This window comes from Nocardia asteroides, assembly GCF_021183625.1.
Classification (GTDB): Bacteria; Actinomycetota; Actinomycetes; order Mycobacteriales; family Mycobacteriaceae; genus Nocardia; species Nocardia asteroides_A.
The window spans coordinates 3,834,075-3,949,417 of sequence record NZ_CP089214.1; the positions used below are offsets into that span (position 1 = coordinate 3,834,075).

A 115,343-nucleotide genomic window follows, 5' to 3' on the forward strand; every position below is an offset into this window, starting at 1 on the left:
GCTGGTGGCCGCCTTCGGCCACGACGACGGCGTGCGCGAATCGCTGGTGATCGTGGCGGAGACGCCGGACGCCGACACGGTGGTGGCCGGGAAGATCCGATCGGCCGTCACCCGCACCCACGAGGTGGTGCCGGGCACGGTACTGCTGGTGCCGCCGGGGGAGATTCCGCGGACGTCGAGCGGGAAGGTGCGGCGCGGGGAGTGTCGCGCCCGCTTCGCCGCGGGCGAGCTGCGGCCGCACTAGTCCTCGGTGCGCCCGAGCAGCCGATCCGTCTCGCGGCGTTCGCGTTTGGTCGGCCTGCCGCTGCCCCGATCCCGCCGGGGCAGGGAAGCGAGAACTTCCTTCGGCGGCGGAGGCGGGCTGCGGTCGATCAGGCACTGCGCGGCGATGGGCGGGCCGACTCGCTTCGTGACGATGCGTTCCACGATGACGATGCGTTCCACCCCGGCGGCTCGGATCCGGACTTCGTCACCGAGCTTCACCTGCTGCGCGGGTTTGGCGGGGGCGCCGTTCACCCGGACGTGTCCGCCGCGGCATGCTTCCGCGGCGGCCGACCGGGTTTTGAACAGGCGCACCGCCCAGGTCCAGGAGTCGACCCGGGCCTGCGCTGGTGCGCTCTGCTCAGGGGGCAATCGTCAGAGCACGCGGCGGGCGGTGACGACCTCGTCCGCGGAGAGGTGGGTGTAGGAGACCGGGGTACCGGACTGCACCGCGTTCAGCAGCTTGCCGTCGCCGGCGTAGATGCCGACGTGGCCGCCGCCGTTGGTGATCACGATGTCACCGGCGCGCAGATCGTTGAAGGCCACCGGGGCGCCGACGTGCGACTGCTCGAAGCTGGTACGCGGCAGTTCGACGCCTGCCTGCTTGAACGCCCACTGCACCAGGCCGGAGCAGTCGAAGCTGCTCGGGCCGGTGGCGCCCCAGACGTAGGAGGCGCCGACCTTGGACTTGGCGGCATCGAGCGCGACATCACCGGCGGTGTTCTGCACCTGCGGGGCGAACATGCCCTGCAGCTCCGGCGCGGCGAAGCCGGGGAGCGCGGGCGCACCCTGCGGGGCCGCGGGCATCGAGCCGAGCGCGGCGGTCAGCTGCTGCTCCAGCTGCTGGGCCGGTGCTTCGAACTCCTGCGGGACGTCGAACGAGCCGAGGCCGGGGATATCGATGGTGGCCGCCATGGCCGAAACCGCGGGCATGGCACCGGTCGCGGCTACCGCACCAAGGACCAGAGCACCCTTGACGGAACCCGGAACGCGTGACTCCCGCTGCAAGCTGTGTTTACCCACCGAGCTGAATCTCCCTCTATGCGCATCAACCGCCTACCGGAGGTTGTGGCCCCGGCGCGACGAAGCCGGGAATCCCGTGGGCCCCGACAGCCGCTGTAGCGGTAACCCAGCGGCGCCGCTCCTTCCTCACGAAGCGACAGACTCCACTAAGTCACGAGAAGATTACGACCCGCGCGCGCTGTTGTCCACCCCACAGAGCAGGCTCTTCACCTCGATATTCCGAATACCCGCCCGGAGCTGCGGGTGTGGCGATTCCGATCAATATCACGGAGCGGTCACGGCGTAGCGGACCGTCCGTTATACGGCTCGATCGGGCTCGATAGCGGTCTCTAGCGCCTCGCTTAGAAACGCGCATATTCCGCAGGCAACGCACTAACCTGTCGGGTCATGGATCCCGTGCGGAACCCGTACGCGCCCGGAGCCGGGCAGCGCCCGCCCGAGCTCGCGGGTCGAGGTAAGCAGCTCACCGCGTTCGACGTCGTGCTGGAGCGGATCGCGCGCGGCAGGCCGGAGCGCAGCGTCGTGCTCACGGGGCTGCGCGGGGTGGGCAAGACCGTGCTGCTGAACCAGCTGCGCTCGGGCGCGGTGTCCAGGGGGTGGGGCACCGGCAAGCTGGAGGCGCGGCCGGACCAGGAGCTGCGCAGGCCGCTCTCCTCCGCGCTGCACATGGCGGTGCGCGCCATCGCCACCTCGCACCGGAACCCGGAGCGGGTCGACGATTTCCTCGGCATCCTCAAGGCTTTCGCGCTGCGCGCGACCGCGGACCGGGGGATGCGGGACCGCTGGCAGCCCGGGATCGACGTCCCCGCGGTGACCGGCCGCGCCGATTCCGGCGATATCGAGATCGACCTGGTCGAGCTGCTCGGCGAGGCCGCGGCGCTGGCGGGCGATATCGGCGTCGGCATCGCGATCTTCATCGACGAGATGCAGGATCTCGGCCCCGCGGACATCTCCGCCATCTGCGGCGCCTGCCACGAGCTGAGCCAGGACGCCGCGCCGCTGATCGTGGTCGGCGCCGGGCTGCCGCACCTGCCCGCGGTGCTCTCCGCCTCGAAGAGCTACTCCGAGCGGCTCTTCAGCTACCACCGGATAGACCGGCTGGACCGGGACTCCGCGGATCAGGCGCTGATCGCCCCGGCCGAACGCGAGGACGTGCGGTTCACCCCGGCCGCGCTCGACCTGCTCTACCAGAAGGCCGACGGCTACCCGTACTTCGTGCAGGCGTACGGCAAGGCGACCTGGGATCAGGCGCCGCACAGCCCGATCGGAGCCGAGGACGTCGAGGTGGCCGCGCCGGCCGCCGAGGAGGAGCTCGCGGTCGGCTTCTTCGGCTCCCGCTACGAGCGGGCGACCCCGGCCGAGCGCGAGTACATGCGGGCCATGGCCGACCTGGCGGGCGACGACGGGCCGGTGGCCACCGCGGCGGTGGCGAAGGAACTCGGCCGCAAGCCCGCTTCGCTCTCCCCGGCCAGGGACGGGCTGATCAAGAAGGGGCTCATCTACTCGGCCGAGCGGGGGAGCATCGGCTTCACCGTTCCGCACTTCGGCCGCTACCTCAGGACCGTCTAAGTAAATCTAGGGAACATCGAATACTATCCGATACTCCGATGATCTCGGCGCGACTCGGTTCGGCCACACCTGCGTAACGGCAGGTGAAGTCGGTTAACAGCAAGCTTGCGGCGCGCGACCATTCAGGCAAGGAAAGAACGTCCGAGCCCGGAGGTGTTGCCATGACCACGTCGATCGCTCCCGTAGCCGACCGTCGCGTCACCGTGGCCGCCGACGACGGCACCCCGCTGGCGGCCAGGGTCATCGGCGCCGACAGCGCGGAGGTCACCCTGGTCTTCGTGCACGGCCACTGCCTGCGCGCCGACACCTGGTCCTTCCTCGGCGAGCGGCTGGCGCGGGACTGGGGCGGCACCGCGCGGCTGGTCAGCTACGACCATCGCGGGCACGGCCACTCCGGGGCGGGTGACGCCACCGGCTACACCATCGACCAGCTCGCGCACGACCTGGAGGCGGTGCTCCGCGCGCTCGCCCCGACCGGCCCGATCATCCTGGTCGGACACTCGATGGGCGCCATGACGGCGCTCACGCACGCCCGGCTGTACCCGCAGGCCGTCGGCACCAGGATCGCCGGGCTGGCGCTCATCGCCACCGCCGCGAGCGGGCTCACCGACGTCGGGCTCGGCCGGCTGCTGAACCGGCGCGCCATCGGTGCGCTGCAGCGGGCGGTGCTGCGCGCGCCGCGGCTGATGGGGGCCTCGCACCGGCTCTCCCGGCGGCTGCTGGAGCCGATCATGGGCGAGGCCAACCTCGGCACCGCGCCGGTGAGCCCGCGGGTGCGGGCGCTCGCCATCGCCATGTTCAACGAGACCCCGCTGCTCACCATGACCAGCTTCCTGGAGCCGCTGCGCACCTTCGACGAGAGCGACGGGCTGCACCGGCTGGCCGGAATCCCGGCGCTCGTGCTGGCCGGCTCGGCCGATCTGGTGACGCCGTTCGCGCACTCGGTCGTGCTCGCCTCGCAGCTCCCCGCGGCCGAGCTGGTCCGGGTCGACGGCGCCGGGCACGGCGTCATCCTGGAGCGGGCGGACGAGGTCGCCGCGGCGCTCTCCGGGCTGGTCCGGCGGGTGCTGGCCGGGGCGCGGAGCTACGCCATGGCGGGCTGACCGCGCAGACCGGTTCCGCCCCGATTCGAGATCGCACCGGACACGAGGGATTTCGTCGGCTACTGTGTTGTAGATCACGGTGTGCGGTGAGTCACATGATCTTGTGGCTTCACAGAACCTGGGAGGAAACGATGACACGCAGCGATATCGCGGAACTCCGCTACGCGGTCGGCCAGCTCCAGCGCTCCATCGGGGCGCTGCGCTCGCACTACGGCGACGCGTCGCCGGTCCGGCGGCTGGAGAACGACCTCGAACGGCTCGTCATCGACGCCGACGAGTTCGAGCAGACGCCGCCGCCGGAGCTCGGCCGCAGGCCGCGCGACACCATCTACGTGCCGGACAGCAAGAGCGACGAATCCGCCTGGATGGGCGCGCAGGACGAGGGGCTCGGCTTCCACTCCCGGCCGCGCACCACCTGACCCGCGCTCAGGCCCGGTGCCGCCCCGGCCGCCGGGGCGGGCGCGCCCCGTGGAACCGGGCCCCGCGCGGTGGCGCGGAGGCGGGCGCCGACTCCGCCGACTCGAAGAGCGCGGCGATGCCGTGGTCGTGCCCGAGCGCGATGGCCTCCAGCCCGTAGCGGCCGCCGCCGCGCTCCAGCTCGTGCAGCATCGTCGTCATGATGCGCAGCCCGGTGGCGCCGACCGGGTTGCCGAGCCCGATCGATGAGCCGTTGACGTTCAGCCGGTCGGTCGGGTCCAGATCCCACTCCCGCGCCAGGGCGAGCACCTCCACCGCGAAGCCCTCGCTGACCTCGATCAGATCCAGGTCGTCGAGCGTGAAGCCGTTGCGGCCGAGCAGCTTCGCCACGGCTGGGGCGGCGCCGAGCGAGGCGATGTCGGAGTCGCAGCCAGCCGCGGCCCAGCCGACCAGATAGGCCAGCGGGGTCAGCCCGAGCTCGTCCAGCCGGTCCTCGGCGACGACCAGGCAGGCCGCGGCGCCGTGCCGGTGCGTGCTCATGTTGGCGCTGGTCACCACGCCGCGGGGGAGCAGGGGGCGAAGGTTGGCCAGGGTGTGCGTGGTGGCGTCCGCCCTGACCCCCTCGTCCCTGGCGATCCGGTGACCGGGGTCGAAGTCGGCGGCGGTGCGGGCGTACGGGTCGGCGGTGACGCCGACCGGGACCACCTCGGCCGCGAAGGCGCCCTGCCGCCAGGCCCTGGCAGCCCGGCGGTGACTGGCCACCGCGAACTCGTCCGCCTCGGCCCGCCCGATGCCGTAGTGCCTGGCCAGCTCCTCGGCGTTCACCAGGTCGGCCCGGTGGCCGGGGTCGCGCGGTGAGATCGCGCCGTCCGTCGAGCACTCGACGCCACCGGCCACCACGACGTCGGCCGCGCCGGTCTGCACCATCATCGCCGCGGTGATCACCGCCTGCAGCCCGCTGCCGCCGCGCCGGTCGGTGAGGAAGCCGGGCACCGCGAAGGGCAGCCCGGCGCCGCGCGCGGCCAGCCTGCTCAGGTGCGGCACCGTCGGGCCGCGCGGATCGATGCACGCCATGGCGACGTCCTCGATGCGCAGCGGGTCGATCCCGGAGCGGTCGATGACCGCCGAGAGCACCGTCGTCGCCAGCCATTCCGGCGGCATCCCGGAGAGCGCCCCGCCGGCAACCCCACTGGGGGTGCGAACCGGTGCCACGATCGCAGCTCTTCTCATCGTGGTGGCCCCTTCCATCTGGATCCACGCGTCACCGCACGTCAGCGGGCGATTTGTCAGGAAAAGGGCATCATGGGGCTGTTACCGAAGTGTGACGATCAGGCCGCGATCATGGTTGTGGTGAAGATCACTACTGGGCCGATGCTCCGGGAATGGCAGTACCCGACTCGAGCGATAGCGCCCCTGTCGTAGGGTGCTCGTCATCACATCGGATCGCGGGCCAACCCGACGAGCCCGCAGAGCAGAGCAGCGAGGCATCCACCGTGACTGCCGCACCAACGGGCGTCTTCACGACGACCAGAGCACGGATCTCCGCACGCACCCTCCGCACCGACCGCTGGTGGCTACCACCGCTGATCACCGTGCTCGGGCTCGGTGCGTTCGTCGTATACGCGACGGTCAGGTCGTTCGTGCGCACCGCCTACTACGTTGCCGACTACCACTACCTGACGCCGTTCTACTCACCGTGCCTGAGCACGTCGTGTGTGGCGGGCGCGAGCCACTTCGGGACGCCGCTCGGCGACCTGCCGATGTGGATCCCGCTCGGCTTCGCGGTACTTCCGTTCCTGCTCGGCTTCCGGCTCACCTGCTACTACTACCGGAAGGCCTACTACCGGGCGGTGTGGTTCTCGCCCCCGGCCTGCGCGGTCGCCGAGCCGCACGCCAGGTACACCGGCGAGACCAGGCTGCCGCTGATCATCCAGAACGCGCACCGCTACTTCTTCTATGTGGCGCTGCTGGTCTCGCTGGTCAACAGCTACGACGCGATCGTCGCCTTCCACGGCAAGAGCGGCGGCTTCGGCTTCGGCCTCGGCAACCTGGTGCTGCTGCTGAATGTCGTGCTGCTCTGGGCGTACACGCTCTCCTGCCATTCCTGCAGGCACATCGCGGGCGGGCGGCTCAAGAATTTCTCGGCGCACCCGGTGCGCTACTGGTTCTGGACCCAGGTGTCGAAGCTGAACACCAGGCACATGGCCCTGGCCTGGACCACCCTCGGCACCCTCGTGCTCACCGACTTCTACGTCATGTTGGTGGCCAGCGGCACGATTTCGGACCTGCGGTTCATCGACTGACCGCCTCATACAGGAGTTTTCCTCGATGCCAGAAGTTGAACGGCACAAGTACGACGTGGTGGTCATCGGCGCGGGTGGCGCCGGGCTGCGCGCGGTGATCGAAGCACGGGAGAACGGCCACAGCGTCGCGGTGGTCTGCAAATCCCTGTTCGGCAAGGCACATACGGTCATGGCGGAGGGCGGCTGCGCCGCGGCCATGGGCAACGCGAACGCCAAGGACAACTGGCAGACGCACTTCAAGGACACCATGCGCGGTGGCAAGTTCCTGAACAACTGGCGCATGGCCGAACTGCACGCGCAGGAGGCGCCGGACCGGGTCTGGGAGCTGGAAAGCTATGGCGCGCTGTTCGATCGCACCCCGGACGGACGGATCAGCCAGCGCAACTTCGGCGGCCACACCTACCCGCGGCTGGCGCACGTCGGCGACCGCACCGGGCTGGAGCTGATCCGCACCATGCAGCAGCGGATCGTCGCGCTGCAGCAGGAGGATTTCGCCGCGACCGGCGACTACGAGTCCCGGATCAAGGTCTTCGCCGAGTGCACCGTCACCGAGCTGCTCAAGGAGGGCGACCGGATCTCCGGCGCCTTCGGCTACTGGCGCGAGTCCGGCCGCTTCGTGCTCTTCGAGACGCCCGCGATCGTGCTGGCGACCGGCGGCGTCGGCAAGTCCTACAAGGTCACCTCGAACTCGTGGGAGTACACCGGCGACGGCCACGCGCTCGCGCTGCGCGCGGGCGCCTCGCTGATCAACATGGAGTTCCTGCAGTTCCACCCGACCGGCATGGTCTGGCCGCCGAGCGTCAAGGGCATCCTGGTCACCGAGGGCGTGCGCGGCGACGGCGGGGTGCTGAAGAACACCGACGGCAAGCGGTTCATGTTCGACTACATCCCCTCGGTCTTCAAGGGGCAGTACGCCGAATCCGAGGACGAGGCCGACCAGTGGCTGAAGGACAACGACTCCGCCCGCCGCACCCCCGACCTGCTGCCCCGCGACGAGGTCGCCAGGGCGATCAACTCCGAGGTCAAGGCCGGGCGCGGCACCGAGCACGGCGGCGTCTACCTCGACATCGCCTCCCGGCTGCCCGCCGAGGAGATCCGGCGCAGGCTGCCGTCGATGCACCACCAGTTCAAGGAGCTGGCCGATGTCGACATCACCGCCGAGCCGATGGAGGTCGGGCCGACCTGCCACTACGTCATGGGCGGGATCGAGGTGGTTCCGGACACCGGCGCCGCCACCGTGCCCGGGCTCTTCGCGGCGGGGGAGTGCTCCGGCGGCATGCACGGCTCCAACCGGCTCGGCGGCAATTCGCTCTCCGACCTGCTGGTTTTCGGCCGCCGGGCCGGGCTCGGCGCCGCCGAGTACGTGCGGTCGCTCGGCGAGCAGCGTCCGGTGGTGACCGAGGCCGACATCACCGCGGCCGCGCAGGCGGCGGTGGCGCCGTTCGACCCGCCGGCCTCTGGCCAGGGCGAGAACCCGTACACCCTGCACACCGATCTGCAGCAGGTGATGCACGACCTGGTCGGCATCATCCGCACCGAGCGGGAGCTGCATCAGGCGGTGGAGCGGCTGGAGCGGCTGCGCGAGCGGTACGCCGAGGTCACCGTGGAGGGGCACCGGCAGTTCAACCCGGGCTGGCACCTCGCGCTCGACCTGCGGAACATGCTGGTGGTGAGCGAATGCGTGGCCCAGGCCGCGCTGCTGCGCACCGAGAGCCGCGGCGGGCACACCCGCGACGACTACCCGGGCATGGACCCGGGCTGGCGGAACACCCTGCTGGTCTGCGCACTCGACGGCGACGACCGCGGCGCCACGGTGCCCGGCGTTGCCGTGCGCCCGGCCGACCAGGAGCCGATGCGGGAGGACCTGCTCGCGCTCTTCGAGGTCTCCGAGCTGGAGAAGTACTACAAGGGAATCGAATTGGCGGGACACCCGGAGAACGCGCGCCCTGCCCCGGAAGGCGAGGCGTGACATGGGATACGACGCCAAATTCCGCGTGTGGCGCGGTGATACCGACAGCGGCGAGCTGCGGGACTTCACCGTCACCGTGAACGAGGGTGAGGTGGTGCTCGATATCATCCACCGGCTGCAGGCCACCCAGGCCCCCGACCTCGCGGTGCGCTGGAACTGCAAGGCGGGCAAGTGCGGCAGCTGCTCGGCCGAGGTGAACGGCAGACCCAAGCTGCTCTGCATGTGCCGGATGTCGACCTTCACCGAGGACGAGGTCATCACCGTGACCCCGATGCGCACCTTCCCGGTGATCAAGGACCTGGTCACCGATGTCTCCTTCAACTACGAGAAGGCCAGGCAGATCCCCTCGTTCACGCCGCCGGCGGATCTGAAGCCGGGCGACTACCGGATGAAGCAGGTGGATGTCGAGCGCTCGCAGGAGTTCCGCAAGTGCATCGAGTGCTTCCTCTGTCAGAACACCTGCCACGTGGTGCGTGACCACGAGGAGAACAAGGAGGCGTTCGCCGGGCCGCGCTACCTCATGCGGATCGCGGAGCTGGAGATGCACCCGCTGGACGTCGCCGACCGGCGGGATCTGGCCCAGGAGGAGCACGGCCTCGGGTACTGCAACATCACCAAGTGCTGCTCCGAGGTGTGCCCGGAGCACATCGCGATCACCGACAACGCGCTCATCCCGATGAAGGAGCGGGTGGTCGACCGGCGGTACGACCCGATCGTCTGGCTCGGGAACAAGCTCTTCCGCCGCTGAGCACGGGGTGGTCGCGCTACAGCAGCGCGACCACCCCGACGGCCACCGCCCACACCAGCGCACCGACGAGGAGTGCGGAGAGCCACGAACCGGTGAGCACGAATACGCCCACCGATGCCACCGCCACCAGCAGTCCCACGATCAACCACTCCACCCAGTAACGGGGATGCGGCGTCCGGTACCGGGGTGGGGAATTCTTCAACCCACGGTCCATGAAGAGAGGTGTACCCGAACGGCTTTCCGGGCAAACCGGCGAAGTCAGCTCGGCGGGTCGAACTCCCCGTCCTGCACGCCCGCGGTGAAGGCGTCCCACTCGCCCGGGGTGAAGATCAGCACCGAGCCGTCCGGGTCGCGGCCGTCGCGCAGCGCGACGTGCCCCTCGGCCAGGAACGCCACCTCGACGACGGCTTCGCTCTCCGGCGTCGTGCCGGAGGCCGACTGCCACCGCGCGCCCGTGATGTCGACCTGCGCGCCCTCGCCGATGCTCATGCCGCGTACTCCTTCGCTACCCGCCGCAGCAGGTTCCGGCTGGATGGGATGTCGAGCGCCGAGCCGCGCAGGCACTCGTGCGCCGCATCGTACCGCCGGACGTCGCGCTCGGCCTCCAGATACAGTCCGCCGGTGAGCCCTTCGGTGTACACCACCGGCGGCTCGATCGACCTGCCCCTGCGGTCCGCGCCGAAATCGAGCACGGTGAACGGCGCGACCGTCCCGCCGACCGGCGCCCCCGCCGCGAACGGGAGCACCCGCAGCCGGACATTGCCCCTCGTGCTGAGGTCGGCCAGGTGCCGCAGCTGGGCGGCCATCACCCGCGGCCCGCCGACCAGCCTGCGCAGCACCGACTCGTGCAGCACCGCGTCGACCGTCGCGGGCAGCGACTTCCTGGTGATCAGGCTCTGCCCGCGCAGCGTGCGCTGCACCCTCTCCTCGGCGCCGCCAGCCAGCGCGCGCAGGTACTCCGCGGTGCGGAAGAGCACGGGCACCAGATCCGGCTGGTACGTGCTGAGGTGCCGCGCCGATGCCTCCACCCCGCGGTACACCTCGAAGTGCTCCGGGATGAGCTCGCCGAAGGCGTGCCACCAGTGCGTGTCCGCGGTCTGCCTGGCCAGCCCCTCCAGCCCGAAGGCGATCTCGTCCGGGATGCCGTAGACCCGGCACAGCTCGCGCACGTCGATGGTGCGGATCCGGTCGGCCTGCCCCTTCTCCAGCCGCTGCAGCGTGGTCGCCCCCCACTCCATCAGCCGCGCCGCCTCGGCGATGGTCAGCCCCGCCCGCGTGCGCCACTCGCGCAGGTGCCTGCCGAGCTGCCTGCGCGGCAGCGTCGACGAATCGTGCTGCGCAACCACCCGTTCCGGCGCCGGATACCGCTCCGCGCGCCCCACCCCCGCCGGTCTCGTCGCCACCCCACACACTCCGTTCCGTGCTTGTCGCATCTCGGCAGTGCCCCGGGACCCTCGTCCACTACGGATATTTTTCCCCTTCGGAGCGGATTCCGTGCTGGGAATTCGCGGAATACCGCCACAGTAGGTCGATATCCGGCATCTACACGGCATTCCCCTGGTGTGCTGGATGTGTGCCGTGCCCCCTAGAACCGGAGGTGACCGTGTCGTTGACCGAGTTCAATCTGCGCCTCGCGGCTCTCTACGCCTGCGCCGCCGACCCCGGCCCGCTGACGCCGGAGCAGGCGCACACCGCCATGCAGCTGCACCTGGACTGCACCGTCGACGAGTGCCTGGCCCGCAGGCGGGCGCGGCGCACCCTGGTCGAGGCCGGGCGCTGCGTCCTCGACGCCCGCGCCCTTCCCTCCTAGTGCCAGGTGTGGTCGGTGAGCGGGGTGCGCGGGGCGAACTTGGGGCGGTGCGCCTGGCCGCTGATCTCCAGCAGCCGGACCGCGCGGTAGCGGTGCGGGCGTAGCGGTTCGAGGTACTCGACCATGCCCGCGTCGTCGAGCGGGCGGCCGAGCAGGGTCCAGCCGACGACGGCGGCGAGGTGGTAGTCGCCGACCGAGATCGCGTCCGGGTCGCCGTAGGCGCGCTGGGCGACCTCGGCGACGGTCCAGACGCCGATTCCGGGGACGCTGCGCAGCCGCTCGCCCGCCGCGGCGGGGTCGAGGGCGGCGGTGCGGTCGATGGCGGCGGCGGAGCGGGCGGCGCGGACGATGGTGGCCGAGCGCTGCGGCCCGACATTGGCCCGGTGGTAGGCCCAGGACGGGATGTGCTGCCAGGTCTCCGGTGCGGGCGGGAGCGTGAGGCCGCCGGGGCCGGGTGCGGGCTCGCCGTAGCGGCGGACCAGGGCGCACCAGGAGCGGCGGGCGGAGATGGTGTGCACCTTCTGCTCCAGGATCGCCGGGACCAGCGCCTCGAAGACCAGGCCGGTGCGGAGCATGCGCAGGCCGGGGTGGCGGCGGTGCGCCTCGGCGATCTTGGGGTGCTCCGGGGTGAAGGCGTCGACGCACTCGTCCAGGCAGAGCATGCGCTCGAGCCCGGTCAGGAACTCGTCGGCCCCTGGTCCCCACGCCGTCGCCCGCACGCCGGTGCGGCCCGCCTGCTGGAGGCGGTAGGTGACCGGGCCGGTCGGGAGGCGGGAGGCGTGCCAGTGCGCGCCGTCCGGTGCGGTGCGGTGGCAGGGGTCGCCGGCGCCGCGGGAGAGGGGGGCGAGGGTGGTGGTGAGGTCGAACGGGCGGTCGGTGGTCAGGGTCCGGGTGGTTCCGGTCGCCGTGGCGGGTGCGCGACGATGATCACCCCTGGTCACCCCGGCCTGCCGTCGCACCGGACCATTGTGCGCGGCCCGGCGTGACGGCGTCCGCGCGGCCCGCTCCGAGCACGCCTGCCGCCGTACCCGGGCACCGGGCGCGAGGGCGCTCCGCCGGGTCGCTCCGGACATCTGTGGAAGCCGACAGCGCGGGGTAAATTCCGGAATCATGGTTTCCGCTCGACGGCCACGCCAGGACTCCGCAGACCGGCGTGCGCGAATCGCCGAGGCCGCATTGCGCGTGCTCGGCGAGCAGGGCCCGCGAAAATTGACCCATCGCAATGTCGACGCCGCCGCCGAACTTCCGCCCGGATCGGTCAACTACCACGCGCCGAATCGGCTGCGGCTGCTGCAGATGGCGGCCGACGAGCTCTTCGCCCAGGACATGCGGATCGCGGCCAGGCACTTCTGGGAGCCGCACCCGCGCGCGCTCTTCGCCGTCGCGGTCGCCGTGATCACCGAGATGACCGCCCCGGAGGCCAGGTACCGGGTGGTCGCCAGGCACCACCTGCTCGCCGAGGCGCGCACCGACGAGGAGCTGAGCAGGCACTTCGACGACAACCGCGCCGCCTTCGTCTCGCTGGTCAGGCAGGGGCTGGCCGACTCCGGGCTGGAGATGACCACCTCGGCCGCCGAGCTCTGCGTCATCACGCTGGACGGGCTGGTCAACCGGCAGGTCTTCTTCCCCGGAACGGCGCTGACCGACGCCGAGGTGCGGCGGCTGGTCGCGCTGCTCGGCAAGGCGACCGGCCCCGGCGCGCGGTGATCACCCTGTGATCTGTTGCCGAATTCGCGCCGATCGGTAACACCACCTGTGACCTCGACGATATCGACGTGATCGGCAAACTGCCGGCAGTCGGTTCACGAAGGGTGATGCGCGATGCTCACGAACCTGCTCAATTTCCTGCTCGACGGGGTCGGCGGCTTCGCCGCCGGCAGCTCCGGCTATCACATTCAGCCCGGCACGCTTCCCTTCGGGAGCTGAGAACGGCGTCGGCCCCCCACCGCAGCGGGGGGCCGGCGCCGCGCTCAGTCTTCCCAGAGAAACTGGGCCAAATGGCGGGCTTCGTGCCCCGCAAGCTCCGCGGCCTGGGTCCGGCAGGAGAAGCCGTCGGCGAGCAGGATCGCGTCCGCCGGAGCAGCCTCCAGGGCTGGGAGCAATCCATTTCCGGCGATTGCCACGGAAATGTCGAAATGTCCGGCCCGCATTCCGAAGTTGCCCGCGAGGCCGCAGCAACCGCTGATCTCGTGCAGCCGAACGCCCATTGCAGCTAATATCTGGCGATCTGCCGAGAAGCCCGCCGTCGCGTACTGGTGACAGTGCGGTTGCACCACGACCGTCCGGCCGTCTCGGCGCGGCGGGGTCCAATCCGGGTGCGCGAGCAGGAATTCGGCGAGGGTGCGCACCGCGGCCGCGGTGGGGGCCGAGCGCGGGTCGTCCGGGAGGAGTTCCGGGAGGTCGGCGCGGAGTGCGGCGGTGCAGGATGGCTCCAGCCCGACCACCCGGCCGCCCGCCCGGATGTGGGTGTCCAGTTCGTCGAGCGCGGCTCGGAGCCGGGTGCGGGCGGTGTCGAGCTGACCCGTGGTGATCCAGGTCAGCCCGCAGCAGACCCGACGTTCCGGCAGCCGGACCCGGTAGCCGAGCGATTCCAGCAGGCCGATGGCGGCGGTGGCGATGGCCGGGTCGAAGGCGTCGGTGAAGGTGTCGATCCAGAGCAGTACCTCGGGGCCGGTGCCGGTGACCCGGCGTGCGCGCTCCACCCGGTGCTCGGCCAGCGCGGGAACCCGGCGGCGCGGGTCGATACCGGCCGCGCGCAGGCCGATTCGGCGCAGCGGGCCGACGCGGGCGAGGGCGTTCGCCAGCCGCGGCACGCGGCTCGCGAGTGCCAGCCAGCGCGGCAGCCCGCCCAGCGTGTAGTGGTCGATCGGGCGCAGTTTCCCCTGGTACCTGCGGTATAGAACCTCGGATTTGTAGGTAGCCATGTCCACCCCGGCCGGGCAGTCGGTCGCGCAGGCGCGGCAGGAGAGGCACAGGTCGAGTGACGCGTGCACCTCGGGGCCGGTGATCGGGAGCGCGCCGCGCACCACCTCCTGCAGCACCCTGGCCCGGCCCCGGGTGCTGTCCTTCTCGTCCGCGGTGGCGCGGAACGAGGGGCACATGAAGCCGCCGGAGTCCGCGCGGCACGAGCCGACCCCGACGCAGCGGTGCACGGCGGTGGACAGGTCGCCGCCGTCACCCGGGAGCGCGATCCCGCGCGTCGGCACCGGCGGGAGACCGGCCACTCGCAGGTCGGCGTCGATCGGGCTCGGCGCGACCAGCACTCCGGGATTGAGCACCCCGCCCGGGTCGAAAAGTGCTTTGAACTCGCCGAATGCCGCGAGCACGGCGGGGGAGTACATGCGCGCGAGCAGCTCCGAGCGGGCCCGGCCGTCGCCGTGCTCACCGGAGAGCGAGCCGCCGTGCCGGACAACCAGATCGGCGGCGTCGAGCAGGAAGGCGCGGAAGCGGCGCGGCGCCCCGACGATCGGCAGGTCCAGCCGGACGTGGATGCAGCCGTCGCCGATGTGCCCGTAGAGCAGCCCGTCCACGCCGTGCTCGGCGGTGAGCGCACCGAATTCGCGCAGGTAGGCGCCGAGCCGCTCGGGCGGGACGGCGGCGTCCTCCCAGCCGGGCCAGGCCGGTTTGCCGTCGGGGGAGCGGCCGGCAAGCCCGGCGCCGTCGGCGCGGATCCGCCAGAGCGCGGCGGTGGCGGCGCGGTCGGTGACGATCCTGCTGTCGACGGCGCCCGCGGTCAGGCAGAGTTCGCGCGCGGCTTCGTGGGCGGAATCCGCGCTGTCGCCACTGGTCTCGACGAAGAGCCAGGCGGCGCCGCGCGGCAGCTCGGGCACGGCGCCGCGCTCGGCGCGGACCACCTCGACCAGCCTGGCGTCGATCCCCTCGACCGCCGTCGGCCGGACCGCGAGCACCGCGGCGATGTCGTCGGCGGCGGTGGCCATGTCCGGGTAGCCGAGCACGGTGAGCACGGTCGCGCCCGGCAGCGGGACCAGCTCGACGGTGGCGTCGAGCAGGACTCCGCAGGTGCCCTCGCTGCCGACGAAGGCCCGCGCGACCGCCGAACCCCGCTCCGGGAGCAGGTGTTCCAGCCCGTACCCCGAGGCCTGACGGTCGAAGCGGCCCAGATCGGTGCGCAGCAGCGCCAGCTGCGCGCGGGTGAACTCCGGCAGCCCGGGGAGTACGGCGAGGTCGGTGCCGAGCAGCCGCTCGGTGCCGGTGCCGTCCAGAATCCGCAGCGTGCGCACGTTGTCGGCGGTGCGGCCCCAGGCCACCGCGCGCGGCCCGCAGGCATTGTTGCCGATCATGCCGCCGAGCGTGCAGCGGCTCTGTGTGGAGGGGTCGGGGCCGAAGCGGAGGCCGTGCCGCGCGGCCGCGCGCTGCAGCCGGGCGAGCACCACGCCCGGCTGCACCGTGACCCGCCCGCCGTCCGGGTCGATCGGCCCGATCGCGTGCATGTGCCTGCTGAAGTCCAGCACCAGCCCGGTGCCGACCGCGTTCCCGGCCACCGACGTCCCCGCGCCGCGCGCCGTCAGCGGCAGCCCGTGCTCGGTGGCGAACGCCAGCGCCGCCGCCACGTCCGCGTCGTCCCGGGGGAACACGACGGCCGTCGGCGGCACCCGGTAGTTCGAGGCGTCCGACGAGTACTCCGCCCGCCGCCGCGCCGACCCGTCCACCTCGCCGCGCACCCGCGCACCAAGCGCCCGAGCGATGAGTTCGGGCTCGTCCGGCCGTCCTTTCACCTGCACCAGGGTAGGCCCGGCCGAAAACAGCTTGCGCTCAACCTTTGTTGAGGTCTTAGTGTCGGTGGCTCGGGGTCCAATGGGCTCCGAGTGCGAGAGGAGTGATCGGATGAGCATCGAATCCGTAGCGTGGAGTCAGATGTATCGGCAGCTGAGCGCGCCGGACGAGCGGCGGCCGTTCCGGCGGGCGACGGCGGCGCGCATTCTGCGGTTCGCCACGCCGCACCGGCGGACGATCGGGCTGTTCCTCGGGTTCAGCGTGCTCTCGGCGCTGATCTCGGTGGCGACGCCGGTGCTGGCCGGGCGGGTGGTGAACGACATCGTCGGCGGGGCGGCGGCGCGGGTCGTGGTCACGCTGGCGCTGGTGATCGGCGGGCTGGCGGTGGTCGATGCCGGGCTCGGGCTGGTGGTACGGCGGCTCTCGGCCGGGATCGGCGAGGGGTTGATCCTGGATCTGCGGACCGCCGTCTTCGACCACGTGCAGAAGATGCCGGTCGCCTTCTTCACCCGCACCCGCACCGGCGCGCTGGTGAGCCGGTTGAACAACGACGTGATCGGCGCGCAGCGGGCGTTCAGCGACACCCTCTCCGGCGTGGTCACCAACCTGGTGACGCTCGGGCTCACGCTGGTGGTGATGATCGGGATCTCCTGGCAGATCACGCTGCTCGCGCTGCTGCTGCTCCCGGTGTTCGTGCTGCCCGCGCGCCGGATGGGCACCAAGCTGGCCGGGATCCAGCGCGAGGCCGCGGATCTGAACGCCTCGATGAGCACCCAGATGACGGAGCGGTTCTCGGCGCCGGGGGCGACGCTGGTCAAGCTGTTCGGGCGGCCGGAGCAGGAGTCGGCGGAGTTCGCGACGCGGGCGCGGCGGGTGCGCGATATCGGGGTGCGCACGGCGATGCTGCAGACCGTCTTCGTCACCGCGCTCACCCTGGTCTCGGCGCTGGCGGTCGCGCTGGTCTACGGGCTCGGCGGCTGGTACGCGCTGCGCGGGCAGCTGGACGCGGGCGCGGTGGTCGCGCTCTCGCTGCTGCTGACCCGGCTCTACTCGCCGCTCACCGCGCTGGCCAGCGCGCGGATGGAGATCATGTCCGCGCTGGTGAGCTTCGAGCGGGTCTTCGAGGTGCTGGACATGACGCCGCTGATCGAGGACGCGCCGAACGCGGTGCCGGTGCCCGACGGGCCGGTCGCGGTGGAGCTGGACGGGGTCGGGTTCGGCTACCCGTCCGCGGACAAGGTGTCGCTGGCCTCGCTGGAGGAGGTGGCGACGCTGGACACCAGGGGCGGCGTCCCGGTGCTGCACGGGGTCTCGCTGCGCGCCGATCCGGGGCGGATGGTCGCGCTGGTCGGCTCGTCGGGGGCGGGTAAGTCGACGATCGCGCAGCTGGTTTCGCGGCTCTACGACGTGGATTCCGGCGCGGTTCGGCTGAACGGGGTCGATATCAGGGAGCTGAGCGCCACCTCGATCCGGGACACCGTCGGGCTGGTGACCCAGGACGGCCACCTGTTCCACGAGACCATCCGGGCCAACCTGCTGCTGGCCAGGCCGGAGGCGAGCGAGGACGAGCTGTGGTCGGCGTTGACCAGGGCCCGGCTGCTGGAGCTGGTTGAGTCGCTGCCGGACCGGCTGGACACGGTGGTCGGCGAGCGCGGGTACCGGCTCTCCGGCGGCGAGCGGCAGCGCCTCACCATCGCCCGGCTGCTGCTCAAGCAGCCGCGGGTGGTGATCCTGGACGAGGCCACCGCCTCGCTGGACTCCACCTCGGAGGCGGCCGTCCAGGAGGCGCTGACCGAGGCGCTCCAGGGGCGCACCGCGATCGTGATCGCGCACCGGCTCTCCACCATCCGCGCCGCCGACGAGATCGTGGTGCTCGAGCACGGGCGGGTGGCCGAACGCGGAACCCATCAGCAACTGCTGGCCGCCGAGGGGCGCTATGCCGAGCTGTACCGCACCCAGTTCGCCGACGAGCCGGTGAGCGTCGCCTAGAAGTCGATGCCGAAGACGGTACGGCCGCGGTGGGTTCCGTCGTGGATCGAGTGGAGGACCTGTTCGGCGTCGGTGATGGGGGCGAAGTTGGTGAACGCGGTCAGATGTCGCGGGCGGAGTTCACCGCCGAGCTGGGCCCAGATCTCCCGGCGCTGCTCGATCGGCAGGTTCACCGAGTCGATGCCGAGCAGCGAGACGGCCCGCAGGATGAAGGGCATGACCGTGGTCGGCACGCCCGGCCCGCCGGTCAGCCCGCTGGCCGCGACCGCGCCGCCGTACCCGATGGCGCTCAGGATGTAGGCGAGCGAGGCGCCGCCGACGCTGTCGACGGCCCCCGCCCAGCGCGCCGAGGTGAGCGGGCGCGGCTTGGCCTCGGGGTCCTCGGGCAGCCTGCCGATCACCTCGTTCGCGCCGAGCTCGGCGAGCAGGTCGTCGGCGTCGGTCTTGCCGGTCGAGGCGATGACCTCGAAGCCGAGCCCGGACAGGATGTCGATTGCGACCCCGCCGACCCCGCCGGTGGCGCCGGTGACCAGCACCGCGCCGTCGTCCGGGGTGAGGCCCCTGTCGAGCAGGGCGCGCACGCTGAGCGCGGCGGTGAAGCCCGCGGTGCCGATGGCGGCGGCGTCCCGCGTGCTCAGCCCGTCCAGCTTGACGACCCAGTCGGCGGGCACCCTGGCCAGCTGGGCGAAGCCGCCGTTGCGCGAGACGCCGAGCTCGTAGCCGTGCGCGATTACCTGGTCGCCGGGGGCGAAGGCATCGTCGTCGGAGGCGACGACCTCGCCGGCCAGGTCGATCCCCGGCACGATCGGGTACTGCCGCACCACCCCGCCGCGCGGCGTGATGGCGAGGGCGTCCTTGTAGTTGGCGCTCGAGTAGTGCACCTCGATCGTCACCTCGCCGTCCCCGAGGAAGTCGTCGCCGACCTCCTCCCTGGAGAGGACGATCGCACCGTCCGAAGCGTTGGCCACCATCGCCGAGAAGGTCATGGCGGAAGCATACGAGGGGCTCACTCGGGAACGAGTTCCAGGCGCACCCCGAGCAGCCGCACCGGGCGGTCCAGCTCGAACCGGTCCAGCACCGCCACCGCGGTCTCCGCGATGAGCGCGACATCGGCGCTCGGCGCCGCGAGTCTGCGCTGTTTGCTGCGGGTGAAGAAGCTGCTGGTGCGCACGGTGACCGAGACCCTGGTGCTGACCCGGCCCGCCGCCGCCAGCTCCTCGGCCAGCTCGGTGGCGAGCCGCGCGACCTGGGCGCGGATCTCCGCGGGATCGGTCAGGTCGGTCGGGAAGGTCTGGGATCTGCTGCGCCCGACCGCGGCCCTCGGCTCGGTGCTGACCTCGGTGTCGCCCCGGCCGTGGCCGAGTGCCAGCAGGTAGGGGCCGGTGTTCGGGCCGAACTCGGCGGCCAGCCGGTCCCGGTCGGCGGCCATGAGCTCGGCGACCGTGTCGATGCCGAGCGCGGCCATCCGCGCCGCGATCCGGCGGCCGACGCCCCAGAGCGCGTCGGTTGGGCGCGGGCCCATGACCTCGACCCAGTTCGCGGCGGTGAGCCGGAAGGTGCCGGTGGCGGCGCCTGCGCGGTGCTCCGGCTCGGCGCCGGGGTTGGCCGCCGACGCCTTGCCGATCGACTTGGCGAAGCCGGTGGCGAGCTTGGCGGTGAGCTTGTTGTCGCCGATCCCGATCGAGCAGCCGAGCTCGAGTTCGGCGATGGCGGCGCGGATCGCGGCGGCGAGCGCCTCCGGGTCGTCGGTGTCGGCGGCGAGGAACGCCTCGTCCCAGCCCCAGACCTCGACTCGGCCGGGGAAGCCGCGCAGCACCGCCATGACCTCGTCGGATGCCTCGTCGTAGGCGGGCGGGTCGAGCGCGAGGAAGACGCCGGCCGGGCACTTGCGCCGAGCGCTGCGCAGCGCCATCCCGGCCCGGACGCCGAAGACCCGCGCCGGGTACGAGGCGCAGGTGACCACCTTGCGCGGCTCGTCCGGGTCGCCGTTGCCGCCGACGATCACCGGCAGTCCGCGCAGCTCCGGGTGGCGGCGGAACTCCACCGCCGCCTGGAACTGATCGAGGTCGACGTGCAACAGCCATCGGGCCACCACCCCGTCTTACCGCACACCTGACGTTTCCGGGTCGGACAGAATATTATTCTGTCCGTGCGGATTCGGGATCGGTTGCTGCTGGCCGCGGAGCAGCAGTTCGCCGAGCGGGGCGTGCTGGAGACGACGCTGGCCCAGATCCGGGAGGCGGCGGGGGCCAGCGTCGGCGCGCTGTACCACCACTTCCCGGACAAGGCCGAGCTCTACCGGCAGGTCTGGAGCACCGCGCTCACCGATTTCCAGGCACGATTCCGGCAGGCGGTGCTGGCGAGCGCGGACGCGCGCGGCGGGGTCACCGCCGGGGTGCGCGCGCACCTGGAGTGGGTCACCGAGCAGCCGGCGCGGGCGACGGTGCTGTTCGGCGCGGCGCCCCCGGGGGTGCGGGAACAGGAGGGCAATCGGGAGTTCCTGGTCGATGTCTTCCGCTGGTGGCGCACGCACGCCGGGTACGGGGCGGTCCGCGAGCTGGAGTTCGACCTGCTCTACGCGCTCTGGCTCGGCGCCGCCCAGGAATACGCGCGGAACTGGCTGGCCGGGGCCGTCCGGCGGCCGCCGGCGGAGGTCGCCGGCGAACTCGCGGCCGCCGCCTGGCTCACCCTGCAGAACCCGGATTGATCGGAGCAACCATGGTCGTACTCGATACCGCCTCCGCCCGCGAGGTGCTGGACCGCCAGCCGTTCGCGCAGCTCATCGGCACCGAACTGCTCGCCTTCGGCGACGGCGTCGCCAGCCTCGCCATCCCGATCCGCCCCGAGCTCGGGCAGCAGTTCGGCTTCGTACACGGCGGGGTACTCGCGTACCTGGCTGACAACGCGCTGACCTTCGCGGCGGGCACCGTGCTCGGGTCGAATGTGCTGACCGGCGGGTTCAGCATCACCTACCTGCGCCCGGCGGCCGGGACCCGGCTGCGCGCCGAGGCCAAGGTCACCGGGGCGACCCGGCGGCAGGCGGTGGTGCACTGCGAAATCCTCAGCGAGGACGGGGCTGGCGAGCCGGTGCTCTGCGCGGTCGCGCAGGGAACGACCAGGGTGGTCGAGCGCGAACTGGGCTGAGCGGCACGGGTTCCGGGCCGGTCGAGGGCGCGCGATCCACCGGGCCCGCGTCGGGGACCAGTGCCGCAAACGCACCGGGACCGGGCCACGAGGGGTGGCCCGGTCCCGGTCGCGATATCAGGCGGTGGCGGCGAAGGCCGGACCGTCCAGCGCCGGTTCGGCGACCGGCTCGATGGCGTAGCCGAGGATCTCCGCCACGTCCGCGACCGGGCGCACATCCAGCGCCTCGAGCACGTCGGCGGGGACCTCGTCCAGGTCGGGCTCGTTGCGCGCCGGGATGAAGACCGTCTTCAACCCCGCCCGCTGCGCGGCGAGCAGCTTCTGCTTCACGCCGCCGATCGGCAGCACCCGGCCGTTCAGCGTGACCTCGCCGGTCATCCCGACGTCACCGCGCACATTCCGGCCCAGCGCCAGCGAGACCAGCGCCGTCACCATGGTGACGCCCGCCGACGGCCCGTCCTTCGGCACCGCGCCCGCCGGGAAGTGGATGTGGATGTTGCGGTCCAGCACCGCGGGCTCGATCCCGATCTCGGCCAGGTGCGAGCGCACGTAGGTCAGCGCGATCTGCGCGGATTCCTTCATGACGTCGCCCAGCTGCCCGGTCAGTGTCAGCGAGCGCTCGCCCTCGGCCGAGTTGGCCTCGATGTAGAGCACGTCGCCGCCCGCGCCGGTGACCGCGAGCCCGGTCGCCACGCCCGGCACCGAGGTGCGCTCCATGGAGTCCGGGGTGAAGCGCGGCCTGCCCAGGTACTCCTTCAGCTCGCCGAGCCCGATGGTCAGCGGCCCGGAGCCGTCGGCCGAGAGCTTGGTGGCCGCCTTGCGCAGCCCCTTCGCGATCAGCCGCTCCAGCTGGCGGACGCCTGCCTCGCGGGTGTAGTTCGCCGCCATCTCGCGCAGCGCCGCGTCGGTGACGGTCACCTCGTCACCGGTCAGGGCGTTGCGCTCCAGCTGCCGGGGCACCAGGAAGTCGCGCGCGATGGCGACCTTGTCGTCCTCGGTGTAACCGTCGACCGTGATCAGCTCCATGCGGTCGAGCAGCGGGCCGGGGATGGTGTCCATGACATTGGCCGTCGCCACGAACAGCACGTCGGAGAGGTCGAGATCGAGGTCGAGGTAGTGGTCGCGGAAGGTGTGGTTCTGCGCCGGGTCGAGCACCTCGAGCAGCGCGGCCGCCGGGTCGCCCCGGTAGTCCGAGCCGACCTTGTCGATCTCGTCGAGCAGCACCACCGGGTTCATCGACCCGGCCTCCTTCATGGCGCGCACGATCCGGCCGGGCAGCGCGCCGACGTAGGTGCGCCGGTGCCCGCGGATCTCGGCCTCGTCCCTGACCCCGCCGAGCGCGACCCGGACGAACTTCCGGCCCAGCGCCCGCGCCACCGACTCGCCGAGCGAGGTCTTGCCGACGCCGGGCGGGCCGACCAGCACGAGCACCGCGCCGGAGCCGCGGCCGCCGACCACCTCGAGGCCGCGCGCGGCGCGCCTGGCCCGGACCGCCAGGTACTCCACCATCCGGTCCTTGACCTCGTCCAGGCCGTGGTGGTCGGCGTCCAGCACCGCGCGGGCCGCGGTGACGTCGGTGTTGTCGGTGGTCCGCGCGGTCCACGGCAGCTCGAGCACGGTGTCCAGCCAGGTGCGGATCCAGCCCGACTCCGGGCTCTGGTCGCCGGCCCGCTCCAGCCTGCCGACCTCGCGCAGCGCGGCCGCGCGCACCTCGTCCGGGAGCTCGGCCCCCTCGACCCGGGTGCGGTAGTCGTCCGCGCCGTCCGGCTCGTCCTCGCCCAGCTCCTTGCGGATGGCGTTCAACTGCTGGCGCAGCAGGAACTCGCGCTGCGTCTTCTCCAGGTTCTCCCTGACCTCGTCACCGATCTTCTCGGTGACCTCGGCCTCGGCGATGTGCGCGCGGGTCCACTCGATGAGCCTGGTCAGCCGGGCGGCCGGGTCCGGGGTCTCCAGCATCTCGCGCTTCTGCTCGCCGGTCAGGTAGGAGGCGTAGCCCGCGGTGTCGGCGATCTCGGACGGCTCGGCCAGCTGGTTCACCGCGTCGATGATCTGCCAGGCCTCACGCCGCTGTAGCACCGAGACCACGAGCTTCTTGTATTCGTCGGCCAGTTCCCTGGTGCGCCCGTCCGCCGGTGGGAGCTCCACCGGCTCGGCCTCCACCCAGAGCGCGGCGCCCGGCCCGGTCACCCCGTGCCCGATCCGGGCCCGGCGCTCGGCCTTCAGCACCGCGGCGGGCGCGCCCCCGCGCAACCGGCCGACCTGTTCGACGGTGGCCACGACGCCGTACGTCGCGTACCCCTCGTCCAGCCGCGGTGCCACCAGCACCTGGCCTTCCTTCGCGGCACGGGCGGCATCGATCGCCGCCTGCGCCGATTCGTCCAGTTCGATGGGCACGACCATGCCCGGCAGCACGATCGGATCGGTCAGGAACAGCACCGGCAGGTTCCGAGGTGTAGTCACGATATCGACCCTTCTGAAAGTTGAGCTATGCCCACTCAACCCAGGGGGCCGGACCTTTGTTCCGCACCGATCCGGTGTTCGCCGAGGGCGAAGTCCGGCGCTGAACTCACCCCAGTGCGCGGTCCAGCAGTGCCCCGAGTTCGCGCAGGTGCCTGGCATCCGCCTCGGCGTCGTAGCTGGCCAGATCGCGCTGGGTGAAGCCGTGCGCGGCGCCCGCGTAGACCTCGGCCCGGTAGCGCACCCCGGCCGAGTCCAGCGCCTTGTTCAGCCGCTCGATCTGCTCCGGGGGGAGCGAGGGGTCGGCGTCGGCGTGGCCGAAGTACAGCTCGGCGGTGATCCGGTCGGCGTCCAGGTGCGGGCTGTCGGCGGCGTCGCTCGCCAGCCTGCCGCCGTGGAATCCGGCCCCGGCGGCGACGCGCTCCGGGTAGGCGGCGGCGGTGCGCAGCACCAGCGCGGCGCCCATGCAGTAGCCGGTGAGCCCGACCCCGCCGTCGGCGACCTCGGGCGCGGCCGCCAGCCAGTCCAGGTAGGCGCCCGCGTCGCGGAGCGCGAGCTCGGGGGTGAGCCGCGCCATCAGCGGGCGGATCTTGTCGAAGACCGCGTGCCGGTTCTCCGGGCCGACGAAGTCGGGCAGCTCGACCACCGGCGCGCGCCCGGCCCGGTAGAAGAGGTTCGGCAGCAGCACGGCGTAGCCGCGCGCCGAAATGGTCTCGGCGAGCTCGGTGAGCGCGGGGCGCGGGCCGAAGGCATCCGGGAAGAGCAGCACGGCGGGGTGCGTGCCGGAGCCGGGGTGGACGAACAACGCGTCGGAGGTGCCGTCCGGGGTGGCGATGTCGATGGTCTGCATCGGCACGGGGGTTCTCCTTCATCCGGCGGTGTCGTGGCGCGTTGACACCGGTTCGAGCGCAATGAGAATGTTGGGGCCCTGACATCTCACCACCCGGCAGGACCGAGGGGGATCGCGCGTGACTGCTCTCGCCTCCGGGCTCTTCATCGACTGGGAAGAACTCACCGGGCAGTCGAAATTCGTGGTCGAGCTGATCACCTTCCCGATCTTCGCCGGGCTGGCCGGATGGCTGACGAACTGGACCGGCGTCATCATGCTCTTCTGGCCGCTGCAGTTCCGCGGCGTGCGGATCCCCGGGCTCTCGGTGCTCTACCCCTATTTCCCGCGCCGGGTGCAGGTGCTGCCGACCTTCTCCGGCGACGGCAAGCGGCTCGGCTTCCAGGGCTTCATCCCGGCCCGCGCGGAGAAGATGGCCAGCATCTGCGTGGACATGGCGATCATGCGGATCGGCAGCCCGAAGGACTTCATCCGCGAACTGGACCTGGACGGCATCGCCGATTACATCGCGGTGCTCGCGCGCGAACAGGTCGAGCCGCTGGTCGACGAGCTCATGGAGCGGGAGAACCCCGAGCTCTGGCGCAGCCTGCCGCGCGCGGTCAGGCAGCTGCTCTACCAGCGGGTGGACCGGGAGCTGCCCGCGCTGTGCAGGCGCGCCTTCGAATCGCTCGGCGACAATGTCGACCAGCTGATCGACATCAAGAGCTTCGTCATCCGCTACCTGCGGCAGAACCCGACCATCCTCAAGGACCTGACCACCACCATCGCCGCGCCGGAGCTGCGCTTCATGGTGAAGATCGGGCTGCTCGGCGCGCCGTTCGGGCTGCTGCTCGCGCTCTACCTGCACCTGCACCGGTCACTGCCGGTGATCAGCGCGATCCCGGCCTGGGCGGTGGTCCTGCTCGCCTCGGCCGCGATCGGGGTCCTGGTGAACATGATCGCGGTGAAGATGGTCTTCGAGCCGGGCGAGCCGCAGCCGCGCTACAGGTACCTGTGGCGGCAGGCGCTGCTGGCCAAGCGGCAGCCGCAGGCCGCCGTCGACCTCGCGCACATCCTGGCCTACCAGGTGCTCACCCTGCCGAACCTCTCCGCGGAGCTGCTGGACGGCCCGAACGGCGACAAGACGAGGCAGCTGCTGGAACGGCTGATCGCCGAGGAGATCAACCGGCAGCTCGGCCGCACCACCTCGGTGGTGCGCGCGGCCTTCGGGCGCAAGCAGTTCGACAACCTCAAGGTCACCGCGGCGGGCGCGGCGGTCGGGCTGGCGCCGACGCTGGTGGAGGACGCGGAGTTCGCCCGCGAGCAGGCGGACAAGATCGACGAGTTCGCCGCGGGCAAGCTGGTGCTGATGAGCCCGGGCGAGTTCATGGAGATGTTCTACGCCTCGGTGGAGCAGGATGCCTGGCTGCTGTATCTGCACGGCGCGGTGCTCGGGCTCGGCGTCGGCGCGATCCACCTGATCCTGTTCGGCTGGTGAGATAAACAAGCACGTGCGCTTGTCTTTCCCGGCGGGCGCTGCGATGCTGGGTCGCATGGCCGACCTGGACGCGCTGCTCGCCGACTTCGCCGACGAATCCGCCGAGCTGGAACGCTTGGTCGCGCCGCTCGACCCGGCGGGCTGGCAGCGTCCCACCCCCGCCCCCGGCTGGACCATCGCGCACCAGATCGGCCACCTGGCCTGGACCGACGGGGTCGCCACGCGCTCCGCTACCGACCCCGACGGCTTCGCCCGCATGCTCATCGAGGCGGCCCCGCGCGTCACCACCTTCGTTGACGAGGGCGCCGAGGAGGCGGCGGCCGCCCCGCCCGCGGTACTGCTGCGGCGCTGGCGCGAGGGCCGTGCCGCCCTGGTCGCGGCGCTGCGCGCGGTGCCGGAGGGCGCGAAGGTGCCGTGGTTCGGCCCGCCCATGCGGCCGGGGTCGATGATTACCGCCCGGCTGATGGAGACGTGGGCGCACGGCCAGGACGTGGCGGACGCGCTCGGCGTCACCAGGGAGCCGACGCACCGGCTGCGCGCGGTGGCGCACATCGGCGCCCGCACCCGCGACTTCGCCTACACCGTGCACGGCCGGACCCCGCCGGCGGCCGAGTTCCGGATCGAGCTGACCGCGCCGGACGGCGCGCTCTGGAGCTGGGGACCGGCCGACGCCGAGCAGCGGATCACCGCCCCCGCGCTCGACTTCTGCCTGCTGGTGACGCAGCGCAGGCACCCGGACGACCTGGCGGTCCGGGTGACAGGCGCCGATGCGGCGGAGTGGCTGACGATCGCGCAGGCCTTCGCCGGGCCGAGCGGGGCCGGGCGGGCGAAGGGTCAGTTCGGCTGAGTCACAACGGGGATTCCCACGGCCGTTGTGGATTCGCTGGGGGGGCCGGCGAGCGTCACGTCGATGTGCGCCGTTCGTGGCGACGGCCGGACACCGTTGGCCGGAAGTCCGCAGGCGGGTCGAGCACGACGCTCGCCGACTGCCGAGGGTTTACCCGCCCTGTGCATGATCGAAACCCGCTGAGCACCCGCGCCCCGCACAATGGAGCAGGCATACCCCCGCCCAGCTGGGGGTGTGCGCGCCCCGTCCGGGTTCCGTAGCCTGGACGCGCGTCCGGCTTCCGACGATGCGGGCCGGGCGCGACACAGAACCGAAGGGGAGTTCGGTACGCAGGGAGAGGAACGCATCGTGACCGAGAACCAGAGGCCGGGCGAACCCCGGCCGGGTCCGGAGATCCTGACCGTGACCCCGCGCCGCGGCATCGCCCGCACCACCGCCATCGTCCTCGCGGGCACCGCGAGCATCGCGCTCACCGCCGCCGCCGGCGCCTACGTGGTGAACAACCTGCCCGATCGCACCCCGGGCACCATCGCAGCCGCCCCCGCCCGGCCGGAGGCGCCCGCGGCACAGCCGGTGCACCGCCCCGCCGGGCCGAACCGCCCGTTCATCAGCTCCACGCTCTTCGAGCGCAGGGACACCGCGGCGATCGCGGGCACGGTGACCGCCCGGCCGGAGACCACTGAGACCACTGAGACGGTGGAGACCGCTGAGGTCGTGCAGCCCGCGCTCCGGCCCGAGCCACCCGCGGCTCCGGAGCCGGCCGTCGACCGCACGGTGCGGGTCGGCTCCGCCTACCTGGAGGCCCACGTCGGCGAGTCGGCGAGCGGCGGCATGACGCTCACGGTCGACACCAATGCCACCTTCGCCGCGCTCACCGGCGGCCGGGTCGATCCGCGCGATGTCACGACGCTGCGCACGGAGGTCGGTACCGGCGGTTCGGTCACAGTGACGTTCAGTGATCCGACGCTCGGCGACCACGATCTCCGGCTGGAGCGCACCGAGGTGCCCGCCCGCGTCACCACCTGACCCCGGTGCGCCCGCGGCGCCCGGCATCTGCTGAGCTGGGAGCCATGACCGCCGCGCCCCGCTCCGCCGAGTACGACTTCTGCGTGATCGGCGCGGGCATCGTCGGCGTGGCGACGGCGCACCGGATCCTGCGGCGGCACCCGGGCGCGTCGCTACTGCTGCTGGAGAAGGAGCAGGCGGCGGCCACGCACCAGACCGGGCACAACAGCGGCGTCGTGCACTCCGGCATCTACTACGAGCCGGGCAGCCTCAAGGCGGAGCTGTGCGCGCGCGGCGCGCGCTGGACCGTCGAATTCGCCCGCGCCGCGGGTATTCCGGTCGAGGTGTGCGGAAAGCTCCTGGTGGCAACGGATTCGGTGGAGCACGAGCGGATGCTGGCGCTGCACCGGCGCTCGGTCGACAACGGGGTCGAGGTGGAGCGGATCGACGCCGCCGAGCTGGCCCGCCGGGAGCCCCGGATCCGCGGGGTCGGTGCGCTTTTCGTGCCGAGCACGGCCATCGTGGACTACCCGGCCATCGTCCGCGCGCTGCTGGCCGAGGCCGTCGCCGCGGGCGCGGAGGTGGTGTACGGCGCGGCGGTGACGGCCATCGCCGAGACCGCGGAGCGGGTGACCGTGGCCGGCCCCTCCGGCAGCTGGACGGCCCGGCGGCTGGTGGTCTGCGGCGGGCTGCAGGCCGACCGGCTGGCGCGCATCGCCGGGCTGCCAGCCGACTTCCGCATCGTGCCGTTCCGCGGCGAGTACTACCGGCTGCCCACCGAGCGCGCGCGGCTCGTGCGCACGCTGATCTACCCGATCCCGGACCCGGCGCTGCCCTTCCTCGGGGTGCACCTGAGCCCGACCATCCACGGCGAGCTGACCGTCGGCCCGAACGCGGTGCTCGGGCTGGCCAGGGAGAAGTACCGCAAGTGGTCGGTCGAGCCGCGCGATCTGCGCGCGGTGCTCGGCTACCGCGGCTTCCACCGGCTGGCCCGCGAACACGTCCGCACCGGGGCGCGCGAGTTGCGCAATTCGATGTTCCGGCGCGGGTACCTCGCCGAGTGCAGGCGCTACTGCCCCGAGCTCGAGCTCGCCGACCTGCGACCGCACCCGGCGGGCATCCGGGCCCAGGCGGTGCTGCCGGACGGCACCCTGGTGCACGACTTCCTGCTCGGCCGGACGGCCCGCTCGGTGCACGTCTTCAACGCCCCGTCACCGGCCGCGACCTCGGCCGTGCCGATCGCCGAGCACATCGTCGACCAGCTCGATTCGCTCGCCTCCGCGCCGGCGCCGGGGCGCTGACCAGCAGAAAAAGAGCCGACCGCCCAGTTCGTGATCTCCGGATTCCCGCGGCGAATTCCTCGAATAAAGAGGAGTGCTGTAGTACTTTTGACCGCAGCCGTGGATCAGGGAGGGCCTATGGGCCACATCAGGTACGCCAGTGACGTGGGAGCTCCGGTCGACGTCGCGTTCACCTACGCCGACAACCATCGCTTCGTCCCGGACTGGATGTTCGGTGTGGCGGGGTTCGAACCGGCCGGGGAGCTCGACCGCGGGCGGGGTGCGGTGTTCAGCACCGACACCCGCCTCGGTCCCTGGCGATCCACGCTGGAGTGCGAGATCACCGACTACCGGCGCAACGTCGTCATCGGTTATACCCTGCGTGGCCGGCTCTCGGGCACGCTCACGCTACATTTCGATCCGCTCGGCTACGGCCGGTCGGTGCTCACCTCGGAGGCGCGCTACGCCACCCCCACCGGGCTCGCCAGGCTGCTGGCCCGGCCCGTCGAATCAGCGGTCAGGGCGGCGCTGCGCCGCACCGAGGCCCAGTTGCGAAGGGAGATCGAGGAATTTCACGGAACAGATCTTGTCGGCCGGATTGCGTAGGGTGCCTGCCATGATCATCGTGAGCACCGACGGGTCCTGCCTGCGCAATCCGGGCGGCGCCGTCGGCTGGGCCTGGGTGAACCACACCGGCGGCTCCGCGAGCGGCGGCGCCTCGACGGGCACGAATCAGATCGCCGAGCTGCGCGCCATCCTGGAGGCGATCGTGGCGCACCCCGGGCCGGAGCCGCTGCTGCTGGAGAGCGATTCGCTCTACGCCATCAAGTGCGCCTCGGAGTGGATCTCCGCCTGGCGGGTGAACGGCTGGCGCACCGCGACCGGGGGTGCGGTGAAGAACGCCGAGCTGGTCAAGCAGATCGACCGGGCCATCTCCGGCCGGCCGGGGCCGGTGCGCTTCCGCTGGGTGCGCGGCCACGTCGGCAACTACTACAACGAGCAGGCGGACGCGCTGGCCGGGGAGGCGGCGCGCAAGGCCGCCGCCACCGCGGCGGTGGCCGATGCCGTGACCGCGGAGATTCCCGCGGTCACGGCCGAGCCGGTGGAGGTCGTCCGGCCGGAGCAGCCTGCCGCGGCGGTGCCGTCGCTGACCCTGTTCTGAGCCCGCGGCACGGCGTTCGAGTTGATGGCGGCTCCGGCCGGAGCAGTCCACCGCCCGGTGCCGTCGCTGACCTGAGCCCGTGCCACGGCGTAACACACCGGGTTCGAGCCGACGGCGGCGCCGGCGGCTCGGCCCGGGCTCGAGTTCGGCCCAGGCCCGAGTTCAGCCCGGGCTCGAGTTCGGCCCGCCCGGGTCGAGTTGGCTAGCCGCCCGGGGTTGGTGCGGGTGCCGGGGTGGCGCCGCCGGGGGCCGGGGTGCCCGCACCGCCGGGCAGGCCGCTGCCCGCGCCGCGGAGCATGGGCGAGTCGAGCTTGCCGACCAGCCACTTGTCGCCGGACTTCTCCAGGTCGGCGATGACCACCACGTACTGCCGGTCCGGGGTGGGCTGGGTGAAGTTGGTGCGGTACTGGGTGAGCGTCACCAGCACCTGGGCGGAGGAATCGTCGCCGGACTGCCAGCCGCACTGCACGTCGTCGGTCCAGGACTTGACCTTGGCCTGGGTCATGGCGTCGGTGAGCGCCTGCTGCGCGTCGGAGAACTCCTTCAGGAAGTCGCCGGTGGCGCCGTCCTTCACGGTCTGGAAGTAGGTGCCGAGATCCTTGGCGTAGTCGTACTCGGAGACCGCGCGGCCGAAGTCGCAGGCGGCGCTCTTCGCCCCGGCGACGGCGTCCAGCTCGGCGCCGCGCTCCTCGGCCTGGCGCCAGAACACCACGACCGCGGTCACCGCGGCGACCGCGAGGATGCCCGCGGTGAAGGCGGCGATCAGGGGCAGCCGGGACGACCCCGGCTCGCCCGCCGCCGATGTCGCCGCGCCGGACTTGCCGAGGGCGACGCCCCCGTCACCCGTGCCGGTCCCGGCCTCGTCGGTGGTCTTGTCGGAGCCGGCGTCGTCGGTGCTCATCGATACAGTCCTGCGCTTTCCCGGCGCTGGCGCGCCGCTTCGGTCGTACTGCCGCGAGTATGCCCGCTCAGCGCACGGGAGGGAGCGTGCGCTCGTTCGGATCGACTCCCGGCGGGATGTAGGCGCCGTTGTTCGGCACATCCGGGCGCGGCGCGTTGGCGGCGCCGCGGATCTGCTGGCCGGGCGGCGGGTTCACGCAGTAGTTCCAGCGCGGCAGGGTGTCGTCGACGATGATCTCCGGCTTGAGGTAGTCCGACTGGTAGTAGCAGGTCGGCCGGGGCCAGATGTCGACGATGGTGTGGAACTCGCCGTCGTGCGCGGGCACGCCGAGCGCGTCCAGCCCGAGCGCGAGCGACGGGAAGAGCGCGCTGAGCGCGGGGGTGCGCAGCTGCGCACCGCGGGTGATCGCGACGAAGTTGGTCGCCAGCCCGGTGATCGGGTCGGTGGTGTCGCTGAGCACCGCGCCGAGGTCGCTGAAGTACTGCGGCGACTGGTCGAGCAGCGCCTTGAGCTCGGCGTCGGCGTTGTTGAACTGGGTGAAGAGCTCGCCCGAGTTCGCCGTCAGCGTGGCCAGGTCCGGCTGCGCGTTCGAGGTGGTCGCCGCGATGGTCTGCAGGTTGGCGATCAGGTTGGTGGTCTGCGGCAGCAGCGAGTCGAGCCCGGCCGCGGCCAAACTGAGCCCGTTGATCATGCCGCGCAGCTGGTCGGGGCCGCCGCTGAGCGCGATGTCGAGCTGGGCCAGGATGGTGCCGAACTTCTTCGGATCCACCTGCGCGATGAGCGCGCTGGAGTTGTCCAGCACCTGCCACACCGGAGTCGGGGTCTTGATCTTCTCCGGGTCGAAGCGGATCTCGGCGCCGTCGGCCAGGTAGGGCCCGGAGTCGGTGGCCGGGCGGAAGTCGATGTACTGCTCGCCCGCGCCGGAGAGCGCCTGCACCGAGATGGCGGTGTCCACCGGGATCGGGTACCGGCTGTCGATGGTCGCCTTCGCCGCGATCAGCTGGCCGCGGTCGGTGAGCGTGATGTCCTCGACCTTGCCGATCCGGAAGCCGCGCAGCGTGACGTCGTTGCCCGGCTGCAACCCGCCGGAGCGGTCCAGGTAGACGGTGACGGTGTACTCCGAGCGCAGCGGGTTCACCCGCATCACGCCGATCGCGAGGTAGGTGGCGCCCGCGATCAGCACGAGCACCAGCCCGATCCCGGAGAGCACCAGTTTGTTCCGCAGCAGGTTCATCGCGGCGCTCCGTTCACCCGGCTCTGGACCACCTGCAGCACCTGGATGAAGCTGCCGACGAAATCGTTCAGGTCGGTCTGGTCCGGCAGCTTGCTGTTCGGCGGGTCGGTGAGCAGCCCGATGTCCAGGTTGGAGACGGTGGCGAAGACGGCGAGGGTTTTGCCGCGGAAGCTGGCGTCCACCTTCGGCGCGATGAGGTGCAGCTGCTCCATGGCGGCGCCGAAATCGTCGCCGGTGGCGGCGAGCGCGTCCATCAGGTTGCTCAGGTTGTCCAGCAGCGAGGCCAGGTCGCCGCCGGAGGTGTTCGCGTAGTCGCCGAGCGCCGCGCTGGTCACCGCGATGCGCTGTAGCAAGTCGCCGAGCGCCCGGTTGTTCTCCGCGATGGCGCCGATCATCTGCGGCAGTGTGTCCGCCACCTGGCCCAGCTCGCCGCGGCGCGATTCCAGGGTGTTGGAGAGCGCGCCGAACTCGCCGAGCACGCTGTCGATCCGCGTGCTGTTGTCGTTCAGGCTGCCGACGACACCGGTCATCTCGGTGATCAGGTGCGCCAGCTGCTCGCCGCGGCCGCCGACGATGGAGTCCAGCTCGGTGCCGAGCCTGGTCAGGCTGGCGATGCCGCCGCCGTTGAAGAGCATGGAGACCGAGACGAGCAGCTCCTCAACGGTGGCGCCGGCCGATGTGGCCTCGATCGGCAGCGTGGCGCCGTCCTTCAGGGTCGGCGTTCCGGGCGGCGCGACCGGTTTGGAGACCGCGACGAAGACGTCGCCGAGCGGGGTGGCCTGGCGCAGCTCGGCGGTGGTGCCCTCGGGCAGCTCGATGTCCGAGCGGATCTGCATGTCGACGAAGGCCTGGAAGTTCTTGGTCGAGATGTCGGAGACCACCCCGACGTCCGAGCCGCCGATCTTCACCTTGGCCTGGTCCGGCAGGTTCAGCGCGTTCTCGAAGACCGCGCGCAGGGTGTAGGTGTCGCCGGAGGCGCCCGGCTTGGGCAGCGGCACGTTCTCCACCGAGATGCCGCAGCCGGTGAGCAGCGCCACCGTCGCGGCGGCGGTGACGGCGAGCGCCGTGCGGCGCACTCCGATCATGCGGCGCGTCATTTCGTCAGTCCGAGCAGTGCGGCGGTCAGCCCGTAGTCCGGGCCGAAGTCCTGCATGTTCCCGGTCCGGCAGCCATCCGCGCGCATCTGGATGCGCTGGCAGAAGATGCTGATCACCTCGCCGGAGAGCGCGGTGCCGATCAGCCCGTGCAGCCGGATGAAGCCCTGCTCGCGGTTCATCGTCATGTCGATGTTCTGCAGCAGCATGGGCGCGACGTCGACCACCTCGATCAGCCCGGCGGCGTTGTCGCGCAGCTGCTGGGTGACGTTGGTGAGCCCGACGAGGCTGCCCTCCAGCTGGTCCTGGTACTGGGTGAAGACCCCGCTGGTGTTGGCCAGGAAGTCCTGCAGCTGCTGCAGCGTGGCCTGCAACCCGGGGGCCTGCTCGGCGAGCAGCCCGGTCATCTGGGTGACCTGGCTGCTGAAACCACGCACCGACTGGTCGTTCTGGGCCAGCATCGTGGTCAGGTCGTTGAGCTTGATGATGATGGTGGAGACGGCGTCCCTGTTGTCCACGCCGACCTTGAGCGCGCCGGAGAGCGCGTTCAGCGTGTCCCGCAGCTTCTCGCCCTGGCCGTCCAGCATGGGGTAGAGCACCCGGCCGGAGAGCGGGCCGACCCCCTCCTGCCCCGGCTGCGGCTTCAGCGCGGCGGCGAACTGGTCGATGGTCTTGATCATCGTGTCCAGCTCGACCGGGGTCCTGGTCCGGGAGAGCGGCAGGTGGTCGCCGTCGGCCAGCTCGTCGCCGCCGGTGTAGGGCGGGGTCAGCTCGATGTGCCGGTCGGTGACGATGGAGGGCGAGACCACCGCGGCGATCGCCTCGGCCGGGTACTTCTCCCCGGACTCCAGCGACATGTGCACCTCGACGTAGGTGCCGCGCGGGATGATCTTGTCCACCTTGCCGACATCGATGCCGAGCACCCGGATCGGGTTGCCCTCGTACATGCCGGCGATGTTCTCGAAGTCGGCGGTGATCTCGATGGTGTTGCCGATGGCGTTGTTCACCGAGCTGGGCAGCAGCGAGCAGCTCGCCAGCGCGAGCGCGGTGCCGCCGAGCAGCGCGCCGCGAAGCGCTCGACCTCCGGCCCTGCTGCCGAAGCGGAACGGAATCCTCATCCCTCGCACCCCTCGATCGCCTGCGCGAAGCAGAGCCAGTTGTCCGGGAACAGCCACGGCAGCCCGACCTCCGCGTAGTTGCCGTTGCCCCACGCGTTGGTGAGGTAGCGGATCGACGGCGGCATGATGCTGAGCAGCCGGTCCAGGTTGTCCTTGTTCTTCTGCAGACCGTCGGCCATGACGTTCAACTGCTCGATGGTCGGGCCGAGCTGGTTGTCGTTCTCGGCGCCGATCTCCTGCAGCTGCCTGGTCAGCGCGGCGACATTGTCGAGCAGCTGGCGCAGCAGCCCCTGCCGCTCCATCACCCGTGCGGCGATCGCCTCGCCCTGGGTGATCACCAGCAGCACGCTGTTGCGGTTGTCCGCGAGCAGCTGGGTGACCCGGTCCATGTCCTTGAGCAGCTGGTCGACCTCGACCTTGCGCGCATCCATCACCTTGGCCAGCGCGCCGACGCTGTCCAACGCCTGCACCACCAGCTGCGGCGAGTCGCCGAGCTGCTTGTTCACCAGGTCCAGCGATTCGGCCAGCTTGACGGTGTCCAGCTCCTCGAACTTGGGCGTGCCGATCTGCACCACGTCGGCCAGGTTGTACGGGACCGCGGTGTTGGAGAGCGGGATCCGGTCGTCCGGGAGGCCGCTGCCGTCGCCCGGCTCGACGTCGACGTAGCGGGCGCCGAGCAGGGTGGCCATCTTGATCGAGGCCCGCGCGTCCGGGCCGAAGTCGACACTCCGGTCCACGTTGGCGCTGATCACCACGTGGTCGCCGTCGAGCTCGGCGCCGGTGACGGTGCCGACCGCGACGCCGGCCACGTTCACCCGGTCACCGACCCGGATGCCGGCGGCCTGCGCGAACTCCATCTGGAGCGAGCGGTCGCCGACGCCGAGCATCCGGAACGAGCTGGAGACGATCAGCAGCAGCACGATGACGAGGGCGCCGAGGACGCCGAGCCAGAAGTAGCGGTTGCTCTCGAAGCGGGAGCGGAGTTTCGCGATCACGGCCTGCACACCGCCGAATGCCCGTTGCCGCCGATCTGCGAGAACAACCCGCGCGGGAAGAGCACGCCGTACAGCGAGACGTCGAGGCCGCAGAGGTAGGCGTTGGCGTAACTGCCCTCGGAGACGAAGCTGCCCGCGTTGGAGAGCACGCCGGGCAGGTCGACCGCGGCCTGGTCGAGGACCGGGCCGTTGGCGATCAGCAGGGTCAGCGCGGCGCTGGTGGAGTTCTGCGCCGCCAGCAGCTTGGGCTGGATGGTGCCGACCATGCCGACGAGCGCCTCGGCGGCGTCGGCGATCTGCACGGTGGACTGCTGCAGGCTCTGGCCCTGGTCGTACAGCCCGCCGATCAGTGCCCTGGTCTGGGTCACCAGCGTCTCCAATTCGTCACCTCGCTTGGCGAGCCCCGACATCACGCCGGAGAGGTTGGTGATCACGTCGGTCAGGATGGCATCGCGGCGCTGGAAGTCGGTGGCCAGCGTGGCCGCCTGGGTGATGAAGGCGCTCAGCGAGACCCCGTCGCCCTGCAGCGCCTGGATGAAGGTCTCCGAGAGCTGGTTCACCTGCTCCGGCTGCAGCACCTGGAAGAGCGGCTGGAAGCCGTTGAGCAGCGCCGAGATGTCGAACGACGGCTCGGTCAGCTCCAGCGGGATGGTGCCGTTGCTCTTCAGCGGCTGCGAGCTCGGCGAATCACCCGGCGCCAGCGCGATGTAGCGCTGGCCGATCAGGTTCTGGTACCTGACCAGCGCCTTGGTGTCGTCGAAGATGGTCTGGTCGCGCTGCAGCACGAAGGTGACCCTGGCGTCGTTGTTGGTGTCAAGGTCGATCTTCTCGACCTTGCCCACCCGGACGCCTGCCATCCGGACGTCGTCGCCCTTCTTGAGCCCGAGCACGTCGGAGAAGGTGGCGGTGAAGGTGTTGGTCTCGCCCTCGACGACCCGGGCCAGCGTGTTCCAGACGAGCACGGTGACCAAGATCGAGACGATGGCGAAGAGGCTGAATCCGATGAGCGGCTTGCGGATGCTCATCGGCTGTCACCGCTGGTGGTCAACGTCATCCCCTTCGTGATCGAACCGAGCAGCAGGTACTCCGCCGCGGTGGGTTGCCTGCCGAGGTACCTGGTGATCGCGGCATCGCCGGTGTAGGCGATGGGCTCCGCCGGAGCCGCGGCCGGCTCGGCGGGTGCGACAGGTTCCGCGGGTGCGGCGGGGGCCGGGGTGGGGCCGGGGGCGGGAGCACCGAGCAGCGGCGGCAGCATCGGGAAGAGGCCCTCCAGCGGGGTTCCGGCGAACGGCACCGGCGCGGCGCCCGCGGCGGGCAGCGGGGCGGACGGGGTGGTGATGCCGGGCAGCACCGGCATCCCGGGCAGCTGCACCAGCGGCGGCAGCCCCGCCGCGGCGTCCAGCCTGCGCGGCGCGAGCGACTCCGGCAGCGGCGGGATCTCGGCGACCGCGGGTGCGGTGAAGCAGCTCGGGCCGGCCAGGTCGCCGTAGCGCGGGCAGTCCGCGACGGTGTTCGGCTGGTAGGGCGTGAAGGTGATGCCCATGTTCCAGACCATCTGCTGCTGCGGCCCCCAGCGGAAGACGGTGTTCAGCTTCTGCATCGAGCGGTTCAGGTTCACGATCGCCTGGGTGACCGAGGCAGGGTCGGAGGCGAGCGAGCCGAACATGCTGCTCGTCCCCGCGGTGACCTGCTTGCCGACATCCGGGTTCTGCGCGAACAGGTTGTTGATGGTGTCGAAGGTGCCGCCGGCGCCGGTGATCAGCGCGACCAGCTGCGACCTGCGGTCGGAGATGGTCGTCGCGGTCTGCACCGAGCTGCCGAGCACGTTCACCAGCTCCGGCGCCGACTCGTTCAGCGCGCGGAAGGACGAGGAGAAGTCGTTCAGCATGACGCCGAGGTTCGGGATCGACTGATCCACGCCGGTCAGCCAGCGGTCGACGCGCTCGATGGTGGAGCCGGGCATCCGGCCGCTGCCGTCCAGCGCCTGCGAGAGCGTGCCGAGCACCCGGCCGAACTGCACCGGGTCGATCTCGTTCAGGATGTTGCGCACGGTGGTCAGGGTGTCCTGCAGCGCGATGGTGCCCTTGCTGCGGTCCTCCTCGATCTGCGCGCCCTCGGTCAGGTACTCGTCGGAGGGGCCGTTGAAGACCAGCTCGACCGAGGTGACGGCGAAGAGGTTGGACGGAACCACCCGCGCGGTGACGTTCGCCGGGATGCCGCTCGCGAAGTCCGGGTTCAGCTCGATCTGCACCTTCTGCAACTCGCCGCGGGCCGCGACCTCGACATCGTCGACGGTGCCGACCAGCACGCCGCGGAACTTCACGTCCGCCTCGGCGGGCAGCCCGTCACCGGTGGTGGTCAGGTTGGCGACCACGTTCACCTTCGAGACGAAATAGCCCTGGTAGCGCGCCATCAGGAAGACCAGGAGCAGCGCGAAGACGAGCAGCCCGCAGCCGCCCGCGATCAGCATCTGCCTGACGGTGGGCCCGCGCCCACTGGGATCGATGATCATCGCCTACCCCGAGATCCGGATTCCGGGGTTGACGCCCCAGATGGCCAACGTCATGAACAGATCGGCGAACACCACCACGATGATGCACATCTTGATCGCGCGGCCCGCCGCCACGCCGACGCCCTCGGGGCCGCCGGAGGCGAAGAAGCCGTAGTAGCACTGGATGAAGGTGGTGATCGCGACGAAGATGATCGCCTTGAGCAGCGAGTACAGCACGTCCGTCGGGATCAGGAATTGGTAGAAGTAGTGCTGGTAGGTGCCGCTGGCGGTGCCGCCGATCAGCTGCACGGTCATGGCGCAGGAGACGTAGGCCATGGCGAGGCCGAGGCAGTAGAGCGGGACGATCGCCAGGATCGCGGCGAAGATCCTGGTGCTCACCAGGTAGGGCAGCGGGCGGATGGCCACCGACTCCAGCGCGTCGATCTCCTCGGAGATCCGCATCGCGCCGAGCTGGGCGGTGAACCGGCAGCCTGCCTGCGCGGCGAAGGCGAGCGAGGCGAGCAGCGGGCCGAGTTCGCGGGTGGTGGCGAAGGCCGAGATGGCGCCGGTGATCGGGCTGAGGCCGAGCAGGTTCAGCGAGGTGTGGCCCTGGATGCCGACGGTCATGCCGCCGAACGCGCTCAGGATCAGCACGACGCCGATGGTGCCGCCGCCGACGATCAGGTTGCCGTTGCCCCAGGTGACGTCGGAGAGCAGCCGCCAGACCTCCTTGGGGTACTGGCGCAGCGCGAGCGGGATCGAGCCGAGCGCGCGCAGGAAGAAGAACACCTGGTGGCCGAGGCGGCCGAGCATGTCGACCGGGGCCTTGGCGGTGCGCTTCAGTTGGTTCAGCGGCCGCAGCAGCGGCGGCACATATGTCGACGACACCGGCTCAGACCACCTGTGGGGGGAAGATTGCGTTGTAGATCTGCGTGATGATCAGGTTGACGCCGAAGAGCATGATCGCCGAGCTGACCACCGCGGAGTTCACGGAGTTCGCGACGCCGCCGGGGCCGCCGCGGGTGTTCAGCCCGGTGTCGCAGGCGATGATCGCCGCGAGCAGGCCGAAGATCGTCGACTTGACCAGGGCGACGAGCAGGTCCCTCGTCACCGCGAACGAGGAGAAGGTGCCGACGTAGCTGCCCGGCGTGCCGTCCTGCGCGAAGATGTTGAAGATGTAGCCGGTCAGGAAGCCGACGAAGACGACGAAGCCGCAGAGCAGCAGGCTGACCAGCATGGCCGCGCCGAGCCGCGGCGCGACCAGGCGGCGCATCGGGTCCACGCCCATCACCTTCATGGCGTCGATCTCCTCGCGGATGGTGCGCGAGCCGAGGTCGGCGCAGATGGCCGAGCCGACCGCGCCCGCGATCATGATCGAGGTGACCAGCGGGGCGCCCTGCTGGATGATGCCGAGGCCGTTGGCCGCGCCGATGAACGACGTCGCACCGACCTGCCCGGCGACCGCGCCGACCTGAATCGAGACGATCACGCCGATCGGAATGGCGACCAGCAACGTCGGGGCGGCAGCGACATTGGCCATGAACGCGCATTGCCGGACGAATTCCCCGAACGGGAAACGGCGGCGGAATATCGCGACGAACAACTCGGCGACCGCGGCAATCCCCATGAGGATCTGCCTGCCGAAGGTCTCGAGCGAACGCTTCGGGTGATCTTCCCAGTACCCCTTTGTCCAATCGACCGCGCCACTCAGCCGCGACCCCGTGGGTGGACTCTTGGTCGACTGCACTGTTCCAACCCCTTCTCGACGCCGGTTACCTGCTCCGACGACTTGCATCGCTCGGAGCACCTTACTACGGGGTAGCCCGGAACACAGCACACCCCTGTGATTGGCGTCATAGATACCGGCCACTGCACGAACCGGGCCACGAATCGTCACAACACCCCGGACATTTTCCGACTTCCGGTATCCAACCAATAAGAACACGTTTCACAAAGACCTCGATGAGCGGGGCTTCCCGAGTGCACGAGTGTTATTTCTCGAATAGGTTTCATTCAAATTCCCATCAGCCTTCCGCGCGACCCCGCGGTCACGCTTCGGCCACGAGCGGACCGGCGGGTTCCGGTTAGCCATGCCGACCTGCTATCACCGGATGGAAGAAACACGGCGTGGCGTCTGTCGAAATCGCAGGTCGTCGGAAGGATGCCGCACCCGGCCGCGATTACTGACACGATGGGTCCGCGCGATTGATATCGTGCGGGCTTTCGGCAGATCTGGAGGGACATGTTCAGCAAACTCGCCACGGTGGTTCGCGCCGCCTGCACCGTCGCGCTCGGAGCGGCGCTGCTCGGGCCCGTCGCGGGCGCCGCGCAGGCGCAGCCGGGCGCGCCGGTGCTCGGCGGTGGCTCCGGCATCGTCATCGACGACGCCTTCGAGTGCACCCTCACCACCGTTGGCTACGACGGCGCGGGCAGGCTGGTCGGGATCACCGCCGGCCACTGCGGCGATCCCGGCGCACAGGTGTACGCCGAAGCGGACCGCGGGGCCGGGGTGGTCGGTAGCTTCGTGCACTCCGACCCGCGCCTCGACTACGCCGTCATCCAGTTCCAGCCGGGCCGCGTCACCCCGGTGAACCGGGTCGGCAACGTCACCATCGCGGGCATCGGCGGGCCCGCCGCGTTCCCGATGATCGTCTGCAAGGAGGGCCGCACCACCGGCAACACCTGCGGCATCTCCTGGGGCGACGTCTTCGCCACCAATATCGAGACCTGGTCGCAGATGTGCGTGGTCGAGGGCGACTCCGGCGCGCCGGTGGTGGTCGGCAACCAGCTGGTCGGCATGGTCAACGCGTACCTGGCGTTCGCCTGCTACGGCCCCGAGGTCGGCACCAACATGACCACGATCATGGACGACCTGAACGGTCGCAACAGCATCGGCTCGGGCTTCCGCCCCATCTGAGCCGTCGCACAGAAAGAAGGAGCGGGTGGGCCGACCGGCCCACCCGCTCCTTTTCTTGTCGGGCGTGTCGCCTACAGGTCCTCGACGCAGACCACGAAGCGGCGGTCGGAGTACTTGAACCCGGAGCCGCTGCTGCAGGCGCTCACGTCGTCGGTGCCCTGCACGATGTTGGTGACCTTGATGCCCTCGATGGCGGATTCGGTGCAGTCGATCCGCTTGGGGTCGTCGCCGCCGACGTCCATGCAGCCGCCGACCACCCAGTCGATGTCGAGGCAGAGTGCCCCGGTCTGCACGCTGTTGACGGTCTCGGCGTAGTAGTTGTCCCGGTCACCGATGCAGCCGGTGCTGGTCGGCGCCTTCCCGATGACCTTGTAGTTGGAGGCGCGGCTACCGCAGGACGCCTTGGCGATGGTGGCGTCGTTGATGGTGCCGCCGAGCGTCACGCAGTCGCCGATCGATGCCTCGAAATCGATGTTGCCGCCGTTGTTGCTGTTCGACGGGGTCGGCTTGCCGCTGGAGGGCTTGCCGGACGGCTTCGGGGTACTCGTGGTGGAGACGGCGTCGACGGTGCCGTTGCCGATCTCGGGCTGCGCCGTCCCGGTGACGGTGGAGCTACACCCGATGAGGGTCAGCGCGGCGACCGCGCCGAAGGTGGCCGTGAGTACACGGCGAACGACGAGACGAGACACGAAACAGTCCTCCCGAGCCTGTAACGCTCCGAACTCGTACCCCCGTATGAATCCGAAGTGGCATAGCGATGCTGGAAATATCAAGCAATGCTTACACCATCCCGGGGCAGCGCGTCGAGTGGAGGCGCGCGGACAGGGGCTGCGTAAGGTGGACTCGGGGGCGAAAGGGGACTCGACATGAAGCTGATCAGCGCGATCGTCTGCTCCGCCGCCGTCGGCACCTCGTTCCTGCTGCCGGGAACGGCCTCCGCCGCGCAGGTGCGCTGCGCCTCGGCGAACGGCGCCGACGTCACCCTGATCGAGGGCGGGGCGGGCTGCCGCGCCTCCTCGGACGCCTCCGGGCAGGCGCACGCGGCCGGGCTGGACGGCGTCGGCTACGCGAGCGCCGCGGCGGGCGCGAGGGCGCTCGGCATCGGCGCCGCGGGCGGCGTCGGGGTGAGCGAGGGGAGCACCGGCATCCCGATCGCGCTCGGCTACGGCAGCGACGCCGTCGCCCGGACCACGATCACCGCCGCCGACCCGGCCCGCCCGGTGGCGGTCACCATCGCGCTGGAGGGCTCGCGCGCGCAGGTGCGCACCGAAACGGGCGAGGTGATCTGCCTCGGCACCGCCGCGCTCGCCTGGGACGCGGCCACCGGCCGTGGCTGCCTGGCGACCCCGTTCGGGCGCTGGCTCACCTCGGACGCACCGTCCGCACAGCCTGCCTCTGAGTGATTTAGCTCACCGAAAAGTTTGGGTAGCGGGTGATTCCAGATTGCCCGCGACCGCCCCGCACCTCATCCACAACCGCTATGAGCGGCACCTTTCTCCACGCCACCGGCACCCCATTCCGAACAGTGACCTGAGTCACTACTCCGGCTATGCGCTATGACTCGCCGGGAGAACTGGCCCCGACCCGGGGTAGCCCGGTAGGAATGACGCCAGGGTCGGGTCGTCATCAGTGCGGGGCCGCTTCACCGGGCACCGCGTCACCGAAGAATCTCATCCGCCGGCAGGCGTCAGCGCACACGCGCGCGCTCCGCCGGTGGGCGTGCAGAGATGGAATGGACGAGAAACCTATGCATGTCGCTCTGAGCAGCGGGACCGTGAGCCGGGTCCGGCGAGGCATCCTGCTGTCGGCGGCGATCGCGGCGGCCTCTGCCCTGATCGCCGCGCCCGCGCAGGCGGAGCCGCTGTTCCCCGGGATCGACACCGGCTCCGGTAACGGCGCCGTGCTCCCGCCCGCGGAGCCGCAGGCCAACTTCGCGCCGCCCTCGATCAATATCGCCGACGGCGAAACGGTCGGGGTCGCGCAGCCGATCGCGATCACCTTCAAGGAGCCGATCGGGGATCGCGCCGCCGCCGAGCGGGCCATCAAGGTCACCGCGTCGACCGAAACCCCCGGGCACTTCTACTGGCGCTCGGACCAGCAGGTGCGCTGGCGGCCGAACGACTACTGGCCCGCCAATATCGACGTCACGGTGAAGGCGGGTGACACCACCAGCGCCTTCCGGATCGGCGATGCCGTCATCGCGACCGCGGACGACAACACGCACACCCTCACCGTCACTCGCAACGGCGAGGTGATCCGGGAGATGCCGACCTCCATGGGCAAGCCCAAGCACGAGACGCCGAACGGCATCTACTACGTGGGCGATCGGCAGAAGTCGATGGTCATGGACTCCTCCACCTACGGCGTACCGGTCACCGACCCCGAGGGCTACAAGCTCGACGTCGAGTACGCGACCCGGATCTCCAACAGCGGCATCTTCGTGCACGCGGCGCCGTGGTCGGTGGGGCAGCAGGGCCGGGCCAATGTGAGCCACGGCTGCCTGAACCTCAGCACCGAGGACGCCAGGTGGTTCTTCGAGAACGCCACGAAGGGCGATCCCGTCGTGGTGCAGAACACCGACGGCGGCACCCTCTCCAGCGCCGACGGCCTCGGCGACTGGAACCCCTGATCTGCCCGTCCCCCTGCAGGCGAACGCCCCCGGTCTCGCGACCGGGGGCGTTCGTCGTTCTCACCAGATCTGCACGCGCTCGGCGGGCTCCAGGTAGAGCCCGTCGCCCGGCCGCACCCCGAACGCCTCGTGGAAGCTGTCGATATTGCGGACGACGGCATTGCAGCGGAACTCCGGCGGGGAGTGCGGGTCGACCGCGAGCCTGCGGATCGCCTCCTCCGGCCGCGCCTTGGTGCGCCACACCTGGGCCCAGCCGTAGAAGACCCGCTGCAGCCCGGTGAGGCCGTCGATCACCGGCGGCTCGGCGCCGTTCAGCGAGATCCGGTAGGCGGCCAGGGCGATCGAGAGGCCACCGAGGTCGCCGATGTTCTCGCCGATGGTGAACTCGCCGTTCACCGTGTTCTCGTCCGGCAGCGCCTGCGGGGAGAGCACGTCGTACTGGGCGATCAGCGCCTTGGTCCGGATGCCGAACTCGGCGCGGTCGGCATCGCTCCACCAGTCGACCAGGTTGCCGTCGCCGTCGTACTCGGCGCCCTGGTCGTCGAAGCCGTGCCCGATCTCGTGGCCGATCACCGCGCCGATGCCGCCGTAGTTGGCGGCGTCGTCGGCGTGCACGTCGAAGAACGGCGGCTGCAGGATGGCGGCCGGGAAGACGATCTCGTTCAGGCCGGGGTTGTAGTAGGCGTTCACGGTCTGCGGGGTCATGAACCACTCGCCGCGATCGACCGGGCCGCCCAGCTTGCCGAGGTCGCGGTCGAACTCGGCGGCGTAGCCGCGGCGGTAGTTGCCGACCGGGTCGGCGGGGTCGATCACGATGGCCGAGTAGTCCCGCCAGCTGTCCGGGTAGCCGATCTTCGGGGTGAACTTCTCCAGCTTGGCCAGCGCCGCGGTCCTGGTCTCCGGGCTCATCCAGGGCAGCTCGGCGATATTGCGCCGGTACGCCTCCTGCAGGTTGCCGACCAGCTCCAGCATCCGGTCCTTCGCCTCCGGCGGGAAGTGCCTGGCCACGTAGAGCTTGCCGACCGCCTCGCCGAGCAGCTCCTGCACCAGCGCGACCCCGCGCTTCCAGCGCTCGCGGTTCTCGGTGGCGCCGGTCAGGGTGCGGCCGTAGAAGGCGAAGTTCTCCGCGACCAGCTCGTCGGTGAGGTACGGGGCGCGGGCGCGCAGCACCTGCCAGGCGGCCCAGGCCTGCCAGTCCGCGAGCGGAAGCTCGGCCCAGGCGGCCGCGAAGGCGCCGAGGTAGGAGGGCTGGCGCACCACCAGCTCGGCGAAGACCTCCGCGCCCGGCCGGTCCAGCCCGGCGGTCAGCGCGTCGGTCCAGGCCGCCCAGTCGAAGCCGGGGTGCTCGGCGGCGAGCGCGGCGAGGGTGGTCGGGTTGTAGCTCGCCTTGGCGTCGCGGCGGCGCACCACGTCCCAGTGGCCCGCGGCGAGGGTGCGCTCCAGCTCCAGCACGCGGGTGCCGATGCCGTCCAGGTCGGCGGGGAGCAGCGGGCGCACTCGCTCGTCGGCGGCGGCGACCGCGAAGATCCGGCCGATGTGCGCGACGTACTCCTCGCGGATGCTCGCGTACTCGTCGCCGCGGTAGTACGACTCGTCCGGGAGGCCGATCCCGGACTGGGTCAGGTACACCAGGTAGCGGGTGGAATCCTTGTCGTCGGTGTCGACGTAGACGCCGACCGCGCCGCGCACGCCGGTGCGCTGCACCCTGCCGAGCAGGGCCGCGAAGGCGGAGCGGTCGGCGACCTCGGCCACCGCGGCGAGTTCGTCGGCGATGGGCCCGGCGCCGGCGGCAGCGATCGCGGCCTCGTCCAGGAAGCTGCTGTAGAGGTCGCCGATCCGCCTGGCGTCGCTGCCCGCGGGCGCCGCGGACTCGGCGGCCTCCAGGATGATCGCCCTGACGTCCCGCTCGGCCTGGTCGTACAGGGTGCGGAAGGCGCCGTCGACGGCGCGGTCGGCGGGGATTTCGTAGTCGGCCAGCCACTTGCCGTTGACGTGCGTGAACAGGTCGTCCTGCGCTCGCACGCCCTCGTCGAGGTAGCTGAGATCGATACCGGAAGGACGGGTGAGTTCATCGGAGGTCACACCTCCAGTATGCCGACGCACCCGCCTTCCGGGGTGGGGTCAGTTGGTCGGGCCGGGGGTGATGGTGATGCTGAACCGGTCCTGGACGTTCTGGTTGAACTCGTCCTCGCACTGCTGCACCTTGGCCTGGTCGTTGCCCGCGCTGCTGACGCAGTCGACGAAGTCGGTGAAGCCCGCGTCCTCGAAGATGTTCCAGAAGAACAGCCCGAGCACCACGCTGATCACGATGCCTGCCAGGCCGAGCAGCGCGCCCGCGATCGCCATGCCGCCGCCCGCCGCGGTGCCCGCCCGCGCCTTGACCCCGGCGATCAGCCCGAAGATGATCGCGAAGACGCCGAACAGGATGCCGCCGACCAGGGTCCAGCAGCTGAGCAGCGCGATGATGCCGAGGACCAGCGCGGTGATCGCGAGCCCCTTGCCCTTGGGCGACTCCTGCCAGTAGCCGGGCTGGCCGGGCTGCCCGGGCGGCGGGGGGTACTGCCCGGACGGCGGGTACTGGCCCGGGGGCGGGTAGTGCGACATGGCTGTCCTCTCGGTCGGGGGCCGTGCGCCGGACCGGTGCGGTGCGGCATGCGCTCGCCGGGGAATCGCACCGGTGGGGATCGGATGTTAATGATGCCGGGAAAAGATGTCCGGCAGGCGACGCTCAGTCCGCGCCGAGCCGCGCGTGCATCTCCCAGATCAGCACCTCGGACGGGCGCAGCGCGGTGATCCGCTGGCCGCCGGTGCGGGTGGCGCGCACCGCGTCGCCCTCGTCCAGCGGGCCCGCGCCCTCCATCGTCACCTCGCCGCGCGCGACGAAGACGTGCAGGTACAGCGCGGTGGGTAGCTGCACCGTCTGCTCCGGCGCCAGCCGCGCCACGTGCAGCGCGGCGTGCGAGCTGTTCAGCGCGATGGCGGCGTGCTCGCGGTGCCTCGGCATGCCGGAGGCGACCGTGATCAGCCCGCCGCGGGCCAGCTCGTCGTCGATCTCGCGCTGCTGGTAGCCGGGGGTGAGCCCGGGCTCGTCCGGCACCACCCACATCTGCACGAAGTGCACCGGCTCGTCGTGCGCGGTGAAGCGCGGGTCGGCGCGCCAGGAGTCGTTCTTCTCGGAGTGCAGGATGCCGGTGCCCGCGCTCATGCGCTGGGCCAGCCCCGGGTAGACGACGCCGCTGTGGCCGAGCGAATCCTGGTGCACCAGGCTGCCCTCCAGCACCCAGGTGACGATCTCCATGTCCCGGTGCGGGTGCGTCTCGAAACCCTGGCCCGGCGCCACCACGTCGTCGTTGTTCACCAGCAGCAGCCCGTGGTGCGTGTTCTCCGGGTCGTAGTGCGGGCCGAAGGAGAAGGAATGCTTGGAATCCAGCCAGGCGATTCGGGTCTTCATTCGGTCGCCGGCCCGATGGATGTCGATGTGCGGTGTGGTGAGCGTTGACACCCGCCCTCCTCTCGGTCTTTCTTCAGGTTAGGAGCACCGGTGGTCGCGGTTCCCCGAATTCCTCGTGAAAAGTCCGGCGCATCGGACTTTACGCGGACGACCGCCGCATGAACGGACCGTGACGAACCGGGCGCGATTCGCCCGATGCCGCGGGTATACGGCAGAGTGGACGAACCGGCGCGGGGGAACGGTCGCCGGTGGGCGGGGCGCGCGGCCGCGGCGGAACGCCGAATGCCGAGCGGCACAACGTGAGCGGAGGTGGCGGGCCATGCGACCCGATGTGCTCGAACGGTTGGAGCGCGAACTCCGGGGTACCGCCGCGCGTGACGGGATTTCGGATTTCGTGGTCGGCGTGGCGGTGTTCCGCGAACACAAACTGCTGGTGGTCCGGCGGGTGCCCGGCGACTATCGCGGCGGTTTGTACGAGCTGCCCGGCGGCGGGGTGGAATCCGGCGAGACATTCGCGGAATCGGTAGCCAGGGAACTGCTGGAGGAATCCGGGCTGCGGCTGCGCCGGATCACCGAATACCTCGGCGCCACCGACTACGCGACCAGGCGCCGGGCGCGGGTGCGGAAATTCGGATTCCTGGTGGAAACCGAGCCGGGCGAGGTATCGCTCGCCCCCGGCGAACACGACGACCACGCCTGGATCGACGCGGAATCGCTCTCCGGGCTGCCGATGGCGGAGGACGTCCGCGAGGCGGTGCGGGCCCTCGTCGAGGAGCCGCGCGCCTCGTGACCGGTGCCATCGCCCGTGACCGGTAACCTCACCCCGTGTCCGGTGTGCGGGAGCGGTGGGGTTCGGGTGTGCAGGCTGTCCGCACGCACCCCGCGGCGCTGCGGCTGTCGCTGGTCCGGTTCGCCGCGCAGTTCGGCGACGGGGTGTTCCAGGCCGCGCTCTCCGGCGCGATTCTCTTCAACCCAGAGCGGGAGACCGATCCGGCGGCCATCGCCGCCGGTTTCGCGGTGCTGTTGCTGCCGTACTCGCTGATCGGGCCCTATGCGGGGGCGCTGCTCGACCGCTGGGATCGGCGCAGGGTGTTGCTCGGCGCGAGCCTGCTGCGGCTGCTGCTCATCGTCGCGGTGAGCCTGAGCCTGCTCGGCGGGGCCTCGTCGGAGCTGCTGCTGATCGGCGCGCTCGCGGTGGTCGGGATCAGCCGGTTCGTCTCCGCCGGGGTCTCCGCGGCGCTGCCCCTCGTGCTGCCCGCGCGGCTGCTGGTGCCGATGAACTCGGTGCTGGCCACGGTGGCGTCCGGGTGTGCGGCGGGCGGTGCCGCGGTGGCGGTCGGGGTGATCGGTGCGTTCGGGGCGGGGGACAGTGCGTCGGCGATCGCGGTGGCGGTGGCCGGGAGCGGGCCGCTGCTCGGTGCGCTGCTGGTCGCGGGGTTCCCGCCGGGCCGGCTCGGGCCGGGTGCGGAGTTCGGACCCGTTTCAGGACTCGGCCTCGGCACGGGAACGAGCACGGGTGCCGACCTCGATCGCCGCCCCGGGCCGGAGCGCGATGCCGACATCGGTGCGGGTGCGCAGCGGCGGCGGGCCGTGCGGGCCGATCTGCTGGCGGTGGCGGCGGGGCTGCGGACCGGGGCGGTCGCGGTCTGGCGCTCGCCGGAGGTCACCACCGCGATGTTCGGGATCGGCGCGCACCGCGTCGTCTTCGGGATGAACACGCTGGTCATGGTGCTGGTGCTGCGCCGACCGGATTCGGGGGAGGCGGGCGTCGGCTCCGGGCTGCTCGGCTTCGGGGTGGCGATCGGCGTGACGGCGGCGGGCATGCTGCTCGCCGCGGTGCTCACCCCGCTGCTGATTCCGCGGCTCGGCCGTCCGCGCACGGTGCTGGCCGGGCTGGTGCTGGCGACCGTGGTGCAGCTGACGCTGGTGACGCCGATCGCGGTCGCCGCGGCGGGGCCGGCCGCGCAGCGCGCCCAGTACCTGCTGCTCGCGGGCGCCTTCCTGCTCGGCCTGGCCGGGCAGACGATCAAGCTCACCGGCGATGCCACCATGCAGCTGGATATCGATGACACGCACCGCGGGCAGGTCTTCGCCCTGCAGGACACCGTCTTCAACATCACCTTCGTGCTGGCGCTGGCCGCGACCGCCACGGTGGTGCCCGCCGACGGGCGCTCACTCCCGGTCGTGCTGGCGGGCGCCGGCTGCTACCTCGCCGGGATCGCCGCCGTCCTGCTCACCGGCCGCCGGGCGCGGGCCGAGGTTCGGCCTGCGGCGCGAGCAGACACGGGCCGGGCGGCCAGGAGATATCCGGCCCGGCCGAAGCAGGCGCGGTAGCCCGGCCATCCGCCTCCCCCCGGACCGTCCACCCGAGCGGCTCGGCCGCCGCGTCCTCCGGCACCCCGGTGACCTGGTGATCCCAGGTACCGAGCCCGGTCGGATCGGTATAGAAGTGGTCGAGCACCCCGTCGTCGGTGAGATCGAGCGCGGACAGCTCGGCGATGCCGTCCCGATCGGCGTCCCAGAGCGCGTCGTCGAGCAGCCCGTCCCCGTCGAAATCCAGCCGCACCGCGTCGAGTGCCCCGCCGAGCGCCAGGTCGGCCGGGCTCGACCAGCCGTGCACCACACCGTCGCCGGTCCCGAAGACGTACTCGATCTCGCTCATACCGGCTTGGACGCGGCACGCCGGGCGCCGGTTCCGGGTAGGTTGTGGCTGCTCGGCCGTTCCACGTCCTCGGATCCCGCTCGACGACAGGAGTGCACCGCAGATGGGTCGTGCCGGAAAGCGCGCACCGCTGATGTCCGCGCTGGTACTGGCCGGAGCCTTCGGCATGCCGAACGCGCAGGCCGCGCCGCATCCCTGGGCGCCGCCGCCGGTGAACAGCTGCGGCGAGACCGGGTTCGACCCGCTGCTCCGCGCCCCCGACCCGAGCGCACCGCCCGCACCCCCGATCCAGATCCCGGAGGTCATCGAGATCCCGGTGCTCTGGCCGGAGTTCACCCCGGTCCCGGTGCCCGACCCGCCGCAGAACGACACCCGCGTCGCCCAGCCCCCGCTGCCTGCCGACCCGTGCCACAACCCGTGCCCGGACGTCCGCGGGTCGGTACGCCCCGATGAGCCGTCCACCGGCACCGATCCCGACCCGCACCCCGGCGCCGCACCGCAGCAGAAACCGGGCTCCGGCAGCGCGGGTTCCAGCGGTTCAGGTTCGGGTTCCGGTTCGGGCGAGCCGATCAAGCTGCCCCGGGTCGTGATCAAACCGGAGGTCGAGCCCATTCCGATCCCGGTGCCCGGCGGCCCCGGCCCCGAACCGCAGCCCGCCCCGCCGCCGGTGGTGAACCCCGTCGAGCCGGGCCCGGTCGCGAAACCGGTCGCCGCACGCTCGGTGGCCGAGGTCTCGGTGGTCGGGCAGGTGACCGGCCCCGGCTCGGAGAACCGCACCGATATGCGCTGGTCGGTGGATGGCACCGACCTCGGATTCGTCTACGAGAGCAAGCCGGGCGAGGTGGCCGTCGTCTTCGGCGACACCTTCGGCGAAGGCTGGGGCCCCGGCGGCGTCGGCACGCCGGAGGAGGACTGGCGCAGCAACGTGCTCGGCTTCAGCACCGACCGCGACCTGGCCGACGGCATGACCATCGACACGATGGTGCAGGACAGCCCGTGCCACGCCGCCGAGGTGCTCGGCAGCCGCAAGATCAAGAACTGGGAGACGACCACCATCCCGACCTCCGGTTTCGCGCTCGGCGAGCGGCAGTACCTGAGCTACATGTCGGTGAACCGGTGGAGCCGGATTCCCGGGCTGTGGTGGACCAACCACGGCGGGCTGGCCTGGTCCGACGACGGCGGCCGCACCTGGACCAAGGACCAGCACGCGAAGTGGGAGAACCTCTTCGGGCTCGGCCGATTCCAGGTGGCGGCGATGGTGCCGCACGACGACTACGTCTACATGTTCGGCACCCCGAACGGCCGGATCGGCGTGGCCGGGCTGGCCCGGGTGGCGCAGGCCGACGTGGCGAACAAATCCGCCTACCAGTACTGGGTGAACGGCAGCTGGGCCCCGGCCGCGGAGAATCGGGCGACGCCGCTCTTCCTCGGGATGGCCAGCGAGCTCTCGGTGCGCCACGACGCCGCCTCCGGCCAGTGGCAGATGACCTACCTGGACTCGATGACCGGCGCCATCGTGCTGCGCACCGCCGCGGAGCCGCAGGGCGTCTGGAGCGACGCGGTGCCGCTGGTCTCCACCGCCGACTACCCCAAGACCTACGGCGGCTTCATCCACCCCTGGTCCACCGGGGGGGACCTGTACTTCCTGCTCTCGGCCTGGGACAGCTACAACGTCTACCTGATGCACGCCAGGCTGAACGAGCCGCGCTGACTCAGTTCAGCGGCTGGAAGCGCAGGGCGGTGCCCGGCCGCAGCTGGGCGACGGTGCCGAGGTCGGCGGCGGCGACCACGCCGATCACCGGGTAGCCGCCGGTCACCGGGTGGTCGGCGAGCATGATCACCGGCTCGCCGCCGGGCGGCACCTGGATGGCGCCGAGCGGCAGCCCCTCGGTGGGCAGCTCGGTGGTCACCGCGCGCCGCAGCGCGGGGCCGCGGCTGCGCTCCAGCCGGACCCCGACCCGATCGACGTCGCCGGTCACCCGCCACTCGCCGGCGAAGAGCGCGGCCGGGTCGGCGAACCAGCCGTCCCGCGGCCCCGGCCGCACCCGCACCGGGACCGGCGCGGCGGGCAGCGGCGACACCGGGGCCTGGTCGACGATCGGCCACGCCGCCGGCGGCGGCCCGATCGGGAGCTCGTCGCCCGCGGCCACCGGTCGCGGCCCGAGCCCGGCCAGGGTGTCCCGGCTGCGCGAGCCGAGCACCGCGGGCACCTCGATGCCGCCGCGCACCGCGACGTACCCGCGCAACCCCACCGCGGTCACGCCGAGCGCGAGCACCGACCCCGCCGCCAGCTCCAGCACGCTCGCGTGCCCCACCGGCACCCCGTCCACGGTCGCGGGCAGCGGCGCCCCGGTGACGGCGACGGTGATCCGGCGGCGGGCGCGCAGCACCAGCCCGCCGACGAGCACCTCCAGCGCCGCGGCCGCCTCCGGATTGCCGACGAGCCGGTTGGCCAGCGCGAGCGCCGCCGGGTCGGCCGCGCCGGAGTGCCCGACCCCGGAATCGGTCCACCCTGGGCGGCCGAGATCCTGCACGGTGACCGCCGGCCCGACCCGTTCGACCAGCACAGCGGGGTCGTGCACCACGGGGGTTGCGGGTTCACCGGTATCCGCAACGCGCGTTGCGGCGCGCGTTGCGACAAAGCGAACGGTGGTGCCCGGGTGGACGAGCGCGGGTGGCTCGCGGCCCAGGTCCCACAACGCCAGGTCGGTACTTCCGATGAGCTGCCAGCCGCCCGGCGTCGCCCGCGGGTAGACGGCGCTGTACCCGCCCGCCAGCGCCACCGACCCCGCCGGGATGGCGGTGCGCGGGCGGTCCCGGCGCGGCACGGCGAGCCTGCCGTCCGGCGCGCGCAGGTACCCGAACCCCGGCGCGAAGCCGACGAAGGCGCACTGCCAGAGCACCCCGGTGTGCGCGGCGATCACCTCGGCGGTGGTCAGCCCGAGGTGGGCGGCGACGGCGTCCAGGTCGGCGCCGTCGTAGCGCACCGGCACCTCGAGCGGGTCGGCGGAGCGCGCGGTTTCACGGGAAACATGAGCTCCCGGTTCGGCTGCGATCCGGGCGAGCGCGCCAGCCACCCGCTCCAGCGCCGCGGCCGAGCGCACGAGGACGAGCACGGTCTCGGCGGCGGGCACGAGCTCGAGCACGCCGGGCACCGCGCGGGCGGCCAGGTGTTCGGCGAGCGCGATCGGGTCGGCGCCCGCGGCGAGCGTGAGCAGCAGCGCGGTCTCGCCCGCCGGGCGGATGTCGAAGGCCGGTTCCCTGGTCATGGCGCTCCTCCTCGATGGCAGGCGGGGAGTGTCCAGGATCGCAGCCGGGGCCGCGGCACCGCGCCGGATCGGGCATGTGCCCGAAGCCACTGCGGTATACCCCCGTTCACGTCGCGCGGCTACGCTCGGATCGGTCATGGCCACATTCGATCCGAGATCCTGGTCGGTGCCTCCGCTCTGGTCGCCGCTGCGCGCCATGGACGTGGGCAAGAAGCTGCTCGACCAGTCCTGGGCCACCCAGTGGGTGGCGGCGACGACGGCCTGGGTCGACCCGGTCGCCGATCTCGGCGCCGGCACCGTCACCGCGCTGCTCCCCGACGTGCTGATGACGCTGCTGAGCGAGGGCATCCTGAGCCGCTTCGGCGGCCGCGCGATCGACGCCACGGTGCTCGGCCACGAGCTGCACGCCACCCTCGAGGTGCTCGAGGTGCGCCGGATGGGGGCGCACTTCCAGACCAAGACGGTGCTCGCCGGGCTGCGCTGGGACGGGCACCCGATCGAGACGGTCACCGTGATCGCGCACGGCGTCCGGCTGGTCCCCGGCGTCCCGACCCGGCTGCGCGCCGCCCGGGTGGAGGTGGCCGGCACCGTCACCACCGCCGCGCTGCTGGAGTGGCTCGGCACCAGGCAGCTGGAGTGGTCGCTGGCGGCCGAGCCGGACGGCCGGATCCGGGCGACGCACCGGCGCCGCCGGATCACCGCGTGGGTGGACGCCGAGATCCGCGACGGCGCGCTCACCATCGAGGTGCACAAGGCGCGCTGGTCCGGGCTCCCTGTGCCGCGCCGAATGCTCGGCACCAGCACGGTTCCACTCGCCGAGCTCCCCTTCGACGCCCGCGTCACGCGGGGAACGCGCGACGGCGACCTGGTGCGCTTCCAGGCCGAGGTGCCCGCGGTGAGCGCCTCCTTCGACCTGGCGGAGATGCGCTCGGCCATCGTCACCGGGACGGCGCTGATCCTCTTCTGATCAGCCGTCCCGCCCCTTCCACCAGGCGACGAGCGCGGCCTCGGCCTCGGCCCGGTCCAGCGGCCCGCGGTCGAGCCGCAGCTCCTTGAGGAAGCGCCATGCTCGCCCGACGTCCGGGCCGGGGGCGATCCCGAGCAGCTCCATGATGGCGTTGCCGTCCAGGTCGGGCCGCACCCTGGCGAGGTCCTCCTGCTCGCGCAGCGCGGCGATCCGCCGCTCCAGCTCGTCGTAGGTGGCCTGCAGCGCGGCCGCCCTGCGCTTGTTCCTGGTGGTGCAGTCGGCGCGGACCAGCTTGTGCAGCCGGGGCAGCAGGTCGTCGGCGTCGGTGACGTAGCGCCGCACCGCGGAGTCGGTCCACTGCCCCTTGCCGTACCCGTGGAAGCGCAGGTGCAGGTAGACCAGGCGCGCCACCTCCTCGGTGAACTGCTTCGGGTACTTCAGCGCCTTCATCCGCTTGCGCACCAGCTTGGCGCCGACCACCTCGTGGTGGTGGAAGCTGACGCCGCCGCCCGGCTCGTTGCGCTTGGTCTCCGGCTTGCCGATGTCGTGCAGCAGCGCCGCCCAGCGCAGCACCGGGTCCGGGTCGCCCTCCTCCAGGTCGACGGCCTGGCGCAGCACGGTGAGCGAGTGCCAGTAGACGTCCTTGTGCTGGTGGTGCTCGTCGATCTCCAGCTTCATGGCGGGCACCTCGGGCAGCACCCGCTCCGCGAGCCCGGTCTCGCACATGAGGTCGATGCCGTCGATCGGGTGCGCGCCGCAGATCAGCTTGTCCAGCTCGGTGCGGACCCGCTCGGCGGTGATCCGGTCGATCTCGCCCGCCATCGCGGTCATCGCGGTGCGCACCCGCGGCGCCACCGCGAAGCCGAGCTGGGAGACGAAGCGCGCGGCGCGCAGCATCCGCAGCGGGTCGTCATCGAAGGAGTCCTCCGGCGCGGCCGGGGTGTCGAGCACACCCGCGAGCAGCGCGGCCATGCCGTCCAGCGGGTCGGCGAACTCCATCGAGCCGTCGCCCGCGATCCGCACCGCCATGGCGTTCACGGTGAAGTCGCGGCGCACCAGGTCGCCCTCGAGCGTGTCCCCGAAGGTGACCTCGGGGTTGCGCGAGACCCGGTCGTAGCTGTCGCTGCGGAAGGTGGTGATCTCCAGCTGCTGGTCGCCCTTGGCCGCGCTCACCGTTCCGAAGGCGAGGCCGCCGGTGTCCCAGAGGTGGTCGGCCCAGCCGCGCAGCAGCTCCTGCACCTGCTCCGGACGGGCGTCGGTGGTGAAGTCCAGGTCGGTGCCGAGCCTGCCGAGCACCGCGTCCCGCACGCTGCCGCCGACCAGGTAGAGCCGGTGGCCGCCGGCGGCGAAGAGCTCGCCGAGGGGGGTCAGCACCGGGCTGAGCGCGCCGAGCGTCACGGCGGCGGCGGCGAGCAGCCTGGTTCGGCGGTCCCGGTCGGCGGCGGCCGGGCTGTCGGACTTCGGAGAAACCACGAGTCAGCAGCTTACCGAGCAGGGTCGAGGGGATTTTTCCGCGCGCACCCCCGCCGTCACGCGGCGACCGGCCCGGCGCACAGTAGGATTACCGGGTGTCTCAGGCCGATCGCGCGAACAGCAGACGCCGCCAACCGCGGCGTCGCGGTTCGGCCGCCGACGGGTCGCGGCCCCGGCTGCGCACCGTCCGGGAAACCTCGGCCGGTGGTCTCGTCGTCGACGGGCTGGACGGCCCCGCCGAGAAGCGCAGCGCCGCCCTCATCGGGCGGACCGATCGGCGCGGGCGGCTGCTCTGGTCGCTGCCGAAGGGCCACATCGAAGAAGGGGAGACCGCCGAACAGACCGCGATCCGCGAGGTCGCCGAGGAAACCGGCATCAACGGACTCGTTGTCGCCGAACTCGGGAGCATCGACTACTGGTTCGTGACCGAGGGCAGGCGGGTACACAAGACCGTGCATCATTTCCTGTTGCGTTCGGTCGGCGGCGAGCTGTCCGACGCGGACGTCGAGGTCACCCAGGTCGCCTGGGTGCCGCTGACCGAACTGAACTCCCGGCTCGCCTACGCCGACGAACGGCGGCTCGCCGAGGTGGCCAACCGGCTGATCGACCGGATGGAGACCGGTAAGCGATGACGCGCGGGCTGTTCCGGATCGCCGCGGCGATCCTGACCATCCTCGGTTCGATTCTGGTGATGGCACCGCTGACGGGTCAGGCAGTGGCCCAGCCAAGCGGTGCCGGCGACGCCGACCAGCAGATCGGGATGCCGAAGTTCCTCAAGCTCTCCCTCGATTCGGTGACGCCGACCGCGGTGACCACCGCCAGCGACCCGGTGCTCACCGTGACCGGGACCGTCACCAATATCGGCGACCGGGTGGTCGACGACATCAGCGTCCGGATCCAGCGCGCGCCCGCCGTCACCGAGCCGGGCGGGGTGCGCAGCAGCCTGCGGCTGGACCAGGTGAACTACGAGGTCGTCGGGGCGTTCCAGGACGTCGCCGAGCGGCTCAGCCCCGGCCAGCGCAAGCAGTTCATCCTCACGGTCGCGGTCCGCGGTTCCGAGGGCGCGCTGGAGATCACCGAGCCCGGCGTCTATCCGCTGCTGCTCAACGTCAACGGCGAGCCCGCCTACGGCACCCAGGCCAGGCTGGACGACGCCCGCTTCCTGCTCCCGGTGCTCGGCGTCCCGCCGTCCGGCGGCAGCGAGCCGGCGGTACCCGCCGCGCCCGCGCCGCCGGTCGCCACCACGGTGCTCTGGCCGCTGGCCGACCGCCCGCGCTGGGTACCGACCGAACCCGCCGAGGACCGCGGCCAGGTGCTGCTCACCGACGACGAGCTCGCCGCCTCGCTCGGCAAGGGTGGCCGGCTGGACCAGCTGCTCGGCGCGCTGGAGAACGAGATCGGCGCCGACGGCGCGCGCAACCGCACCCTGGCCAAGAGCCTCTGCCTCGCCATCGACCCGGACCTGCTGCTCACCGCCGCCGCCATGACCGACGGCTACCGGGTACTGGCCAGCCCCTCCGACCCGGACGGGCCGACCAGGGACGGCGGCGGCGCCGCGCAGGCGCGGGCCTGGCTGGACCGGCTGCGCGTGGTCGCCGCCGCGAACTGCACCGTCGCGCTGCCCTTCGCGCAGGCCGACCTCAGCGCGCTGGCCGCCGTGCACGACCCGGCGCTCACCGCGCGCGCGGTGAGCGAGCCCGCCGACATCGTCGACCGGATCCTCGGCGCGCGCTCGCTGCGCGGGGTCGCCATCCCCGACTCGGGCAGCATCGACCCGATCGCGGGCGGGCTGCTCCGGGATCAGAACATCCGCACCGCCGTCCTGGCCGAGACCGCCGTCGCCGAGCAGGGGACGGCCGGCGCAGGCGGCGCCGACGACCTCACGCAGAATCCGTCCGGCGGCGAGCCGACGCCGGCCGAACCGGCGCGACCCGAGGTGGTCCGGATGCCGGACATCGTGCCCGCCGCCCCGGTCACCGCGCTGGCCGAGACCCCGGCGGGTGACGGGCCGGGCAGCAGGCCGGACCCGTCGCTGCACGCCGTCACCTACGACATCTGGTCCGCCACCGCGCTCGCCGCCGTCGGCTCCAACCCGCCGACCCCGTCGTTCACCCCGGCCCGGGTGCGCTACGACGTCACCAACGACTCGCGGACCGCCCGGCTGCAGGACGCGCTCGGCGCGCTCACCTGGACCGCGCTCAACCCGCGGCCGGACCGGCCGCGCGCGCAGCTGCTGGTCCCGCCGCAGCAGTGGGGCGCCAACCGGGAGGAGGCCATCACGCTGCTTCGCCAGGTCGACGCGCTGCTCACCGGCGGCATGGCCACCGCGCGGACGCTGCCCGAGCTGCTCGCCCAGCCCGCCGACCCGCGCCCGTACGAGCCGGACCACCTGCCGCGCGCCGTCGCGGACGGGGTGCCGGAGCGCTTCGTCGCGCCGATCCGCGATCAGGGCGCCCGGATCACCGCGCTCTCCCGCGCCCTGGTCGAGGTGCCGGAGCTGGAGCTCACCCCGACCGAGTACGTGACCCCGCTGCGCGACGACCTGCTCCGCGCGCTCACCCTCTCCGACCGGCGCGCGGGCGGCACCGCCCAGCCCGACGTCTACGCCCAGCGCAGGCTGGACCGCACCGCGGGCACCATGGACCGGATCTACGGCTCGGTGACGGTGCTCCCGCCCGGCGGCGTCTACACCCTCGCCTCCGAGCAGAGCCCGCTGCTGCTGGTCGCGCGGAACGAGCTGCCGGTGGCGATCCGGGTCAAGTTCCGGATCGAGGCGCCGCCGGACGCCTCCATCGACGACACCGGCGAGCAGATCCTGCCGCCGAACGGCACCCGCTCCTTCCAGATCCCGACCGAGGTGAACGACAGCCGCAATCTCGTCATCCCGATCTCGCTGACCACTCCCGACGGTGTCGCACTTGGCAACGCGACCTCGGTGTCGGTGCGTTCGAACGCCTACGGCCAGGCGCTGGCGATCCTCACCGCCTGTGCGGCGACGCTGCTCCTGCTGCTGGCCGGACGGCGCCTCTGGCACCGGTTCCGGGGCAGGCCCGACCCGGCCGACGAGACCTTCGACCCGGAGGTCCAGCGCCAGGTGAGCCGCTACCGGAGGTTCCTCGCCCGGGCTGTCCGCCGCCGCGAGCCGCGGTGAGGGACAATCACGGTGCGCTAGTACAGCAGGAGGCAGGATGAGCGACGAACATCCGACCGCTCATCGGCCCCACCCGGAGGACGAGCCGGACGGCGCCGGCATCCGCCGCGCCCCGCTCGCGCCGTGGGAACGTCAGCTGCACCGCCCCCGGGCGGATCCGGAAGGGGGAGCGGGGATGCCCGACGGCGCCACCGAACGGTTCGGGGACGACGCGCCGCCGCAGGTCCCCCAGGTGAGCAGGGCGGAGCCCGGACCGCGCGGCCCCGACGGCGCCCGTGCCGTCCCGCCTGCGGGCGGGCGGAACGGCGCGCCGCCGCCGCGCACCGTCGGCCCCGCCCCCAGCGGGGGAATGTCCAGGCAGGCGCCGCCGTCCGGCGGAATGCCGCAAACGCGCCCGCCCGGGCCCGGTGGCAGGCCAAGGCAGTCGCCGCCCGACGGCGGTGCGCCGCAGCCGGGCGGTAGGCCGTTTCCTCCTGATCGCGGCGCTGCCGGTGGCAGGCCGCGATCGGTTTCCCCCGACGCCGGTGCGCCACAGTCCGGCGGGATGCCGCGGCAGGCGCCGCCCGGCCCCGCCCAGCAGGGGGCAAGGCCGCGGCAGGTGCCGCCGTCCGGCGACCCCGCGCGGCACGCGCCGCCCCCCGGGGCGGTTCCGCGGCAGCGACCGCCGGGTCCCGCTCGGGACGAGCGGCATGTCCCGCCGCCGAATTACGGCGAACGTCCCGCCCCGCTACCGCGTGGCGAGCGCCCCCCGCTGGACGAGCGCGGAATGCCGCAGGGCCGTCCGCCGCAACGCGGTGGGCCGCCCGTTCCCGCACCGGGCGAGCACCCGGCCGCGCACGGCCGCCCCCCGCGCCCCGAAGCACCCCCGCAGCCCCCGCAGCCCCCGCGCGGCGCGCCCCCGGCCCCGCCGCGCGACGGCCGCCCGCTCTCACACGGCGAGCCGCTCCCCGGCGAACCCCGCCGCGCCGCACCCCCGCGCCGCCCCGGCGCCCAGCCCCCCTCCGGCGGCATGCCGCGCCAGCCCGCGCACCCGGGGCAACAGCGCTACCCGGCCGAGCCGGGCCAGGACCGCAGGCACGCGCACGAGGCCGAGCCCGCCCGCCCCGCCCCGCAGCGCATCCCGGCGGCCCAGCCCAAGCACGCCCGCCCCGCCGAGCCCGCGACCTCGCACTACGCGCAGTCCGCGAAGGCGGGCACCGCGCTCGCCGAGCCGGAGCAGCCCGAGTCCAGGGAGAGCGCGAACGCCCGCCTGCTCCGCGACTCCGGCTCGATCGCCATCGCCACCCTGGTCAGCCGGATCACCGGCTTCGGCAAGCAGCTGCTGCTGCTCGCGGTGCTCGGCCCCGCGGTGGCCAGCTCGTTCGTCTCGGCGAACCTGATCCCGAACATGATCGCCGAGCTGGTGCTCGGCGCCGTGCTCACCGCCATCGTCGTCCCCACCCTGATCCGCGCCGAGCAGGAGGACGACGACAACGGCGCCGCCTTCGTCCGCCGCCTGGTCACCGCGGCGTTCACCGTGCTGGCCGTGGCCGCGCTGCTCGCCACCGCCTCCGCCCCGATCCTGGCGACGCACGTCTTCGTCTCCGCCGACGGCAAGGTGAACACCGAGCTCACCACCGCGCTCACCTTCCTGCTGGTCCCGGCGATCCTCTTCTACGGGATGTCGGCCCTGCTCACCGCGATCCTGAACACCAGGCAGGCGTTCCGGCCCGGAGCGTGGGCGCCGGTGCTGAACAACGTGGTCGTGCTGATCATGCTCGGGGCCTACGCGCTCACCCCGGGCGAGATCAGCCTGAACCCGGTCAGCATGGGCGATTCCAAACTGCTCGTCCTCGGCCTCGGCGTGACCACCGGCGTCTTCGTGCAGGCCGCCAGCCTGCTGCCCGCCATCCGCAGGCACGGCATCGACCTGCGCCCGCTGTGGGGCATCGACGCCAGGCTCAAGCAGTTCGGCCGGATGGGCATCGCGATCATCCTGTACGTGCTGATCAGCCAGGTCGGGCTGATCGTCGCGAACAACATCTCCTCGCACGCCGACGAGGCGGGACCGGCGATCTACTCCAACGCCTGGCTGCTGCTGCAGCTGCCGTACGGCGTCCTCGGCGTCACCCTGCTCACCGCGATCATGCCGCGGCTGAGCCGCAACGCCGCCGCCGACGACACCCCCGCCGTGGTCGACGACCTCTCGGTCGCCACCCGGCTCACCATGATCGCGCTGGTCCCGGTGGTGGTCTTCCTGACCCTGGCGGGCCCGCAGGTCGGCCAGGCGCTGTTCGGCTACGCCAAGTTCGCCGAGGACGCCGAGCGGCTCGGCCTCGCGGTCAGCTGGTCGGCCTTCGCCCTGATCCCGTACTCGCTGGTGCTGATCCACCTGCGCGTCTTCTACGCCCGCGAGCAGGCGTGGACGCCGACCTGGATCGTGCTCGGCATCACCGCGGTGAAGATCGTCTTCTCCGCGCTGGCTCCCGTGCTCTCCAGCGACAGCTCGCACGTGGTGATCATGCTCGGCGCGGCCAACGGCCTCGGCTACACCGCGGGCGCGATCATCGGCGGCTACCTGCTGCACCGCAGCCTCGGCGACCTCCGCATGGCGAATGTGGGGCGCACGGTGTCCCGGGTGGCGCTGGCCGCCATCGCGGGCGGCGCGGTGATGCTGATCGCGGACCGGGTGCTCGGGCTCGGCAAGCTCTCCGAGGCGTTCGGCGGCCCCGGCTCGCTGATCCGGGTGGCGATCCTGGCGGTCGTCATGTTCGGCGTCGCCTTCGGGCTGATGCGCCTGGCGGGCATCCCGGAGATCGTGGCGATCACCGTCGCCGTCTCGCGCCGCCTCGGCTTCACCCCGCCCGCCCCGGAGCTCGACCTCGACGCGAAGATCGACGAGGGCGCGACCCGGGTGCTGCAACGCCGCGACCAGTACGAATACCCGCGGTTCGACCCGTACGGGGATTCCACCCAGACCATGGTGCTTCCGGTCATCCGGCCGGACGCCGTTGGCCGTACCGGGTCGGGCCACTTCCCGTACCCTGTTCGGCAGAGAAGCACAAGTGGCGACGACGAGACTTCGACGTATCCGTCCGAAGGAGGACCGAGGGTGAGCGACGACGCGGTGGGCGGCGTCCCGGCCGACGATTCTCCAGGGAACCGGCCAGCCGGGCTCTCCACCGAGCATCGGCCCGCGGACCAGCCGCCACAGCCGGAGCAGGGCGGCCGGGTGCCGCCGCAGGCCCCGGTGCCCGGCGCTCCGCCGCAGGGGGTGCCGCCGCGGGCAGTGCCGCCGCGGGACGCCGAGGCGACGGTCCGGATCGGCCCTGGCAGCCTGCCGCCGGAGGCGGTTGTGCCGCCGACAGCGCAGCCGGACACCGGCTCGGCGCACGCGCACCCGCCGCGCGATCCGATGTACGACACCGGCATGCTGCCGATCCCGCCGGTCGGCGGCGAGCAGGGGCCGGGCCGCCGGATCCCGCGCGGCCCGAAGTTGATCCCCGGCGCCTCGGTCGCGGGCGGCCGCTACCGGCTGCTCGCCGACTGCGGCGGCTCGCGCGGGCTCAAGTTCTGGCAGGCGCTCGACATCAAGCTGGACCGCGAGGTCGCGCTGACCTTCGTCGACGCCGACCAGAAGTCGGGGGAGAACTCCGGCCAGGACGGCCCGCAGGCGATCCTCTCCCGCACCCTGCGGCTCGGCCGGATCAACTCGCCCGGCCTGGCCAGGGTGCTCGACGTGGTGCGCGGCTCCTCCGGCGGCATCGTGGTCGCCGAGTGGACCCCGGGCCGCTCGCTGCGCGAGATGGCCGAGACCGTTCCCTCCCCGATCGGCGCCGCGCGCGCCATCCGGGTGCTCGCCTCGGCCGCCGAGCTGGCGCACCGCGGCGGCGGCGCGCTCTCCATCGACCATCCGGACCGGGTGCGGATCAGCGCCTCCGGCGACGCCGTGCTCGCCTTCCCCGGCACGCTCAGCGACGCCGACGCGCAGGGTGACGTGCGCGGCCTCGGCGCCATGCTCTACGCCCTGATCCTGGCCCGCTGGCCGATCCGCTCCGGCGGGCTGAGCGGCCAGGCGGCCACCGTCGGCGGGCTCCGGCTCGCCGACTTCGGCCAGGACGGCACACCGGTCGAGCCGCGCCAGGTGCGGCCGGAGGTGCCCTTCGAGATCTCCGCGGTCGCGGTGCGCTCGCTGGAGGCGAACAAGGGCGTGCGCACCGCCGCCACCGTCCAGCACGTGCTGGAGCAGGCCTCGGTCGTCGATCAGAAGACCGACTTCATCCCGGTGCTCCGGCTCGGCCAGCGGCAGCAGCCGCCGGTCGAGGAGTCGCTGGCCGACCCGGAGCTGCTCGCGGCCGAGCGGGAGCGCTCGCAGCGGATGCTCTGGATCATGGTCGGGCTCGGCATCCTGGCCGCGCTCGTCGTCGGCATCGTGATCTGGTGGACGGTGAGCATGTTCGCGGGCGGCGAGCCGTCGGCGCCGCTCGACCAGTCCAACAACATCGGCCTGACCAGCGAGACCACCGCCCCGCCTGCCGCGCCGATCGGCCCGGCCGAGCCCGCCGCGAGCGGCGGCACCGGCGCGCCGGTGCCCGCTACCGCGGTCGGCGTCTTCTCCCCGGAGGGCACGCCGGACGGCACCGGCAACGCCGCCGCCGTGATCGACCGCGACCCGGCCAGCAGCTGGCGCACCGACCAGTACTTCCAGCAGTTCCCGGCGCTCAAGAAGGGCGTCGGGCTGCTGGCCACGCTGCCGACCCCGGCCCGGCTGAACTCGGTCGCCATCGAGTCGCCGAGCGCGGGCACGACGGTGGAGATCCGCACCTCGCCCACCGACGCGCCGACGCTGGACCAGACCCAGCTGATCGGCTCGGCGCGGCTGCAGAACGGCGTCACCGACATCCCGGTGCGCACCGACCAGGCCGCCCGCTACGTGCTGGTCTGGATCACCGGCCTCGGCAACGACGGCGGCCGCTTCCAGACCACCATCGGCGAGCTCCGCTTCGAAGCCGCGCCCTGAAAATCCCTGCGTAACAGGGGTTCACCGGCCCGCACGGCCCGGTTGCTACCACATCGTCGCCGACGCTATGATCGCTGCGCGCTCTCGGCAGGGGAGCTGGTGCAGGCGACCGCGCCCGCACCGCAGTGAGCGCAGTCCAAGGGGTTGGCATTGTCGTCCGAAGTGAACCGCGGGGGGAAGTCGCGGCCGTTCGAGCCCGGCGAGCCGAGCGATATCGAACTGCTGCGCGCGCACGTCACCGGGCAGCAGCACGCCTTCGCGGAGTTGCTGCGCAGGCACCGCGACCATCTGTGGCAGACCGCCATGCGCATCGCCTACACCAGGGAGGACGCGGCCGATTCGCTGCAGGACGCGCTGCTGAACGCGCACCGCACCGCCGCCTCGTTCCGCGGTGATTCCGAGGTGCGCAGCTGGATGCACACCATCGTGGTGAACGCCTGCCTCGACCGGATCCGGCGGAACAAGACCAGGCGGGCCATCTCGCTCTCGCCGGAGACCATGCCGGATCCGGCGGATCCCCGGAATGGAATCGCCGAACTGGAAGTTTCGTTGATGCTCGGGCGGGCACTGTTCACCTTGCCGCCGGATCAGCGCGCGGCGGTGGTCGCGGTGGACCTGGAGGGGCTCAGCGTCGCGGAGACGGCGGTGCTGCTCGGGGTCGCCGAGGGCACGGTCAAGAGCCGGTGCGCGCGCGCCCGGCTCCGGCTGCGGGAGCAGCTGGAGGATCTCCGTGACCCGGGGAACCGGACGTAGGGGCGGTGCGTCATAAGTAGTGACGGACCACAGCGCGATGACCACGACGACCGCCCCCGTCGCGAAGGGGACCTGTGATGTCAGGTGAGTTCCATGTCGGATGAGAACAGCGGAGGTGCGATGGCGACCCGATCGGTCCCGCAGCCTCCGTTCTCGGTGGACGTGCTGGCCGATCTCCACGCGGGCAATCTCGAGCCCGAGGTCCGCGAGCAGCTGTGGCCCGCGGTCAACCGCGACCCCGACGCGCTCCGCGTGCTGCGCGCACTGGACGAGGTGAGCACCCGGATTCGCGCGCTCGGCGCCGAGGAGCGGGTGCTGCACGCCATGCCCGTCGATATCGCCGCCCGGCTGGAGCGGTTCGTCACCGATCTCGACGGGGTCGAGCCGACCGAACAGCTCGGGCAGCGGCCCGTTCCCGCGCGGCCCGAGCCTCCTGCCGACGACGTCGAAGCCACGACCCGGCTCGGCCCCGGCGATGGCCCCGGCGAAGGCTATGGCGATGGCGAGGCGACAGCGCGGCTCGGCGGCACCGACGACAGTGCAGACCCGGGAAGCCGGCGCACGGGCACCGTCGTCCCGTTGGCTCCACGGCGCAGGCGGCCCGCGTACCTGCTCACCGCGGCGGCCGCCGTGCTTCTGGTGCTCGCCGTCGGCGTCGGCATCACCGCCGCCATGCGGGCGGGTACCGAGCCGGGCACCCCGACCGCGCAACCGCCGGCCGCGCTCGACGTCGGGGACGAGCTGACCTCCACCGCGGCCCTCGGCATCATGGGCCGCAACGACGTCACCGGCCCGCTCGGCAGCGCCGCCGCGCTCCGGCGCTGCGTCGCCGCCAACGGCCTGGAGCGCCCCGTGCTCGGCTCCACCGACGTGCTCTTCCGCGGCGGCCCCGCCGTATTGGTGCTGCTGGCCGGGCCGCGCTCGCCCGGCGTCACCGCGCTGGTGGTCGGCACCGGCTGCAGCACCGGCGATCCGCAGCAGCTCACCCGCACCGACATCGGCTGATCGCCCGCACAGCCACCGTTTTCGCCCCCCAGCGGCCCGCACCACACCGGGAATTCCACCCGATACCCTGGTGTTGACCGAGACGTCAGACGTCCCACTCCTTCGGAAGGGCCCCATGAGCACGCCTGTTCGCGACCTGATCATCGTCGGCTCCGGCCCCGCCGGGTACACCGCCGCCGTCTACGCCGCGCGCGCCGAGCTCGAGCCACTGCAGTTCGAGGGCACCCAGTTCGGCGGCGCGCTGATGACCACCACCGAGGTGGAGAACTTCCCCGGCTTCCGCGCGGGCATCATGGGCCCCGACCTCATGGACGAGATGCGCGAGCAGGCCAAGCGCTTCGGCACCGAGATCCGCACCGAGGACGTCGACGCCATCGACCTCTCCGGCCCGATCAAGACCGTGACCGTCGGCGCCGAGACCTACCGCGCCTACGCGATCATCCTCGCCATGGGCTCGGCTGCCCGCTACCTCGGCGTCCCCGGCGAGGAGAAGCTGCTCGGCCGCGGCGTCAGCGCCTGCGCCACCTGTGACGGCTTCTTCTTCAAGGGCCAGGAGATCGTGGTCGTCGGCGGCGGCGACTCGGCGATGGAGGAGGCGATCTTCCTGACCAAGTTCGCCACCACCGTCACCATCGTGCACCGGCGCGAGGAGTTCCGCGCCTCCCGCATCATGCTGGAGCGCGCCAAGGCCAATGACAAGATCAAGTTCGTGCTGAACACCGAGGTCGTGCAGGTCAACGGCGATTCCGCGGTGACGAGCCTGTCCCTGCGTGACACCAGGACCGGGGAGACCTCCGAGCTCGCCGCCACCGGCCTCTTCGTCGCGATCGGCCACGACCCGCGCAGTGAGCTGGTCCGCGGGCAGGTCGAGCTCGACGCCGACGGCTACGTCCAGGTGCAGCACCCGACCACCGCCACGAACGTCCCCGGCGTCTTCGCCGTCGGCGACCTCGTGGACCACATCTACCGCCAGGCGATCACCGCGGCCGGCACCGGGTGCCGCGCCGCGATCGACGCCGAGCGGTGGCTGGGCGAGCAGGGCGACATCACGTCGAACACGCTCGACCACGCCGGTTCCCCGGTGACCCCGGTGTCCTGACGGACCCCGTACCAGCGCAAGGAGATATCCGTGTCCGACAAGAAGACGGTGACCGTCACCGACGCCACCTTCGCCGACGACGTCCTGCTCAGCGAGAAGCCCGTACTCGTCGACTTCTGGGCCGACTGGTGCGGCCCGTGCAAGATGGTCGCCCCGGTGCTGGAGGAGATCGCGGGCACGCACGCCGACAAGCTCACCATCGCCAAGCTGGACGTGGATGCCAACCCCGGCACCGCCCGCGACTACGAGGTGCTCTCGCTGCCGACGATGATGCTGTTCTCCGGTGGAAAGCCGGTCAAGAGCATCGTCGGAGCCAAGGGCAAGGCCGCGCTGCTGCGCGAACTCGACGGCGTCATCTGACGCCGGGAACAGCCGACTCCCCGTAGGATGCCTGGGACCCGCGATTGCGGGGTTGTGGCCGAGGTCTGCGACAATCGACCGACGCTCCGGTCGTGCGAGGGTTCACACCGTCGCATGAGTGGGTACCCGGGATCAACGGAAGGAAAGGGCCCTCACGCATGCACCGACTTCGTCACGGCGACGGCGGTCCGGCGGTCGCGGAAGTCCGGAGCACCCTGGCGAGTCTGGGATTCCTGAACTCTCATGCGGGCGCGGATCAGAACGACCCGCCGGAGTACTGGAAGGACGTCGAGGCGTCCTTCGACCATCCGCTCGACTCCGCGGTGCGCGCCTTCCAGCAGCACCGCGGGTTGCTGGTCGACGGCATCGTCGGCCCGGCGACCTACCGGGCGCTCAAGGAAGCCTCCTACCGGCTCGGCGCCCGCACCCTCATCTACCAGCTCTCCGCCCCGCTGTACGGCGACGACGTCGCCACGCTGCAGCGCCGGCTGCAGGATCTCGGCTTCTACGTGCACCGGGTGGACGGCTACTTCGGCCCGCACACCCATGAGGGGTTGACCGCTTTCCAGCGCGAGATCGGGCTCGCCGCCGACGGCATCTGCGGCCCGGACACGCTGCGCTCGCTGGAGCTGCTCGGCGCCCGCGTCACCGGCGGCAATCCGCACCGGATCGCCGAGGAGGAGGTCGTGCACCGGGCGGGCCCGCAGCTCACCGGCAAGCGCATCGTGATCGACCCGGGCCTCGGCGGCCCCGATCGCGGGCATTCGGTCGCCACCGAGTTCGGTGAGGTCTACGAGTCCGAGGTGCTCTGGGATCTGGCCGCCAGGCTGGAGGGCCGGATGGCCGCCACCGGCATGGAGACCTTCCTCTCCCGGCCCTGGAACGCCAACCCCAGCGATGCCGAGCGCGCCGAGACCTCCAACGCCTTCGACGCCGACCTGATGATCTCGCTGCGCTGCGCCACCAACCCGAGCCCGTCGGCGAACGGCGTGGCCGGCTTCTACTTCGGCAACTCGCACGGCTCGGTCTCGATGATCGGCCAGGTGCTGGCCGGCTACATCCAGCGCGAGGTGGTGGCGCGGACCTCGCTGCAGGACTGCCGCACGCACCCGCGCACCTGGGATCTGCTCCGGCTCACCAAGATGCCGACGGTCCAGGTCGACATCGGCTACCTGACCAACGAATACGACGCCTCGGTGCTCACCACGCCCCGGATGCGCGACGTGATCGCCGAGGCCATCCTGGTGTCCGTGAAGCGGCTGTACCTGCTCGGCCAGGACGATCAGCCCACCGGCACCTACACCTTCGCCGAGCTGCTCGCCGAGGAGCTGGCCGCGGCCGACCGGATGTAGTCCGCCCCCGCACGACGATGGCCCCGCCCGATTCCCGGGCGGGGCCATCGTCGTTCCGCGGGATCAGCAGGGCGCGCCGACGCGGGCGGGCGGGGTCATCGAGGCGGCCGCGAGCAGCTGGTCAAGCGCGCGCTCGACATCCTCCTTCCAGCCGTGGTCGGAGTCGATCTCCAGCCGCAGCCGCGGGAAGCGGTGGTGCGGCGCCACCACCTCGAAGCCGGCGTCCTCCAGGAAGTCGGCCTCGATCATGCAGGTCTCCGGCGAGCACGGGCCGATGGCGGCGCTCGCGCTCGGCGCGGCGCCGAGGGAGGGGCTGTCGATCCGCTCCATCAGCCGCATGGAGCCCGCGGTGCGATCACCGAGCGAGGTGGCCGGGGGAGCGGTGCGAATGCCGAAGGCCTCCAGGGCGCGCACGCCGCGGCGGACCAGATCGGCCACCACGGCCTGGATCAGCTGGTGGGTGACGTCGCGGTCGGCGTAGACGGCTTCGGCCCGCAGCGTGGTCAGCAGGACGGCATCCGGGCTCACCGGCGAGGTCGGGAAGAGTCCGGCGCGCGGAACCACGTTCGGCGGCGAGTACAGCGCACACCCCGCGCCCTGCCCGTCCACCTGAGCGATCTGACCGCAGGAGCCCCACTCCAGCATCACGGTGGAGAGCCAGGCCTCCTTCTCGAAGACCGGGTCGCTGAATTCCCTGGAGTCCTCGGCGACCGCGGGATCGATCTCCCAGAACACGCACCGCCGTGCGTGGGTGGGCAACTTGTCGAGCTCCCCGAGGGTGAGTGCTGTGACGCTGGTCGACACCGCTCTGCTCAGCCTCCAGCTCTCCGATTCGTCTACGCTCACTGGTCTCGCTCGCAAGAATAGGCGATCCGCCGAAATCCGAAACCCTTCGGGGGCGAAGCCGATTTCACAGTCGGATTTCCGGCACTGTCACAGTGACGTTTCAAGCCTGGCCTCTCGGTCATCGGCTGGCAGCACCGAAAATCAACAATTCGGGTCACCCGCCGAGCTGCTGCTGCTCCATCATTCCGACGATGCGTTCCAGGTCCTCGACCGAGCCGAACTCGACAACGATCTTGCCCTTCCGCTTACCCATGCTAACGACCACCCTGGTGTCGTACGACTCGGAGAGCCGCTCGGCCACCGTCTGCAACCCCGGCATGTGGATCGGCTTGCGCCGCACGGGGGCGGGCCTGATCACCGAGTCGTCGCGGTTGGCGAGGGTGACGGCCTCCTCGGTGGCCCGCACCGAGAGCCCCTCGGCGACGATCCGGGCGGCCAGCACCTCCTGGGCGTCCGCGCCCGAGTCCAACCCGAGCAGGGCGCGGGCATGGCCGGCGGAGAGCACACCGGCCGCGACCCGGCGCTGCACCGGGATCGGCAGCTTCAGCAGCCGGATCATATTGGTGATCACCGGGCGGGAGCGGCCCAGCTTGCCCGCCAGCTCCTCGTGCGTGACGCCGAACTCCTCCAGCAGCTGCTGGTAGGCGGCGGCTTCTTCGAGCGGGTTGAGCTGCACCCGGTGGATGTTCTCCAGCAGCGCGTCGCGCAGCATGGAGTCGTCGGCGGTCTCTCGGACGATGGCCGGGATGGCGGTCAGCCCGGCCTCCTGGCTCGCCCGCCACCGCCGCTCGCCCATGACGAGCTGGTAGCGGTCGGCGCCCGGCTGCACCCGGCGAACCACGATCGGCTGCATCAGCCCGAACTCGCGGATCGAGTGCACCAGCTCCGCCAGCGCGTCCTCTTCGAAGTAGGTGCGCGGCTGCTTGGGGTTCGGCTCGATCTTGTCCGGCGGGATCTCGCGGTAGACCGCGGCGCCGGTGTCGACCAACCCGGTGAGGTCGGGGAGCTCGGCGGCGCCGATCGGCACCGCTCGGGGGAGGGGAGCCGACGCCTGCGGTGCCTCGCCGAGCGCGGTGCCGTTCCCGTTGCCGGGCGCGCCGACCGGACCCGTCGGAATCAACGCGGCCAGCCCGCGCCCCAATCCGCCCTTCTTCGCCTGCGTCATCGGCCTACCGATCCCTTCCTTGTTCGCCACCGGACCCTGTTCTCAATCGTCGCAGGCGGTCAGGCACTGGCGGCGTCGTCGCGCTGCGCCGCGCCGCGGGCAGCGATTTCCCGGCCCGCGTCGAGGTAGCTCATGGCGCCCCGGGAACCGGGATCGTAGTCGAGCACCGTCATGCCGTAGCCGGGCGCCTCGGAGACCTTGACGCTGCGCGGAATCACCGAGCGCAGCACCACGTCACCGAAGTGCGCGCGCACCTCCTCGGCCACCTGGTCGGCCAGCTTGGTCCGGCCGTCGTACATGGTGAGGATGACGGTGGAGATGTGCAGCTCGGGGTTGAGGTGCGCCTGCACCAGCCCGATATTGCGAATGAGCTGCCCGACGCCCTCCAGCGCGTAGTACTCGCACTGGATCGGGATCAGCACCTCCTTCGCCGCCACCATCGCGTTGACGGTGAGCAGACCGAGCGAGGGCGGGCAGTCGATCATGACGTAGTCGATGTTGTAGCCGGCGAGGTTGGCCTCCTGGATGGCGGCCTTGAGCCTGCCCTCCCTGGCGACCATGGAGACGAGCTCGATCTCCGCGCCCGCGAGGTCGATGGTGGCCGGGATGCAGAGCAGCCGTTCGCTGTGCGGGCTGGTCTTGATCGCCTCCCGCACCGTGGTCTCCCCGATGAGGAGTTCGTAGCTGGAGGGCACGCCCGAGTAGTGGTCGACACCGAGGGCGGTGCTGGCATTGCCCTGCGGATCGAGGTCGATCACCAGCACGGTCATGCCCTGGTGGGCCAGCGCGGCCGCCAGGTTCACCGCCGTGGTGGTCTTGCCAACGCCGCCCTTCTGGTTGGCGATCGTCATGATGCGCTGTTCGCGCGGCTTCGGCACGGTCACACCTCCTGGATGAAGCACTTGACTGGCCCGATGCGCCTCCACGGCGATCGGGGTCTCGCTGGCGGAAATATGCCCGAAGGGCGTGTTTCCGAATGACTCCGCATCGAAGCTGCTGGAGTCCAGCATCCCCGGAACTCTCGACGTGGTTTCCCGTGAAACATTGGCCGGCCCGCTCGACATAACTGCTCCTAACCCGAGAACTCACGATCCCGAACACCGGCACGCATGCGCACGGAGTCGGTTCGTTCACAGCCGTGTCGGGGGATCGAAATGCGTTGATCGGATTCGCGAGACCCGATGGTCCGAGCGGAGCATTCTGCTGCCGCTGTGACCCCCACATCCCGTCGTGGCAACTACGCTCACGCCGACGGTGACTACTTTGCCAGCAGTGCGGGCGGAACGAAAGCTGAATCGCGGCGGGGCGTGGACGACACGCGGAATGTGCGTGGTTTCCCGTGAAACATCGGGCGTTTTTCGCAGTTGCGGTCTGTTGGGAGTGGTTTGCGGGGGAGTGGGTCGGGTCGCGTTTCCCGTGAAACAGTGGGCGGCGCCCTTCGGCGCTTCGCTGACCGCAAGAGTTTGCGGGCCTACTTCTCGCACCGAGCATGGATCGGGCGGCGCCGGGGGCAGCCGCATAAGGTCCCGCTAACGAGACGACTACTGCTCTGAGCCGGTTGAAGCGCGAGGCCGGTTGCAGCGCGCGAGGCCGGTTGCAGCGCGAGGCGGTCCACGAGTCTGCGGAAGGCGCGAGGGTATGCAGCGGCCGCCGAAGCGAGGGCGCCGACTTGCAGGCTGATTGGTGACGCGAGCGTTGAATGCATGACCGAAGACTGAGCCGGAAGGCAACGCCGGCCTTTTGCGCGTGCTGGAGAGCTGCGAGCAGGCGGCTCGCCGGGGAGTTGGCAGTTCCTCGGACAACTCGGCACAGCCGCGCTCGGCGGATCGGTGAGCTGGCGGAGCGGGCCCGGGTGAGCGTGCGGGTCCTGCGCTACTAGTCCGCCGAACCGTCTCCATCCGCCAGCGCGCCGCAACCGCGTTCAACGGGTACGACTGGAGGGAACCCGAGCCGATCCGCGATCCGCACTCACCGCAGCACGCACGTCTGGACCAGCGCCGGACTCGCCCACTGCCGGGAATCCAGCGGGCGAGTCCGTTCGAAGCAACAGGTGATGCTGTCCCTGCTGTGTTTCACGGGAAACACTCGCGCCATTGCGGACGCTGCAATCGTCCTGCCACGCGCCCGTAAGCGTCGACGGAAGAAGCGCAGACTGGACGCGGCGGTCATCCATGCCGACGGGTTCCCCTCCCGGCTGCAACAGCCTGATCTCCTTGCCAACATGGCGGCCGAACTTCGTTGCGCGTCTCCGTGGCCGCATCCAAGCACCCGCCGCTGCCTCGGCAGAGACAGCGGCCGCGTCGCGCCCAGCGCCGGATCGTGCCACCTATCGTCGCGCGAGCGATCAGCTCAGCGCGTCAGCACGCGAAGAGGGGAGTACGTGAAGCGCTACACAGTCTCGCGACGCCACTGAAGCAGATGACCTCAACACACCAGGCTCGCTCAGGGCGAGCATCGCCGCTCAGTTGATCGCCGCACCGCGCGCCACCTCCGCGCCGCCCAACCGTCGATGCCTGAAGCTGGGTGTCCCAGCCGCCCCCGGGCGCGGGACGCGGGCACTCCCTGCGCCCACGTTCCACGTGAAACCAACCCCCACCTATCGCCCCGAAACCCCACCCTTCCGCCCCTTCGCCGCACGCCGCAACGCAGCCCGCTCGGAGCGGGGGAGCGCCTCTGCGGACACCACCAGCGTCGGCACCTCCAGCACTTCGCCCCCGCACTCGAGCACCGCCACACCGCCGGCACCGGCCCGAGCCAGATCGTGCGCATCCCGCTCGACCTCTTCCCGCGCACTGCTCCCCTTGAGCGCGAGCATCCGCCCGTGATCCCGGAGCAGCGGCATCGACCACTGGGCGAGCTTGCCGAGCGGAGCGACGGCGCGAGATGTCACGACGTCGGCTCCGCCGACCTCCTTCAGCACCCCGTCCTGTTCGGCACGCCCCCGGACGACGGTCACCGGCAACTCCGCCTCCTCCAGGAACTCGCTGAGGAAGGCGGTCCGGCGGAGCAACGGCTCGACGAGCGAGATGCGGAGGTCCGGCCGCGCGATGGCGAGCGGGATCCCGGGCAGCCCGGCACCACTGCCGACGTCGACCACCGTCGCCCCCGCCTCGATCAACTCACCGAGGACGGCGCAGTTGAGAATGTGCCGATCCCACAGCCGGGGCACCTCACGCGGGCCGATCAGCCCGCGCTCGACACCGAACGAGGCGAGCGCGGCGTGGTACCGCACCGCGAGCGGCAGGCGGTCACCGAAGATCACCGCGGCCGCCGGCGGCGGCTCGACGAGACTCGGCTCGACGGCGCCGGGATCAGGTTCCACGTGAAACATCCTTCCGAACACAGGAGGGGCGCACCGAGCCCGGAGACGGCAAGGGCCTCCGGTCCGGAGACCAGAGGCCCTATCCAATCATCCGCCGCGGCGGGGGGCGTCACGCAGGGACGACCACCACGTGCCGGTTCGGCTCGACGCCCTCGCTCTCGCTGGCGACGCCGTCCACCGACGCGACCGCGTCGTGCACGATCTTGCGCTCGAACGGGGTCATCGGCACGAGCGGCTCGGGGGCGCCGCTGGCGAGCACCCGCTGCGCCGCGGCCTCGCCGAGCGCGCTCAGCTCCGTGCGGCGCTTGGCCCGCCACCCGGCGACGTCGAGCATGAGCCTGCTGCGCTCGCCGGTCGCCTGCTGGACCGCGAGCCGGGTCAGCTCTTGCAGCGCGTCGAGCACCTCGCCGTTGCGGCCGACGAGCTTGGTGAGATCGGTGCCGCCGTCGATGCTCACGACGGCACGGTCGCCCTCGACATCGAGATCGATATCACCGTCGAAATCGAGTACGTCGAGCAGCTGCTCGAGGTAATCGCCGGCGATCTCGCCCTCTTCGATGAGCTCCTCTTCGGCGTCGGTCTCGACCTCATCGGTCTCCGGATCGGCGTTCACAGTCGTCGTCGCCACGGTGGCTTCCCCTCCGTCGATCTCAGCAGTCATGTGATTTTCCTTCATCTGTTCTCCGCGGGAAACGGTTCGCCTCGCCCCGTTACCCGCGACGACGGACAGCGGTCAGCGCCTGCGCTTCTGATTGGCACGGCCGCGGTTGGCCGGGCGCTTCTGCCCGCCGGGACGCTTCTGGCCGTTCTTCCCGGACGCCTTCGCGGCGGGCTTGACGGCGGGCGCGGAGCCGTTGGTGCTCGCGGCCTCCTCCGTCGCCTCCGTCTCGTCCGCCGGCTGCTGCGGCTTCTTCCTGGTGTCCACCGGCTTGGCGCCGGGCTTCGGGGCGTTCTGCGACCGCAGGTCCAGCTTCGCCTGCTTCTTGGCCTCCTCTTCCTGCTCCATGCGGCCGAAGACGAGGTGCTGCTGCCCATAGGTCCAGATGTTGTTGGAGACCCAGTAGAGCAGGATGGCGATCGGCAGGAACGGGCCGCCGACGAGCACGCCGAGCGGGAAGACCCAGAGCGCGAGCTTGTTCATGATCGCGGCCTGCGGGTTGGCCGCGGCCTCCGGCGTCTGCCTGGCGACCGAGGCGCGCGCGTTGAAGTGGGTCGCGATGCTGGCGATCACCATGAGCGGGATGGCGACGATGGCGATGCTCAGCTTGCTCGGCACCCCGCCCCAGTCGGCGAAGGCCTGCAGCTCGGAGATCGGCGCGGTGATGAACGCGGAGATCGGCGCACCGAAGATACGGGCGCTCAGGAAAGACTGGACGTCGGTCGCGCTGAAGACGTAGTTCGGGGTGTGCGCGTTGTCGTAGGCGCTCATCCCGAGCTGGCCGATGCCGTGGCCGGTGCGGTTGAAGGAGCGGAGCACATGGAACAGCCCGAGGAAGACCGGCACCTGGGCCAGGATCGGCAGGCAACCCATGAGCGGGTTGAAGCCGTTCTCCTTCTGCAGCTTCTGCATCTCCGTCGCCATCTTCTGGCGATCGTTCTTGTACTTCTTCTGCAGCTCCTTGATCTGGGGCTGCAGCTCCTGCATCTGCTTGGTGGTCCGCACCTGGCGCACGAAGGGCTTGTACAGCACCAACCGCAGCGTGAAGACGAGGAACACCACCGCCAGCGCCCAGCTGGCACCGTTGTCCGCGCCGAACACGAACCCGAATACTCGGTGCCAGAACCACAGAATCCAGGACACCGGATAGTAGATGAAATCGAGCACGGTTCTGTGTACTCCCGTCGTTACGTCTCGCCGATCACCGCTGACGGCGATCCTTTACCAAGCCTTCGGCCCCGCCGCGTCCGCGGTGCGGCGCGCGCCTCGCTTCCGTTCCGGAACCGGGTCCCACCCACCAGGGTGCCAGGGCGCACATTTGACCAGTCGCACGACCGTCAGCAACAGCCCGATCACCAGCCCCCGCGCCCGCAGCGCAGTGACCGCGTACTCGCTGCAGGTGGGGGTGAATCGGCAGATCGGCATGCGGGTGGGGGACACGTAGGTCCGATACAGCTCGATCAGGAAGATCAGCGCGTTCGCGGGCAGCCGGGCGATGCGCTTCACGACGGACTGCCCGCCCGCTCGGTCGCCCCGAGCCTGCGCAGCGCCGCGCGGAGCTGCCGGAGCAGGTCGTCCGAGCCGGCCGCGGCGGCGCCGGGGAGTGCCCGGATCACGATGTCGATCTCCGCAGGCAGCTCGGGCTGCACCTGGGCGCAGATATGACGCAGGCGGCGGGCGACGCGGTGACGGATCACCGAGTTGCCCACCGCCTTGCTGACGATCAGGCCGAAGCGGGGCCCGCCGATGCGGACCGCCGGCTCGGCCGGTAGAGGCTGCGCTGGTTCGCTCCCGGCGGCCGCGGACGTGCCGGAGCCCTGGTCGTACCCGTGCGTGAACGCGTGCACGACCAGATCTCGTCTCCCGATTCGCTGGCCGCGGCGCACCGCCCGGGAGAAATCGGCACGATGATGCAACCGATACGGCTCAGGCAACACCCGAGCGTCCGAGAGCGATCGGGATCAGGCAGTCAGTTCGGAGCGGCCCTTGCGGCGCCGCGCCGAGACGATGGCGCGACCCGCACGGGTGCGCATCCGGAGGCGGAAGCCGTGCACCCGCGCCCGACGACGGTTGTTCGGCTGGAACGTCCGCTTGCCCTTGGCCACGGTTGAACACTCCTCGAGTCGGTGGGCACCGCGCGGCGCCCGAAGCTTGTCGGTGATGCATCTGTCCGGCCTCGTCGGCGCGGATCAGTCCCGGCGCACAGTCGGTCGATCACGACCGATTCCGGTCAGCACAGGACCACCCATCACACCAGGGGATGACTGTATGAGGGTACTGAGCCCGTTCGAGCAGGTCAAACTCGCCCCCGGGGTTCCGCGCACCCCCTGGCTTCCGCGGGTCCCGAGCACCGGCTATCGTGAGTTCGTCCACATCCCCTGACGCGCGTGCCCCGCCCGCCGGACCGCAGTTGCTCATTGGTAGCCACAGAAGCCCAGGTCCAGGCCCCGCAGCACCGCTCACCGGGGCTTTTGCGTTCATCCCCAGGGTTCTCCACATCTGTGGATAGATTGTGTACAAACACCGGCCGAGTGGCATATTCGTAGAGCCGACGGCGCCACGCCGCGGCCCGGACGGGGGATCCGGGCAGCTACGAGCCGGCTTCGGATGTATGCGGGATCACGGGCACGCGCCTGATCATCGCGTCCGCTCCACTCGACCCATTCCGGGGAGGCAATTGTATGGACGACGAGCAGAATGTGCTCGCCACCGTCTGGCCCGAGGTGGTCGCCGAACTCACCGCCGGCTCGCCGGACGGTGCGATCGCGGCGGTCTCCCGAGCTCAGCAGGCCTGGCTCAAGCTCGTCAAGCCGCTGACGGTCGCGCAGGGGTTCGCGCTGCTGTCGGTGCCGTCCTCGCTCGCCCAGGAGGCGATCGAGCGCGACCTGCGCGAGCCCATCCTGCGCTCGCTCGGGCGCAGGCTCGGGCCGCAGGTCGAAGGGCTCGGGGTGCGCATCGCGGCGCCCGTGCCCGGCACGCCGGAGCGCTCTGGCACCGGAGCGCGGCACGCCAGGATGACCTCGCGCCCGGAGGGTGAGCACGCGCGCACCGGCTACGGCAGGTACGAAGCCGCCGAGCCCGCCGAGGCCGCGCCGCGCGAGGAGTACCGCGGTGAGCCCGGCTACCAGGGCGGCGCCCGCTTCGCCCAGCCCGGCTACCCGGAGGAGAACGAGTACGGGGCCGACACCGCGTACCGCACCGGGCCCGCCGGCTACGGCTACTCCGGCGAGCCGGAGGGCGCACCCGCCGCCCGCTATCCGGGCTACGGAGACCACGGCTTCGGCAGGCAGCCGGAGGACGAGGGCGCCGAGCGCAGGCCGTTCCCCGGCGCCGACGACACCGGGTACGAGGAGGCACCGCGCTACGCCGAGCCCCGCTACGCCGACCCGCCCCGCTTCGCCGACGGCGACGAGCACCGCGGCTACGACGGCGAACGGCCGCGGCCGTACCCCGATGGCGAGCGGCGCGAGCAGCGCGGCTTCGACGGCGCCGATCCCGGCGACCGGAATTTCCGCGAGCCGGAGCGCAGGGACGCTCCGCGGGCGGGCCAGGAGACGCTCTTCGGCGCCGACCTCCCCGGCCGCGGCTGGAGCCGCGACGACGAACCGGACGGCCAGGCCGCCCCGCAGCCGCAGCCGCAGCCGGAGCCGGCCGCGGCGCCGGACGACGAGCCGGTGGTCCCGGTGCGCAATGCCTGGCCGACGTATTTCGCCAAGAGCCAGGAGAGCTCGACGCCGCCCTCCTCGGCCAGCCTGAACGCCAAGTACACCTTCGAGACCTTCGTCATCGGCGCCTCGAACCGCTTCGCGCACGCGGCCGCGGTGGCGATCGCCGAGGCGCCCGCCCGCGCCTACAACCCGCTCTTCGTCTGGGGCGCCTCCGGCCTCGGCAAGACGCACCTGCTGCACGCGGCCGGGCACTACGCGCAGCGGCTCTTCCCCGGCATGCGGGTGAAGTACGTCTCCACCGAGGAATTCACCAACGACTTCATCAACAGCCTGCGCGACGACCGCAAGGTCGCCTTCAAGCGGCGCTACCGCGAGACCGACATCCTGCTGGTCGACGACATCCAGTTCATCGAGGGCAAGGAGGGCATCCAGGAGGAGTTCTTCCACACCTTCAACACGCTGCACAACGCGAACAAGCAGATCGTGGTCTCCTCGGACCGGCCGCCCAAGCAGCTGGCCACCCTGGAGGAGCGGCTGCGCACCCGCTTCGAGTGGGGGCTGATCACCGATGTGCAGCCGCCGGAGCTGGAGACCCGGATCGCCATCCTGCGCAAGAAGGCGCGGATGGACCGGCTCGATGTCCCGCACGACGTGCTGGAGCTGATCGCGAGCCGGGTCGAGCGCAACATCAGGGAGCTGGAGGGCGCGCTGATCCGGGTCACCGCCTTCGCCTCGCTGAACGGCCAGCCGCTGGACATCTCGCTGGCCGAGGTGGTGATGCGCGACCTCATGCCGGACACCGCCGCGCTGGAGATCAACGCGGCGACGATCATGGCGGTCACCGCGGAGTACTTCAACACCAACTTGGAGGAGCTCACCGGGCCGGGCAAGGCGCGTCCGCTCGCGCAGGCCAGGCAGATCGCCATGTACCTCTGCCGGGAGCTCACCGACCTCTCGCTGCCGAAGATCGGCCAGGCCTTCGGCCGCGACCACACCACGGTGATGTACGCGGAGAAGAAGGTGCGCAAGGAGATGACCGAGCGGCGCCGGGTGTACGACCAGGTGCAAGAACTCACAGCCCGGATCAAGCAGCGCTCGCGCTGATCGTCTACTAACACCTGTGCACTGCCCCTGACCAGGGGCAGTGCATTTTTTGTCCCTGTGGATTCCTCGAGGAATCCACAGGTTGTCCTCGAGGAAACACCGAGTTGTCCACCGATTCATCCACAGGCTCGGCACAGCCCCTCGGGAGCACTGTGCACAGGTGGGGATTCCACAGTTTCCACAGGCGATTTCATCCCCAGGCACTGAGCTGGGCAGATACCGGTCAGGGGCCTGTGGATTCCTCGAGGAATCCCTGTGGACTCCTCGAGGAATCCACAGGTTGTCCACGAATTCCTGCACAGCTGTGCACAACTGGGGTTTCATGGTGGAACAACCGGTGGATGACTCGAGGATGGATTGTGGACAGCTTTCGGCTGTCCACAGCCGACCCCCGTTCATCCTCGAGACACTCACCGTCCATCCCCAGGGCACCACGCCGTGCCACCTGCGCAAAGGCCGCGAATCCACAGATTCCACAGGACCTACTACTACTTCTTTTCTCTCCTTGGAGAGATCTCTCTTAAAACAGGCTGTGTGGAAAACGGTGCGACGGGCTCGCGGCCGGAGCGCGACGGGGAGCAGGGAGGCAAGGGAGGCGGAGCCGGGGTTCGGGCGATATGCGCTCGACCGCGCGAGTACGGTTTGATGTCGGTCGCGTGTGCCAGACTGCGTGGGCAGCGATCGATTCGCCCCGCCGAGCGCGCAGCCGCGGGTTCGCAGGCACGCAGATCACGGGAACTGGACGCCAACGGGAAGGACAGGTCGGGCGATGGAGCTCTCCGGCATGAAGTTTCGGGTCGCCCGCGAGGACTTCGCCGACTCCGTGGCCTGGGTGGCGCGCAGCCTGCCGTCCCGGCCGCCGGTGCCGGTGCTCGGCGGTGTGCTGCTCGTGGCCGACGAGGACGGGCTGACCGTCTCCGGCTTCGACTACGAGGTCTCCGCGCAGATGCGGGTGGCCGCCGAGGTCGCCGGGCCGGGCCGGGTGCTGGTCTCGGGGCGGCTGCTCGCGGACATCACCAAGTCGCTGTCGAACAAGCCGGTCGACGTCTCGCTGGACGGTACCCGGGTGCTGATCGCCTGCGGCAGCGCCAAGTTCTCGCTGCCGACCATGCCGGTGGAGGATTATCCCCAGCTGCCCGAGGTGCCGCAGCAGACCGGCTCGGTCGGCGTCGACGTGTTCGCCGCCGCCGTCGGCCAGGTCGCCGTCGCCGCTGGCCGGGACGACACGCTGCCGATGCTCACCGGCATCAGGGTGGAGATCGAGGGCGAGAAGGTGGTCCTCGCCGCCACCGACCGATTCCGGCTCGCTGTGCGGCACCTGGAGTGGCAGCCGGCCCGCCCTGACGTGCAGACCGCGGTGCTGATCCCCGCGCGCACGCTCTCCGAGACCGCCAAGACGCTCGGCGCCGCCGACGCCCCGGTGCAGCTCTCGCTCGGCTCCGGTGCGGGCGCGGACGGGCTGCTCGGCATCGTGAACGGCGGCCGCCGCACCACCACCCGGCTGCTCGACGCGGAATTCCCCAAGTTCCGCCAGTTGCTGCCCAAGGAGCACACCTCGATCGCCACGCTCGGGGTCGCGTCGCTCACCGAGGCGATCAAGCGCGTCGCGCTGGTCGCCGAGCGCGGCGCCCAGGTCCGGCTGGAGTTCTCCGCGGACGGGCTGCAGCTCTCCGCGGGCGGCGACGACGCCGGGCGCGCCGAGGAGTGGCTGGTCGCCGAGTTCCGCGGCGAGCCGCTGACCATCGCGTTCAACCCCGGCTACCTGGTGGACGGCCTCTCCGCGCTGCACGCCGAGCGGGTGACCTTCGGCTTCACCACGCCGAGCCGCCCCGCCGTGCTGCTGCCCGCGGCCGACGAGGAGCCGCAGCCGTCCGAGTCGGGGGCGTTCGCGGCCATCGAGAGCCCGTACACCTACCTGCTGATGCCGGTCCGGCTGCCGGGCTGACCGGGGTGAGCGGAGCACAGCCCGGCCGTTCCCCCCGGGGGTAGCGGATGTTCGTGCGCGCGCTCTCGCTGCGCGACTTCCGCTCCTGGGAAGAGCTCGACGTGGAGTTGTCCCCAGGCCGCACGGTACTGCTCGGGGCGAACGGCAACGGCAAGACCAACGTGCTCGAGGCGGTCGGCTACCTGTCCACACTCGCCTCGCACCGGGTCTCCGCCGACGCCCCGCTGATCCGCACCGGCGCCGAGCGCGCCCGGATCGGGGCCGCGGTGGTGAACGCGGGCCGGGAGCTGCGGATCGACCTGGAGCTGAACCAGGGCGCTGCGAACCGGGCGCAGATCAACCGCTCGCCCGCGCGCAGGCCGAGGGAGATCCTCGGTGTCCTGCACACCGTGCTCTTCGCACCGGAGGATCTCGCGCTGGTGCGCGGCGACCCGGGGGAGCGCCGCCGCTTCCTCGACGAGCTGGCCACCGCGCGGCTGCCCCGGCTCGCCGCCGTGCGCTCGGACTACGACCGGGTGCTGCGGCAGCGCTCGGCGCTGCTCAAGACGGCGGGGCGGAACGTCCGCTCGCGCTCCGACCTGAGCACCCTCGACGTGTGGGACGGGCACCTCGCCGCGCACGCCTCGGTGCTGCTCGAGCACCGGCTGCGGCTGGTGCACGACCTGGCGCCGCACCTGGCCGACGCGTACCGCGCGCTGGCGCCGGAATCGCGGCCCGCCGCGATCGGCTACCGCAGCGGCTACCTGCCTCCCGAGCTGCTCGACCCGGCGCGGCCGCCTGCCGCGAGCGATCCGGACGAGCTGGCGGCGGTGCTGCTGCGCGAGCTCGCGGCGGCACGGACGAAGGAGCTGGAGCGCGGGGTCTGCCTGGTCGGCCCGCACCGGGACGACCTGGAGCTGCTGCTCGGCGGCGGGCAGGCGAAGGGGTTCGCCAGCCACGGGGAGTCCTGGTCGTTCGCGCTGGCGCTGCGGCTCGCGGCCTTCGAGCTGCTGCGTGGCTCCGGCGCCGAGCCGGTGCTGCTGCTGGACGATGTCTTCGCCGAGCTGGACCGGCGCCGCCGGACCGCGCTGGCGGCCGTCGCGGCCGGCGCGGAGCAGGTGCTGATCACCGCCGCGGTGCCGGAGGACGTGCCCGCGGAGCTGGATGCCACGCCCCTGCGGGTGCGGACCACCGGTGACCCGGACAGCCGGGTCTCCCTGCTCGCCGCGGACGCCTCCGCTGCCGTAGAGTGACACGGCGCGCGCCGCCCGCGAACACCGTCCCCCGTTCTCCCCACACTTCCGGGGTGCCTGTGGAGAAATTCGGGACAACCGTCCCGGCGGGGACCGGGAAACCGCAGCTCGAGGCGCTCCACAAGCCTTTCGAGCAGCGGAAAAACCTATCGCGAACAGGCGTTCGACGGATCGGGGCGACAATCGGCCGCAGCGCGGCCGCCAGCGGAGCCGGTTATCCCGGCCCCTGTGGATAACTCGACAAATCTGGGGATAACTCCCCGGCGCAGCGGCGAAGGGAGCGCCCCCGATGACCGATCCCGACGACGCGGGCCGCCCGCGGACACCGCCGTCACCAGCACCGACGACCGGCTCGGACGGTCAGCCGGAGCTGCGCGGAATCGACCTCGCCCGGCGTGCGCTGGAGGAGGCGCGGGCCGCCGCGCGGGCCGCGGGGAAGTCGGTCGGGCAGGGGCGCGCCTCGCCGCGCCGGGCGGCACGGCGCGGCCGCAGGCGCAGCGGCTGGTCCGGCGCCGGACCGGACGATCGCGATCCCCAGCTGTTCTCCAGCCTCACCGGCTCGCTGGTCCGCAGCAGGGGCTGGTCGGCCAAGGTCGCCGAGGGCGTGGTCTTCGGCCGCTGGGCCGGGGTGGTCGGCGAGGACGTCGCGGCGCACGCGACGCCGCTCACGCTGCGCGAGGGCGTGCTGCACATCCAGGCGGAGTCCACCGCGTGGGCCACCCAGCTGCGCATGCTGCAGAGCCAGATCCTGGCCAAGATCTCCGCGGCGGTCGGCCCCGGCGTGGTGACCTCGCTGCGCATCGCCGGCCCCGCCGCGCCGAGTTGGCGCAAGGGCGACCGGCACGTCAGGGGCCGGGGCCCGCGCGACACCTACGGCTGACCGTGGCACTTACCTGATACTCGGTGTTACATTCAATCCCGACCGAGGCGGCACCGGTTTCACGTGGAACCGTCCGCGCCCCGCGAAAGGATTGTCGATGGCCTTCCCCGCCGAACCCACCGCGACCGTACGCCGCGGCGACGTCGAACTGGCCGTCTTCGAGACCGGCGCCCCCGACGCCACGCCCGTGCTGCTGGTGCACGGCTGGCCGGACACCCACACGCTCTGGAACTCGGTCGCCGCCGGGCTGGCGGCGGAGCACCGCGTGATCGCCTTCGACAACCGCGGCGCCGGGGCGAGCACCGCGCCGGGGCACGTCGCGGGGTACCGGCTCGAGGAGCTCGCCGCCGACGTGCGCGCGGTGCTCGCGGCCGTCGCGCCCGGCGAGCGGGTGCACCTGATCGGCCACGATTGGGGCGGCGTGCTCGGCTGGGAGGTCGCGGCCGCGCCGGACGCCGCCTCCGCCATCGCCTCGTTCACCTGCGTCTCCGGCCCCAACCTCGACTACCTCGGCGCGTACCTGCGCGGGCCGCGCACGGTGAGCCGGGTGGCAGGCGCGCTGCGGCAGTCGGTGGCCTCCGCGTACACCGTCGCCTTCCAGATCCCGCGGCTGCCCGATCCGGCGCTCCGGCTGCTCGCCACCCGCTGGCCCGCCTTCCTGGCGTTCTTCGACGGGATCGACCCCGCCCTGGTGACCCCGGCCCCGACCCTCGCGCGGGATATGGTGAACGGAATGCGGCTGTACCGGGCCAACATCCGGCGCAGGCTGCGCGCGCCGCGGCCGCGCCCGGTCGAGATCCCGGTGCAGCTCGTGATCGCCGCCGGCGACCGCGCGGTGCGCCCGGTGGTGCACGCCGAGGCGCCGAACTGGGTGCGCGACCTGCACACCGTCGGGCTGGCGGGCGGGCACTGGACGCCGCTCTCGCACCCGGTCGAGCTGGCCGCGGCCGCCGCCGGTTTCGTCGCGCGAACGGGCGCGGCGCGGGCGAGCTGAGAAGGCCGCTTCGCACTGCCCCCTGATCGCCCGGAGATGCCGTGCGGAGCCTCCGAAGGCATACCGGTCCCGCCGAAAACCGATTTCTCCGCTCCTGGAAGCTCTCAGGGGTGTCGCAGGTACCACGTATGTCGGCCCTACCAGTAGGATGGTGGAGTAACCAGCGGCGAGGCGCTCGGCTCCATCGGCACCGCCACCCGTGGATCGGCGTGATCTCCCCAAACCGCACCGGTCGGGGCCACGTGTGCGCGAGCCGGGCGAGAGGCCGGGATCAGCAAGTAAGGAGAGCTACCGACCAGTGGCTGCCAAGGACTCCAACGCATCGGGCTCGACAACGGGCAAGCAGGACTACGGTGCCTCCTCCATCACGGTGCTCGAAGGGCTGGAGGCGGTCCGCAAGCGTCCCGGCATGTACATCGGCTCCACCGGTGAGCGCGGTCTGCACCACCTCATCTGGGAGGTCGTAGACAACTCGGTCGACGAGGCGATGGCCGGCCACGCCACCAGGGTCGATGTCACGCTGCTCGCCGACGGCGGCGTCGAGGTGGTCGACGACGGCCGCGGCATCCCCACCGACATGCACGCCCAGGGCATCCCCACCATCGAGGTGGTCATGACCCAGCTGCACGCGGGCGGCAAGTTCGACGGCGAGTCCTACGCCGTCTCCGGCGGCCTGCACGGCGTCGGCATCTCGGTGGTGAACGCGCTCTCCACCCGGCTCCAGGCCGAGATCGACTACCGCGGCTACCACTGGATCCAGGAGTACAAGGACGCCAAGCCGGGCAAGCTGGTCCAGGGCGAGCCGACCGACCGCACCGGCACCGTCATCCGCTTCTGGGCGGACCCGAACATCTTCGAGACCACCGTCTACAACTTCGAGACGGTGGCGCGCAGGTTGCAGGAGATGGCGTTCCTGAACAAGGGGCTCACCATCACCCTGACCGACCAGCGGGTGACCGCGGAGCAGGTGACCGCGGACGAGGCCGGCGATACCGCCGAGGCGCCGAAGCAGGCCGAGGAGCTGGCGGCCGAGCAGACCGAGCACAAGGTCAAGACCAGGACCTACCACTACCCCGGTGGGCTGGAGGACTTCGTCCGGCACATCAACCGCACCAAGCAGCCGATCCACAACTCCGTCGTCGGGTTCACCGGCAAGGGCACCGGGCACGAGCTCGAGGTCGCGATGCAGTGGAACTCCGGCTACTCGGAGTCGGTGCACACCTTCGCGAACACCATCAACACGCACGAGGGCGGCACCCACGAGGAGGGCTTCCGCGCGGCGCTGACCACGGTGGTGAACCGGTACGCCAAGGACAAGAAGCTGCTCAAGGAGAAGGACGGCAACCTCACCGGCGACGACATCCGCGAGGGGCTGGCCGCCATCGTGAGCGTCAAGGTAGGCGAGCCGCAGTTCGAGGGGCAGACCAAGACCAAGCTCGGCAACACCGAGGTCAAGTCGTTCGTGCAGAAGACCTGCAACGAGCACCTGCAGCACTGGTTCGAGGCCAATCCGGCGGACGCCAAGACCATCGTGCAGAAGGCCGTCTCGTCGTCGCAGGCCAGGATGGCGGCGCGGAAGGCGCGCGAGCTGGTGCGCCGCAAGTCCGCCACCGACCTGGGCGGGCTGCCGGGCAAGCTGGCCGACTGCCGCTCCAAGGACCCGCAGAAGTCCGAGATCTACATTGTGGAGGGTGACTCGGCCGGCGGCTCGGCCAAGTCCGGCCGCGACTCGATGTACCAGGCGATCCTGCCCATCCGCGGCAAGATCATCAACGTCGAGAAGGCGCGGATCGACCGGGTCCTCAAGAACAACGAGGTGCAGTCGATCATCACCGCGTTCGGCACCGGCATCCACGACGAGTTCGATATCGCCAAGCTGCGGTACCACAAGATCGTGCTGATGGCCGACGCCGACGTGGACGGCCAGCACATCTCGACGCTGCTGCTCACCCTGCTCTTCCGCTTCATGCGGCCGCTGGTCGAGCACGGCCACGTGTACCTGGCCCAGCCGCCGCTGTACAAGCTCAAGTGGCAGCGCGGCGAGCCGGAGTTCGCGTACTCCGACCGGGAGCGGGACGGGCTGATGGAGGCCGGCCTCGCGGCGGGCAAGAAGATCAACAAGGACGACGGCATCCAGCGCTACAAGGGTCTCGGTGAGATGAACCCGAAGGAGCTGTGGGAGACCACCATGGATCCCAGCGTCCGGGTGCTGCGCCAGGTGACCCTCGACGACGCGGCCGCCGCCGACGAGCTGTTCAGCGTGCTGATGGGCGAGGACGTCGAGGCCCGCCGCAGCTTCATCACCCGCAACGCCAAGGACGTCCGCTTCCTCGACGTGTGAGGCGGTGACGCGCCGCCGCCCAGCGGCGGCGCTCCCGCGTCCGCGCACGTCAGCCCAGCAAGGAGACTCCCCGCATGACCGACACCACGCTGCCACCGAACGGCGCGGGCGACCGGATCGAACCGGTCGACATCCAGCAGGAGATGCAGAACAGCTACATCGATTACGCGATGAGCGTGATCGTCGGCCGCGCGCTGCCCGCGGTGCGCGACGGCCTCAAGCCGGTGCACCGCCGGATCCTCTACGCGATGTACGACAACGGCCACCGCCCGGACCGCAGCTACGTGAAGTCCGCCCGCCCGGTCTCCGAGACCATGGGCAACTACCACCCGCACGGCGACTCGGCCATCTACGACACGCTGGTCCGGATGGCCCAGCCCTGGTCCATGCGGTACCCGCTGGTCGACGGCCAGGGCAACTTCGGCTCGCGCGGCAACGACGGCGCCGCCGCCATGCGGTACACCGAGTGCCGCCTGACGCCGCTGGCCATGGAGATGCTGCGCGAGATCGACCACGAGACGGTCGACTTCGTGCCGAACTACGACGGCAAGACCCAGGAACCGACGGTCCTGCCGAGCCGCGTGCCGAACATGCTGATGAACGGCAGCAACGGCATCGCGGTCGGCATGGCGACGAACATCCCGCCGCACAACCTGACCGAACTCGCCTCCGCGATCTACTGGGCGCTGGAGAACCACGACGCCGACGAGGAAGCCACCCTCGCCGCCTGCATGGAGCGGATCAAGGGCCCCGACTTCCCGACCTCCGGGCTGATCGTCGGCACCCAGGGCATCCACGACGCCTACACCACGGGCCGCGGCTCGATCCGGATGCGCGGCGTCGTCGAGATCGAGGAGGACAGCCGGGGTCGCACCACGATCGTCATCACCGAGCTGCCGTACCAGGTCAACACCGACAACTTCATCAACGCGATCGCCGAGCAGGTCAAGGACGGCAAGATCGCGGGCATCTCGGATATCCACGACGAGTCGTCGGACCGGGTCGGGATGCGGATCGTGGTCACCGTCAAGCGCGACGCCGTCGCCAAGGTGGTGCTGAACAACCTCTACAAGCACACCCAGCTGCAGACCAGCTTCGGCGCCAACATGCTCTCGATCGTCGAGGGCGTGCCGCGCACGCTGCGCCTCGACCAGATGATCCGGTTCTACGTGAACCACCAGATCGAGGTCATCATCCGGCGCACCAAGTACCTGCTGCGCAAGGCCGAGGAGCGCGCGCACATCCTGCGCGGCCTGGTCAAGGCGCTGGACGCGCTGGACGAGGTGATCGCGCTGATCCGCCGCTCGGCCAACACCGACACCGCGCGCACCGGGCTGATGCAGTTGCTCGAGATCGACGAGATCCAGTCGACCGCGATCCTGGACATGCAGCTGCGCAGGCTCTCGGCGCTGGAGCGGCAGCGGATCGTCGACGACCTGGCCAAGATCGAGATCGAGATCGCCGACTACAAGGACATTCTCGGCAAGCCGGAGCGGCAGCGCGCGATCGTCCGCGACGAGCTCGCCGAGATCGTCGACCGGCACGGCGACGATCGGCGCACCCAGATCGTCTCGGCCGACGGCGACGTCGCCGACGAGGATCTGATCGCCCGCGAGGACGTCGTCGTCACCATCACCGAGACCGGCTACGCCAAGCGGACGAGGACCGACCTCTACCGCAGCCAGAAGCGCGGCGGCAAGGGCGTGCAGGGCGCCGGGCTCAAGCAGGACGACATCGTCAAGCACTTCTTCGTGACCTCGACGCACGACTGGCTGCTCTTCTTCACCAACAAGGGCCGGGTGTACCGGGCCAAGGCCTACGAGCTGCCGGAGGCCAACCGCACCGCCCGCGGCCAGCACGTGGCGAACCTGCTCGCCTTCCAGCCGGACGAGAAGATCGCCCAGATCATCCAGATCACGACCTACGCCGACGCGCCGTACCTGGTGCTCGCCACCAAGAACGGCCTGGTCAAGAAGTCGCGGCTGACCGATTTCGACTCCAACCGGAGCGGCGGCATCGTCGCGGTGAACCTGCGCGACACCGACGAGCTGGTCGGCGCGGTGCTCTGCTCCGCCGAGGAGGACCTGCTGTTGGTCTCGGCGCAGGGGCAGTCCATCCGCTTCGCCGCCACCGACGAGGCGCTGCGCCCGATGGGCCGGGCCACCTCCGGCGTGCAGGGCATGCGGTTCAACGCCTCCGACGAGCTGCTCTCGCTGAACGTGGTGCGCGAAGGCACCTACCTTCTGGTGGCGACCTCGGGCGGGTACGCCAAGCGCACCGCCATCGAGGAGTACACCGCGCAGGGCCGCGGCGGTAAGGGGGTACTGACCATCCAGTTCGATGCCAAGCGTGGGACGCTTGTCGGGGCACTCATCGTCGACGACGACGACGAGCTCTACGCGATCACCTCCGTCGGGGGCGTCATCCGGACCGCGGCCAGGCAGGTCCGCAGGGCGGGCAGGCAGACCAAGGGCGTGCGATTGATGAACCTCGGCGATGGGGATACGTTGCTTGCTATCGCACGCAATGCCGACGAGCCCGATCAGGTCGAAGACCTCGGTTCCTCCCAGCAGTAGTCCTCACAGCGGCGGCACAGAACGGATCTAAGGAATCCCATTGACCACTCCGAATCAGCCGAACGACGAGCGCCATCAGACGAACGGCGTGACCGAGCGGATCGCACCGTCCCCCATTCCGCCGCGCCCGATCCCGCGTCCGGGAGGCGAGAACGGAACGGATGCACCGGGCAATGGTCAGGGACAGGCGCCCTCCGCGCCGGCTCCGGGGCAGGGGCCGAAGAACCAGGGTGCGCCGAACCAGGGGCACGGCCAGCTGCCGCAGCGGCAGCCGGGTAGTTCGAATCCGGCTGCGGCACAGGGCCGCCAGGGACCGCAGGGCTCCGGCCCGCAGGGTCAGGGTGCGCAGGGCAACGGGGAGCGCGCGCCGGAGGCCCCGAAGACCGGTGACCAGGAGACCGTCCGGCTCGGCGGGAACCAGCAGGGCAAGGACGGCGGGCCGGGCACCGGCGGGCAGCAGGGGTTCAAGGACGGCGGCTGGGGGCAGCTGCCGCAGCGCGAGCCGCAGTCCAATCTGTACCGCCCCGGGCAGGCGCCGGTCACCGGCCGCCCGTCCGGGTCGGCCGGGCTCAGTGGCGGCGTGACCAACGCCCGCACCACGGCCGACCTCGCGGCCAAAGCCACCCGCAAGGAAGCGGCCATGGTCAAGTCGGTCGGCATCGACGGCCCGACCCGGAGCATCTCGCGCCCGGAGCTGGTCAAGGACATGCCCGACCTCTCCGACATGAGGCACCCGGTGCCGCCCCAGCAGCAGCCCGACCAGGCGCTGCCGTACTACACCCCCGGGCAGCAGCAGCAACCGCCGATCTCGCCGTCCGCCCCGGTCGCCGTCGCGGCCGCGGTGCAGGCGGGCGAGCCGCTGCGCGCGACCGTGCAGATCCGCCGGATCGACCCGTGGTCGACCCTGAAGATCACGCTGGTCATCAGCGTCGCCATGTTCTTCGTGTGGATGCTCGCCGTCGGGCTGCTCTACATCGTGCTCGAGGGCATGGGCGTCTGGGAGCGGCTGGACACCACGCTGGGCGACATGGTCTCCCAGGAGGGCGGCTCGGCCAGCCTGATCGACGCGGGCACGGTCTTTGGCTACGCCGGTGTCATCGGCCTGGTGAACGTGGTGCTCTTCACCGCGCTCGGCACGGTCGGGGTGTTCATCTACAACCAGTGCTGCGACCTCGTCGGCGGCATCCAGGTCACGCTCGCCGACCCGGACTAGCCCACCGCGGCTGGTAGCGCCGGACCGGCGCTACCAGCCGTTTTGGTTCCGGGTCGTGGTGTTGTGTACGCTCGACTCGTTCGATTCGGTCGAACGACACGGGCCTATAGCTCAGGCGGTTAGAGCGCTTCGCTGATAACGAAGAGGTCGGAGGTTCAAGTCCTCCTAGGCCCACTCCCGGACACGCACAGTAGGGTGGCAACCATGAAGCTTCTCCTCACGGTCGGCATCGTGGCAGCGGTTCTCCTCGCGATCACCAAACTCCGCAAGCGTGACGAAGCCGATCTCTGGCACGAGGTCACCTCCCGCTGACGCGGTCCTCGGCTCGGGGCCTTAGCTCAATTGGCAGAGCACTGCCTTTGCAAGGCAGGGGTTAGGGGTTCGATTCCCCTAGGCTCCACTTCTTCCTCCTTCAGTGGTCGCCTCACGACAGGCAGGCCAGGACCGCGAGGTAGGTGATCGCCACCAGCAGCAGGATAATTGCTATATTCGCCAGCCGGAACTTGCGGCGCGCGATCGCGGAGTTCTCCCATATCTGAGTGGCGACATGGGCGATGATCTCATGTGGTGCTCGTGCGGTGCGGGCGAACTCGGCTGCGTAGGACGTCGGTGAGTATCCACGGTGCGCACCGACGTGCCCGAAGAAGAGCGGGTTCCGCGGAGCGGCGGAGCTACCGAGCCGCGGCACCAGTGCTGATCCCGCGGCGACCCCCGACCCGGCAATTACGGCTCCGCAGATCGCAATCGACACCGTGCCGATCGGATCGGCCACCCCCGGCCCGGTGCGGGCTACCAGCGTCAGTACCTGGCCGAGGACGCCGGCGGTCGCGAGGACCGCCAGCGCCTTCGTCTCCGCATGCCGGACGAGACCGAGAACCATCTCCAGCGTGCGCCACGCCTCTTGCACGGCAAGGTCGTCCCTTGCGTCCGATGCGGATCGCCGAGCGTGCCGGCTAGGAAGGCCGATCATCCGTTCGTTCCATCCTTCTTGAGCTTGTCGGCCAGGTACGCGATCCGATCGTGCTTGCCGATCTCCCGCTCGGTGCGTTCGGCGCGGTCCCTGTCTTCCAGGATTTCGAGTTCGCGCTGCAGCCAGGAGTCCGCCTTGCGGAGATCGACCTCGAATCGGACGCCGTCTCGCCGTTCTCGGACCGCGGTGTACCGCTCGTGCAGGTTCTTCCCGACCTCGGTCTGCCTGGACACCCGCTGGTCGTAGCCGGTGGTACCGCTCAGCATCTTGACCAGGGCGGGCAGGCAGTCGATGGCGAGGAGGAGGAACCGCACCAACCAGTGTGCCGCGAGTACCGCGTCGTTCCGCTCGGAGAGGGCGCTGAGCGCCTTCAATTCATCGAGGATGCCGATCTGCCCTTGATCGGTGCGGCGCTGGTCGACCATCGTCGTGATGGTGGCGGTGAGCTGATCGCCGTACGTGGCCTCCGCTTTCGCGAGATCGTTCGTCGCTGTGCGGATCTCGTCGTTCAGCATGTTGAGTTTCTCCTGCCGGGCCTGGACCGCGCTGTTCGCGCGATACTGGTCGGCGGTGGAGCGATTGCGCTGGCAATCGAGGCCGTTGCCAGGAACACCGGTCAGTCCAGGCCCTGGTGTCCCGCTGCATTCGTTCGCCGCCCTGGTCTCCAAGTCATCGAGTTTGGTGTTGATATCGGTCAGTTCCCGGCTCTGCTTGTCCCGCTCGGTGGTGAGCTGATCGAGTCGCTGACGCGCGGCGACCGGCGAATTCTGCACCGTGATGAGGTGAACCGTGCACTCGGCGGAGGTATTCGGTGCTCCGGAGGAGGGGTTGCACAGCGTGAGATGACTACGGTAGTCCGCGATTTCATGGTTGCGCCAATCCAGCACCTCCTTATGGATTGCGGGCTGGAAGACCCAGAGCACCAGCGGTTCTGCGATGGCGAAGCCGATCAGGACGGAGACGCAGAGTCGCGGTACGAAGATCTTGACCTTGCTCGCATCGGTGGAGCCGTGCGTTCCGGCGATGAGCCAGCCGTCGAAGCTGACGATCAGATAACCCCAGAACAGAGCGATCGGCAGTAATAGCAGCCAGAGCACACCGGTGATGCTTTGCAGCGCCACGAGCAGCGAGAGCGCGGCCATGATGCCGGTATTGAGCACGATACCGCCGAGGCGGGTGTACCTGGCCCGCTCCTCCGGGAGCCAATCCAGGATCTCCTCGCGGACACCGATGAGCCCCCGGAGCCTGCGGGCGGAGCCGAATTCGGGCGCAACCGGCCGGAAGGGCTCGTGCGGGTCGTCCCGCTCGATACCGGCGCGCCGCTCGTGTGGGCGGGTTTCAGTCACGGTCGTCCTCCGGCCGTTCGGTCTTGTCCAGCACGCCGAGCGGCGGCGGCGCCGAATCCAATGGCCGGGCCAGGTCGTCCGCCAAGGCGTCGAACACCCTATGAAGTTTGTCCTGGCTCAGAATCACGTTGTCGACGCCGCCCTGTTTGATGTATTCGATCAACAGTGCCGCGTTGTGCTTGCGGTTCTCGCGAACCTCGTCGTGATGCCTGGCGGCCGCTGCTTCGGCGCGCGCGCTCGCCTGTGCCGCCACCTGCGCCGGATCGAGCGCACCGCGCTCCATCGCCAGGTAGGACAGGTGGCGGGGATCACGCGCGACCTGGTCTATCATGGCCACCCGCTCGAGTTCCGCTGTCAGCTGCGCCGCGTCCAGCTCGGTCACTTGGCTCTGTGTCATCGACTCCGACCGGAAGTCGTGCAGTTGCTGAATTTTCTCGTACTGGTGTACCCCGGCCTGCCGCAGCAATTGCAGTTCGGTGTCCTGCAATTCCTCGCGGCGCCGCCCCTCGAACTCGCGAAATTCGTCCGGACTCAGCACCTTCACGCCGCCGAGGCGGATTCGGAGGCCGGGCTCGACCGGTGGTTCGCTGATCACATAGGCGCGGAGCCAGGCCACGGCTTCCTGGCGCATCAGCCGGATATCGGCGAGGTCGTAGCGCTGACCGATCTCGACCAGCTCGGAAATATCGTCCAGATAGGACGTGAGTCGTTCGGAGGCGCTGGTGCGGCCGTCGCGCACCACCGTCGCGGGATCGGCAACCGTGCACTTGAAGGTCACGTGGATGGGAAACTCCGCGCCGTCGGCGGAGGGAACGGTGAGTTCGGCGAGGACGGGGACGTCGACACCCATATCTACCAGCGTGACATGGGTGGCCTGCACGACAACCTCGTCGCGAGCGCGCCTGGTGCCTCGCTCCACGATCAGCTGGTCGTCGAGCTTGTACACCAGGGCCTGGCTACCGGTGGCCCGAAGCAGCTCACTCGCTTCCCTGGAGCGCCGCCGGAGGCCCTTCCGGCGAACGTCATCGAGTTGGCGTTGGGCAATGACGGGGTAGGACTTGTTCATGTCATTCTTTCCGTGCGGGGAGCGCGGCGGCCGGCTCCGTGAAGATGCGGACGAGGAATTCCAGGCGCTCCGCCTGTCCCGACCGCGGTTCCTGCGCTTTTCCGGGGTGCCTGCTGGCCAGTTCCTGCCGGAGGAGCTCCAGGTCATGAGCGAAGGCGAGCGCATCGCGCTCCGGCAGGCGACCGGCCACCGCCCGGCCGAGGATGCGGACCATCGGCTCCGGCTCCGCGGTGATCTCGAGGCAATCCGTCAGCCCGTCGAGCAGCGCGGTCAGCACTCGGCGGCGCACCCGGACCGACATGAGGACGGCCGCGAGCAGCCCGGCCACCACCTCGGCCCAATCAGGATTCCGGTGCAGGTAGGTGAAGACCGCGGAGCGCGCGGTGCCGTGGTCGGATACCTCCAGGAGCTCGACGATCGCACGATTGGAGCGGGCGCGCGCCGGCCTGCTCGCCGCTCCCGTCTGATGCGCCGTACCGAGCCGGTTCAGCACTGCACCGGCACTCGGCGCCGCATTCATCACCAGGAGCCCGAACAGGTTCGCGAGCGCCAGTGAGAACTCGCTGTCGTCATCGGCCGATTGCACGTGCATGTGCCACAGCCGTTCGGTGGACTCCTCGGGGTAGAGCGCTCCGAGCAGGCCGCTGAAGGCCATCGCGGCGGTGATTCGCTGCTCCCGGGAACCCTGGGTGGCCCAGTAGACGGCGATGTGCAGCGCGAGCGGAGCAAGTGCCTCCGTCCCACACAGCATCCATACCGCGTACACCGCGACGATCTGCCCGGAGGCGCCGAACTCCCCCGTTGCGGCCGGATTCAGGAAAAGGCCCTTGACCTCGTTGAAGTCGGCCGCTCCGAAATCCACGATGCCCTGAGCCAGGAGTTCGTGGCTGCGATCGTCGTGCACGCTTGTCGCTTGGGCGACCTCCCCGAACCAACTCCCCAGCCCCGTCCAAAACTCGAAGGACTGCCGCTCCACCAATTCCTCGATGACGTAGCGGCGGTAGGCGGGGCTGCGGAACTCGAAGTGCTGGGTACGCCCGTAACCGGGTCCGGACCGCACGAGTTTGATCAGGCTGCCGTTCGACGTGATCTTGCCGCGCCACTCCGGCATCAGCTCGTCGTCGGGTTCTGCCTGTGACACTCGTCGGTCGGGAATTGGAAGGTGCTCAAGCAGGATCTCGGTGAGCCGGGCGAGGTTCGCCTCGAAATCGCGCACATTGCATCGGCCCAGGAATGCCAGCGCGCCGACTTCGAGAATCCGCCTGCGGGTGTGCGGGCCGCTCTCGAACCACGTGTGCACATCCTGGCGGGCCGATTCCACCAGGATTTCGACGGCACTCCGGGGGTCGGCGCCCGCCAGCAGTGCGTTCACTACCATGACCAGCTCGGCCATCGTGCACTCCGCTGGAAGTTCTGCCTCGAGTTCGCGTGCGGCGTCGTGCGGCGTCGGATGGCTCTCGGCGTCGAGTCGGCGGATGAGCACCGCGGAGGTCTCCGGCGCCGCCCACGGCACCTCGGTGACGAGTTCGATGCGGCGTGCACTGAAGGTGACTCCGGTCAGCACCAGCCATGCGCCGGCCTGCTGTACTCGGTCCCGGACAGTTCGCCACTCGAACGCGTCCGCATCGTCTCCGGTGGTGTCGGTGTAGTCGGTGACCAGATAGCCGTACCCGCTACGATAATCGAGTGTGCCCAAGTCATGGGCGGATGACGCGGGCGACAGCACACGGATCTCGGCGGCGGTGAGCTCCCGCAGCAGGGCGATCGCGCCGGTGCGTTTTCCTACTCCGGGCGGGCCGGTGAGCACCGCGATGTGATTCGAGCGCAGGGCTACGAGGGCGCGGCCGTAGCCGTCCGGGTGCACGTAGTGCTGCTGGGCGGCGCGGATCTCCTGTTCGTTCAGGATTCCGGTCAGCGGGGGACGCGGGTTCGCTCCGCCCGCCATGCCGAAGTTCGCGCCGTTGGCCAGGACCGAACCGGTGAAGATCTGGTTGAACAGGACGCGCTGGTCGGTTCTCGGTCCGGCAGCGTCGGTCGTCGGATCGGAATTCACTGATTCCATTGGAAGCCGACCACTCCACCTTGGGCGTAGACGTCGCCTTTGACAATGGAATTGTATTGGTGATCGGTTCGCTCCCCGGGACGGCCCGGTCTTCCTCGATTCGAGGACTCCTGCTGCTCGGCGGCCTCTGGCCAGAGCCGGACCCCCGGGATATAAATATATCCTGGGGACGAGAACTCCTTATTTACAACCTGTACCTCCCGGAATTCCGCCGGGGGAATCGAGGTATGGCGCTGGGCGATCACATCCGTATAGACGGGGCCGGACACCATGGCTGCCAGATTTGCCGCCGGAGTGCCGCGCAGTGCTGCCTTCAGCGCATCGCTGTCGACCATCCGGCTGACCGCGACCACGCCCTGGCCAGCGAACCCGCTGTCTGCGGGGTTGGCGACCCCGATGTGGACGGCGAGCCGGAGCCGGAGCCGCGCCTCGTCCTTGAGATCGTGGTTGTGGTCTGCCAGGGCGAAGTCCAGCTCGCGCACGAAATTGTCCACGACGAGCGGCTCGTTGTCGCTCTCGTCCTCCGGGAGTACCGCGAGTTCGCCGTCGCCGGTCGGCTGACGCGACCACCGCGAACGGTTCAGTCCGGCGCGCAGCGCGGACCGATCCAGGACGCGCGGTATTGCCGCCTGAATACTTCTCTGCCGTTGGTCGTCGCCGGCTCCGTAACCAGTCGCATCGACGGCGACGAGCAGGCGGCGAGAAAAATTGTGCCGCATGACAGGTGAACCTCCAGTGGTAAAAATGTCTTTTTCGGACAGTGAGAAAGCATGACAGGGTTGAACTCGGAAGATTCCGTATTTATCAGTGATTCGGAATCAAGGGGCGTCGGCGAAGAGCTTCAGGCCTTCGAGGTCGGTGATGAGCACGCTTCGGTACGCGGAGCGCACCAGCCCGTCGGAGCGCAACTTGCGCATTGCCGAACTAGCCGCATCTTCCTTGGCACCGATCAACCGGCCAAATTCGACCTGCGACAGGCGGACTCCGAGCTCCCAGCCCGCCCCGGTACGCACACCATGTAGTGCTGTGAGTTCGAGCAGGATCCGAGCCAGCCGCTGGGGGACGTCGTAGCCGGCGAAGTCGAGGCGCCGCTGGTTCGCCCACTCGAGGCGGCCCGCGATCATCCGGCACATCGCTTCCCAACCCTCCGGGTGATCACGGAGAAAGGCGAGGAAGTCGCTGTGCGTGATCGAATGAACCAGAGCCTCTGTGCAGGTGGTCACCGTTGCCGAGCGCTGGGTGCCCTGCAATGCGGCCAGTTCTCCGATCACATCGCCACCCACCCGGATTCCGAGCAGCGATTCGTTGCCGTTCCTGGCTGTCGCGGTAACCTTCACACACGCGGATTGCGTGCGGCTGCCGGATCGCAACAGGTCGACGTGGCGTCGCTGATCGCCCTGCCGAATCAGAATCGTTCCCGCCCGGACCAGGTTGCCGCGAGCGAGCCCAAGCAAATCCTTGCGGCTGGTTGGAGTGAGCCTGGCCATGAAGGTCCCCACGGGCCAGACGATCTCCTCGGCGTCGCCTCTGCGGGCTGTGTAACCAGTCAAGCCTCCTCCTGATACCGCCGGACTTCGCACAGATTCTTCCCGTCGTCCGATTCGGACGCTGTCCGTTCTACGGAGGACAAATCACGCGCGTACGCGACGTGTGCTGTCAGCGCCTGCCCGTAGGGTGGGCGCATTGTCGGTGGAACGTGTAGGGGTGCGCGTGGCGAACAGGGGCAGGCGGGCGCGGAGCAGGGGTGTGAACGGGGCCGTTTCGGCGGTTGTCGCGCTGGTGCTGCTCGCGATCGTGGCGGCGCCGGTCTGGCGGTGGATCTCCGAGAACGCGGCGCTGGTCGCGGTGGCGGCGGTGCTGCTGGTCGGTGCGGTGATCGCGGTGAGCATGTGGTGGAGCGGGCTGGCGGCGCGCAGGCGGCTGCGGCGGGAGCGGCGGATCCGGGCAGCGTTGACCTTCGCGGAGATGAGCGCGGGGCAGTTCGAGCACGCGCTGGCTGATCTGTGCAGGCGGGACGGGTGCAGCCGGGTCGCGGTGGTCGGCGGGGCGGGCGATCTGGGGGCCGATGTGGTGGCGCGGGCTCCGGACGGGCGGCGGATCGTGCTGCAGGCCAAGCGGTACCGGGTGGACAACTGGGTGTCGGGGCCGGATCTGCAGAAGTTCGGCGGCACCTGCTTCGCGGTGCACGGCGCCGATGTGGCCGCGGTCGTCACCACCGCGGGCGGGTTCCGCAAGCAGGCGCGGGAGTACGCCGCGCACATGGGGATCGTGCTGGTGGACAACCACGAGCTCACCGCGTGGCAGACCGGGGAGGGGCCGCCGCCGTGGGAGTGAGCGACCGGTTACCGTTGGGCGTGCTGCTCGATCACCTGCTCACCGGCCCGCCCGGCGCCGCTCCGCTCGATTCGGTCGCCTCGGCCTGGGCCGCGCATCGGCAGCTCACCGCGCGCTGCGCCGACTCGATCGACGCCGCGGTGCTCGGCGGCTGGGCGGCCGACCGGCTCGGCTACGCCTTCGTGGCCGGCTACCAGGAGGCGCTGCGGGCGCTGCTGCCCGGGCTGCCGTCGGCGGCGCTGGTCTCGCTGGCCGCCACCGAGGCGGGCGGGGCGCACCCGGCCGTCATCGAGACGGCGCTGCGGCGGCAGGGGGAGGGCTGGACGGTCAGCGGCACCAAGACCTTCGCCACGCTCGGCACCGAGGCCGACGCGCTGGTGGTGATCGCGAGCGCGGGGCCTGGCGCGGACGGCAGGAACACCGTGCGCACCGCCATGGTCGACCCGCGCGGCCCGGGCGTGCACGCCGAGCCGCTGCCCGCGACGCCCTTCGCCCCCGAGATCCCGCACGCCGTGCTGACCTTCACCGACGCCCCCGCCGTCCCGCTGCTCGGCGACGGCTACGCCGACCACCTCAAGCCGTTCCGCACCTTCGAGGACGCGCACGTGCTCGCCGCCACGCTCGGGCTGCTGGTCCGCGTGGCCAGGCAGTCCGGCTGGCCGCCCGCGACGGTGCAGCGGCTGCTCGGCGCGGTCGCCGAGGTGCGCGGGCTCGGCCTCGGCAGGCCGTCCGGCTCGCCCGCCGTGCCCGCGGGCCCGCCGGATCCGGTACTCGCGGTGGCGAAATCGCCCGCGGTGCACATCGCCCTCGCGGGAACGCTGGATCTGGTCGATCAACTGCTCGCCGAGATCGGCTCGCTGTGGAACTCCGCCGACCCGGTCGCGCGGGAGCGCTGGGAGCGCGATCGGCGGCTGCTGAACACCGCCGAGCGGGTGCGCGCGCTGCGCACCAGCGCCGCCTGGCAGGCTCTCGCGCGAGGGTGACCGGCGGGTAGCCCGCCGCTCGCTCCGGCATCGGGAGCGAGCTGCCGAGATGGCGGAGAAACCTCCTGCAAAAAGGGGAGCGGGCCTCGGCGAAGGGGGGGAGTTAGCCGAGGCCCGCGTGTGGTCGGCCCGGGGGGGAGGGGCCGACGAGAACGATCCTACGCGAAGATTCGCGTTCGCGGGTGCGTGGCAAGCACCACTTTCGGAGAATTTTCCGGCGTGCCGCGGGAGGTCGCGGAGCGGGTCTCCGGGAGGCTCCGGCTCGGTCCGAGTGGCGGGTGCCCGATGTTTGCCAAAAGGGCTGGCCCGCATTGGTATACCCGTCAACAACCGGACATACGCGACTGTGAATCGACCGTGTTCCGGACGTCGGGGCAAGCAGCTGCGGCGGCGGTGAAATCCCGTCTTTCCGCGTGTCGCGGCGGGGCGGGGGGAGTGGTCGAGTAGTCGACTACGCGTGTCCGGGCGCGGGCGCCGCCGAAGGATGGGAACCGGCCGCGCCCCGCGGTAACCCCGAGCGTCGCGGGGTGCGGCCCTCCCGGTCGACTTCGATCGGCATCAGCGCAGGTAGCGCGGAAATTCTCCCGGAAAACCCGGACAATTCGATGGAATCTGTCGGACCCCGGGGTAATACTGGCGCCCGAATCGGTCCGCGGACCGATCAGTGACGTGGCGGCGCCGGTACGACGCGGCGCCGGATGACCGAATGTTCCGACTTCCGATCACGAAAACTCAGGAGAATCATGCCCGACGCAATCGTCGCCGAGGGGCTGGTCAAGCGATACGGCAAGGTGGTGGCGCTGGACGGACTCGATCTGTCGGTGCCCGAGGGCACGGTGACCGCGCTGCTCGGTCCCAACGGCGCGGGGAAGACCACCACGGTCCGGGTGCTCACCACCCTGCTCATCCCGGACGCGGGGAAGGCGACCGTCGCCGGCATCGACGTCCTCGGCAATCCGCGCAAGCTGCGCTCGCGGATCGGCACCTCCGGCCAGTACGCGGCCGTCGACGAATACCTCACCGGCTTCGAGAATCTCGAGATGGTCGGCAGGCTCTACCACCTCGGTACCAAGCGCGCCAAGGAGCGGGCCCGCGAACTGCTCGAGCGGTTCCGGCTCAGCGACGCGGGCGACCGCCCGGTGCGCACCTACTCCGGCGGTATGCGCCGCAGGCTCGACCTGGCGGGCGCGCTGGTGGCGAATCCGCCGGTGCTCTTCCTGGACGAGCCGACCACCGGGCTCGACCCGCGGGCCCGGTTCGATCTGTGGGACGTCATCGAGGAGCTGGTGGCGGGCGGCACCACCCTGCTGCTGACCACCCAGTACCTGGAGGAGGCGGATCGGCTCGCCGACTCCATCGGGGTGATCGACCACGGCACCGTGATCGCGCAGGGCACCGCCGACGAGCTCAAGTCCATGGTCGGTGGCGACCGGATCGAGCTCACCGTCGACGACCAGTCGAAGGTCGCTGTCGCGCAACAGCTCCTGCGCGGCCTCGCGGACGGCGAGATCCAGGTGGAAACCGGGCTGCGCAAGCTCACCGTTCCGGTGAGCGACGGCTCGGCGGCGCTGGTCACCGCGATCGGCAAGCTCGCCGAGAACGACGTGCGGCTGCGTGACATCGCGCTGCGCAGGCCGTCGCTGGACGATGTCTTCCTCACCCTCACCGGCCACGAGGCCGAGGAGCGGCCGTCCGCCGACGACGACGAAACCCCCTTCATCCCGGACGCCGCGGCGCCGGAGGACGCTGCCAAGCAGCTCGAAACGACGGAAGGACATACCCGATGACCGCCACGAGCACGCCGGTGGAGTTGCCCGGCGACCCCGGGCCGGTGGAGCGGATGCGGATCGTGGTGATCGACAGCATCACCGTGACCAAGCGCAATGTCATCAAGATCAAGCGCGTGCCGGACGTGCTGGTCTTCGCGACGCTGTCGCCGATCATGTTCGTGCTGCTCTTCGCCTACGTCTTCGGCACCGCGATCCAGGTGCCCGGGCTGGAGGGCGGGTACCGCGAGTTCCTGATCGCGGGCATCTTCGTGCAGACGGTGGTCTTCGGCTCCACCTTCACCGGCGCCGGGCTGGCCGAGGACATGCAGAAGGGCATCATCGACCGCTTCCGGTCGCTGCCGATGGCGCCGGTCGCGGTGCTGGTCGGGCGGACCGTGAGCGACGTGGTGATCAATGTGGTGAGCCTGGTGGTCATGTCGCTGACCGGCCTCGTGGTCGGCTGGCGGATCCGCGGCTCGCTGCTGGACGCGGTGCTCGCCTACGTGCTGCTGCTGCTCTTCGCCTACGCGCTGTCCTGGATGATGGCGACGGTCGGGCTGCTGGTGCGCACCCCCGAGGTGTTCAACAACGCCAGCTTCATGGTGATCTTCCCGCTCACCTTCCTGGCCAACACCTTCGTGCCGATCGACGACCTGCCGGTGGTGCTGAAGGTGTTCGCGGAGTGGAACCCGGTCTCGGCGCTGGCGCAGGCGAGCCGCGAGCTGTTCGGCAACACCAGCCCGGTGGCGACGCCGTCGCAGGCGTGGTCGATGCAGCATCCGGTGGCGACGACGCTGATCTGGGTCGTCGTGATCCTGGCGATCTTCATTCCGCTGTCGCTGCGGCAGTACCAGCGCACCGTCAGCCGGTAGGGGACCGCGGTCCGGGCGCGCGGCTCGCCGGCCGCGCGCTCGGTCAGGCGGTGGTGCCGGGTTCCGGCTCGCCGCCGACCGCGCTGCGCGAATAGCCGATGCGCGGCGGCGCCGGGGCGGGGGCCGGCGGCTGCGGGCGGCGGCTGCGGGCCACCGCCGCGGCGGCGCCTGCGGCGGTGACGGCGGCCGCGGCGATCAGGCGGTTGCGCAAACGGGAGCGGGAAGCCGAGCTCATGGCACCACTGTGGCACACCGCGAAGCAGATCGCCGAATCCGGCAGGGTCTCGAATACGGCTGCGACCTGCGCGATCGGCGGGAGATGGCAGGATGGCCGGTGGTACCGCCGCGCGGCGGGAACGGAGCGAGGAGACGATGCAACCACAACCGCCCGCCCCCGTCTGCGTCCGGCACCCGGACCGCGCGACCGGCCTCGCCTGCACCCGGTGTCACCGCCCCGCCTGCGCGGACTGCCTGCGCCCCGCGGCGGTCGGGCAGCACTGCGTCGACTGCCTGCAGCAGGATCGGCGCTCGACGCCGCAGGTGCGCACGGTGGCGGGCGCGCAGGCGGGCAGCGCGCCGCGCCCGCTGGTCACCTACGCGCTGATCGCGCTCAACCTGCTGGTCTTCGGCATCACCGCCGCCCAGGCGAGCAGCGTGGTGGACAACCAGCGCTCCCGGATCTTCCTGGATTGGGTGCTCTACCCGCCCGCCGTCGCGGACGGCGAGTGGTGGCGGGTGCTCGGCTCCGGCTTCCTGCACTACGGCCCGCTGCACCTGCTGGTCAACATGTTCGCGCTGTACGTGGTCGGCCGGGACTGCGAGCTGGTGCTCGGGCGGGTGCGGTACCTGCTGGTGTACCTGGTCGCGCTGCTCGGCGGCTCGGCCGGCGTCATGCTCTTCTCCCAGGACAGCCTGACGGCGGGCGCCTCCGGGGCCGTGTACGGCCTCTTCGGCGCGGTCACCGTGGTACTGATCCGGCTGCGGCAGAGCCCGAATCAGATGCTCATCGTGATCGGCATCAACGTGATCATCAGCCTCTCGCTCCCCGGCATCTCGCTCTGGGGGCACCTGGGCGGGCTGACCGCGGGCACGCTGGCCACGCTCGGCGTGCTCTTCCTGCCGCAGTGGGCCGGCGCGAAATCGCCGGAGGCGGCGCGCACCATCGGCTGGGTGAGCCTGGCCGCGGTCGGGCTCGGTGCGCTCGCGGTGATCGGCGTCGCCGGGATGAGCCTGGTCTGATCAGCCCCGGTGCACCAGGTTGTGCCGGAGCATGGCCTCGAACAGCTCCTCGGGGTTCGTGCCGAGATCCCAGCGGCCGAAGATGAGCAGGCGGTCGTCGTCGTGCTCCGGCCGCTCGACGTCGAGCTCCAGCATCGGCGTCTTGCGGCCGAGCCTGCGGTAGTGCGTGATCCGCGCGCGCAGGATCTGCGGGCGGGTGTAGCTCACCGCCCCGGTGAGCCCGCGCACCACCAGCCGCGGCTCCGCGCCGGGCACGATGGTGACCCGGGGGCGCTGGCGCAGGCCGAGCCCGGCCAGGCCGAGCAGCCCGAGCGCGGCCACCCCCACCAGGACCATGCTCGGGGCATCGGCGGCGAAGACCGCGGCGATGCCGAGCGCGACCCCGCCCGCGGCCACGGCGGCCAGGGCGGGTGCGGGGGTGGTCCAGGTGGTGCGATCGTCGGTGTCACCGGCGTTCACGGGTGTTCTCCCCAGGTTGTCCTCGAGTTGTCCACAGAGTCATCCACAGGTGTGCATGAAACACACCGGTGTGATTCGGGTGCGGACCAGGTCAGCGCCACCGCATGGTCATGATCAGCCCGACCACCATGAGCCCGAAGCCGATCAGGAAGTTCCAGGCGTTGAGATCGGCCATCCACTGGATCTGCTCGGCCGCCAGGTAGTAGACGAGCAGCCAGACCAGCCCGGCCAGCATGAAGCCGAGCATGATGGCGACGTACCAGACCGGCGACGGGCCGACCGCCTTCACCTTCACGGGGGTGCGGCTGGCCGGGTTGATGGTGTAATCGGTCTTCTTGCGGACCTTCGACTTCGGCATGGTGTCCTCGCGTTCGGCGTCCGGGCGGGGTACCGGCCGCCCGCGTGGTCTCGGGTTCCAGGCTAGCCCACCAGGTCACGGCCCCGAATACCGGTTTGCGCGGGCCAGTACCCTCGTGTCATGCGCGTTCTGGTCGTCGACAACTACGACAGCTTCGTCTTCAACCTGGTCCAGTACCTGGGCCAGCTCGGGGTCGAGGCCGTGGTGTGGCGCAACGACGACCCGGAATTGGCCGATCCGGCCGGAATCGCGACCGAGTACGACGGGGTGCTGATCAGCCCCGGCCCCGGCACCCCGGACCGCGCGGGCGTCAGCATGGAGCTGGTCCGGGCCTGCGCCGACGCCGCGACCCCGCTGCTCGGCGTCTGCCTCGGCCACCAGGCGATCGGCGCGGTCTTCGGCGGCACCGTCACCCGCGCCCCCGAGCTGCTGCACGGCAAGACGAGCGAGGTGTACCACCTCGGCGCCGGCGTGCTGGCCGGGCTGCCCGACCCCTTCACCGCCACCCGCTACCACTCGCTGACCGTGCTGGAGGAGACGCTGCCGCCGGAGATCGAGGTGCTCGGCCGCACCGAGAGCGGGATCGTGATGGCGCTGCGGCACCGCACGCTGCCGATCCACGGCGTGCAGTTCCACCCGGAGTCGGTGCTCACCCGCGGCGGTCACCGGATGCTCGCGAACTGGCTGGAGGTATGCGGACAGCGCCCCCCCGAGGGGCTGGTCGCGACGCTGGAAGCGGAGGTCGCCGCGCTGGTGCCGCAGTGAGCGCGGGCCCAGGTGCGGCGCCGGCGCGCACCCCCGACCCGGCCGGGCCGTCGGACGGCGAGCAGGGCTCGGCGCGGCAGCCGCAGCACGGGCACACCCGGCCGCACGTACTGTTGTCCGTCGCGGTGAGCGTGGACGGCTATATCGATGACGCGAGCCCGCAGCGGCTGCTGCTCTCGAACGCCGCGGATTTCGACCGGGTCGACCAGGTGCGGGCCGAGTCCGACGCCGTTCTGATCGGCGCCGAGACGCTGCGCCGGGACAACCCCCGGCTCCTGGTGAACAGCGCCGAGCGGCGTGCCGCTCGGGCGGCGGCGGGCAAACCGGAGTACCCGCTCAAGATCACGGTGACCGCGCTGGGAAACCTCGATGCCGGGCTGCGGTTCTGGCACCACGGCGGCGCCAAGCTCGTCTACACCACCGACGCGGGCCGGACCAGGCTCGGCGACCGGCTGACCGGGCTGGCCGAGGTGCGCAGCCTCGGCCCTGAGCTCGACCTGTCCGTCCTGCTCGACGATCTCGGCGCGCGCGGGATCGGACGGCTCATGGTCGAGGGCGGCACCCGGATGCACACCGCCTTCCTCGCCGCCGGGCTCGCCGACGAACTGCACGTCGCGGTGGCGCCGATCCTGGTCGGCGACGCGGCGGCCCCGCGCTTCGTCGGGCAGGCCGCCTTCCCCGGCGGCCCCGCGCACCGCATGCGGCTGGCGGGGGTGGCAGCCGTCGGCGACGTGGCCGTACTGCGCTACCTGCCGCGCGGCCGGGAGGAGAGCTGATGCCCGCGGACGACGACCACCGGTTCCTGGAACGCGCCATCGCCCTCGCCCGGCTGAGCCCGCCGAGCGCGACCGCCTTCTCGGTGGGCGCGGTGCTGGTGGCGGACGGAATCGAGCTCGCGACCGGCTACTCGCGCGAACTGCACGAGAAGAACCACGCCGAGGAGGCGGCGCTGGCGAAGCTGGCCGCCGACGATCCGCGGCTGCGCCTGGCCACGCTCTACAGCACGCTGGAGCCCTGCTCGCAGCGCGCGACGGCGAGCAGGCGGCCGTGCACCCGGCGGGTGCTCGACGCGGGGATCCCGCGCGTGGTGATCGCCTGGCGCGAGCCGGCCACCTTCGTGGCCGACTGCGTCGGCGTCGAACTGCTGCGGCAGCACGGCGTCGAGGTGGTCGAGCTGCCCGAGCTGGCCGAGGCGGCGCGCGCGGTGAACCGCCACCTCGACCTCTCCTGAGCGATCAGGGCGGCCCGAGCACCCCGACGGTGAGCGAGACGGTGCCGTTCTTCGCCATCGACGAGCCCGCGCTCGGCTGCTGGCCGATCACCTTGCCGACCGCGAGGGTGTCGAAGGTGCCCTGGGTGGTCTGGTCGATCTGCCCGGCCCCGCCGGACCAGCCCTCGGCGCGCAGCCGGTCGACCGCCTGCGCCACCGTCAGCCCGACCAGCGACGGCATCCTGACCTGCTCACCGCTCGACACCTGCACGGTGACGGTCGAGCCCTTCTCCGCGCTGGTGCCGCCGGACGGCGTGGTCGCGACCACCTCGCCCTTCGGCTTGCTGGACTGGACCTCCTGGATCACGATCTCGAAGCCGGCGCTGTCCACCAGGTTCGGCTGCGCGACGTTGATGTCCTGACCCACCACGTTCGGCACCCGCACCTGCTCCGGGCCGGTGCCGATGGTCAGCAGGATCGCGCCGTCCACGTCGATCCTCGACCCGGCCGACGGCTCCTGCGCGATCACCTTGTCGCGCTCGGCGTCGCCGGATGGCTGCCTGCGGACGTTCGGGTCCAGCCGCAGCCCCTTGGAGTTCAGCTCCTGCTCGGCCTGCTGCTGGGTGAGGCCGTCCAGCCGCGGCACCTGCACCTGCTGCGGGCCGGTGGAGACCTGCACGGTGATGGTGCTTCCCTCGTCCGCCCGCGAGCCGCCGAGCGGCTGGGTGGCGATCACGTTGCCCGCCGCCACCCGCGCGTCCGGCTTCTCCTGGACGGCGACGCTGAACCCGAGCTGCTGCAGCGAGGTCTGCGCCTGCGCGGCCGGCTTGCCGGAGAGGTCGGGAACGGCCCGCTGGTCCGGCTTGCTTCCCGGGCCGAGGAACACCCAGAACAGCCCGAAGGCCACCAGCACCGCGGCCGCGACGCCGAGCGCCAGGTACGCCGAGCGGCGGCGCTCGTGCTGCTCGGGCTGCTCGTCGTCGTCCGGATCCGCGCGCCGCTCCACCGTGCGGTAGCTGCGCGGGGCATGCTCCTCGGAGTCGATGATGCCGGTGCGATCCTCGTCGGTCATCACCATCGGGGCGCTCGGCTTCTGCCCGCCGAGCACCCGGATCAGATCGGCGCGCATATCGGCGGCGCTCTGGTACCGGTTCGCCGGGTTCTTGCTCATCGCCTTGAGCACGACCGAGTCCAGCTCGCGCGGCACGCCCGAGTGCACGTGCGACGGCAGCCGGGGATCCTCCCTGACGTGCTGGTAGGCGACCGCGATCGGCGAGTCGCCGGTGAAGGGCGGCTCGGCGGTGAGGATCTCGAAGAGGACGCAGCCGACCGAGTAGACGTCCGAGCGGGCGTCGACGGTCTCGCCGCGGGCCTGCTCGGGGGAGAGGTACTGGGCGGTGCCGATCACCGCGGCGGTCTGCGTCATGGGGTTGGCGCTGTCCGCGATGGCGCGGGCGATGCCGAAGTCCATGACCTTCACCGCGCCGGCGCGGTTGATCATGATGTTGGCCGGCTTCATGTCGCGGTGCACGATGCCGGCGTTGTGGCTGAAGTCGAGCGCGGCGCAGACGTCGGCGATGACCTCCATCGCGCGCCGCGGCGGCAGCGGGCCCTTGCCGCGCACGAGGTCGCGCAGGGTGTCGCCGTCGACGTACTCCATCACGATGTAGGGCAGCGGGCCGCCGTCGATCTCGGTCTCGCCGGTGTCGTAGACCGCGACGATGGCGGGGTGATTCAGCGCGGCGGCGTTCTGCGCCTCGCGCTTGAAGCGCAGGTAGAAGGTGGGATCGCGGGCCAGGTCGGCGCGCAGCACCTTGATCGCCACATCCCGGCTGAGCCGGACGTCGCGGGCCTTGTGCACCTCGGACATCCCGCCGAACCCGATGATCTCGCCCAGATCGTACCGGGAGCCGAGATTCTTCGGCGTCGTCATTGTTGTCCTTGCCACGGGGTGTAGGGCGCGCGGGAAGTGGAGTCCGCCCCCTGGGCACCGGGGGCGTCGGGGAACGGCAGGTCGAGCGTCGGGATGCGGGAGCGCGTTGTCGTGCTGCCCGCGGTGGTGGTCGGCTTGGTGGTGCTCGGCGCGCTGCTCGGCGGCACCGTCGTCGTGGTCGGCGCCTGCGTGGTGGTCGGGGCCTCCGTCGTGGTCGGCGGCGGCTCGTAGCTCGGCTCCGGCTGCGGCGGGGGCGCCTGCCTGGTGGTGGTGATCGGCGCGGGCGGCGGCGGCGGGGCAATCGGCGACTGCGTCGTGGTCGGCGCCGGGGTGTTCTCCGGGTTGGTGTCGCCGCCGAAGAGCAGGTAGATCACGGCGCCGCCGAGCAGCACCGCGCCGATGCCGAGCGCGATCAGCCAGTTCCGGGTGGACTTGTTGTCGTCCCCGCGGTCCGGCGCGCCGGTGGTGGGCGGGATCCGCTGTGCGTGCGCGGTGGCCGGGGCGTGGCCGTGCGTCGGCGGGCCCGCGTTCGTGACCGCGTGCGCGGCGGGCGCCGAGTAGCGCACGGTGGCGCCCTCGTAGGTCTGCTGGCCGGACGGGATCATCGCGGTCGGGCCGGGCGGGAGCACCCGGGTCGCGCCGGTCATCGAACCGGTGGCGGTGGCGCGCGGCGGCGGCGGGCGGCGCCCGGCCTTGACCGCGGCGACGGCGTCGGCGAACTCGCCGCCGCTGCCATAGCGCTGGTTCGGGTCCTTGGCCAGCACGATCTCGATCAGCTCGCGCACATTGGCGGGCAGATCGGCCGGCATCGGCGGCGGCGTCTCGCGGACGTGCTTCATGGCGACGGTGATGGCGCCCTCGCCGGTGAACGGCCGCTGCCCGGCCAGCGCCTCGTAGCCGACCACGCCGAGCGAGTACACATCGGAGGCGGCGGTGGCGTCCTCGCCGATCGCCTGCTCGGGCGCGATGTACTGGGCGGTGCCCATCACCATGCCGGTCTTGGTGACCGGCGAGGCGTCCACCGCCTTGGCGATGCCGAAGTCGGTGATCTTGACCTGCCCGGTCGGCGTCACCAGGATGTTGCCCGGCTTGACGTCGCGGTGCACCACACCGGCGACGTGCGCCGCCTCCAGCGCCCGGCCGGTCTGCTCCAGCAGGTCGAGGCCCTGCACGACCGACAGCCTGCCGAGCCGGTTCAGCACCGCGTTCAGCGGCTCACCCTGCACCAGCTCCATGACCAGGTAGGCCATCTCGCCGCCGGAGGGGTCGAGCGTCTCGCCGTAGTCGTACATGCCCGCGATGCCGGAGTGGTTCAGCTGCGCGGTGGTCTTCGCCTCGGTGCGGAAGCGCTGCCGGAAGGTCGGGTCGGTGGAGAACTCGGACTTGAGCACCTTGACGGCGACCCGGCGGTCGAGCCGGGTGTCGAGGGCTTCCCACACCTGCCCCATGCCACCGGTGGCGATGAGCCGGTGCAGGCGGTATCGGTCGGCGATCATGGCGCCGTTGTTCAGCACTGGGGCCCCCGTACATTCACTCGCACGTCCATCTGTTCAGCCCCCTCGCAGCCCGGCGTCGAGCACCGCGCGCGCCACCGGAGCCGCCACCGAGCCACCGGTCGCGGCCAGCGCGCGATCCCCGCCGTTCTCGACGATCACCGCGATGGCGATCTTCGGGTTCTGGGCGGGCGCGAAGGCGATGTACCACGCGTGCGGCGGGGTATTCCGTGGGTCGCTGCCGTGCTCGGCGGTGCCGGTCTTGGAGGCGATCTGGTATCCGGACCGCCCGCTGCCGGCGGTGTTGTTCTCCGAGGCGATCATCAGGTTGGTCAGCTGAGACGCTACCTGGGCGCTGACCGCCTGTCCCACCGAGACCGGCTCGGTGCGGGAGAGCTCGCTGAGGTCGGGGCCCTGGGTCTGGTCGATCAGGTACGGCTCCATCCGGACGCCGCCGTTGGCGACGGTGGCGGCGACGACGGCGTTGTCCAGCGGGGTCAGCGCGACATCGCGCTGGCCGATGCTGGACTGGCCGAGCGCGGCCGCGTCCGGGATGCTGCCGACGGTGCTCTCCGCCACCGGGATCGGGATGCCGCGGTGCGGGCCGATCCCGAAGGCGGCGGCCTCGTCCTTGAGCCCGGCCGCGCCGACCCGCTGGCTGAGCTCGACGAAGGCGGTGTTGCAGGAGAACCGGAACGCGTCGAACAGCGAGGCGGTGCCGCCCCCGCCGCAGGTGTTGCCGTTGTAGTTCTCCAGGGTGGTGCTCGTGCCGGGCAGCGTGATCGTCGGCGCGGCGGTGAGCTGGTCCTCCGGCCTGGCGACGTTGGCGGAGAGCGCGGCCGCGGTGGTGATCACCTTGAAGGTGGAGCCGGGCGGGTAGGTCTGCGAGACGGCCCGGTTCAGCATCGGCAGCTCCGGGTCGGAGCTGAGTTCGTCGTAGGCCTGGGTGGTGGCCGCGCCGTCGTGCCCGGAGAGCCGGTTCGGGTCGTAGCTCGGGGTGGACACCATGGTCAGGATCTTGCCGGAGGACGGCTCGATCGCGACCACCGAGCCGGTGTAGCCCTTGCTCGTCAGCTGGTCGTAGGCGACCTGCTGCATGGCCGGGTTCAGGGTGGTCACGACATTGGCGCCGCGCGGGTCGCGGCCGGCGATCATGTCGATCAGCCTGCGCCCGAAGAGCTGGCTGTCCGAGCCGTTGAGCAGCGAGTCCGCCGCGCGCTCCAGCCCGGTGCTGCCGTAGTTCATCGAGTAGAAGCCGGTGACCGGGGCGTAGGCGGCCGGCTCGGTGGGGTAGGTGCGCAGGTACTTGTACCGGTCGTCGGTCGCCACCGAGCTGGCCAGCACGGTGCCGCCCGCGGCGATCTGGCCGCGCTGGCGGGAGTACTCGTCCAGCAGCACGCGCGAGTTGCGCGGGTCGAGGCGGTAGTCGTCGGCCTTGATGACCTGCACGTAGGTCGCGTTCATCAGCAGCGCCACGATCATGACCATCACCGCGACCGCGACCCGGCGTAGGGGGGTGTTCATTCCTGTGGCCTCGCTTCCCGTCGGCGCCCGATCATCTCGGTCTGCGCCTCCGCGAGCGGTGCGGCCGGCTCCCTGCGCGCGACCGGCGCCGGGGCGCGGGCGGCATCCGAGATCCGGATCAGCAGCGCGAGCAGCGCGTAGTTGGCCAGCAGCGACGAGCCGCCGTACGAGACGAACGGGGTGGTGAGGCCGGTCAGCGGGATCAGCTTGGTGACGCCGCCGACCACGACGAAGACCTGCACCGCGATGGTGAAGGCGAGCCCGGCCGCGAGCAGCTTGCCGAAGCTGTCGCGCACCGCGAGCGCGGTGCGCAGCCCGCGCACCACCAGCATCAGGAACAGGATCAGCACGGCGGCCAGCCCGATCAGCCCGAGCTCCTCACCGATGGTGGTGACGATGAAGTCGGTCTTGGCGAACGGCACCTGCGAGGGGCGGCCGCTGCCGAGCCCGGTGCCCGCGAGCCCGCCGGTGGCGAGGCCGAACAGCGACTGCGAGATCTGGTAGCCGGTGTTGCTGTAGTCCTCGAACGGGTGCAGCCAGGTGTCCACCCGCACCCGGACGTGGCCGAAGAGCTGGTAGGCGAAGACGAAGCCGACCCCGAGCAGCGAGAAGCCGATGAGCAGCCAGCCGACCCGCTCGGTGGCGATGTAGAGCATCACCAGCACCGTGCTGAAGATCAGCAGCGAGGTGCCGAGATCCTTCTCGAAGACCAGCACGCCGATGCAGACGATCCAGACCACCAGGATCGGCCCGAGGTCGCGGGCGCGGGGGAACTCCATGCCGAGGAAGCGCTTGCCCGCGACGGTGAAGAGGTCGCGCCTGGCGACCAGCACCGAGGCGAAGAAGATGATCAGCAGGATCTTGGCGAACTCGCCCGGCTGCAGGCTGATGCCGGGCAGCCGGATCCAGATCTTGGCGCCGTTGGCCTCGGAGAAGCGCCCGGGCAGCACCGCAGGGATGGCCAGCGCGACCAGCCCGACCAGCCCGAGGGTGTAGCTGTAGCGGGCGAGCGTGCGGTAATCGCGCAGCACGACGAGCACGCCGACGAAGACGATCATGCCGAGCGCGGTCCAGAGCACCTGCGAATTGGCGTCCGGCGACGGCGTCTCGGAGCCGTTGTAGGCGGCGCTCTGCGCGGCGGCCAGGTCGAGCCGGTGGATGAGCACCAGCCCGAGGCCGTTGAGCAGCGCGGCGATGGGCAACAGCAGCGGGTCGGCGAACGGGGCGAAGCGCCGCACCGCGAGGTGCGCGATGCCGAACAGTGCCAGGTAGGCCAGCCCGTACTTGGCGATTTCCCAGGTGAGCGACTGCTCCTGGCTCGCCTCGACCAGGAAGAGCGACGCGGTGGTGATCACCGCGGCGAAGCCGAGCAGCAGCAGCTCCGCGTTCCGCTTGGTGGCGGGCGGGGGCGCGGGCGCGAAGCCGCCGGGCGGGCTGGGGTATCCCCCGGCCTGCGGCGGTGCCGGAGCGGACATCAGTCCGTCACCCGGCAGTTCTCCCCCGCGATCTGGGGGGTGGACGGCTGCGCCTGCTCCGGCTTCGGCGCCGGAGGCTGCCCCTCCCGGTTCTCCGGCTGCGGCTCGCCCGGCGGCGGGGCGGGCGCGGGCTCCGGCGCCGGGGCGCCCGGCTCGGGTGAGGCGGCGGGCTGCGGCGCGGGGGTGCTCGGCTGCGGCGCGGGCGTGGTGGCCTTGACGCAGGCGGGCAGCAGCTCGCGCTGCGCCAGCACCTCCATCTGGTCCCTCGCCTTCTCCAGCGAGCCCGGCGGCAGCCCCTTCTCGACCTGGTCGCGGCCGGTCTGCTCCAGGTCGTCGACCTTCAGCGGCTTGCAGCCGGCGGGCTGGTCGGAGCCGGGGACGGCCAGCGTCAGCTGCCCCGTCTTGCTCACGCAGCCGACCAGGTCGACATCGTGCACGGACCAGCCGAGCACGGTGCCGGGCAGCCCGCGCAGAATTACCACCGAGCCATTGTCGGCCCCGACGTAGTAGTTGCTGCGAATCATCTTGTAGCCGACGATCAGCCCGATCCCGACCGCGAGCACCAGCGCGACCGCGAGCGCGATCCAGCGCAGCTTCCTCGACTTGGCGGGCGGCTCCGGCTCCGGGCTCGCCGCGGTGCGGCGCGGCGAGCTCTGCCTCGGCGGCCGGATGGCGGCGGCCCGGCCCGCCGCGGTGTTCGGCGGCGGCGTGTCGTCGTCCACCCCGGAGGCGGCGCCGGCCACGATCGGGTGGCTCTGGCCGTAGTCGAGGTCGATGACGTCGGCGACGACGACGGTCACGTTGTCCGGCCCGCCGCTGCGCAGCGCCAGCTCGATCAGCCGGTCGGCGCACTCGTCGGTGTTGCCCTCGCGCATGGTGTTCGCGATGGTCTCGTCGCTGACCACGTCGGAGAGGCCGTCCGAGCAGAGCAGGTACCGGTCGCCGGCCTTTGCCTCGCGCATGACGAGTGTCGGGTCGATCTCGTTGCCGGTGAGCGCCCGCATGATCAGCGAGCGCTGCGGGTGCGTGTGCGCCTGCTCGGCGGTGATCCGGCCCTCGTCGACCAGCGACTGCACGAAGGTGTCGTCCCTGGTGATCTGGGCCAGCTCGGCGTCGCGGAGCATGTACGCCCTTGAGTCGCCGATGTGCACCATGCCGAGTTTCTTGCCCGCGAAGAGGATCGCGGTCAGCGTGGTGCCCATGCCGTCGAGCTCGGGCTCCTCCTCGACCTGGTCGGCGATCGCGGCGTTGCCCTCGCGGGTGGCATGGTCCAGCTTGCCGAGCAGGTCGGGGCCGGGTTCGTCGTCGTCGAGGTGGGCGAGCGCGGCGATCATCAGCTGCGAGGCGACCTCGCCTGCCGCGTGGCCGCCCATGCCGTCCGCCAGGGCGAGCAGGCGTGCGCCCGCGTAGACGGAGTCCTCGTTGTTGGCCCGGACGAGACCGCGGTCGCTGCGCGCTGCATAGCGGAGAACAAGTGTCACGATCGGAGCTCGATCACTGTTTTGCCGACTCGCACCGGGGTGCCGAGCGGAACACGAACGGGGGTGGTGACTTTCGCACGGTCGAGATACGTGCCGTTGGTGGAGCCGAGATCCTCGACGTACCAGTCCTCACCGCGCGGTGAGATCCGGGCGTGCCGGGTGGAGGCGTAGTCGTCGGTGAGTACCAGCGTCGAGTCGTCCGCACGTCCGATCAGCACCGGCTGGGTGCTGAGCGTGATGCGGGTGCCGGCGAGTGAACCATGAGTCACCACAAGGAATTTGGCGCCCTTCTGGCCTCGGCTGAAGGAAGGCAGCACCGTTGACCCGCGTGTGGCCCTGGGCTGTATCCGGATGCCGGATGCCGCGTAGATGTCGCTGCGCAAGGTCCGCAGGATAGCCCACACGAACAGCCACAGCAGCAGCAGGAACCCCGCACGGGTCACTTGCAGAATCAGTCCCTGCACGGCGTTCCACCTCCTGTTCACCGTGTGCGCGCGGACGACGGTGGCGGCTCGAGAGCCCCCACCGGCTTGCTGACCTCACCCGGCTCGGATTCGTCCGACGAGCCGCGCGTGGATTGGCAGCATCATAGGGCCCGAAGCCGGGTTCGAACACGGTACGACGGCGCCTACGGCTGCCGTCGTACCTGTGATCTGGTTGGCGAGCTTACGGGATCAGACGATTCGGATCAGGATCTCGCTGTGCCCGGCCCGGATCACATCGCCGTCCGCGAGTTGCCAGTCCTGCACCGGAGACCCGTTGACCAGCGTCCCGTTGGTGGAACCGAGGTCGGAGAGCATCGCGGTCTGGCCGTCCCAGCGAACCTCGATGTGCCTGCGCGAGACGCCGGTGTCCGGCAACCGGAAGTGTGCGTCCTGGCCGCGGCCGATGATGTTGCTTCCCTCCCGGAGCTGGTAGGTCCGGCCGCTGCCGTCGTCCAGCTGGAGGGTCGCCTGGAAGCCGGAGCCCGCCGCGGGGGCCGCGTAGGCCGGCTGGGCCGCCGGCGCCGCCGCGCCGCCCGCGTAGCCGCCGCGGTCGCCGTAGCCCGCCTGCTGGCCCGCGTAGCCGCCGCGCTCCTCGGCGCCGTAGCCGCCGCCCTGGCCGTAGCCGGGCTGCTCGCCGTAGCCGGGATCGCGGTACTCCTGCTCCTGGCCGTAGCCCGGTGCCGCGCCCGGTGCCTGGCCGTAGCCGGCCGGGGCCGCGGGGGCGGCGCCGTAGCCCGCGCGATCGCCGTAGCCCGCGCCCGGCTGGCCGTAGCCCTGCTCGCCGTAGCCCGGCTGCCCGCCCGCGCCGTACCCGGCCTGGCCGTAGCCCGGCTGCTGCTCCGCGCCGTAGCCGCCCGGCTGCTCGGCGGCGTACCCCGGCTCGCCGTACCCGGGCTGGGCGGCGCCGTAGCCCGGCTGCTCGGCGCCGTAGCCCGCACCCGGCTGGCCGTAGCCGCGCTCGGCGCCGTATCCGGGCGGCTGCCCGCCGTACCCGCCCGGCTGCTGCTCGTAGCCCGGCTCGGAGTAGGCCTGCGGCGCACCGCCCGCGGCGCCGTACCCGCCCTGCTGGCCGTAGCCGGGCTGCTGCTCGCCGTAGGCCCGGCCCGCGCCGTACCCGGGCTGCTCGGCGCCGTAACCGGGCTGGCCGTAGCCGTTCTGGTAGTCGCCACCGGCCTGGTAGTCGCCGTAGCCCTCCGGCGCGGCACCGCCGCGGCCGTAATCGTCGCCGTAGGCGCCGTTCTGCGGCCTGCCGGCGGGCGGCGGAGCGTACCCGCGGTTGCGTGGATCGGACTCCGCGGGCTCACGGCTCGGGTCGTAGCCAGAGTTCTGCGTCATGGGGCCAGCTCCTGGTTGCGGGTGTGCGGGTCGTTGTTGCGCAGCTCCTGGCGACGGAGCGGGCGCCCCCGATCGGCCAGGAGCCGGAGCTCCGCGGCCGACGTCGGGATCCACCCGGCCGCTCGCCCTGAACTGTCCGGTGTGCAGCGTAGGGGATGCCTCGAATGCCACGTGT

At 71.1% G+C, this 115,343-nt stretch carries 103 protein-coding genes and 2 tRNA genes (2 of these 105 cut by a window edge); 52 read left to right on the plus strand and 53 right to left on the minus strand.

Going from position 1 to position 115,343, the window contains the following annotated elements; translation table 11 throughout:
• Positions 1-244: the 3' end of a fatty acyl-AMP ligase gene (locus LTT61_RS18220; protein WP_233015303.1), read on the plus strand. It extends 1,346 nt beyond the left edge of the window; the window shows 244 of its 1,590 coding nt (coding positions 1,347-1,590); its start codon lies beyond the left edge, outside the window; it ends in the stop codon at positions 242-244.
• Here the strand turns inward: LTT61_RS18220 and LTT61_RS18225 are convergent.
• Both LTT61_RS18225 and LTT61_RS18230 read right to left on the minus strand, forming a co-directional pair.
• Entirely contained in the window at positions 241-633 is a 393-nt protein-coding gene (locus tag LTT61_RS18225) for an RNA-binding S4 domain-containing protein (protein WP_233015304.1), read from the minus strand. The genes LTT61_RS18220 and LTT61_RS18225 overlap by 4 nt on opposite strands.
• A 3-nt stretch (positions 634-636) precedes the next feature.
• Positions 637-1,176, minus strand: coding sequence for a C40 family peptidase (locus tag LTT61_RS18230; RefSeq protein WP_233015305.1), 540 nt, complete (start codon positions 1,174-1,176; stop codon positions 637-639).
• Positions 1,177-1,671: 495 nt separating this feature from the next.
• Here LTT61_RS18230 and LTT61_RS18235 point away from each other — a divergent pair, with 495 nt between their 5' ends.
• From LTT61_RS18235 to LTT61_RS18245, 3 genes are all read left to right on the plus strand, one after another.
• Positions 1,672-2,853: an ATP-binding protein gene (locus LTT61_RS18235; protein WP_233015306.1), complete on the plus strand. Its 1,182-nt coding sequence runs from the start codon at positions 1,672-1,674 to the stop codon at positions 2,851-2,853.
• 161 nt (positions 2,854-3,014) lie between these two features.
• Positions 3,015-3,956: an alpha/beta fold hydrolase gene (locus LTT61_RS18240; RefSeq protein WP_233015307.1), complete on the plus strand. Its 942-nt coding sequence runs from the start codon at positions 3,015-3,017 to the stop codon at positions 3,954-3,956.
• Between the two features lie 131 nt (positions 3,957-4,087).
• Positions 4,088-4,375, plus strand: a complete 288-nt coding sequence (locus LTT61_RS18245) for a hypothetical protein (protein ID WP_233015308.1) — start codon at positions 4,088-4,090, stop codon at positions 4,373-4,375.
• Between the two features lie 7 nt (positions 4,376-4,382).
• Here the strand turns inward: LTT61_RS18245 and LTT61_RS18250 are convergent, their stop codons facing one another.
• Positions 4,383-5,585 (minus strand): acetyl-CoA C-acyltransferase, encoded by a 1,203-nt coding sequence (locus tag LTT61_RS18250; protein WP_332909190.1) that lies wholly within the window; start codon positions 5,583-5,585, stop codon positions 4,383-4,385.
• A gap of 281 nt (positions 5,586-5,866) precedes the next feature.
• Here LTT61_RS18250 and LTT61_RS18255 point away from each other — a divergent pair, with 281 nt between their 5' ends.
• From LTT61_RS18255 to LTT61_RS18265, 3 genes are read left to right on the plus strand one after another with little or no spacing between them, the layout of a single operon-like run.
• Positions 5,867-6,676: a hypothetical protein gene (locus LTT61_RS18255; protein ID WP_233015310.1), complete on the plus strand. Its 810-nt coding sequence runs from the start codon at positions 5,867-5,869 to the stop codon at positions 6,674-6,676.
• 25 nt (positions 6,677-6,701) lie between these two features.
• On the plus strand, positions 6,702-8,645 hold the full coding sequence (locus tag LTT61_RS18260; protein ID WP_233015311.1) for a fumarate reductase/succinate dehydrogenase flavoprotein subunit: 1,944 nt from the start codon (positions 6,702-6,704) through the stop codon (positions 8,643-8,645).
• Position 8,646: 1 nt separating this feature from the next.
• On the plus strand, positions 8,647-9,393 hold the full coding sequence (locus LTT61_RS18265) for a succinate dehydrogenase/fumarate reductase iron-sulfur subunit (protein WP_233015312.1): 747 nt from the start codon (positions 8,647-8,649) through the stop codon (positions 9,391-9,393).
• Between the two features lie 16 nt (positions 9,394-9,409).
• Here the strand turns inward: LTT61_RS18265 and LTT61_RS32665 are convergent, their stop codons facing one another.
• From LTT61_RS32665 to LTT61_RS18275, 3 genes are all read right to left on the minus strand, one after another.
• Positions 9,410-9,532, minus strand: a complete 123-nt coding sequence (locus LTT61_RS32665; protein WP_269821755.1) for a hypothetical protein — start codon at positions 9,530-9,532, stop codon at positions 9,410-9,412.
• A 119-nt stretch (positions 9,533-9,651) separates the two neighbouring features.
• Positions 9,652-9,882 (minus strand): DUF397 domain-containing protein, encoded by a 231-nt coding sequence (locus LTT61_RS18270; RefSeq protein ID WP_233015313.1) that lies wholly within the window; start codon positions 9,880-9,882, stop codon positions 9,652-9,654.
• Complete coding sequence (locus LTT61_RS18275; protein ID WP_332909191.1) at positions 9,879-10,796, minus strand: helix-turn-helix transcriptional regulator; 918 nt, start codon at positions 10,794-10,796, stop codon at positions 9,879-9,881. The genes LTT61_RS18270 and LTT61_RS18275 overlap by 4 nt, the downstream gene beginning before the upstream one ends.
• A gap of 206 nt (positions 10,797-11,002) precedes the next feature.
• Between LTT61_RS18275 and LTT61_RS18280 the strand changes: the two genes are divergently transcribed.
• Positions 11,003-11,203, plus strand: coding sequence for a hypothetical protein (locus LTT61_RS18280; RefSeq protein WP_420094657.1), 201 nt, complete (start codon positions 11,003-11,005; stop codon positions 11,201-11,203).
• Here LTT61_RS18280 and LTT61_RS18285 read toward each other — a convergent pair.
• Positions 11,200-12,162 (minus strand): DNA-3-methyladenine glycosylase family protein, encoded by a 963-nt coding sequence (locus LTT61_RS18285; RefSeq protein WP_420094658.1) that lies wholly within the window; start codon positions 12,160-12,162, stop codon positions 11,200-11,202. The genes LTT61_RS18280 and LTT61_RS18285 overlap by 4 nt on opposite strands.
• Positions 12,163-12,313: 151 nt before the next feature.
• Here LTT61_RS18285 and LTT61_RS18290 point away from each other — a divergent pair, with 151 nt between their 5' ends.
• Positions 12,314-12,910, plus strand: a complete 597-nt coding sequence (locus tag LTT61_RS18290; protein WP_233015314.1) for a TetR/AcrR family transcriptional regulator — start codon at positions 12,314-12,316, stop codon at positions 12,908-12,910.
• A 263-nt stretch (positions 12,911-13,173) separates the two neighbouring features.
• Here LTT61_RS18290 and LTT61_RS18295 read toward each other — a convergent pair whose 3' ends face one another.
• Positions 13,174-15,939, minus strand: coding sequence for an FAD-binding and (Fe-S)-binding domain-containing protein (locus LTT61_RS18295; protein WP_233015315.1), 2,766 nt, complete (start codon positions 15,937-15,939; stop codon positions 13,174-13,176).
• Positions 15,940-16,048: 109 nt separating this feature from the next.
• On the opposite strand from LTT61_RS18295, the gene LTT61_RS18300 reads away from it, so the two are divergent.
• Positions 16,049-17,926 (plus strand): ABC transporter ATP-binding protein, encoded by a 1,878-nt coding sequence (locus LTT61_RS18300; protein ID WP_233015316.1) that lies wholly within the window; start codon positions 16,049-16,051, stop codon positions 17,924-17,926.
• On the opposite strand, the gene LTT61_RS18305 is transcribed toward LTT61_RS18300, so the two are convergent.
• Both LTT61_RS18305 and LTT61_RS18310 read right to left on the minus strand, forming a co-directional pair.
• Entirely contained in the window at positions 17,923-18,912 is a 990-nt protein-coding gene (locus LTT61_RS18305; RefSeq protein WP_233015317.1) for an acryloyl-CoA reductase, read from the minus strand. The two genes, LTT61_RS18300 and LTT61_RS18305, sit on opposite strands and share 4 nt — an antisense overlap.
• Before the next feature lie 20 nt (positions 18,913-18,932).
• Positions 18,933-20,018, minus strand: coding sequence for a DNA polymerase IV (locus LTT61_RS18310; protein WP_233015318.1), 1,086 nt, complete (start codon positions 20,016-20,018; stop codon positions 18,933-18,935).
• Positions 20,019-20,075: 57 nt separating this feature from the next.
• Between LTT61_RS18310 and LTT61_RS18315 the strand changes: the two genes are divergently transcribed.
• Complete coding sequence (locus tag LTT61_RS18315; protein ID WP_233015319.1) at positions 20,076-20,633, plus strand: TetR/AcrR family transcriptional regulator; 558 nt, start codon at positions 20,076-20,078, stop codon at positions 20,631-20,633.
• A gap of 11 nt (positions 20,634-20,644) precedes the next feature.
• Positions 20,645-21,070, plus strand: a complete 426-nt coding sequence (locus LTT61_RS18320) for a PaaI family thioesterase (protein ID WP_233015320.1) — start codon at positions 20,645-20,647, stop codon at positions 21,068-21,070.
• Positions 21,071-21,187: 117 nt separating this feature from the next.
• Here LTT61_RS18320 and lon read toward each other — a convergent pair whose 3' ends face one another.
• Positions 21,188-23,470, minus strand: a complete 2,283-nt coding sequence (gene lon, locus LTT61_RS18325; protein WP_233021069.1) for an endopeptidase La — start codon at positions 23,468-23,470, stop codon at positions 21,188-21,190.
• Positions 23,471-23,636: 166 nt separating this feature from the next.
• Positions 23,637-24,377 (minus strand): dienelactone hydrolase family protein, encoded by a 741-nt coding sequence (locus tag LTT61_RS18330; RefSeq protein ID WP_233021070.1) that lies wholly within the window; start codon positions 24,375-24,377, stop codon positions 23,637-23,639.
• A 118-nt stretch (positions 24,378-24,495) separates the two neighbouring features.
• On the opposite strand from LTT61_RS18330, the gene LTT61_RS18335 reads away from it, so the two are divergent.
• The 6 genes from LTT61_RS18335 to LTT61_RS18360 all read left to right on the plus strand — a co-directional run bounded on the left by LTT61_RS18335 (position 24,496) and on the right by LTT61_RS18360 (position 30,145).
• Positions 24,496-25,851, plus strand: a complete 1,356-nt coding sequence (locus LTT61_RS18335; protein WP_233015321.1) for a hypothetical protein — start codon at positions 24,496-24,498, stop codon at positions 25,849-25,851.
• Positions 25,852-25,906: 55 nt separating this feature from the next.
• Positions 25,907-26,698, plus strand: a complete 792-nt coding sequence (locus LTT61_RS18340; protein ID WP_233015322.1) for a TIGR03084 family metal-binding protein — start codon at positions 25,907-25,909, stop codon at positions 26,696-26,698.
• Between the two features lie 348 nt (positions 26,699-27,046).
• Positions 27,047-27,724: a hypothetical protein gene (locus tag LTT61_RS18345; protein WP_233015323.1), complete on the plus strand. Its 678-nt coding sequence runs from the start codon at positions 27,047-27,049 to the stop codon at positions 27,722-27,724.
• Positions 27,725-27,768: 44 nt separating this feature from the next.
• The gene (gene lhgO, locus LTT61_RS18350; protein ID WP_233015324.1) at positions 27,769-29,004 is read left to right on the plus strand and encodes an L-2-hydroxyglutarate oxidase; all 1,236 of its coding nucleotides are present in this window, start codon (positions 27,769-27,771) and stop codon (positions 29,002-29,004) included.
• Between the two features lie 117 nt (positions 29,005-29,121).
• Complete coding sequence (locus tag LTT61_RS18355) at positions 29,122-29,589, plus strand: SRPBCC family protein (RefSeq protein ID WP_269821756.1); 468 nt, start codon at positions 29,122-29,124, stop codon at positions 29,587-29,589.
• Positions 29,590-29,599: 10 nt separating this feature from the next.
• On the plus strand, positions 29,600-30,145 hold the full coding sequence (locus tag LTT61_RS18360) for a ribonuclease H family protein (protein WP_233015326.1): 546 nt from the start codon (positions 29,600-29,602) through the stop codon (positions 30,143-30,145).
• A gap of 202 nt (positions 30,146-30,347) precedes the next feature.
• On the opposite strand, the gene LTT61_RS18365 is transcribed toward LTT61_RS18360, so the two are convergent.
• From LTT61_RS18365 to LTT61_RS18405, 9 genes are all read right to left on the minus strand, one after another.
• Entirely contained in the window at positions 30,348-31,046 is a 699-nt protein-coding gene (locus LTT61_RS18365; RefSeq protein ID WP_233015327.1) for a hypothetical protein, read from the minus strand.
• Positions 31,047-31,113: 67 nt separating this feature from the next.
• On the minus strand, positions 31,114-32,280 hold the full coding sequence (locus LTT61_RS18370; RefSeq protein WP_233015328.1) for an MlaD family protein: 1,167 nt from the start codon (positions 32,278-32,280) through the stop codon (positions 31,114-31,116).
• Positions 32,277-33,365, minus strand: coding sequence for an MCE family protein (locus tag LTT61_RS18375; RefSeq protein WP_233015329.1), 1,089 nt, complete (start codon positions 33,363-33,365; stop codon positions 32,277-32,279). The genes LTT61_RS18370 and LTT61_RS18375 overlap by 4 nt, the downstream gene beginning before the upstream one ends.
• An 8-nt stretch (positions 33,366-33,373) precedes the next feature.
• Positions 33,374-34,492, minus strand: coding sequence for an MCE family protein (locus LTT61_RS18380; RefSeq protein WP_233015330.1), 1,119 nt, complete (start codon positions 34,490-34,492; stop codon positions 33,374-33,376).
• On the minus strand, positions 34,489-35,487 hold the full coding sequence (locus LTT61_RS18385) for an MCE family protein (protein WP_420094659.1): 999 nt from the start codon (positions 35,485-35,487) through the stop codon (positions 34,489-34,491). The genes LTT61_RS18380 and LTT61_RS18385 overlap by 4 nt, the downstream gene beginning before the upstream one ends.
• A complete protein-coding gene (locus LTT61_RS18390) occupies positions 35,484-36,512 on the minus strand; it encodes an MCE family protein (RefSeq protein ID WP_233015331.1) in 1,029 nt (342 codons plus the stop codon). The genes LTT61_RS18385 and LTT61_RS18390 overlap by 4 nt, the downstream gene beginning before the upstream one ends.
• Positions 36,509-37,999, minus strand: coding sequence for an MlaD family protein (locus tag LTT61_RS18395; protein WP_233015332.1), 1,491 nt, complete (start codon positions 37,997-37,999; stop codon positions 36,509-36,511). Before LTT61_RS18395 ends, LTT61_RS18390 begins: the two co-directional genes overlap by 4 nt.
• 3 nt (positions 38,000-38,002) lie before the next feature.
• A complete protein-coding gene (locus LTT61_RS18400) occupies positions 38,003-38,866 on the minus strand; it encodes an MlaE family ABC transporter permease (RefSeq protein ID WP_233015333.1) in 864 nt (287 codons plus the stop codon).
• A gap of 4 nt (positions 38,867-38,870) precedes the next feature.
• Positions 38,871-39,725 (minus strand): MlaE family ABC transporter permease, encoded by an 855-nt coding sequence (locus tag LTT61_RS18405; RefSeq protein ID WP_233021072.1) that lies wholly within the window; start codon positions 39,723-39,725, stop codon positions 38,871-38,873.
• A gap of 495 nt (positions 39,726-40,220) precedes the next feature.
• Here LTT61_RS18405 and LTT61_RS18410 point away from each other — a divergent pair, with 495 nt between their 5' ends.
• The gene (locus LTT61_RS18410; protein ID WP_233015334.1) at positions 40,221-40,895 is read left to right on the plus strand and encodes a S1 family peptidase; all 675 of its coding nucleotides are present in this window, start codon (positions 40,221-40,223) and stop codon (positions 40,893-40,895) included.
• A 71-nt stretch (positions 40,896-40,966) separates the two neighbouring features.
• Here LTT61_RS18410 and lppU read toward each other — a convergent pair whose 3' ends face one another.
• Complete coding sequence (lppU, locus tag LTT61_RS18415) at positions 40,967-41,584, minus strand: LppU family putative lipoprotein (RefSeq protein WP_233015335.1); 618 nt, start codon at positions 41,582-41,584, stop codon at positions 40,967-40,969.
• A gap of 177 nt (positions 41,585-41,761) precedes the next feature.
• Between lppU and LTT61_RS18420 the strand changes: the two genes are divergently transcribed.
• Together LTT61_RS18420 and LTT61_RS18425 are read left to right on the plus strand one after the other, a co-directional pair.
• Positions 41,762-42,298, plus strand: coding sequence for a DUF6764 family protein (locus LTT61_RS18420; RefSeq protein WP_233015336.1), 537 nt, complete (start codon positions 41,762-41,764; stop codon positions 42,296-42,298).
• Between the two features lie 344 nt (positions 42,299-42,642).
• Entirely contained in the window at positions 42,643-43,524 is an 882-nt protein-coding gene (locus tag LTT61_RS18425) for a L,D-transpeptidase (protein WP_233015337.1), read from the plus strand.
• 60 nt (positions 43,525-43,584) lie between these two features.
• On the opposite strand, the gene LTT61_RS18430 is transcribed toward LTT61_RS18425, so the two are convergent.
• From LTT61_RS18430 to LTT61_RS18440, 3 genes are all read right to left on the minus strand, one after another.
• The gene (locus LTT61_RS18430; protein ID WP_233015338.1) at positions 43,585-45,606 is read right to left on the minus strand and encodes a M13 family metallopeptidase; all 2,022 of its coding nucleotides are present in this window, start codon (positions 45,604-45,606) and stop codon (positions 43,585-43,587) included.
• Positions 45,607-45,645: 39 nt separating this feature from the next.
• Positions 45,646-46,128 (minus strand): DUF4190 domain-containing protein, encoded by a 483-nt coding sequence (locus LTT61_RS18435; RefSeq protein WP_233015339.1) that lies wholly within the window; start codon positions 46,126-46,128, stop codon positions 45,646-45,648.
• A 124-nt stretch (positions 46,129-46,252) separates the two neighbouring features.
• Positions 46,253-47,026: a pirin family protein gene (locus tag LTT61_RS18440; RefSeq protein WP_233015340.1), complete on the minus strand. Its 774-nt coding sequence runs from the start codon at positions 47,024-47,026 to the stop codon at positions 46,253-46,255.
• 268 nt (positions 47,027-47,294) lie between these two features.
• On the opposite strand from LTT61_RS18440, the gene LTT61_RS18445 reads away from it, so the two are divergent.
• On the plus strand, positions 47,295-47,765 hold the full coding sequence (locus tag LTT61_RS18445; RefSeq protein ID WP_233015341.1) for an NUDIX domain-containing protein: 471 nt from the start codon (positions 47,295-47,297) through the stop codon (positions 47,763-47,765).
• A gap of 35 nt (positions 47,766-47,800) precedes the next feature.
• Positions 47,801-49,309 carry a hypothetical protein gene (locus tag LTT61_RS18450; protein WP_420094660.1) on the plus strand — a complete coding sequence of 503 codons (1,509 nt, stop codon included), beginning with the start codon at positions 47,801-47,803 and terminating at the stop codon, positions 49,307-49,309.
• On the opposite strand, the gene LTT61_RS32970 is transcribed toward LTT61_RS18450, so the two are convergent.
• Positions 49,209-49,637, minus strand: a complete 429-nt coding sequence (locus LTT61_RS32970) for a hypothetical protein (RefSeq protein WP_233015342.1) — start codon at positions 49,635-49,637, stop codon at positions 49,209-49,211. The genes LTT61_RS18450 and LTT61_RS32970 overlap by 101 nt on opposite strands.
• Before the next feature lie 103 nt (positions 49,638-49,740).
• On the opposite strand from LTT61_RS32970, the gene LTT61_RS18460 reads away from it, so the two are divergent.
• On the plus strand, positions 49,741-51,348 hold the full coding sequence (locus LTT61_RS18460; RefSeq protein ID WP_233015343.1) for a DUF4185 domain-containing protein: 1,608 nt from the start codon (positions 49,741-49,743) through the stop codon (positions 51,346-51,348).
• Between the two features lies 1 nt (position 51,349).
• Here LTT61_RS18460 and LTT61_RS18465 read toward each other — a convergent pair whose 3' ends face one another.
• A complete protein-coding gene (locus tag LTT61_RS18465; protein ID WP_233015344.1) occupies positions 51,350-52,906 on the minus strand; it encodes an urea amidolyase family protein in 1,557 nt (518 codons plus the stop codon).
• 136 nt (positions 52,907-53,042) lie between these two features.
• Between LTT61_RS18465 and LTT61_RS18470 the strand changes: the two genes are divergently transcribed.
• Positions 53,043-53,873: a hypothetical protein gene (locus LTT61_RS18470; RefSeq protein WP_233015345.1), complete on the plus strand. Its 831-nt coding sequence runs from the start codon at positions 53,043-53,045 to the stop codon at positions 53,871-53,873.
• On the opposite strand, the gene LTT61_RS18475 is transcribed toward LTT61_RS18470, so the two are convergent.
• Positions 53,874-55,346: a CCA tRNA nucleotidyltransferase gene (locus LTT61_RS18475; RefSeq protein ID WP_233015346.1), complete on the minus strand. Its 1,473-nt coding sequence runs from the start codon at positions 55,344-55,346 to the stop codon at positions 53,874-53,876.
• A 95-nt stretch (positions 55,347-55,441) separates the two neighbouring features.
• Between LTT61_RS18475 and LTT61_RS18480 the strand changes: the two genes are divergently transcribed.
• The 8 genes from LTT61_RS18480 to LTT61_RS18520 all read left to right on the plus strand — a co-directional run bounded on the left by LTT61_RS18480 (position 55,442) and on the right by LTT61_RS18520 (position 68,065).
• On the plus strand, positions 55,442-55,978 hold the full coding sequence (locus LTT61_RS18480; RefSeq protein ID WP_233015347.1) for an NUDIX hydrolase: 537 nt from the start codon (positions 55,442-55,444) through the stop codon (positions 55,976-55,978).
• Positions 55,975-58,497 (plus strand): DUF6049 family protein, encoded by a 2,523-nt coding sequence (locus tag LTT61_RS18485; protein ID WP_233015348.1) that lies wholly within the window; start codon positions 55,975-55,977, stop codon positions 58,495-58,497. Before LTT61_RS18480 ends, LTT61_RS18485 begins: the two co-directional genes overlap by 4 nt.
• 766 nt (positions 58,498-59,263) lie before the next feature.
• Entirely contained in the window at positions 59,264-63,496 is a 4,233-nt protein-coding gene (locus LTT61_RS18495; RefSeq protein WP_269821757.1) for a lipid II flippase MurJ, read from the plus strand.
• Positions 63,497-63,658: 162 nt separating this feature from the next.
• The gene (sigM, locus tag LTT61_RS18500) at positions 63,659-64,249 is read left to right on the plus strand and encodes an RNA polymerase sigma factor SigM (RefSeq protein ID WP_233015349.1); all 591 of its coding nucleotides are present in this window, start codon (positions 63,659-63,661) and stop codon (positions 64,247-64,249) included.
• Between the two features lie 120 nt (positions 64,250-64,369).
• On the plus strand, positions 64,370-65,254 hold the full coding sequence (locus tag LTT61_RS18505) for a hypothetical protein (RefSeq protein ID WP_233015350.1): 885 nt from the start codon (positions 64,370-64,372) through the stop codon (positions 65,252-65,254).
• Between the two features lie 115 nt (positions 65,255-65,369).
• Positions 65,370-66,353, plus strand: coding sequence for a thioredoxin-disulfide reductase (gene trxB / locus LTT61_RS18510; RefSeq protein WP_233015351.1), 984 nt, complete (start codon positions 65,370-65,372; stop codon positions 66,351-66,353).
• A 30-nt stretch (positions 66,354-66,383) separates the two neighbouring features.
• A complete protein-coding gene (trxA, locus tag LTT61_RS18515) occupies positions 66,384-66,713 on the plus strand; it encodes a thioredoxin (RefSeq protein ID WP_233015352.1) in 330 nt (109 codons plus the stop codon).
• Between the two features lie 158 nt (positions 66,714-66,871).
• A complete protein-coding gene (locus LTT61_RS18520) occupies positions 66,872-68,065 on the plus strand; it encodes an N-acetylmuramoyl-L-alanine amidase (protein ID WP_233015353.1) in 1,194 nt (397 codons plus the stop codon).
• A 63-nt stretch (positions 68,066-68,128) separates the two neighbouring features.
• On the opposite strand, the gene LTT61_RS18525 is transcribed toward LTT61_RS18520, so the two are convergent.
• From LTT61_RS18525 to rpmH, 9 genes are all read right to left on the minus strand, one after another.
• A complete protein-coding gene (locus LTT61_RS18525; RefSeq protein WP_233015354.1) occupies positions 68,129-68,869 on the minus strand; it encodes a GNAT family N-acetyltransferase in 741 nt (246 codons plus the stop codon).
• A 196-nt stretch (positions 68,870-69,065) separates the two neighbouring features.
• On the minus strand, positions 69,066-70,076 hold the full coding sequence (locus LTT61_RS18530; RefSeq protein WP_233015355.1) for a ParB/RepB/Spo0J family partition protein: 1,011 nt from the start codon (positions 70,074-70,076) through the stop codon (positions 69,066-69,068).
• A 59-nt stretch (positions 70,077-70,135) separates the two neighbouring features.
• A complete protein-coding gene (locus tag LTT61_RS18535; protein ID WP_269821758.1) occupies positions 70,136-71,140 on the minus strand; it encodes a ParA family protein in 1,005 nt (334 codons plus the stop codon).
• 1,532 nt (positions 71,141-72,672) lie between these two features.
• Positions 72,673-73,407, minus strand: coding sequence for a 16S rRNA (guanine(527)-N(7))-methyltransferase RsmG (gene rsmG / locus LTT61_RS18540; RefSeq protein WP_233015357.1), 735 nt, complete (start codon positions 73,405-73,407; stop codon positions 72,673-72,675).
• Positions 73,408-73,507: 100 nt separating this feature from the next.
• On the minus strand, positions 73,508-74,059 hold the full coding sequence (locus tag LTT61_RS18545; RefSeq protein ID WP_233015358.1) for a protein jag: 552 nt from the start codon (positions 74,057-74,059) through the stop codon (positions 73,508-73,510).
• Between the two features lie 72 nt (positions 74,060-74,131).
• Positions 74,132-75,223: a membrane protein insertase YidC gene (gene yidC, locus LTT61_RS18550; protein ID WP_233015359.1), complete on the minus strand. Its 1,092-nt coding sequence runs from the start codon at positions 75,221-75,223 to the stop codon at positions 74,132-74,134.
• A gap of 54 nt (positions 75,224-75,277) precedes the next feature.
• Positions 75,278-75,562 carry a membrane protein insertion efficiency factor YidD gene (gene yidD, locus LTT61_RS18555; RefSeq protein WP_233015360.1) on the minus strand — a complete coding sequence of 95 codons (285 nt, stop codon included), beginning with the start codon at positions 75,560-75,562 and terminating at the stop codon, positions 75,278-75,280.
• Positions 75,559-75,993, minus strand: coding sequence for a ribonuclease P protein component (gene rnpA / locus LTT61_RS18560; RefSeq protein WP_233015361.1), 435 nt, complete (start codon positions 75,991-75,993; stop codon positions 75,559-75,561). The genes yidD and rnpA overlap by 4 nt, the downstream gene beginning before the upstream one ends.
• Before the next feature lie 24 nt (positions 75,994-76,017).
• A complete protein-coding gene (gene rpmH, locus LTT61_RS18565; RefSeq protein WP_071932098.1) occupies positions 76,018-76,161 on the minus strand; it encodes a 50S ribosomal protein L34 in 144 nt (47 codons plus the stop codon).
• A 576-nt stretch (positions 76,162-76,737) separates the two neighbouring features.
• Between rpmH and dnaA the strand changes: the two genes are divergently transcribed.
• From dnaA to LTT61_RS18620, 11 genes are all read left to right on the plus strand, one after another.
• The gene (gene dnaA / locus LTT61_RS18570; RefSeq protein WP_233015362.1) at positions 76,738-78,828 is read left to right on the plus strand and encodes a chromosomal replication initiator protein DnaA; all 2,091 of its coding nucleotides are present in this window, start codon (positions 76,738-76,740) and stop codon (positions 78,826-78,828) included.
• 769 nt (positions 78,829-79,597) lie between these two features.
• Entirely contained in the window at positions 79,598-80,773 is a 1,176-nt protein-coding gene (dnaN, locus tag LTT61_RS18575) for a DNA polymerase III subunit beta (protein WP_233015363.1), read from the plus strand.
• Between the two features lie 47 nt (positions 80,774-80,820).
• Entirely contained in the window at positions 80,821-82,005 is a 1,185-nt protein-coding gene (gene recF, locus LTT61_RS18580; protein WP_233015364.1) for a DNA replication/repair protein RecF, read from the plus strand.
• 289 nt (positions 82,006-82,294) lie between these two features.
• Positions 82,295-82,885: a DUF721 family protein gene (locus LTT61_RS18585; RefSeq protein ID WP_233015365.1), complete on the plus strand. Its 591-nt coding sequence runs from the start codon at positions 82,295-82,297 to the stop codon at positions 82,883-82,885.
• 97 nt (positions 82,886-82,982) lie between these two features.
• Positions 82,983-83,879: an alpha/beta fold hydrolase gene (locus LTT61_RS18590; RefSeq protein ID WP_233015366.1), complete on the plus strand. Its 897-nt coding sequence runs from the start codon at positions 82,983-82,985 to the stop codon at positions 83,877-83,879.
• 298 nt (positions 83,880-84,177) lie between these two features.
• Complete coding sequence (gene gyrB / locus LTT61_RS18595; RefSeq protein WP_233015367.1) at positions 84,178-86,220, plus strand: DNA topoisomerase (ATP-hydrolyzing) subunit B; 2,043 nt, start codon at positions 84,178-84,180, stop codon at positions 86,218-86,220.
• Between the two features lie 74 nt (positions 86,221-86,294).
• Entirely contained in the window at positions 86,295-88,796 is a 2,502-nt protein-coding gene (gene gyrA / locus LTT61_RS18600; protein ID WP_233015368.1) for a DNA gyrase subunit A, read from the plus strand.
• A 40-nt stretch (positions 88,797-88,836) separates the two neighbouring features.
• Positions 88,837-90,009, plus strand: coding sequence for a DUF3566 domain-containing protein (locus LTT61_RS18605; RefSeq protein WP_233015369.1), 1,173 nt, complete (start codon positions 88,837-88,839; stop codon positions 90,007-90,009).
• Between the two features lie 100 nt (positions 90,010-90,109).
• A tRNA-Ile gene (locus tag LTT61_RS18610) sits at positions 90,110-90,183 on the plus strand.
• Between the two features lie 30 nt (positions 90,184-90,213).
• Positions 90,214-90,321, plus strand: coding sequence for a DLW-39 family protein (locus LTT61_RS18615; protein ID WP_233015370.1), 108 nt, complete (start codon positions 90,214-90,216; stop codon positions 90,319-90,321).
• A gap of 15 nt (positions 90,322-90,336) precedes the next feature.
• Positions 90,337-90,409: transfer RNA gene (locus LTT61_RS18620), tRNA-Ala, on the plus strand.
• Positions 90,410-90,433: 24 nt separating this feature from the next.
• Here LTT61_RS18620 and LTT61_RS18625 read toward each other — a convergent pair.
• From LTT61_RS18625 to LTT61_RS18650, 6 genes are all read right to left on the minus strand, one after another.
• Positions 90,434-90,979, minus strand: coding sequence for a Pycsar system effector family protein (locus LTT61_RS18625; RefSeq protein ID WP_233015371.1), 546 nt, complete (start codon positions 90,977-90,979; stop codon positions 90,434-90,436).
• Positions 90,976-92,325 (minus strand): DUF4407 domain-containing protein, encoded by a 1,350-nt coding sequence (locus LTT61_RS18630; protein WP_269821759.1) that lies wholly within the window; start codon positions 92,323-92,325, stop codon positions 90,976-90,978. The genes LTT61_RS18625 and LTT61_RS18630 overlap by 4 nt, the downstream gene beginning before the upstream one ends.
• Positions 92,318-93,391 carry a hypothetical protein gene (locus tag LTT61_RS18635; RefSeq protein WP_233015373.1) on the minus strand — a complete coding sequence of 358 codons (1,074 nt, stop codon included), beginning with the start codon at positions 93,389-93,391 and terminating at the stop codon, positions 92,318-92,320. The genes LTT61_RS18630 and LTT61_RS18635 overlap by 8 nt, the downstream gene beginning before the upstream one ends.
• A gap of 1 nt (position 93,392) precedes the next feature.
• Positions 93,393-95,444, minus strand: a complete 2,052-nt coding sequence (locus LTT61_RS18640; RefSeq protein WP_233015374.1) for a hypothetical protein — start codon at positions 95,442-95,444, stop codon at positions 93,393-93,395.
• The gene (locus LTT61_RS18645) at positions 95,441-96,172 is read right to left on the minus strand and encodes a hypothetical protein (RefSeq protein ID WP_233015375.1); all 732 of its coding nucleotides are present in this window, start codon (positions 96,170-96,172) and stop codon (positions 95,441-95,443) included. The genes LTT61_RS18640 and LTT61_RS18645 overlap by 4 nt, the downstream gene beginning before the upstream one ends.
• A 99-nt stretch (positions 96,173-96,271) precedes the next feature.
• On the minus strand, positions 96,272-96,952 hold the full coding sequence (locus LTT61_RS18650) for a Crp/Fnr family transcriptional regulator (RefSeq protein ID WP_233015376.1): 681 nt from the start codon (positions 96,950-96,952) through the stop codon (positions 96,272-96,274).
• A 247-nt stretch (positions 96,953-97,199) separates the two neighbouring features.
• Between LTT61_RS18650 and LTT61_RS18655 the strand changes: the two genes are divergently transcribed.
• The 4 genes from LTT61_RS18655 to LTT61_RS18670 all read left to right on the plus strand — a co-directional run bounded on the left by LTT61_RS18655 (position 97,200) and on the right by LTT61_RS18670 (position 101,411).
• Positions 97,200-97,787, plus strand: coding sequence for a restriction endonuclease (locus LTT61_RS18655; protein ID WP_233015377.1), 588 nt, complete (start codon positions 97,200-97,202; stop codon positions 97,785-97,787).
• Between the two features lie 20 nt (positions 97,788-97,807).
• On the plus strand, positions 97,808-98,770 hold the full coding sequence (locus tag LTT61_RS18660) for an acyl-CoA dehydrogenase family protein (RefSeq protein WP_233015378.1): 963 nt from the start codon (positions 97,808-97,810) through the stop codon (positions 98,768-98,770).
• Between the two features lie 743 nt (positions 98,771-99,513).
• Entirely contained in the window at positions 99,514-100,557 is a 1,044-nt protein-coding gene (locus LTT61_RS18665) for an ATP-binding cassette domain-containing protein (RefSeq protein ID WP_233015379.1), read from the plus strand.
• A 53-nt stretch (positions 100,558-100,610) separates the two neighbouring features.
• On the plus strand, positions 100,611-101,411 hold the full coding sequence (locus LTT61_RS18670; RefSeq protein WP_233021075.1) for an ABC transporter permease: 801 nt from the start codon (positions 100,611-100,613) through the stop codon (positions 101,409-101,411).
• Positions 101,412-101,454: 43 nt separating this feature from the next.
• Here LTT61_RS18670 and LTT61_RS18675 read toward each other — a convergent pair whose 3' ends face one another.
• Positions 101,455-101,646, minus strand: coding sequence for a hypothetical protein (locus tag LTT61_RS18675; protein ID WP_233015380.1), 192 nt, complete (start codon positions 101,644-101,646; stop codon positions 101,455-101,457).
• Positions 101,647-101,783: 137 nt separating this feature from the next.
• On the opposite strand from LTT61_RS18675, the gene LTT61_RS18680 reads away from it, so the two are divergent.
• On the plus strand, positions 101,784-102,650 hold the full coding sequence (locus LTT61_RS18680; protein ID WP_233015381.1) for a rhomboid family intramembrane serine protease: 867 nt from the start codon (positions 101,784-101,786) through the stop codon (positions 102,648-102,650).
• Here LTT61_RS18680 and LTT61_RS18685 read toward each other — a convergent pair whose 3' ends face one another.
• Both LTT61_RS18685 and crgA read right to left on the minus strand, forming a co-directional pair.
• The gene (locus LTT61_RS18685; RefSeq protein ID WP_233015382.1) at positions 102,651-103,109 is read right to left on the minus strand and encodes a PH domain-containing protein; all 459 of its coding nucleotides are present in this window, start codon (positions 103,107-103,109) and stop codon (positions 102,651-102,653) included.
• A 91-nt stretch (positions 103,110-103,200) separates the two neighbouring features.
• A complete protein-coding gene (gene crgA / locus LTT61_RS18690; protein WP_233015383.1) occupies positions 103,201-103,467 on the minus strand; it encodes a cell division protein CrgA in 267 nt (88 codons plus the stop codon).
• A gap of 120 nt (positions 103,468-103,587) precedes the next feature.
• On the opposite strand from crgA, the gene LTT61_RS18695 reads away from it, so the two are divergent.
• Genes LTT61_RS18695 through LTT61_RS18705 form a run of 3 tightly spaced genes read left to right on the plus strand, consistent with a single transcriptional unit; the run spans position 103,588 to position 105,463 of the window.
• Positions 103,588-104,232 carry an aminodeoxychorismate/anthranilate synthase component II gene (locus LTT61_RS18695; RefSeq protein WP_233015384.1) on the plus strand — a complete coding sequence of 215 codons (645 nt, stop codon included), beginning with the start codon at positions 103,588-103,590 and terminating at the stop codon, positions 104,230-104,232.
• Positions 104,229-105,008, plus strand: a complete 780-nt coding sequence (locus LTT61_RS18700) for a RibD family protein (RefSeq protein WP_332909192.1) — start codon at positions 104,229-104,231, stop codon at positions 105,006-105,008. Before LTT61_RS18695 ends, LTT61_RS18700 begins: the two co-directional genes overlap by 4 nt.
• On the plus strand, positions 105,008-105,463 hold the full coding sequence (locus LTT61_RS18705) for a deaminase (RefSeq protein WP_233015385.1): 456 nt from the start codon (positions 105,008-105,010) through the stop codon (positions 105,461-105,463). The genes LTT61_RS18700 and LTT61_RS18705 overlap by 1 nt, the downstream gene beginning before the upstream one ends.
• Positions 105,464-105,467: 4 nt before the next feature.
• Here the strand turns inward: LTT61_RS18705 and pknB are convergent, their stop codons facing one another.
• The 7 genes from pknB to LTT61_RS18740 form a co-directional block, all read right to left on the minus strand.
• Positions 105,468-107,375 (minus strand): Stk1 family PASTA domain-containing Ser/Thr kinase, encoded by a 1,908-nt coding sequence (gene pknB / locus LTT61_RS18710; RefSeq protein ID WP_233015386.1) that lies wholly within the window; start codon positions 107,373-107,375, stop codon positions 105,468-105,470.
• Positions 107,372-108,871, minus strand: a complete 1,500-nt coding sequence (locus LTT61_RS18715) for a protein kinase domain-containing protein (protein WP_233015387.1) — start codon at positions 108,869-108,871, stop codon at positions 107,372-107,374. The genes pknB and LTT61_RS18715 overlap by 4 nt, the downstream gene beginning before the upstream one ends.
• 54 nt (positions 108,872-108,925) lie before the next feature.
• Positions 108,926-110,392: a peptidoglycan D,D-transpeptidase FtsI family protein gene (locus LTT61_RS18720; protein WP_233015388.1), complete on the minus strand. Its 1,467-nt coding sequence runs from the start codon at positions 110,390-110,392 to the stop codon at positions 108,926-108,928.
• Positions 110,389-111,867: an FtsW/RodA/SpoVE family cell cycle protein gene (locus LTT61_RS18725; protein ID WP_233015389.1), complete on the minus strand. Its 1,479-nt coding sequence runs from the start codon at positions 111,865-111,867 to the stop codon at positions 110,389-110,391. Before LTT61_RS18725 ends, LTT61_RS18720 begins: the two co-directional genes overlap by 4 nt.
• Positions 111,867-113,348 (minus strand): PP2C family protein-serine/threonine phosphatase, encoded by a 1,482-nt coding sequence (locus LTT61_RS18730; protein WP_233015390.1) that lies wholly within the window; start codon positions 113,346-113,348, stop codon positions 111,867-111,869. Before LTT61_RS18730 ends, LTT61_RS18725 begins: the two co-directional genes overlap by 1 nt.
• Positions 113,345-113,812, minus strand: coding sequence for an FHA domain-containing protein FhaB/FipA (locus LTT61_RS18735; RefSeq protein WP_233015391.1), 468 nt, complete (start codon positions 113,810-113,812; stop codon positions 113,345-113,347). Before LTT61_RS18735 ends, LTT61_RS18730 begins: the two co-directional genes overlap by 4 nt.
• A gap of 210 nt (positions 113,813-114,022) precedes the next feature.
• Positions 114,023-115,343, minus strand: the 3' portion of a protein-coding gene (locus tag LTT61_RS18740; protein WP_233015392.1) for a DUF3662 and FHA domain-containing protein. The gene runs 299 nt beyond the window's last position; the window shows 1,321 of its 1,620 coding nt (coding positions 300-1,620); its start codon lies beyond the right edge, outside the window; its stop codon occupies positions 114,023-114,025.

Bases quoted from the DNA above. Each gene is read 5' to 3' on its own strand.
- LTT61_RS18705 (WP_233015385.1), top strand. From the start codon at position 105,008: ATGCCCGCGGACGACGACCACCGGTTCCTGGAACGCGCCATCGCCCTC.
- LTT61_RS32970 (WP_233015342.1), bottom strand. From the start codon at position 49,637: ATGAGCGAGATCGAGTACGTCTTCGGGACCGGCGACGGTGTGGTGCAC.
- LTT61_RS18390 (WP_233015331.1), bottom strand. From the start codon at position 36,512: ATGAGCATCCGCAAGCCGCTCATCGGATTCAGCCTCTTCGCCATCGTC.
- gyrA (WP_233015368.1), top strand. From the start codon at position 86,295: ATGACCGACACCACGCTGCCACCGAACGGCGCGGGCGACCGGATCGAA.
- rsmG (WP_233015357.1), bottom strand. From the start codon at position 73,407: ATGTTTCACGTGGAACCTGATCCCGGCGCCGTCGAGCCGAGTCTCGTC.
- crgA (WP_233015383.1), bottom strand. From the start codon at position 103,467: ATGCCGAAGTCGAAGGTCCGCAAGAAGACCGATTACACCATCAACCCG.
- lhgO (WP_233015324.1), top strand. From the start codon at position 27,769: ATGACCGCCGCGCCCCGCTCCGCCGAGTACGACTTCTGCGTGATCGGC.
- LTT61_RS18545 (WP_233015358.1), bottom strand. From the start codon at position 74,059: ATGACTGCTGAGATCGACGGAGGGGAAGCCACCGTGGCGACGACGACT.
- LTT61_RS18675 (WP_233015380.1), bottom strand. From the start codon at position 101,646: ATGAGCTCGGCTTCCCGCTCCCGTTTGCGCAACCGCCTGATCGCCGCG.
- LTT61_RS18340 (WP_233015322.1), top strand. From the start codon at position 25,907: ATGGCCGACCTGGACGCGCTGCTCGCCGACTTCGCCGACGAATCCGCC.
- LTT61_RS18725 (WP_233015389.1), bottom strand. From the start codon at position 111,867: ATGTCCGCTCCGGCACCGCCGCAGGCCGGGGGATACCCCAGCCCGCCC.
- LTT61_RS18260 (WP_233015311.1), top strand. From the start codon at position 6,702: ATGCCAGAAGTTGAACGGCACAAGTACGACGTGGTGGTCATCGGCGCG.
- LTT61_RS18370 (WP_233015328.1), bottom strand. From the start codon at position 32,280: ATGAACCTGCTGCGGAACAAACTGGTGCTCTCCGGGATCGGGCTGGTG.
- LTT61_RS18230 (WP_233015305.1), bottom strand. From the start codon at position 1,176: ATGGCGGCCACCATCGATATCCCCGGCCTCGGCTCGTTCGACGTCCCG.
- LTT61_RS18615 (WP_233015370.1), top strand. From the start codon at position 90,214: ATGAAGCTTCTCCTCACGGTCGGCATCGTGGCAGCGGTTCTCCTCGCG.
- recF (WP_233015364.1), top strand. From the start codon at position 80,821: ATGTTCGTGCGCGCGCTCTCGCTGCGCGACTTCCGCTCCTGGGAAGAG.
- dnaN (WP_233015363.1), top strand. From the start codon at position 79,598: ATGGAGCTCTCCGGCATGAAGTTTCGGGTCGCCCGCGAGGACTTCGCC.
- LTT61_RS18530 (WP_233015355.1), bottom strand. From the start codon at position 70,076: ATGACGCAGGCGAAGAAGGGCGGATTGGGGCGCGGGCTGGCCGCGTTG.
- LTT61_RS18365 (WP_233015327.1), bottom strand. From the start codon at position 31,046: ATGAGCACCGACGACGCCGGCTCCGACAAGACCACCGACGAGGCCGGG.
- trxB (WP_233015351.1), top strand. From the start codon at position 65,370: ATGAGCACGCCTGTTCGCGACCTGATCATCGTCGGCTCCGGCCCCGCC.
- LTT61_RS18290 (WP_233015314.1), top strand. From the start codon at position 12,314: ATGGTTTCCGCTCGACGGCCACGCCAGGACTCCGCAGACCGGCGTGCG.
- LTT61_RS18465 (WP_233015344.1), bottom strand. From the start codon at position 52,906: ATGACCAGGGAACCGGCCTTCGACATCCGCCCGGCGGGCGAGACCGCG.
- LTT61_RS18665 (WP_233015379.1), top strand. From the start codon at position 99,514: ATGCCCGACGCAATCGTCGCCGAGGGGCTGGTCAAGCGATACGGCAAG.
- LTT61_RS18670 (WP_233021075.1), top strand. From the start codon at position 100,611: ATGCGGATCGTGGTGATCGACAGCATCACCGTGACCAAGCGCAATGTC.
- LTT61_RS18715 (WP_233015387.1), bottom strand. From the start codon at position 108,871: ATGATCGCCGACCGATACCGCCTGCACCGGCTCATCGCCACCGGTGGC.
- LTT61_RS18460 (WP_233015343.1), top strand. From the start codon at position 49,741: ATGGGTCGTGCCGGAAAGCGCGCACCGCTGATGTCCGCGCTGGTACTG.
- LTT61_RS18720 (WP_233015388.1), bottom strand. From the start codon at position 110,392: ATGAACACCCCCCTACGCCGGGTCGCGGTCGCGGTGATGGTCATGATC.
- LTT61_RS18380 (WP_233015330.1), bottom strand. From the start codon at position 34,492: ATGAGGATTCCGTTCCGCTTCGGCAGCAGGGCCGGAGGTCGAGCGCTT.
- LTT61_RS18695 (WP_233015384.1), top strand. From the start codon at position 103,588: ATGCGCGTTCTGGTCGTCGACAACTACGACAGCTTCGTCTTCAACCTG.
- LTT61_RS18635 (WP_233015373.1), bottom strand. From the start codon at position 93,391: ATGAACAAGTCCTACCCCGTCATTGCCCAACGCCAACTCGATGACGTT.
- LTT61_RS18330 (WP_233021070.1), bottom strand. From the start codon at position 24,377: ATGCAGACCATCGACATCGCCACCCCGGACGGCACCTCCGACGCGTTG.
- LTT61_RS18245 (WP_233015308.1), top strand. From the start codon at position 4,088: ATGACACGCAGCGATATCGCGGAACTCCGCTACGCGGTCGGCCAGCTC.
- LTT61_RS18425 (WP_233015337.1), top strand. From the start codon at position 42,643: ATGCATGTCGCTCTGAGCAGCGGGACCGTGAGCCGGGTCCGGCGAGGC.
- LTT61_RS18410 (WP_233015334.1), top strand. From the start codon at position 40,221: ATGTTCAGCAAACTCGCCACGGTGGTTCGCGCCGCCTGCACCGTCGCG.
- LTT61_RS18625 (WP_233015371.1), bottom strand. From the start codon at position 90,979: ATGATCGGCCTTCCTAGCCGGCACGCTCGGCGATCCGCATCGGACGCA.
- LTT61_RS18495 (WP_269821757.1), top strand. From the start codon at position 59,264: ATGCCGCAGGGCCGTCCGCCGCAACGCGGTGGGCCGCCCGTTCCCGCA.
- LTT61_RS18590 (WP_233015366.1), top strand. From the start codon at position 82,983: ATGGCCTTCCCCGCCGAACCCACCGCGACCGTACGCCGCGGCGACGTC.
- pknB (WP_233015386.1), bottom strand. From the start codon at position 107,375: ATGACGACGCCGAAGAATCTCGGCTCCCGGTACGATCTGGGCGAGATC.
- LTT61_RS18300 (WP_233015316.1), top strand. From the start codon at position 16,049: ATGAGCATCGAATCCGTAGCGTGGAGTCAGATGTATCGGCAGCTGAGC.
- LTT61_RS18320 (WP_233015320.1), top strand. From the start codon at position 20,645: ATGGTCGTACTCGATACCGCCTCCGCCCGCGAGGTGCTGGACCGCCAG.
- LTT61_RS18470 (WP_233015345.1), top strand. From the start codon at position 53,043: ATGGCCACATTCGATCCGAGATCCTGGTCGGTGCCTCCGCTCTGGTCG.
- LTT61_RS18270 (WP_233015313.1), bottom strand. From the start codon at position 9,882: ATGAGCATCGGCGAGGGCGCGCAGGTCGACATCACGGGCGCGCGGTGG.
- LTT61_RS18360 (WP_233015326.1), top strand. From the start codon at position 29,600: ATGATCATCGTGAGCACCGACGGGTCCTGCCTGCGCAATCCGGGCGGC.
- LTT61_RS18375 (WP_233015329.1), bottom strand. From the start codon at position 33,365: ATGATCGGAGTGCGCCGCACGGCGCTCGCCGTCACCGCCGCCGCGACG.
- LTT61_RS18445 (WP_233015341.1), top strand. From the start codon at position 47,295: ATGCGACCCGATGTGCTCGAACGGTTGGAGCGCGAACTCCGGGGTACC.
- LTT61_RS18435 (WP_233015339.1), bottom strand. From the start codon at position 46,128: ATGTCGCACTACCCGCCCCCGGGCCAGTACCCGCCGTCCGGGCAGTAC.
- LTT61_RS18420 (WP_233015336.1), top strand. From the start codon at position 41,762: ATGAAGCTGATCAGCGCGATCGTCTGCTCCGCCGCCGTCGGCACCTCG.
- LTT61_RS18535 (WP_269821758.1), bottom strand. From the start codon at position 71,140: ATGTCGAGCGGGCCGGCCAATGTTTCACGGGAAACCACGTCGAGAGTT.
- LTT61_RS18240 (WP_233015307.1), top strand. From the start codon at position 3,015: ATGACCACGTCGATCGCTCCCGTAGCCGACCGTCGCGTCACCGTGGCC.
- LTT61_RS18305 (WP_233015317.1), bottom strand. From the start codon at position 18,912: ATGACCTTCTCGGCGATGGTGGCCAACGCTTCGGACGGTGCGATCGTC.
- lon (WP_233021069.1), bottom strand. From the start codon at position 23,470: ATGGTCGTGCCCATCGAACTGGACGAATCGGCGCAGGCGGCGATCGAT.
- LTT61_RS18645 (WP_233015375.1), bottom strand. From the start codon at position 96,172: ATGCGGCACAATTTTTCTCGCCGCCTGCTCGTCGCCGTCGATGCGACT.
- LTT61_RS18680 (WP_233015381.1), top strand. From the start codon at position 101,784: ATGCAACCACAACCGCCCGCCCCCGTCTGCGTCCGGCACCCGGACCGC.
- LTT61_RS18235 (WP_233015306.1), top strand. From the start codon at position 1,672: ATGGATCCCGTGCGGAACCCGTACGCGCCCGGAGCCGGGCAGCGCCCG.
- LTT61_RS18520 (WP_233015353.1), top strand. From the start codon at position 66,872: ATGCACCGACTTCGTCACGGCGACGGCGGTCCGGCGGTCGCGGAAGTC.
- LTT61_RS18395 (WP_233015332.1), bottom strand. From the start codon at position 37,999: ATGATCATCGATCCCAGTGGGCGCGGGCCCACCGTCAGGCAGATGCTG.
- LTT61_RS18505 (WP_233015350.1), top strand. From the start codon at position 64,370: ATGGCGACCCGATCGGTCCCGCAGCCTCCGTTCTCGGTGGACGTGCTG.
- dnaA (WP_233015362.1), top strand. From the start codon at position 76,738: ATGGACGACGAGCAGAATGTGCTCGCCACCGTCTGGCCCGAGGTGGTC.
- LTT61_RS18355 (WP_269821756.1), top strand. From the start codon at position 29,122: ATGGGCCACATCAGGTACGCCAGTGACGTGGGAGCTCCGGTCGACGTC.
- LTT61_RS18485 (WP_233015348.1), top strand. From the start codon at position 55,975: ATGACGCGCGGGCTGTTCCGGATCGCCGCGGCGATCCTGACCATCCTC.
- LTT61_RS18585 (WP_233015365.1), top strand. From the start codon at position 82,295: ATGACCGATCCCGACGACGCGGGCCGCCCGCGGACACCGCCGTCACCA.
- LTT61_RS18265 (WP_233015312.1), top strand. From the start codon at position 8,647: ATGGGATACGACGCCAAATTCCGCGTGTGGCGCGGTGATACCGACAGC.